This is a genomic window from Pseudomonas sp. App30 (genome assembly GCF_047947025.1).
In the GTDB taxonomy this organism is placed as follows: domain Bacteria; phylum Pseudomonadota; class Gammaproteobacteria; order Pseudomonadales; family Pseudomonadaceae; genus Aquipseudomonas.
The window spans coordinates 2375220-2484274 of the sequence record NZ_CP133165.1 but is presented as its reverse complement, the minus strand read 5'-3'; the positions used below and the strand labels follow the sequence as shown (position 1 = coordinate 2484274).

The following is a 109055-nucleotide window of genomic DNA, read 5'->3' as shown; positions in this document are numbered from 1 at the left end:
TCTTCAGCTCGGCAGGTGCCTGGGCGCCGTACTTGTCGTGCAGCTCGCTGATGATCTCCAGGTAGCTGGTGAGCACGCGCATCTTGGCGGTGGAGCCCAGCTCCAGCTTGCTGCCTTCGTTGATGTCGAACGGCTGGTCGGTGTTGTCGGTCTGTACCCGCACGCGCGAGCCGTCCGGGGTGCGCTCCATCAGGGTGAAGCTGTATTTCACCTCGGGGGTGCTGGCGGGGGTCAGCAGGTGCTCGCCAATCAGCCCCAGTTGCTGGGCATAGGCGGGGTCGGCCAGGTGCTTGAGGTAGTCGGTGACCTGCAGCTGCAGGTCATTCTGCAGGGTGCTGGTGGCTGACAGGTCCAGACGGTCAAGGTCGTACAGCGGGCGGTTGAGCAGGGTGGACAGGCGGGTGCGCGCCACGCTGATGCCTTTGTTGGTCTCGATGGGCTGGATGGTCGGTTCCAGCACCCAGTCGCGGTAGCTGACCTTGCTGGCCAGGGCGGCGTCGGCCAGGGGCTGGTCGATGACGTTGTTGGCGGCCAGCAGGCGGATGTGGCTGTCGGTGAGCTGTGCCAGCTCGTCATGGCCCTTGGACAGGAAGTGCGAGGGGCGGCGCTGGGCGATCATCAGCGACAGCACTTCGCGCAGGGCCAGGCCGCGCTCGGCGAGGATTTTCGGGCTGTTGTCGGTGGACGACAGCACCTGATTGACCCGGGCGAAATCGGCGCCGTACCACACCCGCAGGCCCTCGGCCATGCCGTGCACCTCACCGTGGCCGGGCACGGCCGACAGCGGCACGCTGTTGAGGTAGTCGCGCACGATGCGCTGGCGTGCTTCCAGGGTGTCGGGGCCATCCTGGTAGGCGCGCACGCTGGCGGACACCATCTGGCGGATCTTCTCGCCGCCCGACACGGTAAGGCCGTCCGGGGAGTGCCGGTACTTTTCCAGCTGCGTGGCCAGGGTGCTGCCGCCCGCCGACTGGCCGGGCAGGGCGAAGATCTTCGCCACCTGGGTGTAGGCCGCCTTGCCGAAACGCGGCCAGTCCACCGCCGGGTTCAGCAGCGGTTCGCGCGGGTCGAGCAGGCTGCGGTTTTCCACGAACAGCAGGCTGTTGACCACCACCGGCGGAATGTCCTGGAACTGCGCGTACAGCTGCTGCGGGTAGTGGAATTCGTAGAGCACGTCGGCCTTGCAGTCGGTAATGGTCAGGCCGGCCTGGATCTTCTCGGAATAGGGGATGAACAGGCCGCGATCGTAGTAGGCCATCAACGAAGGCGAGAAGCGCGTCTGCGCCTCGATCGCGTAGTCGCGCTTGATCAGCCGGGGCAGGAACTGGCCCAGGTCGCTGTAGCCCAGGCGCTTGTCGAACGGGCCTTCGCCAGGGTAGGCGATGGAGTCGCTGGGGCCGGGAGCCAGGGTGTAGGTCAAATCCTTGGCGTAGCGGCTGAATTCGCGGGCTTGCAGCTTGGAGGTGCGCATCTCGGCGCGCATGGCGAAGGCCAGTGCCACCAGGCCGATCAGCACCAGCAGCCAGAACAGGCGGCGCCACAAATGGCGCTGGCGTGCAGGTTTCGGGGTCGGTGGTTCAGCCGGACTGTCGGTGGGTACCGCAGTCTTGGTGGGTTCTGTCTGCCACAAAGCGCCCATAGTCGTCAGCCCAATCAGGTAATTTCATCGTACCTGCCTGAAGCTTAGACGCTGGCCGTCAATGGTGAAAAATTTGTCGAATGGGCCGCGAAAAAAACCGTTGGCGCGGCTAACTCCTTCCGTGGCGGGGAAAAAGTATAGCTGATGGTGGGGGACGCGGCCTGGCGGCCGCTGCTACAGGAAACCCGCTGTAGCAGCGGCCGCAGGCCGCGTCCGGGTACATCACCCGCGCATCATTTCCTTGACCATGCGCTCCTGCTCGGCCAGGTCCTTCTGGCGCGCGTCGATGCGCGAGGCCAGCTGGAAGTTGTTGGCCGCCCGGCGCTTGGCGAAGTCCAGCTGCTGCTGGGCCTGGCGGAAGTCGCCTTCCAGGGCGAAGTATTCGGCGCGGGCCTGGTGCAGCCCGATGATGTTGCCGTTGGCGCCGCGGGTGTCGGCCACCTGGTTCCACACGTCCGGGTCGTTGGGGCGCGAGCGCAGCAGGTCTTCCAGGGCCTTCTCGGCATCGGCGGTGCGGCTCTGCTTGATCAGCAGGTCGACCCGCACCTGGTTGAGCGGGAAGTTGCCGGGGTACAGGCCCAGCAGGCGGTCGACCCGTGCCTGGGCGTCGCTTAGCTTGTTGGCGGCCACGTCCAGGTCCACCGCCGCCAGGTTGTAGGTGATGTCATTGGGCGCCTTGGCCAGCAGCGGCTTGAGGTTCTCGCGCGCGTCGTTCAACTGGCTGCTCTTGATCTGGGCGATGGCCAGGCCGTAGCGGGCCGGGTCGGACTTGGGGTTCTCGTCCAGCAGGGCGCGGAAGCGCTTGGCGGCCATGCCGGGGGTGTCCTCGTAGATCAGCTCCACGCGTTTCTTGATCAGCTGGAAGCGCAGGCTGTCCTCGATGCCGCCCTTGGGGAACTGCTCGGCGCGGTTGCGGGTGTCGGCGATCCGCGCTTCGGTGACCGGGTGGGTGAGCAGGAATTCCGGCGGCTTGGCGTCGAAGCGGTACTGGCGCGCCAGCTTCTCGAACATGTCGGGCATGCTGCGCGGGTCGTAGCCGGCCTTCTGCAGGGTGACCAGGCCGACGCGGTCCGCCTCGCTCTCGTTTTCACGCGAGAACGCCCGTTGCGACTGGATCGCCGCCGCCTGGCTGCCCATGATGGTGGCGATGCCGGCGTCACCGGCACCGGTGGCTGCCAGCACGATGCCCGTCAGCAAGGCGGCCATTACCGGCATCTGCATGCGCTTCTGTTCTTCCACGCCGCGGGCGAAGTGCCGTTGCGCCAAGTGGGAGAGTTCGTGGGCCATCACGCCGGCGTACTGGCCTTCGGTGTCGGCGTTGAGGAACAGCCCGCCGTTCACCCCGACAATGCCGCCGGGGGCAGCGAAGGCGTTGAGCTCCTTGCTGTCGATGAGGATGAATTCCAGGCGGTGGTCGTCCAGCTGGCTGCTTTCGGCCAGGCGGTACACGGTGGTTTCGACGTAATCCTTGAGCTGGGGGTCGGACAGCTGGCCGACCTGGCTGCGTAGCAGCCCGAGCCAGGCACGGCCCAGGTCATGCTCCTGCTGCGGGGAGACAATGGCCGAACTGGCATCGCCAAGTGACGGCAAGTCGTCGGCATGGCCCGGCAGGGCCAGCAGGCAGGCCAGCGTCAGCAGGGTGGGGCGCAATAAAGACATGCACGGGGCTCTGAGTCGAGAAAGACCTTACTGTAGCCGGGTCATCCTTCCACGACCAGAGGGGGCCGCGCATGAGGTATTCTAGGCGGCCAACCCCGCCAGCTTGCCGTGCCCCGGAGAAAAAAAGGCCATGACCGACGCAGTACAGTGTGACGCCGAGCTCGACGCCAGCGGTCTCAATTGCCCGTTGCCATTGCTCAAGGCGAAGATGGAACTCAACCGGCTGCAGGCCGGGGCGGTGCTGAAAGTCATCGCCACCGACGCTGGTTCCCAGCGCGATTTTCACAGCTTTGCCCGGTTGGCAGGTCATGCCCTGTTACACGAAACTGTTCGGGACGGGGTTTATACCTATTGGCTGAAGAAAGCCTGAGCGTGCGTGCCCGCTTCTCATAACAAGGAAAACTGATGTTCAAAGTGCTTCGCGACTGGATACAGCGTTACTTCTCGGATGAAGAAGCGGTGGTGCTCACGGTGCTGCTGGTGCTGGCGTTCACGGCCGTGCTGACCCTGGGCGGCATGCTGGCGCCGGTGCTGGCGGGCATGGTCCTGGCGTTCCTGATGCAGGGGCTGGTCACCGGCCTTGAGCGCCTGCGCGTGCCCTCGGGGGTGGCGGTGGCCCTGGTGTTTGCGCTGTTCATGAGCGCTCTGGCGGTGTTCATGCTGGTGCTGGTGCCGCTGCTGTGGCACCAGTTGATCACCCTGTTCAACGAGCTGCCGGGCATGCTTGGCAAGTGGCAGTCGCTGTTGCTGCTGCTGCCCGAGCGCTACCCGCACCTGGTGTCGGACGAGCAGGTGCTGCAGGCCATCGAGGCGGCGCGCGGCGAGATCGGCAAGTTCGGCCAGTGGGCGCTGACGTTCTCGCTGTCGAGCCTGCCGTTGCTGGTGAACATCATGATCTACTTCGTGCTGGTGCCGATCCTGGTGTTCTTCTTCCTCAAGGACCGGGTCATGATCGCCCGCTGGGTGAAGGGCTACCTGCCGCGCGAGCGGGCGCTGATCACCCGCGTGGGCCAGGAAATGAACCGGCAGATCGCCAACTACATCCGTGGCAAGGTGATCGAGATCATCATCTGCGGCGTCGCCACATATATAGCCTTCGTCGCCCTGGGCCTGAACTACGCGGCCCTGCTGGCGCTGCTGGTCGGGCTGTCGGTGGTGGTGCCCTACGTGGGCGCGGTGGTGGTGACCGTGCCGGTGACCCTGATCGCGCTGTTCCAGTGGGGCTGGGGTGACCAGTTCATTTACCTGATGGCGGTGTACGGCATCATCCAGACCCTGGATGGCAACGTGCTGGTGCCGCTGCTGTTCGCCGGTGCGGTGAACCTGCACCCGGTGGCGATCATCTGCGCGGTGCTGCTGTTTGGCGGGCTGTGGGGCTTCTGGGGGATCTTCTTCGCCATCCCGCTGGCCACCTTGTTCAAGGCAGTGCTGGACGCGTGGCCGCGCAACGAGCCGCAGGTGTCGCCGATTCTGTAACGAACGGCGGTGTTGTGGGAGCTGGCTTGCCAGCGAGCTTTTCGGGCCCCAACAGCTCGCTGGCAAGCCAGCTCCCACAGGTCAGGCGCTGTGCAGGGCCTGGGCGGCAGCCAGCACCGCGTCGACGTGGCCGGGTACCTTCACGCCGCGCCATTCCTGGCGCAGCACGCCATTCTGGTCGATCAGGAAGGTGCTGCGGTCCACGCCCAGGTATTCCTTGCCGTACAGCTTCTTCAGCTTGATCACGTCGAACAGCTGGCACAGGGCCTCGTCCTTGTCGCTGATCAGCTCGAAGGTGAACGCCTGCTTGGCCTTGAAGTTCTCATGGCTCTTGATGCCGTCGCGGGACACGCCGAACACCACGGTGTTGGCCGCCGCGAAGGCTTCGTGCTGGTCACGGAAACCCTGGCCCTCGGTGGTGCAGCCCGGGGTGCTGTCCTTGGGGTAGAAGTAGATCACCACCTGGCGACCCTTCAGGGCGCTCAGGCTGACCGACTGGCCGCCAGTGGCCGGGGCTTCGAAGTCCGCGACCGGCTGGCCGATTTCAACTGCCATGGGCAAGTCCTTGTCAGATGGGGTTGGTGGGGCGCCAGGGCTCGATCAGCGCGTCCAGGTTCAGGGCGTCGGCGAAGTCCAGGAACTGGTCGCGCAGCCAGCTGATCTGCACGCCAGGCGGCAGGGTCACGGTGAAGGTGGCGTTGAGCATGGTGCCGCCGGTCTGCGGTGCCTGGTAGGTGTCGCAGGTCAGGTTCTCCAGTTCCACGTGGTGGTCGATGAAGAACTGGCACAGCTCGTTGATGATGTCCGAGCGGTACACCGAGCTGACGTAGGCCACGTAGGGCAGCGACAGCGGGCGGGTTTCCAGGGTGGCGCTGCGCACCAGGTTGACGGTGAAGCCGTGCTTCTTGGCCAGCGAGCCGAGGCTGGTTTCCAGGCGCGCCAGGGCGTCCCAGTTGCCCGACACCTGCAGTACCAGGGCACTGCACTCGCCGTGGCGGGTCAGGCGCGAGGTCACCACCGAGCAGCGACTGTCGTGGCTGGCCCGGCACAGGACGTTGGTCAGCTCCATGGGGTTAGGGCCAAGGGCACTGATGACAAGGAATTGTTCGCGAACTGTGGGGGTGGACATGCAGCATTCCTAAAGCGATGAGCGGTCAGTACACAAATGGACATGAAGGCTGGCCCGCGTGACCCCATGGTAGCCGGGCACGATGCCGGCAACGGCGCGCAAAACGCCCGTTGGCAGGGGATCGGCGGCTCAGGATCAGGGGTTTGCAGTGCTTGGAACGCGTTGCAAACCGGACAAACACGCCCACCGGTACCGATCAAAGTCTGAAGGGTAGCGAAAAGCGGCGCCAAGGGGAATGCTCGCGAGGTGGTACTTCGCTTGTGCAAGGCACATGGCCCCAGTACCATTACCGCTCTCTTTTTCCGGCAGGAGCGGTTGCATGATTGCGGGCAGTATGGTGGCACTGGTCACACCCATGGACGCAGAAGGTCGTCTCGACTGGGACAGCCTCAGCAAACTCGTGGACTTCCATCTCAAGGAAGGCACTGATGCCATCGTCGCCGTGGGCACCACCGGCGAGTCCGCGACCCTGGACTACAAGGAACACATCGATGTGATCCACCGCGTGGTCGAGCAGGTGGCCGGTCGTATCCCGGTCATCGCCGGCACCGGTGCCAATTCCACCCGCGAGGCGGTGGAACTGACCCGCAACGCCAAGGAAGCCGGCGCCGACGCCTGCCTGCTGGTGACCCCGTACTACAACAAGCCGACCCAGGAAGGCCTGTACCAGCACTTCAAGCACGTCGCCGAGGCCGTGGACATCCCGCAGATCCTCTACAACGTGCCAGGCCGCACCGCCTGCGACATGAAGGCCGAGACCGTGATCCGCCTGTCCACCGTGAAGAACATCATCGGTATCAAGGAAGCCACCGGCGACCTGCAGCGCGCCAAGGACATCCTGGCCGGCGTCTCCAGCGACTTCCTGCTGCTGTCCGGCGATGATCCGACCGCAGTCGAGCTGATCCTGCTGGGTGGCAAGGGCAACATCTCGGTCACCGCCAACGTTGCGCCGCGCGCCATGCACGAAATGTGCGCCGCTGCCCTGCGTGGCGAGGCCGAGCAGGCCCGCGCCATCAACGAGCAACTGATGCCGCTGCACAAGAACCTGTTCCTGGAAGCCAACCCGATTCCCGTGAAATGGGCACTGCACGAAATGGGCCTGATGCCTGAAGGCATTCGCCTGCCGCTCACCTGGTTGAGCGCCCCTTATCACGAAACGCTGCGTCAGGCCCTGCGCCAGACCGGCGTCCTGGTCTAATTGAGGAAGTACAACGCATGAAGCGATTGGCCGGTCTTTCCGCCCTTGCCCTGGTGATTTCGAGCACCAGCGGCTGCAGTTGGCTGTGGGGCGAGAATGGTTACTTCCGTGACCGTGGCAGCGATTACCTGGAGGCCCGTCAGACGGCGCCCATGCAGACCCCTGAAGGCCTGGCGCTGGACAAGCGCCTGGACCCACTGCTGCCGATCCCGCGCAACGTCGCCGATGAGGCCCAGCGCACCGGCGAGTACCAGGTGCCGCGCCCGCTGCCGCTGCAAGCGTCCCAGGAAGCTACCGACTACACCTTGCAGAAGAACGGCGACGCCCACTGGATCCTGTCCGAGCACCCGCCGGCTGAAACCTGGCCGGTGGCCCACCAGTTCTTCGAGGACAACGGCTTCCGCATCGCCGACGAGCGCCCGCAGACCGGTGAGTTCACCACCGCCTGGCAGCGTTATGACGAGCTGTCGGCGTCCATGGCCAAGCGCCTGCAAGCCTCTGCCGCCAGCGGCGACGGCGAGACCCGCGTGCGCGTGCGCATCGAGCCGGGCGTGCAGCGCAACACCAGTGAAGTCTACGTGACCACCGTCAGCCGCCCTTCGGGCAGCAGCCAGTCGGTCGACTTCCCGAAAATGCCGACCAACGCCGGTGCCGACGTGGCCCTGGTGGACGAAATGCTTGCCAGCATGACCCGCAGCGCCCAGAAGGGCGGCTCGGTGTCGCTGCTGGCTGCGCGTGACTTTGACGCCCCGAGCCGCGTGGCCCTGAGCGAAGACGGCAGCGGCAACCCGGTGCTGAACGTGGGCACGGACCTGGACCGCGCCTGGTCCAGCGTTGGCCGCGCCCTGGACCACGGCCAGTGGAAGGTGGAAGACATCAACCGCAGCCTGGGCCTGTACTACATCAACCTGGCGGAAAAACCCGTCAAGAAGGATGACAAGCCAGGCTTCTTCAGCCGCCTGTTCGGCAGCGAGCCGAGCAAGGAAGAGATCGAGGCACGCGCCGAGCGCTACCAGGTTCGCCTGAGCAAGGTGGGTGACAACATCCAGGTTACCGTCGAGAAGAACATCAATACCGTGGCACCGGCCGATGTGGCCCGTCGCGTGTTGAGCGTGATCCAGGACAACCTGGGTTAAGTGCGCTTCGCCATTCTCGGTAGCGGCAGCCAAGGGAATGGCACGCTGGTGGTTCACCAAGGCACCTACGTGCTGGTCGACTGCGGTTTCTCCCTGCGTGAAACCGAACGTCGGCTGGCCCGCCTGGGCGTCAGCCCCGAACAATTGAGCGCCATCCTGGTCACCCACGAACATGCCGACCACGTGCATGGCGTGGGTTTGCTGTCGCGGCGCTACAATATTCCGGTGTACCTGAGCCGCGGCACCCACCGCGCCCTGCGCAAACCCGTGGAACCCACCGGTTTCGTGGCGTGTGGCGACGTGCTGGAAGTCGACGCACTGAAGATCAACGTGGTGGGCGTGGCGCACGATGCGCTGGAGCCCACCCAGTACGTGTTCAGCGATGGCCAGCGGCGCCTCGGCGTGCTGACCGACCTGGGCTCGTACTGCGGGCGTGTCATGGACAGTTACCAGGGCCTCGATGCGCTGGTGATCGAGTCCAACCATTGCCGCGACCTGCTTGCCCGGGGCCACTACCCGATGTTTCTGAAACAGCGGGTGGGCGGCTCCCTGGGACATTTGAACAACCACCAGGCCGCGAACCTGGTGTCGGAGCTGGGCTGGCAAAACCTGCAACACCTGGTGCTGGCCCACCTCAGCAGCAAGAACAACCTGCCGCAGCTGGCCCGGCAATGTTTTGTCGACACCCTGGGGTGCGACCCGGACTGGCTGCAACTGGCCGATCAAGATGCAGGGCTCGACTGGCGTGAAATCGCCTAGCCCATCTACTTAGCAAGCGGAGCCCATCATGGAAAAACGTGAAGAACTCTACCGTGGCAAAGCCAAATCGGTTTACAAGACCGACGACGCCGACCGCCTGATCCTGCTGTTTCGCAACGACACCTCGGCGTTCGACGGCAAGCGCATCGAACAGCTGGACCGCAAGGGCATGGTGAACAACAAGTTCAACGCCTTCATCATGCAGAAGCTGGAAGAAGCGGGTATCCCTACCCAGTTCGACAAGCTGCTGGGCGACAACGAGTGCCTGGTGAAGAAGCTGGACATGATTCCGGTCGAGTGCGTGGTGCGCAACTACGCTGCCGGCAGCCTGGTGAAGCGCCTGGGCGTGGAAGAAGGCCTGAAGCTGAACCCGTACACCTTCGAGCTGTTCCTGAAGGACGACGCCAAGGGCGACCCGTTCATCAACGAGTCCCACGTGGTTGCGTTCGGCTGGGGCACCGCCGAGCAACTGGCGAAGATGAAAGAGCTGTCGCTGAAGGTCAACGAAGTGCTGAACAAGCTCTTCGACGACGCCGGCCTGCTGCTGGTGGACTTCAAGCTGGAATTCGGCCTGTTCCACGGCCAGATCGTCCTGGGCGACGAGTTCAGCCCTGACGGCTGCCGCCTGTGGGACAAGGACACCAAGAAAAAAATGGACAAGGACCGCTTCCGCCAGGGTCTGGGCGACGTGATCGAAGCCTACGAAGAAGTCGCCAAACGCCTGGGCGTGCCGCTGTAATTCGGCAAGCTCACGCAAGCGTTTGATACCACGCAAATTTTTTTCAAAAAAGGTTTCGCCTTTTCAGAAAACGCTGGTATCATGCGCGCCACTGGAGAGATGCCGGAGTGGCCGAACGGGACGGATTCGAAATCCGTTGTACTGGCGACAGTACCTAGGGTTCAAATCCCTATCTCTCCGCCATATATCGAAGAGCCCCGCAGCTGAGAAGCTGCGGGGTTTTTTGTTTGTGCGCATTTTTTGCAACGACAGTCTTTGTGGGAGCGGGTTCTACCCGCGAAAAGGGCACTGCGCATTCGCAGATACTCCGCGCTGCGGCCGGACACGGCCTGGCGGCCGCTGCTACGGGCAAATTATCCTGAGATGGGATAATGATTGGCCTCGATCCCCAAGCTGGTGAGCTGCATGACGAAGAGGCCCTGACCTATCTGGCGTACATCTTCATCGATTGTGCCAACCTGACCCTGGACAGGGCCGTGGCGGCAAAGCGCGCACGGGCGGCCCAACACCCGTAGCAGCTGCCGCAGGCGGCGCCAATGACGCGGCCTGCGGCCGCTGCTAAAGGGGGGGGTGTTGTAGCCGCTGCCGCCAGGCTGCGCTGGCCCGCGAGTACGCTGAGGATTTTCAGCGTGGACAAAGGCCAGCGCAGTCTACGGATGACCTCAAGGCGAACGCCGCTGGTGCTACGGTCTTTGGGGGGGATGAAAGAAGGTGGTCGCTGTGCCGGAAGTGCTTGGCTGTGCCGTCAATTGCAAGCCCAGCGCACCGATAACCTTCAACACGGTGTCGTATCGAGGTTTTGCGCCTTCCTGCAGCGCTTTATACAGGCTTTCCCGGCTCAATCCGGTCTCCTTCGCCAACTGCGTCATCCCTCTTGCCTTGGCGACTTGCGACAAGGCTTTCAAAAACGCGTTTGGGTCAGCCTCTTGCAGGCTGGCGGAGAGGTAGGCGCTGATGGTTTCGTCGTTATCCAGGTAGCGTGACGCTTCGAACGGGATTGTGCTGGATTCGGCGATGGAGATGATTGGCATATCTTCCGGATCAAAAGGCTTGGATTTAGCCATGTGGCTGCTCCTGGAGTTCGGCCAAGATAAGTTTGGCTGCTTTTATGGCGCGGTGTTGATCGGCCTTGTCGCTGCCATTGAGCAGCATGTAAAGGATTGTGCCGAAGCGGGCAAAATAGATCCTGTAGCCCGGCCCCACAAATACGCGCATTTCGCTGATTCCTGCGCCGACAGATGCGCAGTCGCCCCAATTGCCGTTTTCTGCCTGCTCTATGCGTCTGATTATGACACCTCTGGCATTACGGTCCTTCAGGTTGGAAAGCCAGGAATCGAACTGTATTGTCGTCCTTATCGTGTATTGACTCATCAGCTTTTACTGTATCCGAACGGCTACGCCTTTGTCGATCGTTTGAGCGCATGGGAGGCGAGCGGGGCGAGGGTGGTTGAAGCAGGGGACTTTATGAGCAGGCGTGAGGGGATGTCGTTAGGACAGTGGCTATTTTGGGGTGGGACCTTTCTGAGTCGGCGCTGCGCAATCTAAGTGCCTCTGAAAAAATTGGGGTGAGCCTGGCTCACCCCATAGGTTGAGTCACGCTTTGGGCTCCCATCTATTAGCCCGCCCAAACGTCCCGAAATCATTAAACCGCACCCCGTTCTCCCGCATCGCCCGGTACGCCGCCGACACGCTCAACTGGCGGATGTAAAACGGCTCCATCACCACGAAATGGTGAATCACGTGGGTGCCGCCGAAGTTGCAGCAGAACGCCTGCAGCGGCCACAGCCACCAGGGGTTGAGCACCTGCACTTGCTGGGTAAGGTCCTTGGGGTTTATATCGCCATAGTAATGAATGTTCGAGGTGATGAAGTTCAGGCAGAAGTTGCGCAGGATATTGGGGGCGATAATGATTACTACCACAGCATCGAGCCATTGCATGGCATTCAGCAATGAGGTGGAGAAGTGGAACGGTAGTGCAGATAAATCACCGATGCCCTGAAGAAGGTGAAAACCGAGGAATACATACCAGGCTGCCCACGTCAGTGCGGTGAGCGGTAAATAGGCTTTCAAGCCAGTATCGAGCAGCTGTTTGCGTTCACGCCATGTCTTGGCACGCGTAACCATCACCGCCGCGCCAATCATCAGGTCGCTGACCATTAGCCCTCGCAGTATTCCCCAGGGTGTGCCATTGGACAGGGTCAGCTCTTCAAGGTCGGTATCGGTGCCCGAAGCCTTGTGGTGGTTGATGTGCAGCTCCCGCCGCACCCAGGGGTTGATGGCCGTGGGGCGGGTTAGCCAGGACAGCGCCATCATCAGGTTTTGCGCCACGGGGCGGCTGCGGAAATAGAGACGGTGGAGCAGGTCATGCTCCAGTTCGTGGGGGAACGAGGTGAAAAAGGCGTTTGCGAGCACGCAGGCCCACCAGGGTATCTGCCCGCCCAGGTAAAGCGCCGAAGTGCTGATCATGGCGCTCATGGCGATAAGCAGAATACTGGCCCCCAAGGCGTCCTGATGATTCAACAGCGGATGGCGGCGGCGTAGTTCCGCACACTGCGCCATGATGCGTTGGCGGATATCAAAGATCCGCAAGTTGATATCAGTGGTGCGTTCTATTGTTGCGTGCATGATGCATTACCTCATCGTGCAGGAGGGGCGGATAAAATTTAATTGTCAGAAAATGAGTAATGGCGCACATTATTTTCAATGCGCTATTACTGTTATTTAGCGGCAGGTTAAAGTGTTGCGGTGGGTTTCGTATATGTTTATTTTGGAATGATTAAACTAACCATTGAGTCTGTTCGGGTTATTTCAAATAGGGGTGTCTTGAGGCAAAAGTTGCACGAGGCCGGCAAGACGCCCCGGCAATCCTGGCCTACCTTTTTACCCGTGTGGCAATCGGCCGCGGCCAGCATTACTGGTGGCTGTATGGTGGCAATATGGTGTGACCCCGCAGGCGTTCCAGCGGTCCCACACCCGGGCCAACGCGCGGTTTTCATGGGGTGCACACCCTCTAGAAAATTCCGTCCATGCCGATAGCCCACGTATTGGATAGCCCCAACGGGCTCATATTCACTCCCCTGACGGGATCGCGAATGCTGGCGTACAACCAAAAATCGTTTCTTATCGTCGATGACTTCTCCGACTTCCGCAGCTCGGTGCGTTCCATGCTGCGCGAGCTGGGCGTGAAGGACGTGGACACGGCGGACACCGGCGAACAGGCGCTGAAGGCGTGCGCGCAGAAGCGCTACGACTTCGTGCTGCACGATTTCAACCTGGGCGACGGCAAGAAGAACGGCCAGCAGGTGCTCGAAGACCTGATGCTGGACAAGCTGCTCAGCCATGAGAGCGTGTTCATCATGGTGACCGCCGAGAACAGCCAGGCCATGGTGATGAGTGCCCTGGAATGGGAGCCCGACGCCTACCTGACCAAGCCGTTCAACCGCGCCGGCCTGGCCCAGCGCCTGGAGAAGCTGGTGCAGCGCAAGACGCTGCTCAAGCCGATCCTGCAGGCGCTGGACAAGAAGCTGCCGATGGAGGTGTTGGCCGCCTGCACGCGTCTCACTCAGGAAGACGCCCGCTACGCGCCGCTGTGCCACCGCTACAAGGCCGAGGCGTTGCGTGACCTGAACCAGCATGAGCCGCTGGAGGCCTTCCTCAAGACCATCCTGGCCGACCGCCCGACGCCGTGGGCATTCGGGTTGCTGGGCAGCCAACTGTTCAAGCGCAAGAAGCTGGCCGAAGCCCAGGACGTGTACGAGCGCGCGCTGAAGACCTTCCCCATGCTGCCGGCGCTGTACGACGGCCTGGCCGAGGTGCTGGTGGCACGCAACGACGGCAAGCGTGCGCAGCAGGTGCTGGAAGACGCGGTGAAACTGTCGCCGCTGGCCGTGCGCCGGCAGAGCCTGCTGGGCAAGCTGGCCATGGAGAACCAGGATTTCGACACCTCGTCCCGTGCCTACCGCCAGGCGGTCAACCAGGGCCAGTATTCGCGCTTCAAGAACCCGGAAACCAACCTCGGCTTCGCCCAGGCGCTGATCAACAAGGGCGGCGATGCCGGCCTCGACGCACGCAGCCGCGTGGAGCTGAACCAGACCCTGATGGACGTGGCCAAGGACAACGGCGACGACCAGGGCATCCAGGTGCGCACCCGCCTGATCAAGGCCACCAGCCTGCAGCGTTCAGACCCGGAGGCCGCGGCCAAGCTGGCCGAGGAGGCCGTGGGCCGCCTGCAGGACATGGACCAGTTCCTCAGCGCCGAGGCCGCCCTGTCGGTGGCCGCGCAGCTGCAGAACCTGGGGCAGGCCGACGCCGGCGTGGGCGTGCTCAAGAGCTGCGCGGAAATTTACGGCGACGACCCGGCGGTGATGCAGAACATCGCCAAGCAGACCGATGACCCCGCGATCCTGGGGGCCAACAAGGTGGCCATCGACGTCAACCAGGAGGGCGTGCGCGCCTACCGCGAAGGCCGTTTTGCCGAGGCCCAGGCGCTGTTCCGCAAGGCCATGGCCCTGCAGCCGAAGAACATCAGTATCGCCCTGAACCTGGCCCAGGGCCTGCTGCACGCCAAGGGCGTGCCGATTACCGCGGCGGGGTTGGCCGAGTGCCGCGAGGCGCTGCGGATGGTGGGCCACATGCCCGAGAGCGACGCGCGCTTCGAGCGCTACCAGAAACTGCGTAACAGGGCGTTTGGCGCATGAGTGACGACAAGGCAAGTCTGGATTTCTCCATGGTCATCGCCTCCATTGTGCATGACATGAAAAACTCCCTGGCTTCGGTGATGACCGCCCATGGCAAATGGTCGCAAAGCCTGCCGCCGGCCCAGCGCGAAAACGCCGAGCGCGGGGTGATCGACTACGAGTTCGCCAACCTCAATGGCATGATGGTGCAGCTGCTGGGCCTGTACAAACTGGGCGTCAACCAGCTGCCCCTGCGCCCCGAATACCACGAGATGGACGATTTCATCGAGTCGCAGCTGGCCTGGCACCAGGAAGTGCTGGCCAGCCGCGGTATCAGTGCCAGCTATGACGTGGACGTGCTGTGCCCGCTGGGTTTCTTCGACCGCGAGCTGGTGGGCTCGGTGGTGGCCAACGTCATCATCAACGGCATCCGCTTCGCCCGCGAGGCCATCCATATCACCGCGGCCGAGGAAGACGGCCAGCTGGTGATCAGCGTCAACGACGACGGCCCCGGCTACCCGCCGGCCCTGATCGAGTCGCAGTCGGCCTACGTGCAGGGCATCAACCCGGTCAGCGGTAGCACTGGCCTGGGCCTGTACTTCGCCGCGCGCATCGCCGAGCGCCATGAGCGCAACGGCGTGCTGGGCCACGTGCAGCTGAGCAACGGCGGCAGCCTGGGCGGCGGCAACTTCAAGCTCTACCTGCCCTGATCAGGGGCGCTCGTACAGCCGCGCCTCGGTGTCGCCCACCACCTTCTGGTCGACCTTGCGCCATTGGGCGGGTATCGAGGCGAAGTCGTCGACGTCGCCAGTGCCGCTGATCAGCCATACCCGCTGGTGGTCGGCGGGCAGCTGCTGCAGGGCGTCGACGTAGATGTGGTCGGCGCGTTCGTCCACCAGGTTGCCGAAGCCGTAGTCGGTGGGGCGGCCCGAACTGCCGTCGGGCTTGGCCGGGGTGTACAGCAGCGGCTCGGTGTCGGTGGTGTTGTAGTACAGGTAGCCGAAATACCAGAACAGGTCGCTGACCACGATGCGGTCGCCGGGCTGGAAGCGTTGGTTGACGAAGTCCACCATCTTGTCGAACTGATCATCGTCCACGTCATAGTTGCGCTGCAGGCCTACGCCCTGCAGGGCTACGTAGGCCAGCACCGCGACCATCGCCAGGGGCCGCGAATGGCGCGCCAGGCGGTCGGCCGCCACGCCCAGCACCAGCGGCAGGGCCAGCGCCGAGAACATCATGTAGCGGTCCACCAGCAGCGGCGTCTTGAACGAGATGAGGAAGATCAGCAGCAGCGGCAGCACGCAGTAGATCACCAGCATCGACGGCAGGCGCAGGGCGTGGCGGTCGGTGCACAGCACCCAGAACACAATGGCCGCCAGCAGCACCGGCACGCTGATGAACAGCGCCAACGGCAGGTCGAAGCCGTCGCTGAGGATCAGGTACTGCCACACCATCGACGGCAGCGAGCCCAGGGTCACCGCGCCGATCCAGCCGACATCGTTGCCCGCTTCCAGCTCGGGCAGGTGCTGCACCAGGCCGACCAGGCTGGGAATCCACGGGGCGTACAGGGCGACGATGGCGACGTTGGCCAGCCACCACGCCGGGCGCTGCACCAAGCGGTTGCCATGGCCGCGCAGCAGCGCCAGCCACGCCCAGTGGGCCAGCACGCACAGGCTGGTGAAGTAATGGGTATAGAAACTGGCGGCCATCAGCAGCGCGTAGATCACCAGGTAGCGATGCCGGTGCGGCTGCCTGGCCCAATGCACCAGCGCCAGGGTGGCGCCCAGCAGCCACATGCCCATCAGCGGGTACATGCGGATTTCCTGGCTGTAGTGCACGGCAATCGGCAGCAGCGCCAGCATCACTCCGCCCAGCAGCGCCGCTCGCCGGCCAGCCGTCAACTGCAGCAGCCATACGCCTAGGCCCACACTGGCGATGCCGGGCAGGGCGCTGATGACGCGAATCGAGAACATGCCGTTGCCAAACAGCGACATCCAGCCATGCAACACCAGGTAATAGAGCGGCGGGTGCACGTCGTGGGCGGCGTGCAGCCAGATCTGCGCGGGGTCGTACTGGCTGATCACCAGGCTCGAGCCCTCGTCGCACCAGATCGCCGAGGCGGTCAGCTGGTACAGCCGCGCCACCGTGGCCAGCAGCATGATCGGCCAGAACCACAGCCCGGCGGGGGCGTTGGCCAGCTTCTGCAGCCAGGGATTGCGGGGCAGGCGGTGCAGCTCGGTCAGCGGATGGTCATTCTGGGCGGTCATCTTTCCTCCATCCGGGAGACTACAAAGATCGCGCCGGTTTGTTCTTTTGGTGAGGGGTATCGTAGCAGCCGGCACGCGTCGTGTAAGTGCCTGGCGTGCCAGGAAAGCGCTGTCTTTGGGGTTGGGCGTGCCTTATCGGACAAAACGTGGTTGGATAGACCGCATGAACATGGAAAAGATTATCGAACTGCTTCAACAGCGTCTGCCAACGTTGCAGGCGGTCTACTGTTTTGGCAGTTACGCCACCGGTCATGCTGGGCCGCAAAGTGATCTTGACCTTGCCGTGCTGATGCCGAAGGCGGTTGATCCTGTGCAGCTGTGGGCGTTGGCCGGGGACGTTGCCGATTTGGCCGGCGTTCCGGTTGACTTGGTCGATTTGCGTCCGGCAAGCACAGTCATGCAGTTTCAGGTCATCACCCACGGCCAACGCTTATGGGACCAGGGTTTGGCCGCCGGGTTGTTCGAATGCCTGGTGGTCAGCGAGAAATGGGCGCTTGATGCTGCGCGGGACGGGGTGCTCTCGGACATCTTGAAGGACGGAAGGGTGTATGGTCGATGATGTAATCCTGAACAAAGTCGCGACTATTCAGCGTTGCGTAGCCAGAGTGCGGGAGGAGTATGACAAAGGGGCGGAGACATTCACCCTGGATTACACGCGCCAGGATGCCGCGATTTTGAACATCCAACGTGCCTGTGAAGCCTCACTTGATATTGCCCAGCACATCGTCCGTCGCGAAAGACTTGGCGTTCCGCAAAGTGCCCGCAGTGCGCTGGAGTTGCTGGCGAAGGCGGGATGGTTGGACGAGCCGCTGTTAAGTAGTCTCAAGAACATGGTTGGTTTTCGCAACATAGCCGTGCACGAATACCAGACGCTGCAACTGCCGATTCTCGTGTCGATCATCACCAAGCACCTGGATGACTTTCTAACCTTCAGTCGCTCCATATTGCGGCAGGATGTATCCGGCGATACACCCGCGTAGCAGCGGCCGAAGGCCGCGTCATTACCCTATTCCCAGCGTTGCCTGTGACGCGGCCTTCGACCGCTGCTACAGGCAGCCTGTCTACTACCAAAGCACCCCCTCCATCCCCCCCAAAGCACCATTCTTCCCCCGCCGCCCCGCGCCTAGCATTGACCTCGCACACAGCTCGCCTGATGAACCGCAACCTCGGCCCGGCCCTGGGCCAACCACAATAAAAGAGGATCAATCATGAGCAGCACCTTCTTCATTCCCTCCGTGAACATGATGGGTATCGGCAGCCTCGACGAGGCGGTGGTGGCCATTCGCAAGTATGGTTTCCGCAATGCCCTGATCGTCACCGACGCTGGCCTGGCCAAGGCCGGGGTGGCTGCAAAAGTGGCCGCATTGCTGGCCGAGCAGGACATCAATGCCACCGTCTTCGACGGCGCGCAGCCCAACCCTACCGTGGGCAATGTCGAGAAAGGCCTGGCCGCGCTGAAGCAGTCGCGCAGCGATTTCATCATTTCCCTGGGCGGTGGCTCGCCTCACGACTGCGCCAAGGGCATTGCCCTGTGCGCCACCAACGGCGGCCACATCAGCGAATACGAAGGCGTGGACCAGTCGGCCAAGCCGCAGTTGCCGCTGATCGCCATCAATACCACGGCCGGCACCGCCAGCGAGATGACCCGGTTCTGCATCATCACCGACGAAGCACGCCACGTGAAAATGGCCATCGTCGACCGCAACGTTACGCCGCTGCTGTCGGTGAACGACCCGGCGCTGATGGCCAAGATGCCCAAGGGCCTGACCGCTGCCACCGGCATGGACGCGCTGACTCATGCCGTGGAAGCCTACGTGTCCACCGCCGCCACGCCGATCACCGACGCCTGCGCCCTGAAGGCGGTGGAGCTGATTTCCGCCAACCTGCGCACCGCCGTGGCCCAGGGCGAGGACATGACCGCGCGGGAGAACATGGCCTACGCCCAGTTCCTGGCCGGCATGGCGTTCAACAATGCCTCCCTGGGCTACGTGCACGCCATGGCCCACCAGCTGGGCGGCTTCTACGACCTGCCTCACGGCGTCTGCAACGCAGTGCTGCTGCCCCACGTGGAAAGCTTCAACGCCAGCGTGTGCCCCGGCCGCCTGAAAGACGTGGCCACCGCCATGGGCGTCGACACCCAGCGGCTGGACAACGAAAAGGGTGCGGCCGCCGCCATCGCCGCCATTCGCCAGCTGTCGGCCGACATCGGCATCCCCCGTGGCCTGGCCGAGCTTGGTGCCAAGGCCGACGACATCCCCACCCTGGCGGCCAACGCCATGAAAGACGCGTGCGGCTTCACCAACCCGCGCACGGCGAGCCAAGGCGAGATCGAGGAGATTTTCCGCACGGCGATGTAAGAGGAAGGCACCGTTCTACGTAGCAGCGGCCCCAGGCCGCGTCCCGGGCACCGCGGTGGCTCGGACGCGGCCTGGGGCCGCTGCTACGGGGGAGGGGAAGTCAGGCTTTGTCGAAGCCGTTGCCGGCGCCTTGGGTGCCGGGGTACTCCAGCTGCTGGACGATGCGGTCCTTGGCCAGCAGGCGTTTTTCCTTGAGTTTCTTAACGTCGTCGTCCGGCGCGGCGGCGGATTCGGCCTTCAGCACGTCTGCATCGATGGCGTGGTAGTCGTCCAGCAGCTTGCTGAGCCTGTCATCGCCTTTCCTGCGGGTTTCGACCTCTTCGCGTGTAAGTTTCAAGTCCTCGAACAGATTGTGTTTGACCGGCATGTTCGTCATCTCCGCAGGGGTAGTGGGCCTAGGTTGAGACTTCTAGAGAATAGCCTCGATTCACAGGTACGACCCCGGCAGGGGGCCAGGTGTTTCAAAAACACTACAACGACGCAGGCAGTCGCGAAGCACTGAAGCAATCGACAGACCTTCATTTCGTGACATTTTTTTCACAATGGGTTGACTGGACTTTAACTGGTCCACCCTTAACGTACAGGCCTACCTTATCCCTTCGGGAAGTTGCGCTTCATGCCTTTGCCACCCTCGACCCCTGCTGAGCGCGACCTCTCCCTGGCCCTGGGCCGCCCCGCGCCTGCCAGCCTGGGCGCGCGCCTGGCGTACTGGCGCGAGGCGCAGCTGGTGCGCCATTCGCTGCATTCGGCGGGCGAACCGGGGCTGGTGCTGGACCTGCCGTGCGGCGGTGGGCGGTTCTGGCCGGTGCTGACCGAGCACGCCAACCGCGTCATCCTGGCGGGCGGGCACAATGCCGAAGGCCTGGGGCGCGCCATGGGCGCTTTCGACCCGGCGCTGGCAGCGCGCATCACGCCGCTGGAGGCGTCGGTGGACGCCATCACCCTGGGCAGCAACGCCGTCGATTGCATCTTCTGCATGGGCCTGTTCCACCGCGTGTCGGACAACGAGCAGCGCCTGGGCATCCTGCGCGAGTTCCACCGGGTCAGCCGCGACACGGTGATCATTTCCCTGTGGGTGGACGGCAACTACCGTGCCTGGCGGCGCCGGCGCATGGAGCAGCGGCGTGCGGGGCCGGCGCGCCAGCACCGCTTCGTGGTGGCGCGGGCACAGATCGAGCACGAGTTTCGCCAGGCAGGTTTCGAGATAGTGGCCCATCATGACCTGATCCCCGGCATCGCCATGTGGCGCACCTACGTGCTGCGCAAGGGTTGAAAGGTCGCTTCCTGCATCGATGGAATGCCCAGTAAACGTCGGGGTCGATATATACTGCGCGCCATTCTTCAGGGGAGAGCCTTGTGGCCATCGATATTCACTGGATTCGCGACGACGACAGCCTGGCCCGGCAATGTGCCGAGTGGCAGCGTCTGCCGTACGTTGCACTCGACACCGAGTTCATGCGGGTCGACACCTTTTACCCGATAGCCGGCTTGATCCAGATCGGCGATGGCGCGTGCGCGTGGCTGATCGACCCATTGACCATCACCCAGTGGCAGCCCCTGGCCCAGCTGCTGGAGAACCCCGACGTGATCAAGGTGGTGCACGCCTGCAGTGAAGACCTGGAGGTGCTGCTACGCCTGACCGGCAGCCTGCCCGCGCCCCTGTTCGACACGCAACTGGCCGCCGCCTACCTGAACCTGGGCTTCTCCATGGGCTACTCGCGCCTGGTGCAGGCGGTGCTCGACATCGAGCTGCCCAAGGGCGAGACCCGCTCCGACTGGCTGCAGCGCCCGCTGTCCGAGACCCAGGTGAGCTATGCCGCCGAAGACGCCGTGCACCTGGCCGAGGTCTACGAAAAGCTGCGCCCGCAGCTGTCCGACGACAAGTACGCCTGGGTGCTGGAAGACGGCGGCGAGCTGGTCGCCCAGCTGCGCCGCGAAGTGGACCCCTACGAGGTCTACCGCGAGGCCAAGCTGGCCTGGAAGCTGTCGCGCCAGCAGCTGGCCGTGCTGCGCGAGCTGTGCGCCTGGCGCGAGCGCGAGGCCCGTGCCCGCGACCTGCCGCGCAACCGCATCGTGCGCGAGCATTCCCTATGGCCCCTGGCCCGCACCCAGCCGGATAACCTGGCAGCCCTGGCCAAGATCGAGGACATGCACCCGCGCACCGTGCGCCAGGACGGCGAGTTCCTGCTCAAGCTGATCAAGGACGCCGGCAGCGTGCCGGTCGAGCAGTGGCCGCCGGCCCTGCCCGAGCCGCTGCCGCTGGAAGCCGCCGGCATCCTCAAGCAGCTGCGCGCCATCGGCCAGGCCGAAGGCGAGCGCCTGGGCATTGCCCCCGAGGTAATGCTGCGCAAGAAGACCCTGGAAGCGCTGCTCAAGAGCGGCTACCCCAACGGTCCCTATCAATTGCCCGACACACTGCGTGGCTGGCGCCGCGAGCTCATGGGCCCGGCCCTGCTCCAGGCCCTGGCCAGCGCAGGAGAGACACCATGAAACGCATTTGCTCCATCTACAAAAGCCCGCGCAAGAACGAGATGTACCTCTACGTGCTCAAGAGCGACGCCCTGGCCCGCGTGCCCGAGGGCCTGCTGACCGTGTTCGGCAAGCCCGTGCACGCCTTCGACCTGGTGCTGAGCCCCGAGCGCGCCCTGGCCCGCGAGGACATCACCCAGGTGCTGGCCAACCTCGACAGCCAGGGTTACCACCTGCAGATGCCGCCGCCCGAAGAGGAATACATCGAGCACCTGCCCGAAGAGCTGTTGCGTCGCAACGATCCGGTCTGACCGCTACACCCCGCAGTCGCGCCTGGCGCAGGTGGGGTTTTCAAGGGTTTTACTAGCATGCGTGTTCTGATTGCCGAACAGGATCATGCCCTTTACGCACGGTTGTTGCGTGAAGCGGCGCCCGAGCTGGACGTGCTGACCAGCGGCGACTCCGCCGAACTGTCGAAGCTGGCTGCCGATTGCCCGGTGTGGCTGGGCCAGCCCGACCTGCTGGCCACGCTGTTGCGCCAGGGGCACAAGCCCCAGTGGCTGCAATCGACCTGGGCCGGCATTACGCCGCTGCTGATGCACGGGCTGCCACGCCATTACCGCCTGACCCGCGCGGTGGGCATCTTTGGCCAGGTGATGGCCGAGTACATGCTGACCTACATGCTGGGCCACGAGCGCGAGGTCATGGCGCGTCTGGTCAGCCAGGTCGAGCGCAAGTGGGACCCACGCCCTGGCCACAGCCTGGAAGGCCGGCGGGTGCTGATCGTTGGCGCCGGTGACATCGGCCAGCGCGTGGCCGAGTTCCTGCGGCCGTTTGGCGTGACCCTGTATGGCATCGCCAGCAGCCCGCGGCAGCAGGCACCGTTCGTCGAAGTGCTGGGCATGGAGGCGCTGGGCGAGAAGGTGGGGCAGGTGGACTACGTGCTCAACCTGCTGCCCGACACCCCGGCGACCCAGGATATCTATGACGCGGCGCTGTTCGCACGCTTCAACCCCGAGGCGTTGTTCATCAACGCCGGGCGCGGCGTGGCGGTGGTCGATGCCGACCTGGTGGAGGCGTTGAAACAGGGGCACCTGGCCGGTGCAGTGATCGATGTGTGCCGGCAGGAGCCGCTGCCGCAGCGTCATCCGTTCTGGACGGCCTGGGGCCTGTTGCTGACCGGGCACAGCTCGGCGCCCACTTCGCCGCAGGCGATGGTGCGGTTGTTTGTCGAGAACCTGGCGGCGTACAACGGCAAGCAGCCGTTGCGTGGTGAGGTGGATTTCACCCGCGGGTATTGAGTAGCCTCGGGCGCGCGCCTTAGCCTTGTAGCCGCTGCCGCCAGGCTGCGCTGGCCATGTGCCTCGCTGGATATCTCCAGTGCTCACGCGGGCCAGCGCAGCCTTCGGCAGCGGCTACAGGGTGGGGTGGCAGCGTTACAGGGTGAAGTCACCTTCAGCGGCCAGCTCGCTCAGCGGGCGGCGCGGGCTTGGGGTTTCACGGGCTTGCAGGTGCTCGGCCAGGCTGGCCTTGTCGCCCAGCTTGCCGATGGCAATGGCCGCGTGCAGCTCGTAGCCTTCCGGTACTTTCAGTTCCTTGCGGGTCAGTTCCTTATCGAAACCGGCCATGCCGTGGGTGTGCCAGCCGCTCAGGCTGGCCTGCAGCGCCAGGTGGCCCCAGGCCGAACCGGTGTCGAAGGTGTGCCACAGCGCCGGGGTTTCCTCGCTGGCGCCCGGGGCGGTGAAGGTGGTCTTCGAGATGATGATCACCAGCGCCGAGGCGTGCTGCGCCCAGCTGCGGTTGAACTCGTTCAGCAGGCCCAGGTAGCGTTCCCAGTTCGGCGTGCCGCGGCGCGCGTACAGGAAGCGCCAAGGCTGCGAGTTGTAGGCCGACGGCGCCCAGCGCGCAGCTTCGAGGAAGCTGAGCAGGGTTTCCTCCGAGATGGTCTCGTCGCTGAAGGCGCGCGGTGACCAGCGGTTGATGAACTGCTCGTTGATGCCGAGCTCGGCGATACGGGGGTTGGCACTCATGGACGCTTCCTGTGAAGTGTGCGGAAAACAGCGAAACTACTGCGCCACGGCCCCGGCTGACAAGTGAAGTGTTGACCGGATGTCGTCCGCGCTTGGCCTGGGGCTCGCCCGGCACTAGACTGGCGGCGTTTTCCACCGGCTGCCGGTGGAAATGAATTCAAAGACAGGAAAACCGCTCCATGCCCGCAAACGTCGATCGCTTCTGGCTGACCAAGACCCTCGACCAGCTCAACCCGGTTGAATGGGAGTCGCTGTGCGACGGCTGTGGCCTGTGCTGCCTGCAGAAGCTCGAGGACGAGGAAGACAACAGCGTCTACTACACGCGCATCGCCTGCCAGCTGCTGGACCTCAAGACCTGCCAGTGCACCGACTACCCCAACCGCAAGGCCAAGGTGCCGGACTGCATCCAGCTGACGCCGGGGCAGGCGGACGAATTCAAATGGCTGCCGCCGACCTGCGGCTACCGCCTGGTCAGCGAGGGCAAGGACCTGCCCAACTGGCACCATCTGGTCAGCGGCGACCGCAAGAAGGTGCACAAGAAGCATATCTCGCAGTCCGGCCGGATGATCAGCGAGAAGGACGTGGACGAGGATGACTGGGAAGACTACCTGATCTTCCGCGCCGGCTGACGTGTACGCTGGGCATTCGTGGTGTTCATGACGGCCAGCGCAGCCTGCGGCAGCGGCTACACCACCCGTAGCCGCTGCCGAAGGCTGCGCTGGCCATCACCTGCACGGAAAATTCCCAGCGAGGTGGGTGTCAGGCCTTCGGAGACTTGAGTTCGGTGTCGCCGGTGATGGTCGCGGTCTTGGTGGCCTTCACCGCGTTTTCCTGCAGCTTGCTCAACTCTTCCCCGGCCCGTTCGATCTTCGCGCGCACGCCATCGAACTCCTGGCGGCTGTGCTCGATCAGCGCCTTGGTGGCGCTGTGGCCGGTGAGGCCGCGGGCCAGGGCCACGCCGCCGATGGCCACCTGGATCAGGCCGAACAGCCCGCCGCGGCGCAGCCCCTTGCCCACCATGACGATGCCGGTAGCCACCGACCCTGCACGTTCCCAGCCATGCACGTTGTGCTCGGCGGACGGGGTAGGGCGGGCGATGGTGTCGAAGACTTCCAGGTGCTGGTTGTCGCTCATGATGCTTCTCCTGATGGGCGCTGTTCAGTAGCAGACCGGCACGGCCCGCCGCTGTTCCCTCGGCTTACTTGAATTTTGGCCCCGAGCGGGTGTTCAGGCCCTTGGCCATGCGGTCGTAAAGCACCACGTTGACCGTCGCCGCCAGGTTCATGCAGCCTTCGGTGGGAATGTAGATGGTGTCCTCGCACCAGTCGCGCACGCTCTGGTCCAGGGAGCCGTCTTCAGGGCCGAAGATGTAGATGGCGCGGTCCGGGTGGGTGTACTCGGGCAACGGCCGCGCGCCTTCCACCAGTTCCACCGCCACCGGCGTGCAGCCCAGGGGGATGATCTTCTGCAGGTCGTCGATGCCGATCAGCGGAATGTCGTAGTGGATGCGCTTGGTGTCGGTGACGAAATCCCGTGCGCGCTCATAGCGCTTGCCGGTGTAGAACACCGAATTGACGCCATAGCAGCCGGCGGCTCGCATCACCGAGCCGACGTTTTCAGGGGATTTGGGGTTGAACAGACCGATGCAGCTGTAACGCTTGTTGGCCACGCCGGGTCAATCCTTCTTCAGCATCCCGGCCAGGGCCGCGAAGGGGTTGTGGGTGGCCTTGGCAATGGTCGGGGTGCTCAGGGAGCCTTCGCCGAAGTACTGCTGGTCGGTGTAGCGGGCGTGTTCGTTGTCGTGGCAGTACAGGCACAGCAGTTCCCAGTTGGAACCGTCCTGGGGGTTGTTGTCGTGGTTGTGGTCACGGTGGTGCACGGTCAGTTCGCTCAGGCGCTTGCCGGCAAACTCGCGGGCGCAACGGCCGCACACGTGCGGGTACATCTTCAGGGCCTTGTCGCGGTAGCCGCTTTCGCGCTCGCGCTGGGCGTCGGCCAGGATGCGGTCGAGCTTGGCGGTATGGGGCGTGGACGAACTCATGGGTTCACCTCAGGAAATAATGACGGTCAGCCCGCATTCTACCGCGAAAACCAGTCCCGCGTAGCCGCTGCCGTAGGCTGCGCTGGCCGGTGTGAGCCCTGAAGATCTTCAGTGAACCACCGGGTCAGCGCAGCCTGGCGGCAGCGGCTACGGCGCTTCAGCCCTTCAGCTTTTCGCAGATCCAGATGGTGTGGCGGGTGCCCTTGTTGCCGTGGGCGAACACCTGCACCTCTTCGGCCTTGAAGCCGGCCTTGCGCAGGCGCTCGCTGAACTGGCGGTCGGCGCTGGCCGACCACACCGCCAGGATGCCCTTGGGCCGCAGCGCCCTGGCGCAGGCGGCCAGGCCGCCAATGGAGTAGAGCCAGGAATTGGCCTTCTGGGTCAGGCCCTCGGGGCCGTTGTCGACGTCGAGCATGATCGCGTCGAAGCCCTGGGGCTCGGCCTGCAGCACCTTGGCCACGTCTTCCTGGACAATAGTGGTGCGTGGGTCCAGCACCGGCATGCCGGCCTTTTCGCCCAGCGGGCCATGGTTCCACTCCACCACGCCGGGCACCAGCTCGGCCACCACCACCTCGGCAGTCTTGCCCAGGTGCTTGAGCGCCGAGGCCAGGGTGAAGCCCATGCCCAGGCCGCCGATCAGCACCCGCGAGTTCGGCCGCCCGGCCACCTTGCGGCAGGGGATCTCGGCCAGGGCGTCTTCGGAACCGTGCATGCGTGTGTTCATCAATTGGCCGCCGTCGCCGCCCTGGATCTTGATGACGAAATCCTCGCCGTACTCGAACAGGCACAGGGCGCCGCCGTTGTCAGGAATCGGCGTGGTGTCCAGCAGTACAAAACGTTTCATGGGGATCTCGCAGGGGGAGGGGACAGCGGGCGCGCCAGGGAGTAGCCTTGGCGGCATGACAAGCCACAGGCAGGGCGCCATCGATGAAGTCGCTTATTGTATCGGGCATTGCCGCCCTTGCGCTGGGAATTGGCAGCGCCCAGGCGTTGGAAGACGTGCAAAGCAACGTGCTCACCCCCAGCAGCGGTGCCCCGGGCACGCCCACGCCCACGCCTTACCCGCAGGTCAGCACGCCGATCACGCCCAAGGCCGGTGGCGGCAACGGCACCGCGCCGTTGCTGCCGCCGATCGAGCTGCCGGGCCCGCCCAAGGACGCGCCGTTGCCGACGATGGAATCGCCGAACAAACCGCCGTCGCCATAACTCCGGGCCCATCACCTGCGTAGCCGCTGCCGCCAGGCTGCGCTGGCCCTGTGCCTCGCTGGAGATTCCCAGGGTTCACACCGGCCAGCGCAGCCTGCGGCAGCGGCTACGTAGCCAAGCGTGTCAAGGGTTCTGCGACAGCAACTGCCCATCCGCCATGCGCAAGCGCTTGGACATCGCCACTGCCAGGGCCCGAATGATCTTGGCGGCGACTTTCGGCGAGTCGTTGAGCATCTTCTCCAGCGAGTCCTTGCCCAGGTTCAGCAGCACGCAGTCGCTGGCCGCCACGCAGGTGGCCGAGCGGCGCTCGCCGTCGAGCACCGCCATCTCGCCGAAGGCGCCCTTGCGCAAGGTGGCCACGGGCACCGGCCGGTCGCCGTTGCCGGTCTTCTGCACCGTCACCAGGCCGCGGTGAATGATGCACATGAAGGTGCCGGCGTCGCCCTCGTGGAAAATCTCCTCGCCCTGCTGGATGCTGGTGATGATGAAATAGCCTGCCGCGGCGGCACAGTCGGCCGGCAGCAGGGTATTGAACAGCCCGCAGTCCATCAGCATGTCGCGGATTTCGTTATTCAGGTAGGTCGGATCTGGCATGGCATCACGGTCTTGTTATACGCACGGTTCCTGCCTCCCAGTGTAGGCGGCAGGAACCGGCTGGCATGTGAAAGATGTCACTCAGACATCAGGGCAAGGCAAAGTTCCCGTTCAGGCCAGGCCCAGCACCTTGAACACGAACCCGTACTCCAGCGCCACGTCACGCAGGCCCTGGTAGCGGCCGCTCATGCCGCCGTGGCCGGCGCCCAGCTCGGTCTTGAGCAGCAGCAGGTTGTCGTCGGTGCGGGTAGCCCGCAGGCGTGCCACCCACTTGGCCGCTTCCCAGTACTGCACGCGGCTGTCGTTGTAGCCGGCCACCACCAGGGTGGCGGGGTAGGCCTGGGCGCTGACGTTCTCGTAGGGCGCGTAGCCCTTGATGCGCGCGTACACCTCGGGTTCCTCCGGGTTGCCCCATTCGTCGTACTCGGTGACGGTCAGCGGCAGGTCGGGGTCGAGCATGGTGTTCAGCACGTCGACGAACGGCACCTCGGCAATAGCCGCCTTGAACAGCTCCGGGCGCTGGTTCAGCACCGCGCCAATCAACAGGCCGCCGGCGCTGCCGCCGCTGATGGCCAGCTGGTTGCTGCTGGTCAGGCCCTGGGCGATCAGGTGCTCGGCGCAGGCGATGAAGTCGCTGAAGGTGTTGCCCTTGTGTTCCTGTTTGCCGGCGCGGTACCAGGCCTCGCCCAACTCGCCGCCGCCGCGCACGTGGGCGATGGCGAAGGCCACGCCACGGTCCAGCAGGCTCAGGCGCGCGTGGGAGAACCACGGGTCGAGGCTTTCGCCGTAGGCGCCGTAGCCGTACAGGTACAACGGCGTGGGCTGGCCCAGGGTGTCACGGCGGGCCACCAGGCTGATGGGAATGCGCGTGCCGTCGCTGGCGGTGGCCCACAGGCGCTGGCTCACGTAGGCATCGGCGTCGAACGGGCCCAGCACCGGGGTCTCCTTCAGCACTTGCTGCTCACCCGTGGCCAGGATCAACTGGCGCACCTGGGCCGGGCGGTTCAGCGCCTCGTAGCGCAGGCGGATGCGCGCGCTGACGAACTCCAGGCTGTCGGACACGTGCAGGCTGTAGGCCGCGTCCGGCAACTGCACGCGATAGCTCGCCAAGCCCTGTGGGTGCACCTCGATGATCGGCAGGCCGCCCTCGCGCAGGCTCAGGGTGAAAGCGTGGGCGTTGAGGGTCACGCCCTCGAGCATCACGTCGTCGCGGTGGCCGATCAGCGGCTGCCAGCGCTCGCGGGTCGGCACCTGGCCGTCGTCCGGGGCCTGCAGCAGGGCGAAGTTGATGCCGTCCTGGTTGCTGCGGATGAACCAGGTCCACTGGCCGTCGAGCTGGCCGTGGTCGGGGTAGTACTCGTGGTCTTCCACCCGTGGCGCCAGGCACTGGAAGGCCTGCTCGGGGTGGTTGGCGTCCAGCACCCAGGCTTCGCTGGTGGTCTTGCTGTTCAGCAGCAGGATCAGCTGGCGCTCGGAGCTGGCGCGGTAGCAGTGCAGGAAGAACCGGCCGTCGGTTTCCTCGAACACCAGCTCGCAGGCGTCGCTGCCCAGGCGGTGCCGGTACAGCTTGTGCGGGCGATGGGTGTCGTCCAGCTCGCCGAAGAACAGGGTCTGGCTGTCATTGGCCCAGGTCATGCTGCCGTCGCAGTCGTCGAAGGGCAGTTCGCTGACGCTACCGTTGGTCAGGTCCTTCACGTACAGGCGGTAGATCTCGTCGCCGCTGGTATCCAGGCTGTAGGCCAGCAGGCGGTGGTCAGGGCTGACGCTGAACGCGCCCAGGGACAGGAAGCCGCCGGCCGCCAGGGCGTTGGGGTCCAGCAGCAGTTCTTCGCGGCTTTCATCCACGGTGGGGCTGTCGTCGGCCGTGCGCGGGCAGCGGTAATGCCGGGCGTATTCGTCGCCGGCGGTGGTGCGGGTGTAGTACAGGTAAGGGCCCCAGGGCGAGGCCAGGGACAGGTCGGTCTCGCGGATGCGGCCCTTTATTTCCTCGAACAGCTGTTCGCGCAGCTCGGCCTGGTCGGCCAGTTGTGCTTCCTGGTAGGCGTTTTCGGCCTTCAGGTAATCCAGTACCTCGTCGCTGTCGCGTTCCTGCAGCCAGGCGTACGGGTCGGCGCCGTCGGCCTTGCGGGCGATCGGGGCGCGTGGGGCGGTGGCTGATGGGGGCATGGGCGGCTCACTTTGCAGTAGGTTTTGGCGGCGCCCGGCGGGCCTTTTGGCATGGGGGGCGCCTGCACGGCGAAAAGTCGTTATCATAAGCGCCTATTTGCCTGCCTTGCCACGGACACCATGACCGAGAACGACTATTTCCTCGCCTGGGGTATCTACGCCTTCGCCGCCTTCGGTTGCCTGATGGTATGGCTGCGCCTGACCACCTGGATCTGGCGCTGGCTGCGCCAGCCACTGCGCATCGTGATGGCAGTGCTGCTGTTCACCCCCACCATCGTCGACCCCGGCAAGGGCATGTTCGCCCCGGCCGTGGCCATGACGGCCCTGGACATCCTGTTCAAGGACGCCGGGCACGCGCTGCCGGCCATGTCCGACCTGGCCATGTACAGCCTGATCGCCCTGGTGCTGTACGTGATCTACGCCCTGATCCGCTGGCCCATCGAGCGCAGCAGCCGCGCGCGCCGCGCTGAACAGGCGGCCCGCGACGAAGCGCTGGCCAAGGCCGACGCCCAGCGCCGCGACGAGCCGGACGAGCCCTTCGCTGCCGGCGACCGCTATGGCCGCACGCCGCCAACCCCGACGCCACCCAGCCCGGCCGGGCGCATGCGGGTCGAGCCGCGCCTGTAAGCCATCAAGAGAGCCGCCATGTGTGAATTGCTGGGCATGAGTGCCAACGTGCCGACCGATATTGTCTTCAGCTTCACCGGGCTGATGCAGCGCGGCGGCCGCACCGGCCCGCACCGCGACGGCTGGGGCATTGCCTTCTACGAGGGCCGTGGCCTGCGGCTGTTCCAGGACCCGGCCGCCAGCAGCGAATCGCAGGTGGCCGAACTGGTGCAGCGCTACCCGATCAAGAGCGAGGTGGTGATCGGCCACATTCGCCAGGCCAACGTCGGCAAGGTCTGCCTGTCCAACACCCACCCGTTCGTGCGCGAGCTGTGGGGGCGCAACTGGTGCTTCGCCCACAACGGCCAGCTGGCCGATTTCAACCCGGCGGCCACCTTCTACCGGCCGGTGGGCGACACCGACAGCGAAGCGGCCTTCTGCGACCTGCTGAACCGCGTGCGCGAAGCCTTCCCGGAGCCGGTAGAGGTCGAGCAGTTGCTGCCCACCCTGGTCGAGGCCTGCGCCCACTACCGCTCCAAGGGCGTGTTCAACGGCCTGCTCAGCGACGGCGACTGGCTGTTCTGCTTCTGTTCGACGAAACTTGCCCATATTACCCGGCGCGCGCCGTTCGGCCCGGCCCGGCTCAAGGACGTGGACGTGACCGTCGACTTCCAGGCCGAGACCACCCCCAACGACGTGGTGTCGGTGATTACCACCGAACCGTTGACCGATAACGAAACCTGGAACCGCTACGAGCCTGGCCAATGGGCGCTTTGGCGCCGCGGCGAGTGCGTGCTCCAGGGCACCACCGACTAGGAAGCCACACATGCTGCGAAGTTACCTGCGACTGGTGCTGTTCGCCGTCGGATTGCTGCTGGGCGTGCAAGTGCCCGGGTTGATCAACGATTACGCCCACCGCGTGGAAGCCCACCTGATGGAGGCGCAGCAGAGCCTGCGCGGCTTCCAGGACACTGCCGACAAGTTCTTCAACGGTGACCTGCAGGCGCTGATCGCCCACTACCGCGAAAGCACCGACCCGGTGTTCCAGAGCGACAGCCAGAGCCTGGGCACGCTGATCAACCGCCACCAGGCGCTGGACAGCGAATGGATGGCCCTGCAGGGCCCCTGGTGGACCCGCGACTGGCACGTGCTGACCGCCGCCGACCCGCAGATCAGCCAGGAAACCCTCAACGGCTACACCTACCAGGTGCTGCTGGTGCCTGAAGCCATCGGCTGGGGCGTGGGCGTGGCCTTCGTGCTGGCGCTGGTGCTGGAATGCCTGATCATGCTGCCGGCCTGGACCCTGTACGGCGTGCGCAAGTACAAGGGCGAAGTGCCCGAGCACTGGCGCTAGCCGCTGTGGGAGCTGGCTTGCCAGCGAGCTTTTGGGCCTCAACAGCTCGCTGGCAAGCCAGCTCCCACACTATTTGGACAGGAAACGCATTCCTTCTTCCAACCCGCGCAGCGTCAGCGGGTACATCTGGTCCTCGATCAACTCGCGCACGATGTTGGTCGACGCCGTATAACCCCAGGTGTCCTTCGGATACGGGTTGATCCAGATCAGCTTCTTGTACTTCTCCATGAAGCGCTGCATCCACACATACCCGGCTTCCTCGTTCCAGTGCTCGACGCTGCCACCCGGCTGGGTGATTTCGTAGGGCGCCATGGCCGCGTCGCCGACGAAGATCACCTTCCAGTCCGGCCCGTACTTGTGCAGCAGGTCCTGGGTGGCGGTACGTTCCGAGGTGCGGCGCATGTTGTTCTTCCACACCGACTCGTACACGAAGTTGTGGAAGTAGAAGTACTCCAGGTGCTTGAACTCGGTCTTGCAGGCCGAGAACAGCTCCTCGCAGATCTTCACGTGGGCGTCCATGGAGCCGCCGATGTCGAACAGCAACAGCAGCTTCACGGTGTTGCGCCGCTCGGGGCGCATCTGGATGTTCAACAGGCCGGCGTCGCGGGCGGTGTGGTCGATGGTGCCGTCGATGTCCAGTTCCTCGGCGGCGCCCTGGCGGGCGAACTTGCGCAGGCGGCGCAGGGCCACCTTGATGTTGCGCGTGCCCAGCTCCACCTGGTCGTCGAGGTTCTTGTACTCGCGCTGGTCCCACACCTTCACGGCCTTGCCCTGGCGCTTGCCGGCGTCGCCGACGCGGATGCCCTCGGGGTTGAAACCGCCGGAGCCGAACGGGCTGGTGCCACCGGTGCCGATCCACTTGTTGCCGCCGGCATGGCGTTCCTTCTGTTCTTCCAGGCGCTTCTTGAACTCTTCGATCAGCTTGTCGAGGCCGCCCAGGGACTGGATCTGCGCGCGCTCCTCGTCGGTAAGGCTGCGTTCGAATTCCTTGCGCAGCCATTCCTCGGGAATCAGCGCCTGCAGGTGGTCGTCGAGCTTTTCCAGGCCGTTGAAGTAGGCGGCGAAGGCGCGGTCGAACTTGTCGAAATGGCGCTCGTCCTTCACCAGGATGGCCCGCGACAGGTAATAGAACTCGTCCATGTCGGCGAAGGTCACCCGCGCCTGCAAGGCATTGATCAGGTCCAGCAGTTCACGCACCGAGACCGGCACCTTGGCGGCGCGCATCTCGTTGAACAGGTTGAGCAGCATGGCAGGCCCCTCAGCGGTTGCCGCGTCGGCTCATGAACGCCAGGCGCTCGAGCAGTTGCACGTCCTGCTCGTTCTTCACCAGGGCGCCGGCCAGCGGCGGGATGGCCTTGGTGGGGTCGCGCTCGCGCAGCACCGCTTCGCCGATGTTGTCGGCCATCAGCAGCTTCAGCCAATCCACCAGCTCGGAAGTGGAGGGCTTCTTCTTCAGGCCTGGCACCTTGCGCACGTCGAAGAACACGTCCAGGGCTTCGCTCACCAGCTCTTTCTTGATGTCGGGGTAGTGCACGTCGACGATCTTCTGCAGGGTGGTGCGGTCGGGGAAGGCGATGTAATGGAAGAAACAGCGGCGCAGGAAGGCGTCCGGCAGCTCTTTCTCGTTGTTGGAGGTAATGATGATGATCGGGCGCTGCTTGGCCTTGATGGTCTCGTCGATTTCGTAGACGTAGAACTCCATCTTGTCGAGTTCTTGCAACAGGTCGTTGGGGAACTCGATGTCGGCCTTGTCGATCTCGTCGATCAGCAGGATCACCCGCTCCTCGGACTCGAAGGCCTCCCACAGCTTGCCTTTCTTCAGGTAATTGCGCACGTCGTGCACCTTGTCCACGCCCAGCTGCGAGTCGCGCAGGCGGCTCACCGCATCGTACTCGTACAAGCCCTGGTGGGCCTTGGTGGTGGACTTGATGTGCCAGGTGATCAGGCGCGCACCGAAGGATTCGGCCAGTTGCTCGGCGAGCATGGTCTTGCCGGTGCCCGGCTCACCCTTCACCAGCAGCGGGCGCTGCAGGGTGATGGCCGCGTTCACCGCCAGTTTCAGGTCGTCTGTGGCGACGTATGCCGCGGTGCCTTCGAACTTCATGTGTGCCTGTCCTCTATGCCGAGAGTTTGTTATGGCAGCGACTATAACGCGCGGCCCGGTCGAATGTGAACGCAGCACCACTATTCAGTCGCTGAATGAACACGACAGGGGCAATCAGCCGCCTTCTTTCGGCGGCGCCTGCTCGTACCTGGCGTTGAACGCCTGGACGAAGCCGTTGCGCAAAATCTCCCAGAAGGCTTCCAGGGCGCTGATGTCCTGGCGGTGCACGCTGCCGCTGAGGTCGACGCGGGTGGCGAACTGGTTTTTCTGCTGGTTCTTGAGCAGGGTCTGGGTGCCGCCGACGATGGCTTCCCACACCGAGCGGAAGAAACTCTTGTTCTTGTTTTCCACGTCCTGCTGCCAGTTGAACACTTCGACGTTGTGCAGCAGGGGCTTGATGTAGCCGGTCAGCTGGCCTTTCTTCGCCGTGGCTTCGATGACCACGTCGCCGGTGCCGGCGTTGAAGTCGAACTTGCCGTAGGCGCTGCTGAAGTCGTTGACCTTGCGCAACTCAATGCCGGTGGTGCGCAGGCGGAACTGGAAGTCCTCGAAATTGCTGAAGGGGTCGAAGGTGGCGGTGGTTTCCAGCGGTGCCTGGCCGAACAGCTGGGCGTGGCCTTCGAAGCGGGCGTTGCGCTTGCCCTGTTTATCGGCGACGTTGGTGAGGTTGAAGATGCTGGCGTTGACCTGGTCGGCGGACAGTTTTACCGGCGGCTTGGAGCTGAAGTTGCGGAAGGTGATGGTGCCGTTGTCGATGCGCACTTCGTCGAGGGTGATGGGCAGCAGCTTGTTCATCTGCGCGCGCCAGTCGGTGCCGGCACCGGTCTGCGAGGCCTGCTTGTTGGCGCCGCCGTCGACGAAGTTGAGCTCGGGGTCGACGAACTCCGCCTTGGCCACCACGGCGTGGTCGTACCACAGCGACGACCAGCTCACCGACAGGTCGATAAGCGGCGCAGTCAGCAGCGGCACCGGCACCTTGCCGTCGACCTTGACGATCTCCAGGCCATTGATCTTGTAGGCGCCGCGCCACAGTGCCAGGTCGACGTCGGCCACGTGGCCGCGGTAGGCGCCCATGTCGGCCAGCTTGTCATTGAGGTAATTGCGCACCACGTAGGGCAGGGCGACGTGTACCACGATCAGCAACAGCACAATGACTGCCACCGTCCACAAGGGCCAGCTGTAGCGACGTTTCATGATGCGCATGTCCGGGACCGTATACAGGCATTGACCTGCGGCCACCGCATCCGTTCGCACTGGACTCGCCAGGCCCCCGGGCTTAACCTTGAATTTTTACGCTGGTGCATAAGGACCTCCTGCCATGAGCCGCATTTTCGCTGACAACGCGCATTCCATCGGCAACACGCCGCTGGTGCAGATCAACCGCATCGCCCCGCGCGGCGTGACCGTGCTGGCCAAGATCGAAGGCCGCAACCCGGGGTATTCGGTCAAGTGCCGCATCGGTGCCAACATGATCTGGGACGCCGAAAGCAGCGGCAAGCTCAAGCCGGGCATGACCATCATCGAGCCCACCTCGGGCAACACCGGCATCGGCCTGGCGTTCGTCGCCGCCGCCCGCGGCTACAAGCTGGTGCTGACCATGCCGGCGTCCATGAGCATCGAGCGCCGCAAGGTGCTCAAGGCCCTGGGTGCCGAGCTGCTGCTGACCGAGCCGGCCAAGGGCATGAAGGGCGCCATCGAGAAGGCCGAGGAGCTGGCCAAGGCCAACCCCGACACCTATTTCATGCCGCAGCAGTTCAGCAACCCGGCCAACCCGGCCATTCACGAGAAGACCACCGGCCCGGAGATCTGGAACGACACCGACGGCGCCGTGGACGTGCTGGTGGCGGGCGTGGGCACCGGCGGCACCATCACCGGTATTTCGCGCTACATCAAGCACACCCAGGGCAAGTCGATTCTTTCAGTGGCGGTGGAGCCCATCGGCTCGCCGGTGATCACCCAGGCCATCGCCGGTGAAGAGATCAAGCCCAGCCCGCACAAGATCCAGGGCATCGGCGCCGGTTTCGTGCCGAAGAACCTCGACCTGTCGCTGGTGGACCGCGTGGAGCTGGTCAGCGACGACGAGGCCAAGGCCATGGCCCTGCGCCTGATGCAGGAAGAAGGCATTCTGTGCGGCATTTCCTGTGGCGCCGCCATGGCCGCTGCCGTGCGCCTGGCCGAGAAGCCGGAAATGCAGGGCAAGACCATCGTCGTGATCCTGCCGGACTCGGGCGAGCGCTACCTGTCGAGCATGCTGTTCGCCGACCTGTTCACCGAGGCCGAGAACCAGCAGTAAGCTGAAAATTGTGGGAGCTGGCTTGCCAGCGAGCTTTTGAAAGCCCCAAAAGCTCGCTGGCAAGCCAGCTCCCACAAGGATAATCGCGCTCGTTGATCTGCCTCAACGTCCGTCCTTGCGCGCCACGCAATAATGAATCTCGTCCGGAGCGGCTGTTTAGCTGGCCTCCCAGGGTTTATCATGGCGGACTGCCCATTCAAGGAGTTGTTGCATGACCCTTTCACTCACCGTCAAGCTTGCGGTGCTGATGCTGTTCGTCTGCAGCATCCTTTACGTGCACTTGCGCGGCAAGGCGCGCCTGCCGGTGTTGCGCCAGTTCGTCAACCACTCCGCCTTCTTCGCGCCGTACAACGCGCTGATGTACCTGTTCTCTGCCGTGCCGTCCAAGCCCTACCTGGACCGCAGCAAGTTCCCCGAGCTGGACCTGCTGAAGGACAACTGGGAAACCATCCGCGAAGAAGCCATGCACCTGTTCGACGAGGGCTACATTCGCGCCGCCGAGAAGAACAACGACGCCGGCTTCGGTTCGTTCTTCAAGAAGGGCTGGAAGCGTTTCTACCTGAAGTGGTACGACCAGCCGCTGCCATCGGCCGTGGCCCTGTGCCCCAAGACCGTGGAGCTGGTCAGCCGCATTCCCAACGTCAAGGGCGCCATGTTCGCGCTGCTGCCCGGCGGCAGCCACCTGAACCCGCACCGCGACCCGTTCGCCGGCTCCCTGCGCTACCACCTGGGCCTGTCGACGCCGAATTCCGACGCCTGCCGCATCTTCGTCGATGGCCAGGAATACGCCTGGCGCGACGGCGAGGACGTGATGTTCGACGAGACCTACGTGCACTGGGTCAAGAACGAGACCGACTTCACCCGCGTGATTCTGTTCTGCGACATCGAGCGCCCGCTCAGCAGCCGCCTGATGGGCCGCATCAACCGCAGCGTCAGCGCCTTCCTGGGCCGCGCCACGGCACCGCAGAACGTCGATGAAGAGCGCGTGGGCGGCATCAACCAGGCCTACGCCTGGAGCAAGCGCTTCAGCGACGGCATCGCCGGCAAGGTGAAGAAGTTCAAGCGCGCCAACCCCAAGGCCTACCGCGTCATGCGCCCGGTGCTGGCGGTGGTGGTGCTGACTGCCCTGGGCTACTGGCTGTTCGGCTAAGCCCCGTGCCCCGGCCGCTCGGCCGGGGCCCTGCTGCCTTATTGACCCAGCACGGCGGCGCCGGCGCGGGCAATTTGCGCGTCAAACTCCGACTTCACCCCTGACACGCCAATGGCGCCAATCACCTGGCCGTCGTGGACGATCGGCACCGCGCCTTCCAGGCAGGTCATGATGTCCACCGACAGGAACGAGTTGCGGCCATTGTTCACCAGCTCTTCGTAATACTTCGACTCGCGGCCGCTGATGGCCGAGGTGCGGGCCTTCTCGGGGGCCAGGTAGGCGGTGCTGGAGGCGGCGCCGTCCAGGCGTTCCAGGGCCAGCAGGTGGCCGCCGTCATCGACGATGGCGATGGTCACGGCCCAGTGGTTCTGCAGCGCTTCGGCGCGGGCGGCGGCCATGATTCGGGTGGTTTCGGTGTGGCCCAGTACGGCTTTGGTGCGCATCGATCAGTCCTTTTATTGGGTGGGGCAACTGCCGTTATCTTCACACGCGGCGGGATGCTTTGTCCCATCAATGGCGACTTATCACAACGGCGCCGATGGCCTAGGCTAGAGCCATTGCCTTCAAGGACCACGTTGATGACCACTCGCACCTTCGGTGACCTGCAACACGACCCGGTTTCGCACCTCCACTACCGTCTCAGCCCGGCCAGCGGCCCGGTGCGCGGGCGCCTGTTGCTGCTGCACGGGGTGGGCAGCAACGAGCGCGGCATGGTGGCGCTGGGCGAGCACATGCCCGGCGACTTTGAAGTGCTGGCGGTGCAGGGGCCGCTGGCCATCGGCCCGCAGCAGTTTGCCTGGTTCAACGTGCAGTTCGGCGAGCAGGGCCCGGTGATCAACGCCGAGCAGGCCGAAGCCAGCCGCCGCCAGCTGCTGGCCCTGGCGCAGGCGCTGGCGCCGCTGCCCACGGTGATCGCCGGTTTCAGCCAGGGCGGCATCATGAGCGCCAGCAGCGGCCTCACCGCGCCAGCGCTGTTCAAGGGCTTCGGCCTGCTCAGCGGCCGCATCCTCCCGGAGATTGCCGTGCGGTTGGCGGGGCCGCTGGAGCTGTCGGCGCTGAAGGCCTTCGTCGCCCACGGCATTCACGACAACAAGCTGCCGGTCAGCTGGGCCGAGCGCGCCGACCAGTTCCTCAACGAATTGGGGGTGCGCCACGAGCTCAAGCTGTACCCCATCGGCCATGAACTGAGCGGCGCAGTGGTGGCGGATTTCGTCGAGTGGTTGAACGCACTGATTCCGGCGTAAGCCGGAAGGGTGCCCGTAGCAGCTGCCGAAGGCTGCGTCCACTGGCAACGCGATCCAACCCTTGCTATAGTCGGCCTTCACTTGCAAAAGAGCACCCCATGGCCACCTCCTGCTTCCCCACCGGCAAACCTCGCACAGCTCACGCTGTCGGCGTGCCGCGCGTGGACCAGCAACCGGCCATGCTCGGTCAATATCCCCCTCCTGTCGTTCAGACGCCCGTGTGTGCAGTCGTTGCACCCCCTCCAGGCGTTGTTCCTGCGGTCTGACCCGCACACCAAAACACTGAACCCGGCTGTTTAGCCGTGCTGGCCTTGATTGGCCCGAATGACAGGTGCATACATGTTTGTCTTTTCGAAAGACTCCGTGGCCTCGGCGGCCTCGACCATCCTGTTCGTCCTGCTGTGGAGCAGTGGCGCCATTTTCTCCAAATGGGGCCTGGCCCACGCCTCGGCGTTCGCCTTCCTGCTGTGCCGTTTCGCCATCGCCCTGGTGGCGCTGGTACTGCTGATACCGGTGCTCAAGCTGCGCCTGCCCGGCACTCGGCAAGGCGTGCTGTACGCCATTGCCACCGGCCTGGTGCTGTTGGGCGCCTACCAGATCTTCTACATCCTGGCCTTGAGCCTGAAGGTCACCCCCGGGGTGATGGCCACGGTGATGGGTGTGCAGCCGATCCTCACCGCCGTGCTGGTGGAGCGTCGCCATTCCTTCACCCGGCTGTTCGGCCTGTGCCTGGGGCTGGCAGGGCTGGTGCTGGTGGTGTTCCAGAGCATCGGCATCGCCGGCATGTCCATGGCCGGCATGGCCTTCGCGCTGCTGGCCATGCTCAGCATGACCCTGGGCTCGATCATGCAGAAGCGCATCAGCACCGACCCGCTGGGCACGCTGCCGGTGCAGTACGCGGCGGGCATGTTGCTGTGTGCGTTGTTCGTGCCCAGCCAGCCGTTCCACATCGAGCACAGCCTGTCGTTCTACGTGCCGGTGCTGTACATGGGGCTGGTGGTGTCGGTGCTGGCGACCTTGCTGCTGTACCGTTTGATTGCCCGCGGCAACCTGGTGAACGTCACCAGCCTGTTCTACCTGGTGCCGGCGGTGACGGCGGTGATGGACTGGCTGATCTTCGGCAACCGCCTGGCGCTGCTGAGCGTGGCGGGCATGGGCCTGATCGTGCTGGGGCTGGTGTTTGTGTTCCGCAAGGCCTAGGGCCTCAGCGCTTGCGCTTGAGGGTCTCGCTGGGCAGTTCGTCGAACAGCGCCCGGTAGCTGCTGGAGAAGCGCCCCAGGTGCCAGAATGACCAGTGCATCGCCACCTCGGCCACCGTGGTGGCGCTGCCCTGGGCCTTCAGCAGTTCGCGGTGCGCGTTGTTCAGCCGCTTCAAGCGCAGCCACTGCGCCGGCGCCATGCCGGTGTAGGCCTTGAACGCCTGCTGCAGCTGGCGCAGCGACACTTCGGCGACGCTGGCCAGCTCCACCAGGTTCAGGGTCTCGTCCGGCACATCGGCTGCCCATTCGAACACCCGTTTCATGATCCGCCGTTCCGCAGCGCGGCGTTGCAGCGCGCTGCCGTCCAGGCCCACCGAGGCGTGGTCGAGGATGAACAGGCAGTCGTCCAGCAGCTGCGCGGTCAGCGCCTCGCGGTCGGGGGCGTGCTCGGCCTGGGCCAGGCGGGTGAGGGTGCTGCTCAGCCAGCGGGTGAACAGCGCGTTCTGGCCGCAGCTCAGCGGCGCCATGAACAGCCCGGCCAGGCGCGCGCTGTCCAGGCCGTGCTCGCGGACGAACTGCGGGCCGAACACCACGGCCACCTCGCGGTAGTTCTCCGGGGTGATCCAGATGTTGCGGCTCTCGCCGTTGAGCAAATACAGCGACTGCTCGCTCAGGTCGAAGCAGAACGCCAGCGAGCCCTTGGGCGCACTGAAATGCTGCTCCACGCGGGTGTTCATGCCTTCTTCGTAAATTTCCACGCCCTGCAGGTCGAGGTAGCGGATGCGGCCGCGGAAATGCCCGGGCGACATCTGCTGGTAATCCTGCACCCAGCCGGGGGTGACCTGGATCTGCTCGGCAAAGCTGCCGGTGTCGAAGGCCTGGACGTTAAGCGAAAAAGGCTCTTTCATGCGATGACCTTGGCGCACCATAATGGTGCATTTCGGCGTGCGTAAAATGGATAGATGGTTATAAGCCGCTTGCGCAAGATATAAGGGAACGCGCCCAAGGGGAAGAGACACCCCAAGCCTCATTCCGGTGAGGGAAAAAACATACAATACCGGCGCTCACATCATCCACGACGAGGTCTTTATGAATGCCCCCTTCGACCAACTGTCCAGTTGGCTGAAAGATCACAAGATTACCGAGGTTGAATGTGTGGTCAGCGACCTGACCGGCATCGCCCGCGGCAAGATAGCACCCACCAACAAATTCCTGCACGAGCGCGGCATGCGCCTGCCGGAAAGCGTGCTGTTGCAAACGGTAACCGGGGATTTTGTCGACGACGACATCTACTACGACCTGCTGGACCCGGCGGACATCGACATGATTTGCCGCCCGGACCCTTCGTCGATCTACGTGATCCCGTGGGCCATCGAGCCTACGGCCATCGTCATCCACGACACCTTCGACAAGCAGGGCAACCCGGTCGAGCTGTCGCCGCGCAACGTCTTGAAGAAAGTCCTCAAGCTGTACGCCGACAAGGGCTGGCAGCCTATCGTGGCGCCCGAGATGGAGTTCTACCTGACCCAGCGCTGCGAAGACCCGGACCTGCCCCTGCGCGCGCCGCTGGGCCGCTCGGGCCGCGCCGAAAGCGGCCGGCAGTCGTTCTCCATCGACGCCGCCAACGAATTCGACCCGCTGTTCGAAGACGTCTACGACTGGTGTGAAGCCCAGGGCCTGGACCTGGACACGCTGATCCACGAAGACGGCCCGGCGCAGATGGAAATCAACTTCCGCCACGGCGACGCCCTGGACCTGGCCGACCAGATCACCATCTTCAAGCGTACCATGCGCGAGGCGGCGCTCAAGCACAACGTCACCGCCACCTTCATGGCCAAGCCGGTGGGTGACGAGCCGGGCAGCGCCATGCACCTGCACCAGAGCGTGGTCGACATCGCCACCGGCAAGCCGATCTTCGTCAACGAAGACGGCAGCAAGAGCCAGCTGTTCCTCCACCACATCGGCGGCCTGCAGAAGTACATTCCCAAGCTGCTGCCGATGTTCGCGCCCAACGTCAACTCGTTCCGCCGCTTCCTGCCGGACACCTCGGCACCGGTGAACGTGGAGTGGGGCGAAGAGAACCGCACTGTGGGCCTGCGCGTGCCGGACGCCAGCCCCGAAGCCATGCGCGTGGAAAACCGCCTGCCGGGCGCCGATGCCAACCCTTACCTGGCCATCGCCGCCAGCCTGCTGTGCGGCTACCTGGGCATGGTCGAGCACATCGAGCCGAGCGCGCCGGTGGAAGGCCGCGCCTACGAGCGCCGCAACCTGCGCCTGCCGATCACCATCGAGGACGCCTTGGCGCATATGGAAGAGTGCGACACCGTGATCAAGTACCTGGGCGAGAAGTTCGTCCGCGGCTACGTGGCGGTGAAACGTGCCGAGCATGAAAACTTCAAGCGGGTCATCAGCTCCTGGGAGCGTGAATTCCTGCTGCTGAGCGTGTAAGCAAAAAAACCATTAGAAAAGTACCAACGGAGTGAGTCGAATGCGTTTACTGAAATCCATGTTACCCGCGGCGCTGGCGCTGCTGTGCGCCACCGGCGCCCATGCCGAAGGCTCTGTCAGCGTCTACAACTGGACCGACTACATTGGTGAAACGACGCTGGCGGACTTCACCGCCAAGACCGGCATCAAGGTGGTGTACGACGTATTCGACTCCAACGAGACCCTGGAGGGCAAGTTGCTGGCCGGCCACACCGGCTACGACGTGGTGGTGCCCTCCAACCATTTCCTGGGGCGCCAGGTAAAGGCCGGGGCGTTCCTGAAACTGGACCGCTCGCAGCTGCCGAACTGGAAAAACCTGGACCCCAAACTGATGGCCCTGCTGGAGAAGAATGACCCGGGCAACGAGCACTCGGTGCCGTACCTGTGGGGCACCAACGGCATTGGCTACAACGTGGACAAGGTGAAGCAGGTGCTGGGCGTCGACCACATCGACTCCTGGGCCGTGCTGTTCGAGCCCGAGAACATGAAGAAGCTCGCCAAGTGCGGCGTGTCGATGATGGACTCGGCCGACGAAGTGATGCCCGCCGTGCTCAACTACATGGGCATGGACCCGCGCAGCAACAAGCCGGAGGACTACGCCAAGGTCAAGGCCAAGCTCAAGACCGTGCGCCCGTACGTGACCTACTTCCACTCGTCCAAGTACGTGTCGGACCTGGCCAACGGCAACATCTGCGTGGCCTTCGGCTACTCGGGTGACGTGTTCCAGGCCGCCAACCGCGCCAAGGAAGCCAAGAACGGCATCCATATCGCCTACTCGATTCCCAAGGAAGGCGCCAACCTGTGGTTCGACCTGCTGGCCATTCCCGCCGACGCCGCCGACGTGAAAGAGGCTCATGCCTTCATCAACAACCTGCTCGACCCGCAGGTGATCGCCAAGGTCAGCGCCACCGTGGGCTACGCCAACCCCAACGTCGAGGCCAAGCAGTACATGGACCCCGAGCTGCTGAGCAATCCTGAGGTCTACCCGCCCCAGGAAGTGTTGGACAAGCTGTACATTTCCACCGCCCCGACGCCGGCCATCATGCGCTTGATGACCCGCGACTGGACCGACATCAAGTCAAACCGCTGACAGCGAGAAGTGTGATGGTGATGCATTCAGAACATGCCCGTTCCTACTACGCGGCAACCGCCGGCCAGATGCCTGACTACCCCTGCCTGGGGGAGGACCTGGTCGCCGATGTGTGCGTGATAGGCGGTGGCTTCACCGGCGTCAACACGGCCCTTGAATTGGCCGCGCGTGGCTTGTCGGTGGTGCTGCTGGAAGGGCGGCGAATCGGCTGGGGCGCCAGTGGCCGCAACGGCGGGCAACTGATCCGTGGCATCGGCCACGCGGTGGACGGTTTCGCCCGCTACGTGGGCAACGACGGCGTGCGCTACCTGGAGCAGGCCGGCATCGAGTCGGTGGCGGTGGTGCGCGAGCGCATCGAGGCCAACAACATCGACTGCGACCTGCGCTGGGGCTTCTGCGAACTGGCGAACACCCCGGCGCAGTTCGCCGCGTTCGCCGAGGAACAGCGCTGGCTGGGGGACATCGGCTACAGCCATGCAACCCGCATCGTCGGCCCGGGGCAGATGAGCGAAGTGGTGGCCAGCGACCAGTACGCCGGCGGCTTCATCGACATGGGCTCGGGGCACCTGCACCCGCTGCGCCTGGTGCTGGCCGAGGCGCGGCTGGCCCAGGCCCAGGGCGTGCGCATCTTCGAGCACAGCCCGGCGCTGGAGATCATCCACGGCAGCACCGTGCAGGTGCGCTGCGCCGGCGGCACGGTACGCGCCGGCCACCTGGTGCTGGGTTGCAACGCCCACCTGGATGACCTGGAGCCACGCCTGAGCGGCAAGGTGCTGCCCGCCGGCAGCTACATCATCACCACCGAACCGTTGAGCCGCGAGGTGGCGCAGAGCCTGATCCCGCTGGACCTGGCGCTGTGCGACCAGAAAGTTGGCCTGGACTACTACCGCCTCACGGCCGACCGCCGCCTGCTGTTCGGCGGCGCCTGTCACTATTCGGGCAAGGACCCGGCGGACATCGGTGCCTACATGCGGCCGAAGATGCTCAAGGTGTTCCCGCAATTGGCCAACGTGAAACTGGACTACCAGTGGGGCGGCATGATCGGCATCACCGCCAACCGCTTCCCCCAGGTAGGCCGGCTCAGCCAGCACCCCAACGTGTACTACGCCCAGGGCTACAGCGGGCATGGGGTGAACGTCACCCACTGGACGGCGAAACTGCTGGCCGAGGCCATTCATGCCGGCCACAGCCACGGCTTCGACGTGTTCAGCAAGGTGCCGCACATGACCTTCCCGGGCGGCAAGGCCCTGCGCTCGCCGCTGCTGGCGCTGGGCATGGCGTGGTACCGCCTCAAGGAAATGCTGGGCTGACACCCATCCCCGTAGCAGCGGCCGCAGGCCGCGTCCGGAAGCACCGCGTAATCCCTTATGGGAGCGGTGTTGCGGGACGCGGCCTGTGGCCGCTGCTACAGGGGTTTTGTGCGTCAGGCCCCACGCGTATTCAGGCGGGTTTTGTGGGTTTCAGGACGAAATACAACGCCAAGCCAATCAACACCCCGCCATACAGGTGCGCCCACGACAGCGGCTCGCCCAGCAGCAACGCCCCCCACAACACGCCGAACGCCGGGATCATGAAGGTCACGGTGCTGGACTTCACCGGGCCGATGTCGGTCAGCAGGCGGAAGTACAGGATGTAGGCGAACGCCGTGCACACCAGGCCCAACCCCAGCAGCGACCCCCATACCTCCCAGCCGCCCCAGCTGGCCGGCGGGGCGATGGCCACGCTGGCGGCGCACAGCGGCGTCAGCAGCAGGGTAGCGCCGAGCATGCTGCCCAGGGCCGACAGGCGCGGGTCCAGGCCGCCTTGCTGGTCCAGCCAGCGCCGGGCCAGGAAGCCGGCGAAGCCGTAGCAGGTGGTGGCCAGCAGGCAGGCCACGGCGCCCAGGGCCAGTTGCAGGTCGAAGGCCACGGGGCCGGCGCGGGTGAGGATGCCGACGCCAAACAGCCCGGCGAACACCCCCAGCAGCTTGAGCGGGGTCAGCCGCTCATGGAAGAACAGGCCGCCAATCAACACGCCCATCAGCGGCGTGGTGGCGTTGAAAATCGCCGAATAGCCGGCCGGCAGCACCTGGGCAGCCACCGAGTACAGGGTGGCAGGCATGCCGGAGTTGATCATGCCCAGCAGCAGGCAGGTCTTGAGCTTGCCCTGGAAATCCCATTTCACCCGCATCAGGCCCAGAATCACCAGCAGGCCGGTGGCGGCGATGGCGACGCGGAAGAAGGCGGTGGGGAACGCGCCCAGCACCGGGGCGATGACGCGCATGAACAGGAAGCTGGCACCCCAGACGGCGGCAAGCAGCAACATGTTCATGAGGGAGGCAGGTTTCAAGGGGATCTCCAGATCCGGTGGGCAGGGCGGCAAGTCTCCTAGAGCACGCCTGCGTTGGCAACCACCCTCGTAGCCGCTGCCGAAGGCTGCGCTGGCCCTGTGCCCCGCTGCAGATCGCCAGTGTACACACCGGCCAGCGCAGCCTTCGGCAGCGGCTACAAACAATGGTTGCTACGCTTGGGGTTCGCCCCCTTCGCAGAGGCTTCACCCATGGCGCAACAATGGCCGGCCGCCGAGATCGCCCGCACCATCCTCGACGGCTTCGACGACTACCGCGAACACTTCCGGCTGATCACCGACGGCGCCCGCGCGCGGTTCGAGCAGGCCCATTGGCAGGACATCCAGCAGGCGTCGGCGGCGCGCATCAACCTGTATGAAGAGAAGGTGGCGCAGACCGTGGGCGCCCTGCGCGAGGGCTTCGAACACCCGGTGCTGATGGACGTCAGCCTGTGGCCCTTGGTGAAAAGCGCCTATATCCGCCTGATTGACCTGCGTTTCGACGATGAACTGGCCGAGACCTGGTACAACTCGATCTTCTGCGGCCTGTTCAGCCATGACCTGATCACCGACGGCTGCATGTTCATCCACACCACGCGCCCCAGCCTGCGCGGCGAGCGCGCGCCGCAGACGCGCACCTGCAAGCCCTGCGGCCAGCTGGGCAGCATGCTGGCGCAAGTGTTCCGCGACTACCGCTTCGGGGTGCCGTATGCCGACCTTGAAGGCGATATGCGCCGGCTGGAAGGCCATTTGCGCGAGCACCTGCCCGATTGGGTGTGCAAGGACAACGAGCTGTGCCTGGAGCTTTTCTCCTCGGTGCTGTACCGCAACAAGGGCGCCTACCTGGTGGGCCGGCTGTATACCCGCGATGAGCAATGGCCGGTGGCGATTCCTTTCCTGCACCGCGAAGGGCAGGGCGTGCGCGTGGACGCGCTGATCACCGACGAGGCCGAGGTGTCGATCATCTTCTCCTTCACCCGCTCGTACTTCATGGTGGACGTGCCGGTGCCGGCCGAGTTCGTCGGCTTCCTCAAGCGCATCCTGCCGGGCAAGCACATCGCCGAGCTGTACACCTCCATCGGCTTCTACAAACACGGCAAGTCGGAATTCTACCGCGCACTGATCCGTCACCTGGCCAAGACCGACGACCGTTTCATCATGGCCCCCGGCGTGCGCGGCATGGTCATGTCGGTGTTCACCCTGCCGGGCTTCAACACGGTGTTCAAGATCATCAAGGACCGCTTTTCGCCCTCGAAGAACGTCGACCGCAACACGGTTATCGAGAAATACCGCCTGGTGAAAAGCGTCGATCGCGTGGGGCGCATGGCCGACACCCAGGAGTTCGCCGATTTTCGCTTCCCCCAGAGCAAGTTCGACCCCGAATGCCTGGCCGAGCTGCTGGAGGTGGCGCCATCCACCGTGCAGTTGGAGGGCGACACCGTGCTGATCCGCCACTGCTGGACCGAACGGCGCATGACGCCCCTGAACCTGTACCTGGAAAGCGCCAACGAGCCCCAGGTGCGCGAGGCCCTGGAAGACTACGGCCTGGCCATCAAGCAACTGGCAGCGGCGAACATCTTCCCCGGCGATATGCTGCTGAAGAACTTCGGCGTCACCCGTCACGGCCGCGTGGTGTTCTACGACTACGACGAAATCAGCTACCTCACCGAGGTGAACTTCCGCTACATCCCGCCGCCGCGTTTTCCCGAGGACGAGATGTCCTCCGAGCCGTGGTATTCCATCGGCCCTCACGACGTGTTTCCGGAGGAGTTTCCCCCGTTCCTGTTCGCCGATGCGGGCCAGCGCAAGCTGTTCAGCCAGTTGCACGGTGAACTGTACGACGCCGATTACTGGAAAGGCCTGCAGGGCGCGATCATGGACGGCAAGGTGATCGACGTGTTCCCTTACCGCCGCCAGCAGCGTGACAACGAATAAACGTCTTCGGTGTGGGAGCTGGCTTGCCAGCGAGTTTTTTGAGGCGCCAACAGCTCGCTGGCAAGCCAGCTCCCACAAGGTCTAGAACAGCGAGCGCTGGGCCTGCAGCACCAGGGTGCCGTCGCACCAGCTGTTCTGGCCCGAGTAGGCCTCGCAGCTGGCGCCGCCCAGGCTGGAGCCGCTGTAGATGAGGTTCAGGTCCACGCCCATGAACGCCCGCGACAGCTGCACCGACCAGTCGCTGAAGCCGCGCACTTCGCTGCCGTCGCCGATGGTGTAGGGCGTGTCGAGCTGGTGGTCGCCGACCTTCACGCGCACGCCGAAGTCCAGCAGCGGCACGTGGCCGAAGTCGGCGAACAGAGTGCTGTCGTGGCGCCCCGGGTCATCGCTGAAGGCCGCGCCGAAACGGGTGCTGAGCACGGTCAGGCCGGCGTACACCTCGTGGCTGTCGTTGGTGGCAAGGTCGGGGAAGGTGTAGTGAATCACGCCCACCTCGTAGCCCAGGCTTTGGGTGAAGGAGCTCTTGAAGCCGGTGTAGGTGTCGATTTCCATGCTGGTGGACGCGGTCAGGCCCATGCTCGGCGACCACTGGCCGAAATACCAGCCGCTGTCGCTGCTCAGGTCCACGCCGCCGTGCACGGTGTCGGAAGTAGCGGGTTTGACCAGGCCCTGGGCCATGCTGCGCGCCGGGTTGGTGCCGATCTGCAGGCTGTAGTCGCCCAGGTCACGCTGCAACTGCACCGGTTGCGCGCTCGCACATTGGGCCGCCAGCAACGTGGCTGCAAAAAGTAGGCTGGGCTTGAGCATCATGCTCCTCCCGGGCTGGAAGGCTTGATCTAGAGGGGTGAAGCATACCGGGCAACGAAGCTGGTTTGATACCGTTCGTCGGGTTTACCTGCGCCGATGGGCAGAAAGGCTACGCGGGGAGGTGAAGCGGAGGCGGTGGGCCAGGCAGCCCACGAGCCTCAGGGGTATTACTTCTTGCCCAGGCTGATGTGGCGCGACGGCGTGAAAGTCTGGCCGCTGACGCCCTTGGCGATCTGCTGGATTTCACCACCGGACTTGAGGAAGGCGGCGATCTGGTCGTTGATCGATTCGCTGGTTTCCACGGCCGGAGCGGGCTTGGCTTTGCTGTTGGAGGCTTTAACACGCATGGCTGCCATTCACCTGTGCAATTTTCAATACGGCCGGCGATTATACCGCAAGGGGGCTTTAATTGCTGGGCTAATATTGGCTTGGAAATAGCTTAATAGTAATTTGTCAATCGTTCGTTTTATTTTAATTTGTCGGCCCTAAGCGTTTGTTTTAAATGGAAAGTTTGCATTGAAATGGCCGTCGGGCACAGGCCTTGGCCAGGCCAGGCGACCAATGGCCTGACGAACGGGGCGCCAAGCCCTTGAAAATCAAGGCTTGGCGCGCCGGGGCAGCGGCAGCCGGGGATCTGGGGTAGAATGCGCCCACGTAACGAGGGTTTTTTGAAATGGCTTTAGTCGGGCGCTACAACAGTTTGCAAGTGGTTAAACATACGGACTTCGGTTTATATCTGGACGGTGGCGCCGACGGCGAAATACTGCTGCCCAACCGTTATATTCCGAAGGATATTCCCAGTGAAGATGAAGACTGGTTGAATGTGTTCGTGTACCTGGACAGCGAAGACAAGTTGCTGGCCACCACGGAAAAGCCAAAAGTTCAGGTGGGCGAGTTCGCCAGCCTGAAAGTCGTCGAAATCAACAGCATCGGCGTATTCCTGGACTGGGGCCTGCCCAAGGACCTGCTGCTGCCGTATTCGGAAGAGAAGCGCGAGCTCAAGCAAGGTGACTACTGCGTGGTGCATGTCTACCTGGACAAGCGCACCAAGCGCATCACCGCCACCGCGCGCCTGGACCGCTACCTGGACAAGTTGCCCGCCAACTACAGCGTTGGCCAGGAAGTCGACCTGCTGGTGGCCGAGGAAACCGACATGGGTTTCAAGGCCATCATCAACAACAAGCACTGGGGCCTGATCCACAAGAACGAAGTGTTCAAGTTCCTGCGTTCGGGCAAGCAGGAAAAAGGCTTCATCAAGGAACTGCGCAGCGACGGCAAGATTGCCCTCAGCCTGCAGCCGGTGGGTGAGCAACTGACCAGCAGCCTGCACAGCCAGATCCTCGGCAAGTTGCGCGACAACAATGGCGTGCTGCCGGTCAGCGACAAGAGCGACCCGGCCGTGATCAGCGGCCTGTTCGGCGTGAGCAAGGGCAACTTCAAGAAGGCCATCGGTGCCCTCTACAAGGAAGGCAAGCTGGTGATTCATGCTGACCGCATCGAATTGACCTGAAGCCCTTGAGCTAGACACCCGGCGTGAACTTTTCGCGCCGGGCCTGGGCCTACACTGTACGAACCCCTTTCGAGGCAGTGTACCGATGAAAAAAGCCCTGATCGCCTACGTCAGCACCCTTCTGGTCATCCTTGTACTCGACGCCCTGTGGCTGGGCGTGCTCATGAGTCCTACCTACAAACAAATGCTCGGCTCGCTGATGCGCGACAAGCCCTTGCTCGGGCCGGCGGCAGCCTTTTACCTGCTGTATGCGCTGGGCGTGGTGGTGCTGGCGGTGTGGCCGGGGGTAAACGCGGGCAGCGTCTGGCGCGGCCTGGGGGTGGGGGCGATGCTCGGGCTGGTGGCCTACGGCACCTACGACCTGACCAACTGGGCCACGTTGGTGGGCTGGCCGCCGTTGCTGGTGTTCATCGATATCTTCTGGGGCATCGTGGTGTCGGCGCTGGCGGCGGCCGTTGGGGTGTGGGCAACCAGCAAATGGGCGTGAGGCTGGACGCGGCCTGGCGGCCGCTGCTACACGTCCCGTAGCAGCGGCCGCCAGGCCCCGTCAGCGGTTTCAGCCCTGCAGGAACTGCGCGAAGCTCACGCCGGTGCCGGTGGGGCGCACGTCTTTGAGGAACGAATCCTTGTCGGCGCTCAGCTCCAGGCTCACTGTCGACTTGCGCTTGCCGGCGTTACGCACGGTCAGGCCTTCCATGCGCTCGCGGAAGAACGCGGTGGGCACCTTCAGGTGCAGCAGCTGGTCGGTGGCCGGGGTGTGCATGAGCATGTGAATCCACTCATATTGGCCAACCGCCAGCCGACCCACCGGAATGTCGAACCAGAAGATGTTGCGACGGGCGTCGTGCAGGGTGAAGTGGCAGTTGTTGACACCAAGCACCGCGCCGCCGAGTTCTTTGTTGCGGCGCGCGATGGCCAGGGGTTTGTCGAGTTTCATAGAAGTCCTACGCAAATGAAGCGTCAGCGCCGTGGCTGAATACGCGGTGCATTCTCGGGGTAAAACGCGCAAACATAAAGGCAAACCTGACGCCCTGCCGCCAAAAGCGGGCAGGGCGCGGTATTGGCTCAGCGGGGCAGGGCCTTGCTCAGCTCGGAAGTGGCACCGTCCGGGCTAGTGGCGGTGACGGTGAACGAGCGGTTGGGCTCCTTCACGTCCAGCGGGAAGCTGAAGTTGGCCACGCCGCGGCCGTTGGTGGACACATACACCTCGCCGAGGAAGTTGGCAGCCTCGGTTTCAGTCGGCTTGGCGTTGCCGAACACTTCCACGCGGTAGCGGCTGTTGGGCTCGCCGGTGACTTCGCCGTGCAGGCGGCCAGCGGCAATGGCGCGCAGCTTGGGTGCCGGTTGGTTGTGGTTGGGCAACTGCTGGCAGTCCACCACCGGCGCGCCCTTGGCCGCGCAGATCACCGCCTTGCCGGCTTCCACGCCGGCGCCGCGGTTGCCCACGAAGCTGGCGTTGTCCGGGCCCGGCACGCCGAAGACGATGGCACCGGTGCGCTGGGTGGGGATGCACGAGCCGCCGCTCTGGCAACGCTTCACGTCCTGGCTGTTGTCCCAGATGCGGTTGGCGGTCAGGCGGGTGTTGTGGCTCACGGCTTCGGGGCGCAGGGCCACGCCGATACGGTTGCCGTGGATCACGTTGCGGTCCAGCAGGTTGTCGGCGCCGGTGACGCTGATGCCAATGGAGTTGCCGATGAGCACGTTGCCACCCAGGTAGTTGCGGTCGCCGGCGTTGATCTGCACGCCGTCGGAGTAGCCTTCGAAGCGGTTGTGGGTCAGGGTGTTGTCGCTGGCCTGGAAGACTTCCACGCCCTGGGACGCCTCGGGGGTCAGCTTGCTGGCGCGGAACAGGTTGTCGGCCAGCAGGTTGAACGCCGCGCCGCGGCTCAGTTCCAGGCCGTCGCCGTTGTCGATCAGCTGGTTGCGGATGATGCGGTTGTTGATGGTGGTGTTGACCGTGGCGTTGCCCTGGCCGTCGTCGCCGGTCAGCATGATGCCGGCGCCGCCGCGGTTGGCGACGATGCGGTTGTCGTGCACGCTGCTGTTGCCGGCGCGGTTGAGCAGGATGCCGATGCAGAAGTTGCGCACTTCCAGGCCGCTGATGTCCACGCCCTGGGTGTCGCGCACGCTCAGGCCGGGGTTGCTCAAGGTGCGCACGTTGGCGCCCGACTGGCCGGCCACCGCGCCCGGGCAGGCCTTGGCAGTGTCGCCCTGGACGAACGCCGAACCGTCGATGGCGATGAAATCGCCGCTGTGTTTCCACGCCGAACCCTCGATCACCACCGGGCCCTTGATGTCAGGCAGGGCCGAGGTCGGCTTGATCACGAAGGGCGCGCTGCCCACCGCCTGGATCTCGATGCGGTAATGGCCGGGGTTCTGGTTGTTCTGCTCGATGGCCCAGCGCAGGGTGCCATCCTTGCCGTCGTCGGCGTAGCTGTTGACCACCAGGGTCTGCGGCGCATCCGTGGTCGGGGTCGGCTCGTCCGCGTGGGCTGTCACCACGGGCAGGGCCAGCAGCAGGGCTGCCAGTACGGGGGAAACACGCATGAGTATCGATTCCGGGAAAACACTGTTGTTTTTTCACGTTCGCCGGCTCGGTGGCGAAAACGCGGCATGAGTCTAGTAGATGCAGAACGCGATGTGTGGGCGGTGCGGGTGGTTGCGGTCGATATTCGCCCAGTGCAGTTCATCGGGTAAAGATAATTACCGAGAAATTTTTGAAACTCTGGGGCGAAGCGTTCAGTCAACCTTATGTCGACTTTAGACACCTGTACTTTCCTGAAAGGAGAAATACCATGAGTGGCACTAAAGACAAAGTGAAAGGAATGGCTAACGAAGCGAAGGGCAACGTCAAGGAAGGCGCCGGCAAACTGGTGGGCAGCGACAAGCTGCGTGCCGAAGGCGCCGCAGACAAGGCCAAGGGCAAAGTCCAGCAAACCATTGGCGAAGCCAAGGACAAACTGAGCAAGCACTAAACGGTGTTCGCGCGGTCTGAGCCAATACAGCGGTCATCCTCGGATGGCCGCTGTGCTGTCTGGACATTGCCGGTAACCGTTCCAGGTTCGTGTTTCACGCTACATTGAGGTAAAACCTGTGCCCCCGAGTGTGGCCAGGTCCGGCGTTTCACTCGTTGTAACCCTCCCCATGGCGGCGAAAGGAGACGCTAATGATTTTTCCGGAATTGCGTGAACTGAGCCTGCAGACCGTGCTGATGCGCACGGTGAAGGAGTTCATCGATGACGAGATGTCCACCTATGCCTCGGCGCTGGCCTACCAGATGCTGTTCTCGCTGTTTCCCTTCATCCTGTTCCTGATTGCCCTGATCGGCTTCCTGCACCTGCCCGACTTCTTCTCGTGGCTGCGCCTGCAGGCCGAACTGGTGTTGCCGCCCCAGGCCCTGGATTCGGTGAACCCGGTGATCGACCAACTGCAGCAATCCAAGGGCGGGTTGCTGTCGTTCGGTATCGTCATCGCCCTGTGGACTGCCTCGGCCGGCGTGCGGCTGATGATGAGCGCCATGAACGCTGCCTACGACGTGGTCGAGGAGCGCCCGGTATGGAAACGCATCCCGCTGTCGATCTTCTACACCGTGGGCATCGCCGGCATGCTGCTGGCGGCGGCCGCGTTGATGGTGCTGGGCCCGCAGGTCATGGGCTGGCTGGCCGGGCAGATCGGCCTGGAAGATTTCATCGTGACCTTGTGGACCATCGCCCGCTGGCCGGTGATCGTGATCCTGATGATGATCGCCGTGGCGCTGATCTACTACGTGATGCCGGATGTGCGGCAGAAGTTTCGGTTCATCACCCCAGGCTCGGTGCTGGCCGTGGTGGTGTGGATCATCGCCTCGCTGGGCTTTGCCTTCTACGTGAAAACGTTCGCCAACTACAACGCCATGTACGGCAGCATCGGCGCGATCATCGTGCTGCTGCTGTATTTCTACATCTCCTCGGCGGTGCTGTTGCTGGGCGCCGAGATGAATGCAGTGATCGAGCACATGTCGGAAGAGGGCAAGGACCCGGGCCACAAGGAATTTCCCGAAGACGAGGCGCAAGATGATAAAAAGCATGTTTCGGGTCTGGGCCGCGATCACTCGCTGAAACCGGACGCCGAGCAGGCCTGACCGGGAGAAGGACCGCCTCATGATTCACGACATCCTCAAGATGGGCGACGAGCGCCTGCTGCGCGTGGCCCAACCAGTGCCGGCCAACATGTTCGGCAGCGCCGAGCTGACCCAGCTGATCGCCGACATGTTCCAAACCATGGAACACGTCGGCGGCGTGGGCCTGGCCGCGCCACAGATCGGCGTCGACCTGCAGCTGGTAATCTTCGGCTTCGAGCGCAGCGAGCGCTACCCGGACGCCGAAGCGGTGCCGCAGACCATTCTCATCAACCCCTTGATCACGCCGTTGAGCCCGGCCACCGAAGAAGGCTGGGAAGGCTGCCTATCGGTACCGGGCTTGCGTGGGGTGGTGGACCGTTACACGCACATCCGCTACGAGGGCTTCGACCCCCAGGGGCAACCCGTTCAGCGCGTGGCCCAGGGCTTTCATGCGCGGGTGGTGCAGCACGAGTGCGACCACCTGATCGGCCGGCTGTACCCCTCGCGCATCACCGACTTCAGCCGCTTCGGCTTTACCGAGGTGCTGTTCCCGGGGCTGGATCCGGCGTCCGACGATTAACGCATTTTTCGTGTAGCGGCAACTGTCTTTGTGGGAGCTGGCTTGCCAGCGAGCTTTTAGGGCCTCAACAGCTCGCTGGCAAGCCAGCTCCCACAACAACGTCGTAAGCGGCCGCCACTAATCCTTGGCCACCGCCACCGGCTTGATGAACCGTAACGTCATGCGGTCCGACTCACCGATGGCCTGGTATTTCGCCTTGTCCTTGGCACCCAGCTTGTAGGTGGGCGGCAGGGTCCACACGCCTTGCGGGTAGTCCTTGGTGTCCCTGTGGTTGGCGTTGATTTCGCTCTGGCCCACCAGGGTGAAGCCGGCGTCGGTGGCCAGCTTGATCACGTATTCAGTAGGCAGGTAACCGCTGCTCTTGATCTGCTCCACGGTCTCGCCCGGCTTGCCGCGATGGTCCACCACGCCCAGGGTGCCGCCCGGCTTGAGCACCTGGTAGAAGCCCTGGAACATGGCCTTGGCGTTGTCGGCCATGACCCAGTTATGCACGTTGCGGAAGGTCAGCAGGGCGTCGGCCGAGGCGTCCGGGCCGAAGGTGGGCGCCTTGGGATCGAAGGTCACCAGCCTGGCCTTGCCGTAGTGGGCGCTGTCGGCGTCGAACTTGCGCTTGAGGGTGTCGAAGCTGCCGGACGACTGCACGGCGGCGATGTAGCTGCCGTGGTCCTTGAGCAGCGGTGCCAGCACCTCGCTGTACCAACCGGTGCCGGGGGTGATCTCGATCACCGTCTGGTCCTGGCGCAGGCCGAAGAACTGCAGGGTCTGGCGCGGGTGGCGGTAACGGTCGCGGGCGCTGTTGGCCGGGTCGCGCCAGCTGCCCTTGAGCACACTGGCGAAGGTCTTGTCGCTGATGGTGGAGGGCGGGGCCACGGCGGCCAGGGTCAAGGCGAAGGCGGGGGCGGCACACGCCAGGGCAATAGCCGCGAGCAACGAACGTTTCATGACAATCCCTGTAGGCGAAAAGACGATCCCCACAGCGTAGCAGCGGCCGCCAGGCCGCGTCACGGGGCCGGCGTGGTCATCGCGATCAACGCCTTGTTGCGCTGGTAGCGCACCAACCGTTCCGCCAGCACCTGGGGCAGATCGTTCGCCAGCGCAAACCCCAGCCGCTGGTAAAACCCCGCCAGCCCCGGGTCGCAGAACAGCCACACCGGCCCGGCCACGCTGGCCACTGCCTGCGTCACCAGCCGCCGCGCCACGCCCTGGCCGCGGCAGGCGTCGGCCACCAGCAAACCGGTCAGCCAATGGCCGTCGGCCACCGGCGTCAGGTTCAGCGCGGCAATGATCTCGCCGTCGCGCGCCACCCAGGCCTGGGCCGCCTTGTCGCCGCGCATGGGGGAGCGCTGCTCGCGGTAGAACTTGTTCAGCAGCGGCCACAGCGTTGGCGCCAGGGGCGCGTAGTCAATGCTCATGTGGCCGGCCAACCACCGCCCAGGGCGCGGTACAGTTGCACGCGGTCCAGCGCCACCTGGGTGGTGCTGTTCACCAGCTCGCTCTGGTTCTGCAGGCGGATGCGCTGCACGTTGAGCACGTTGATGAAGTCGATGGCGCCCTGGCGGTAGCGTTCCTGGGCCACGTTCAGGGCCATGTCGTTCTGGCGCACGGCTTCGGCCAGGGCCGCGTAGTGCTGCTGTTCGGCGCGGTAGTCGGTGAGGGCGTTGTCCACTTCATGCCAGGCGCCCAGCACGGTTTTCTGGTAGTTGAGCGCCGCTTCCTGCTGCTGGTGCTCGCGCAGTTGCAGGGTGCCGGTCAGGCGCCCGCCCTGGAAGATCGGCAGGTACAGGCTGGGGCCGTAGCTCCACTGGCGCGAGTTCCAGGCGCCGAAGTTGGAGCCGTCCAGGGCCTGGAAGCCGAAGCTGGCGCCCAGGCTGATGCGCGGGTAGAAGTCGGCCTTGGCCACGCCGATGGCGGCGGTGGCGCGGTGCAGCGCGGCTTCGCTGGCCTGGATGTCGGGGCGCCGCTGGGCCAGTTCCGAGGGCAGGCCCAGGGGCACGTCCGGTGCGCTGGCGGGCAGCGGTTTCGGCGCTTGCAGTTCACCTGCCAGGGCACCCGGGGCCTCGCCCAGCAGGTAGCTGAGGGCGTTGATCAGGTGGTCCTGTTGGGCCTGCAGCATGGGCAACAGCGCCTCGATGCTGGCCACCTGGGCCGCGGAGTTGGCGGTGTCCAGGTGGGTGGTCACGCCGTTTTCCAGGCGCGTCTGGGTCAGGTCGCGGCTGCGCTTGGCGATATCGAGGTTCTGCCGGGCCACCTGCAGTTGCGTCTGCACGCCGCGCAGCTTGAGGTAGTCGCTGGCGGTCTCGGCGCTGATGCTCAGCAGCACGCCGTTGCGCTGGGCCTGGCTCAGATCAACCTCGGCATCGGCCGCCTCGACGGCGCGGCGCACATGGCCCCACAGGTCCACCTCCCAGCTGGCGTCGGCGGCACTGTTCCACAGCTCGAACGGCGCCTTGCCGCTCAGGTTGGACGGGTCGAGCAGGCTGACGGCGCTGTTGCGTTCGCGCTGGTAGCTGGCGCCCAGGGCCACGCCGGGCAATTGCGCGGCGCCGCTGACCTGGCGCATGGCACGGCTCTGCTCCAGGCGGTTGCTGGACACGCGCACGTCGAAGTTGGCCTTGGCGGCGCGCTGCACCAGCGAACTCAGCTGCGGGTCACCCAGGGTCTGCCACCACTGGCTGTCGACTGCGGCGGCGGCCTGGGCCTGTTGCTGCCACTGCGCGGGGAGTTGTGGTTGCGGCGCGTGGAAATCGGGGCCGACGCTGCAGGCACCGAGGCTGGCCATGGCCAGCGCAAGCAAGGGGCGTTTCATCTCAATGCTGCTCCTGGGCGGTGTCGATGCTGGCGACCACCGACATGCCGACGCGCAGTTTTTCCAGCCCGGGCTGGCCGGCGTCGAAGACGATTTTCACCGGAATGCGCTGCACCACCTTGGTGAAGTTGCCGGTGGCGTTATCCGGGGCGATGGCCGAGAACGACAGGCCGGTGGCCGGTGCCACGCTGTCGACGTGGCCGGTGAAGGTGCGGTCGGGGAAGCTGTCGACGTGCACGCGCACGGTCTGGTTCAGGTGCATGTGCGCCAGCTGGGTCTCGCGGAAGTTGGCCACCACGTAGGCGTCCTTCAATGGCACCACCGCCAGCAGCGGCTTGCCGGGCGCCACGTAGGCGCCCACGCGCACCGAGCGCTGGCCGACCATGCCGTCCTGGGGCGCGGCGATGCGCGTGTACGACAGGTTGAGGTTGGCCTGTTGCAGCGCCGCCTGGTCCTTGGCCAGCTGTGCATCGGCCACTTCGCGCTGGGCCTTGAGCACTTCGAGGGTTTTCTGCGCAGCCACCTTGGCGGCGTCGTCGCGGTCGCGGGCGGCTTGCCAGCCCTGCAGGTCGGACTCGGCCTTCTGCCGTTCTTCCTGGGTGCCGGCACCGGCGTTGGACAGGTTGCGGTAGCGCTGGGCGTTGGCCTGGGCGAAAGCCAGCGAGGCGGCGGTGGCGCGGATTTTCGCCGTGGCCTGGTCGATCTCGGCGCCCTGGCGCTCAATGCCGGCAGCCAGGTTCTTCAGCTGCGCCTGGGCGGCGTTGACGTTGGCCGTGGCCGCAGCCTGGGCGGCCAGGTAGTCGCGGTCGTCGATCTGCGCCAGCAGCTGCCCGGTGCGCACCGCCTGGTTGTCGGCCACGGCCACCTGGGTGACCTGGCCGGCCACGCGCGGCGCCACCAGCACCGAGTCGGCGTTGATGTAGGCGTCGTCGGTGCTTTCCAGCGAGCCGTGGCTCAGCAACCGGTAGGCCCCGTAAGTGCCGCACAGCAAGATGGCGACGGTGATCAGCGAAATGGCGGTTCTATGCTTCATGGGGATACCGGAGGTTGCGGTGGATAGGCGCGTTTGGGCAGGGTCAGCAAGACAAGCAGCAGCACGGCGATCACTGCGATCAGCGCCAGGAACGCGTCGCTGGCGGTGAGCACCAGGGCTTGGGCGTGCACGCGGTGGGCCAGGCCGGTGGCGTCCAGCAGCGGCTCGAGGCCCTGGCGGACGCTGCCCAGGCGGTCGAGCAGCACGTTGGAGTGCAGGTGCTCGCGGGCGGTGACGAAGTTTTCCAGGGCCACCGCCGCCAGCACCGAGAACAGCGCGCGCAGGGTGTTGACCATGGCCGAGGCGAACGGCCCTTCCATAGGGTGGATAACGCCGGTGGCGAGCATTAGCAGCGGCACCACGATCATCGGCTGGCCAACCGCGTGCAGCGCTTGCAGCCAGTAGAAGTCGTCGCGAATCCAGGCGCCGGTCAGCAGCGCGCCGCCCAGGCAGGCCACGGTCAGGATGGCCAGGCCCGCAGCGATCACGTAGCGGGCGTCCACCCAGTTGCGGTTGATCACCGTGGCCACCAGCGGCGCCAGCAGCAGTTGCGGCAGGGCGATGCTCAGGGCCAGGGGCATGGTCTGCAGCGGCCGGTAGCCGTGCACGCCGGCCAGGTAGGCGGCGGGAATGGCGCTGCCGGCCAGGCTGACGAACATGAACAGGGTGAGGGTGGTGATGCCGAAGGCGAAGTTGCGCCGTTCCAGCAACTGCAGCTTGAACAGCGGCAACGGGTGGAACCATTCGTTGAGCAGGAACAGCGGCAGGCACACCGCGGCGCCCAGCAGCAGCCAGCAGATCAGGCTGGAGTCCAGCCAGTCCAGGCGTTCACCCTGGGTCAGCGCCACCACCAGCATGCTGATGCCGCCGCAGCCCAGCAGGGCGCCGCGCCAGTCGAGCTGCTTGAAGCGCTCCAGGCGCAACGGGTCCTGCGGCAGGCCGAAGGCAATGCAGGCCGAGCCGACCAGGCCGGCGGGGATGATCTGCCAGAACAGCAGGCGCCAGTCGGCGTTTTCGGTCCAGAGCGAGGCCAGGGGCATGGCCACGTTGGGGCCGAAGGTGGCGGTCAGGGCGTAGGCCGACAGCCCGTACAGCTTGATGTGCCACGGCAGGAAGCGCAGCGCCACGGTCATCAGCAGCGGCGGCAGGCAGCCGCCGGCCAGCCCTTGCAGCACCCGCAGGGTGAGCAGGCTTTCCAGGTTCGGCGCCAGCGGGCACAGGGCGCCACACAGGCTGAACAGCAAGGTGACGACGATGGCGAAGCGGCGCAGCGAGAAGGTCACCGCCAGCCACGGCGCAATCAGCATCGCCGAGACTTCGGCGGCGCTGTAGGCCGAGCTGATCCAGGTGCCTTCGTCGTGGCCCAGGCCGAACACGCCCAGCACGTCGGCCAGGGCAATGTCGGTGGCGCGGTCGTTGATGCCCGAGGTCAGGGCGGCGATCAGCACGCCGACCAGGCCGATGGCCAGGCGCCAACCGAACGGCGTGGGGGCGGGTGGAGGAGCAGGTGCGGACACGAAAGATTTCCCGAGACGCGAGCGAGTAAGAGTGCAATAATTGGTACAGTGTACTGATCAGCGATACAAGAGGCAATCCAGTGACCACGACAGACAACGACCGCACCGGCATTCAGGTGATCTCCCGCGCTGCGGCCATCCTGCGCTGCCTGGAGAACGAACCAGCGGGCCTGAGCCTGGGCGCCATCGCCAAGCGCATCGAGCTGCCGCGCTCCACCGTGCAGCGCCTGGTGGACGCCCTGGCGCTGGAGCAGCTGCTGGAAGTGCGCGGCGCCGGCGGCGTGTGCCTGGGCCCGGCGCTGATGCGCCTGGCCACTCACAGCCACGTGGACATTTCGCAGCTGGCGCGGCCGTTCATGGAAGACTTGTCGCGGCTGACCGGCGAGACCGCGGTGCTGCTGCACGCCAGTGGCGCCGACCTGCTGTTGCTGCATTCGGTGGTCTCGGCGAGCGAGCTGCGGGTGTCGCCGGGCACCGGCAACTTCCTGCGCATGCACGCGTCATCCGGCGGCAAGGTGCTGTTGGCACGCAAGAGCGACGAGGCGGTGCGCGAGCTGCTGCAAGGGCAGATGGAGCAGCTGACCCCGGCCACCCTCGACCTTGAGCAACTGCTGGCGCAACTGCCGCAGATTCGCGCCGAGGGCTTCGCCTACGACCGCCAGGAGCATGTGCAGGGCGTGGGCGGCATCGCCACTTTGCTGGACACGCCCCAGGGCAACTACGCCATGACCGTGGTGGGCCCAGCGTGGCGCATCGAGCAGCACCAGGCGCGTATTCGCGAAGCGCTGGGGCGCGTGCGTGACGAACTGAGCAACGCGCTGCACAGCAAGGGCTGAATTATTGCAAGTTCGGCAACAGTGCTTGTCAGCCCTTGAGGTTTATTCCCGCTGGGGAAGTTGTATTCTATATATGTCCCCGCTGAAACATGAAACAGCGGTGACAGGTACTTCGTGTTACGCAATGAGTTCAAAATATTGTGTAACAACTTCTTCCAGCCCCAACCCGGCAAATGAAGTCAATCAGCGTGATTGCTTTAAAGGCCCTTTACCATGAAAACTCTTGTGATTGCCGCACTGGTCGCGTTCTCGACTGTTGCCGGCGCTGCCACTTTGCCTGCTGCCAGCAATAACAGTGTGCAGGAATATACCTACGGTACCCACCTGGATATCGCCAAGGTGGTGAGCATGACTTCGATTCCCGACGTGTGCGAAGTGGTACCGGCGAAGATGACTTACCTGGACCACCAGGGCGAACGCCACACCATCGAATACCGGGTGATGGGCAACGGTTGCGAGAACAACTGATGCCTGGCCTCCGAGCCCTCGCGCAGTGAGCGGGGGCAGCGGGCCGTGACGTGGCCATGCCCAGTGTAGTAAGGTCCACGCCAATTATTGCCCGCGGAGTGTTCGCTTGAAATCCCTTCCCTTGAAACCGCTGTATGTGGCTGGCCTGCTGACGCCTTTCTGGCTGGCAGTTGCCTTGCTGATCCTGGGCAGCCTGTACCCGGACTACAGCCAGTTTGAACAGTCCATGAGTGTATTGGGTGCGGTGGATGCGCCGACACACTTTATTGCGCCGATCATTAATAACTTTCCGCTTGGTTTGTTATTCATTTTGTTTGGGGTTGGTGTTTACAAGACATTTCCACAATCGGCGTGGGGCCGTGTCAGCGGCCTGTTGATTGTGCTGCATGGCCTGGCCAGTTTTGTCACCGGTGACTTTGCCTGTGATGCCGGGTGCAGCCTTGACGATCCGTCGGCCGCCCAGCAGGTTCACCATATTGCCGGCCTGGTCATGGCCTGGAGCCTGATCGCTGCCGGCGCCATCTGGGTGCGCCTGGGCCTGCGCCTGGAAGGCTTCCGTGGCCTGGCGTTCCTTTCCATGGCATTCACCCTGGTGGCACTGGTGACCCTGCCTATGGTGGCCATTTCGGCGAAGAACCTCGTGGGGCACGGCCTGTACGAGCGGGTGAACACCTTCGCCTCGACCATCTGGACCGCCATTTTCGCGGTCGTCCTGCTACGCCGCAAAGCGTAGTCGTAGCAGCAGCCGCAGGCCGCGTCCATGGCACCGCAGTGGTGCGGGACGCGGCCTGCGGCTGCTGCTACAGGGTGTCCAGGGCTTGGGTGATGTCGTGTTCCAGGTCCTCGACGTCTTCGATTCCCACGCTCAAGCGCACCAATCCTTCTGTCACCCCATATTGCCGCCGAATGTCCTCGGCCACCGCGCTGTGGGTGGTGGAGGCGGGGTGGCAGGCCAGCGAGTCGGTGTCGCCCAGCGACACTGCCTGGGTCACCAGGGTCAGGCTGTCGAGGAAGGTGCGCGCGGCGGCCTTGCCGCCCTTCAGCTCGAAGGCCATCAACGCGCCGAAGCGGCTCATCTGCCGCCGGGCCACGGCGTGGCCGGGGTGGCTTTCCAGGCCAGGGTAGAACACCGTGGTCACGGCCGGGTGGGCGTCCAGTAGCCGGGCGATGCGCTCGGCGCTCAGCGAGGCGGCTTCCACCCGCAGCGGCAAGGTCTTCAGGCCGCGGATCAGCAATGACGCCTCGAAGGGGCTCAGGCAACCGCCGAACTGCTTCAGGCCCACGCCGCGAATCTTCTCCACCAGCGCCCGGCTGGCCACCACCACGCCGCCGGTGGCATCGCCATGGCCGCCGATGAACTTGGTTGCGGAATGCACCACCACGTCGATGCCCAGGCTCAGCGGCTGGGTCAGGCAGGGGGTGGCGAAGGTGTTGTCGGCCACCGTGACGATGCCGTGGGCGCGGGCGATGCGTGCGGCCTGCGCCAGGTCGACGATGCCGAGCATGGGGTTGTCCGGGGTTTCGGCGAAGATCAACCGGGTCTTGGGCGTGATCGCCGCTTCCAGCTGGGCCACCGTGGCCACGTGCAGGGAACGCACGCCAAAGCGCGGCAGCAGGTTACGCATCACCCCTTCGGTGCCGCCGTACAGGGTGCCGACGTGGATCAGTTCGTCGCCGCTGGACACCAGGGCCAGCACGCTGGCGCAGATGGCCGCCATGCCGCTGGCGAAGGCCACGGCGCTTTCGCCACCCTCCAGTGCGGCCATCTTGCCCTCCAGTGCGGCCATCTTGCCCTCCAGCGCGGCCACCGTCGGGTTGGCGAAGCGGCTGTAGATGAACCCCGGGCTCTCGCCGCTGAAGCGTTGTTCGCCGGTGTCGAAGTCGCCATAGGAATAGGCCGAGGCGGTGCTGATCGGCGTGGCGACGGCGCCGGTGCTCGGGTCGGGCGTTTGCCCGGCGTGGACGGCGAGGGTGCGGATCCCCAGGGTGCGCGCGGTGTCCTTGGCCATGTCTGGCTCCTTCAAGACGTTGTCCTGTCAGAGAGTAGACCGCGCGGCGTGGTATTCGTCCGTCAGCGCTGCCAGCAGTTCGGCGGCGGGCAGGGCGCGCGCCCTGGCGGCACCGGTGCCGGCCCAGTGCGCAGCGAACTCCGGCGAGCCTGCCTTGGCGGCGGCTTCGATCAGCTTCTTGCCCGCGTTGTAGGCAATGCCGAAGCCGGGCACGGGCGGATGGCCCGGCGCGCCCACCTCGAGCATGAAGCGGTTGACGATGCCCCGTGCCGGCCGCCCGGAAATCACCCGGGTGAACGCCGTGCGCCCGGCCCGGGCGCTGCCGAGCATCTGCCGGTAGGCCGGGTTGGCGGCGGATTCGGGGCACAGCACGAACGCGGTGCCCAGTTGCGCCGCCACCGCGCCCAGGGCCAGCACCTCGGCGATGTCGGCGCCATCCATCAGGCCGCCAGCGGCGATGATCGGGATGTGCAGGTGCTCGCGGAACAGGCGCACCAGGTCACGGGTGCCCAGTTCCTCGTCTGCGCCATGCTCGTCGAAGATGCCGCGATGGCCCCCGGCCTCGGCGCCCTGGGCCACCACCGCGTCGATCCCGGCGGCTTGCACCCGCAACGCTTCTTCCAAGGACGTGGCGCTGGCCAGTAGCACGATGCCGGCCTGCTTCAACGCGTCGATGCGCGCCTGCGGTGGCAGGCCCAGGTGCAGGCTGACGATGGGCGGGCGTTCTTCCAGCAGCACCTGCAATTGCGCTTCGTCGTCGTACAGGCTGCTGTAGATGTCATGCAGCGCTGCAGGTGCCTGGGCGCCGAATTCGGCGAAGAACGGCTGCAGGTGCGCGAGCCAGGCGCCTTCCACTGCGCTGTCGGGCGTCGATGGCCGGTTGCAGAACACGTTGATGTTGAAGGGCTGGTCGGTCAGTGCGCGCAGTTGGCGGATCATTGTGCGGCCTGCCTCGGCATCCACCGCGGCAATGGAAATGGACCCCAGCCCGCCGGCATTGCTGACCTGCGCCGCCAGCTGCGGCGTGGCCGTGCCGGCCATGGGTGCCTGGATGATGGGGGTGCGAATACCCAACAGCGTGCGTGCGTCCGTCATGATGCGGCCCTCCAGTGGTGTGTGCATGCCAGCATCCTAGAAGCCGCGCCGTTATTTATAAACCCGCTCGCGCCACTAACTGACATGAACCCTGGGAATATCACCTGTGGGAGCTGGCTTGCCAGCGAGCTGTTGGGGCCCGAAAAGCTCGCTGGCAAGCCAGCTCCCACAGCGCAATTTTGTCCAATACCGGGGCGCAGGGTTCTGGCTCAATGGCGGCTTCTTTCACCTGCCTTGTGGACACGTTACATGCAGTTCTCCAGCGGTTTCCTGTTAAGCCTTTCCCTGTGCCTGGACATTGGCGTGGCCAATATCGCGATGATCACCCTGGCCATGCAGCGTGGCTACCTGCAAGGCTTCTGGCTGGGCCTGGGCACCTGTTTCGGCGACCTGGCCTACGCGATCCTGGCGCTGGTGGGCATGACCGTGCTGCTGCAGTACAGCTGGGTGCGCTGGGGCTTGTGGGCGGGCGGCTCGCTGCTGCTGGTGTATTTCGCGGTGAAGATGCTGCTCAGCGCGTGGCGACATGACAGCGCTTTGCAGGCCAACGATCTAGCCACCGCCCGCTCGGGGTTTAAGGAGTTTGCCCGGGGCATCTTCCTGGCCATGTCCTCGCCCAGCGCCATCCTCTGGTTCGCGGCGGTAGGCGGCACGCTGATTTCCCGTTCGGGCGGCGGCGGGCTGCTGAGCGCCGGGCAGTTCCTGGCGGGGTTCTTCTGCGCCGGCGTGCTGTGGTGCGTGGCGATCTGCACGGCGGCCAGCCAGGGCGGCAAGCTGCTGGGGGACAAGCTGCTGCGCTATTCCTACCTGGCCTCCGCAGGGATTTTCGCCTGGTTCGCAGCCTATGTGATCGGCTCGGGTTACCAGGAGTTCATCCTTGGCCAGGCGGCGGTTTAAATAGTCCGCACGCCGCTGGCACAGGTGTTATACCTATTAGAACCATCCACCCAACAGGGGAGTGCATAGCATGAAAGGCATGGATTCGAAAAAAGCGGCGAAAAAAAAACCAACCCGTACCGCTGAAGAGAAACGCGCTGAAAAACGCGCGAAGAAGTCGAACATTTTCGGCCACTGATCCCCCTGTAGCCGCTGCCGCCAGGCTGCGCTGGCCCTTTGCCCCGCTGGAGATCTTCGGTGTGGAGACAGGCCAGCGCAGCCTGCGGCAGCGGCTACAGGCGGCTTGTCTTGAAGGCCTGGGCATAGGCCTGCGGCGTCACGCCCATCACCTTGCGAAACGCATTGATGAAGTGGCTCTGATCGTAAAACCCCAACTCACCCACTATCTGCAGTGAATGCTGCTGGCGCCGCAGGCGTTTGCGCGCTTCCAGCAGGCGCAGTTGCATCTGGTACTGCAGGGGCCCCAGCCCGGTCTGTTTCTTGAAGCAGCGCACGAAGTGGTACTTGCTCAGGCCGGCCACGCCGGCCAGCACTTCCAGGTCCACCTTCTCCCCCAGGTTATCCTGCAGGTATTCCAGGCTGCGCAGCACGCTGGCATGCTGTTCGCCGGCCTTGCCGGGGCCTGGCTGCAGCCACTGGCACAGCAGGTGGATGAAGGCTTCTTCCTGCTCGGCACGGTGGGCGCCGGGGGTGCGGGCGAAGTCGAGGATGGCCCGTTGCAGCCCGGCGTGGTGAAACACGCCCTGTTCGAAGCTGCTGCCGGCCAGGTTGTTGTCGCGCACCACCTGTTCCACCGCCTCGGGTGCCAGGTGCAGGCTGATGTATTCCACGCCCTGCGGGCTGAACTGCGAGGCCTGCATGGCCTGCGGGTTGTACAGGGTGATGGCGCCGGCGGGGGCTTCCAGGGCGCGGCCGTCGAGCCAGATGTGCTCGACGCCGGTGAGGTTGGTGCCCAGCACGTATTCGTCGTGGGTGTGGCGGGGGAAGCTGGCGGCCTCGGCGCGAACCCAGCAGGCTTCGACCACGGCGCCGGCGTGCCAGTCTTCGGTGATCAGGTTCATGCCGACTTTTCCGGGGCGCGGGAGGTCTGAACGTTAACGCAAGGGGGAATTGGCCCGCAAGCGGGGGATTCGTGGAGGGCTGTGACGCGGCCTCGCGGCCGCTGCTACAGTGTTTGCACACTCAGGATGCGAGGTATTCATGACAGGCATTGAACCCACCGGTATCGAACCGGTGCGCTACGAGCAGGGCCGGGCGATGATCATCGCCGGCCTGTCCGACCGCTTCACCCAGGACACCACCAGCGGCATCGAGGCGCTGTGGCGCGAGTTCGTGCCGTTCCTGGGCAAGGTGCCCGGCCAGTTGGGCCATGAAAGCTACGGCGTGTGCTGCAACCCCGACGGGTCGGGCGGCTTCGAATACATCGCTGGGGTGGAGGTGGAAACCGAGCGGGAACTGCCGCAGGACTTCCGCTGGATCAAGCTGGCGCCCCAGCGCTACGCGGTGTTCGAGCACCAGGGGCATATATCCGGGCTGGGCCAGACCTTCCAGGCCATCTGGCAGTTGTGGCTGCCCAACTCAGGCCTGGAAGCGGCCGATGCGCCCGAGTTCGAGCGCTACAGCGATGACTACGAGCCGGCCACGGGCAATGGCCGGCTGGAAATCTGGCTGCCGGTCAAGGACTGACCGGCAGTGGCGCTCACTGCCCGGCGGTGAGCGCGCGGCGGCAATCGTGGAACATGTCCAGGCCCGACTGGTACACGCCGGTCTGGATCTGGAACATGCCCAGCACCGAGTGGAAGATGTTGTCGTGGCTCAGGTCGCCCTCGTCCTGCTTGGCTTTCAGGCAGGCGCGGTCGATGCCTTCCTGGGCCAGGGTGTCCTTGCCGAACCACATCACCATGGGCACGTGGATCTGGGTTTCCGGGGCAATGCTGTACGGCGCGGCGTGCAGGTACATGCCGTTCTCGCCCAGCGACTCACCGTGGTCCGACACGTAGATCATCGAGGTGTCGTACTTGTCCTGGTTCTGCTTGAGCAGGTCGATGACCTTGGACAGGAAGAAGTCAGTGTACAGAATGGTGTTGTCGTACACGTTCACCAGCTCATCGTGGGTGCAACTACCCAGCTGGTTGGTGCGGCACACCGGCTGGAACGCTTCCTTGTCCTTCGGGTAGCGGTCGTAGTATTCCGGGCCGTGGCTGCCGTCGGCGTGCAGAACGATGATGGCGTTGTCCTTCAGGCCGTCGATGTAGTCCTGCAGGCCCACCAGCAGCGACTCATCCAGGCAGTTGGTGCCGTCGCAGAACGGGCTCTTCTGGTCCTTGGGAATGTCGTGGTTGGGGATGCGCAGGCAGGTGCCCTTGCAGTCGCTGTTGTTATCCAGCCACACGGTCTGCACGCCGGCACGTTGCAGGATGTCCAGCAGCCCCTCGTAGGTCTTGCCCTTCTTGTCGCTGTAGTCGCTGCGCGGGAACATCGAGAACATGCACGGCACCGACACCGCGGTGGAGGTGCCGCACGAGTGCACGCGGGTGAAGTTGAGGATGTCCTGCTTCTTCAGTTCCGGGTTGGTCTCGCGCTCGTAGCCGTTGAGCGAGAAATGGTCGGCGCGGGCGGTTTCACCGACCACGAAGATCATCAGGTTCTTCTTCGGCTGGGCCTTGGCCGCCGCGCTCATCACCGCATCGGTGCCCACTTGCTGCACCACCACGTTCTCTTTCACCGAGTAGCGCGACTTCGCCAGCTTGGTCACCGCGTAGATGTAGTTGCTGGGGTTGATGAAGTGGGTGAGCTTGTCCGGCTGGCGGAAAATAGGCCCGTAGGTGGAATAGAACGCCCCCACCGACACCGCGACCACCAACAGGCAGGCCACGGCCACCAGCACCTTGTTCAGCAGGCCGGGGAAGAACCGGCGGTATTGCACCGGCAGCCACCACACCAGCACCGAGGGGATGACGCCGAGCACCAGCAGGTAGCCGAACATTTTCGGGCTCAGCAGCGCCTTGGCTTCAGCCGGGTTGGTCTCGATGACGTTCTGGATCATCACCGTGTCGATGGCGATGCCGTAGTCGTTCATGAAGTACGCCGCTGCCGCCGAGGCCAGCGCCACGATGGTGATCACCGGCTTGAGCAGCGGGCGGAACGACACCAGGGTCAGCAGCAGGGTGAAGGTGGCCCACAGGAACAGCCCGAAGGACAGGTAGAAGCCCACGCGCTTGGGGCCTTCCAGGGTAATCAGGTTGGCCAGTGCCTCCCAGGTCGCCAGGTTGTAGAACAGCACCATGGCCAATGAAAACAACAATACCAGCCGTGTTGAACTGATCTGAAACCGTCTGCCCTGACTTGCCACCATCTTCACTGCTCCTCGCCTTTTGCCGTGCTGTTACAAAACGTGTGCCCATGCGGGCGGGAAAATCTAGCCGTCGAACCGTCAAAAAAACGTGAATATGCGTGCTGATTCAGCTGCGGTTCAACGCTGCTCTTGTTTTGGCGATGATCGCACGGGCTTGGGTCTTACTAGCGGGAATATTATTCCTAATTGCGCTTTCGCCCTTTGACGGGTTTGCCGCCATAGTGGCGTTTCCGGGTGTAAACGCCCGCCGACGAAGGAGAATAATAAAATGAGCCTTCACCCTCTGGACACGCCGCCGGCTGAATTCGAACTGTCCATCACCCGCCTGATCAATGCGCCGCCCAGCGTGGTGTTTCGCGCCTGGGTAGAGCCCGACCTGCTGTGCCAATGGTGGGGGCCCCACGGCATGACCACGCCGGTGTGCGAGATGCAGCTGTGGGTGGGCGGACTGTTCCGCACCGTGATGCGCGCCCCGGACGGCACTGAATACCCCAGCGAAGGCGTGTTCCTGGACATCCACGCACCCCACCGCCTGGTGTTCACCGACGCCTTCAAGCCTGGCTGGGTGCCCTCGGCGCGGGCGTTCATGACCGCGGTCATCAGCCTGGAGGACATCGACGGCAAGACCCGCTACACCGCTCGCGCCCTGCACTGGAGCGCGGCCGACCGCGAGGCCCACGAGCAGATGGGCTTTCACGATGGTTGGGGGCAGAGCCTGGACCGCATGGTGGAGGTGGTGTCGCGCCTGGTCTAGACCGGCATGCGGAAGCTGAACAGGGTGCCGGCCGCAGCGCTGGAGTGCACCTGCATCTGGCCACCGTGGGCCAGGGCAATCTGGTTGGCGATGTACAGGCCCAGGCCCAGGCCGCTTTGCGGCGAGCCGCTGGCCCGGCGTGAAAACGGTTGGAACAACTGGGCCATGATGGCCGCGTCGATCGGCGTGCCGTGGTTGTGCACGCTGAGCACGAAGTGCTGCTCGCGCAGCTCGGCGCTGACCGTGACCACGGCGTCTTCGGCGCCGTGGTAGATGGCGTTGGCCACCAGGTTCGACAGCAACTGCGCCACCCGGTCGCGGTCGCAGCGCACGTCCAGGGCCTGCTCGATGCGCAGGTCGATCCGGCGCTGCGGGTGCACCCGCTGCACCTCATTCACCACATGAGCCAAGGCCTGGGCCAGGTCCGGCCGCTGCTCGAGCTTCACGGTGATGCCGTTGCCCAGGCGCCCGCGGGCGAAGTCCAGCACGTCTTCCACCAACTGCGCGGCGCGCTGGCCGGCGGTGAGGATGTGCTGGATGATGCCGCGGCTTTTTTCATCCTGGGTCTTGCGCAACAGCAGCTCGGCACCTGCGCCGATGGCGAACAGCGGGTTGCGCAGGTCGTGGCCGAGCACGGCGATGAACTGGTCGCGAAAATCGCCGATTTCCCGCTCATGAGTCAGCGCCGCCTCGGTCTGCTGGTGGCTGTCATCGTTTTCCATCTGCAACGCCACCACTCGGGCGAAGGACTCCATCATGGCCTGGATGGGGCTTTGCCGCAGGTTGGCCGGGCGCGGGTCGAGGGCGCAAATCGTGCCGAAAAAGCTGCCGTCGGTGCGGAACAGCGGCACCGAGATGTAGCTCTCAAATTGGTACAGGCGCGGAGTGTGGTGGTCACAGTACTGCGGGTCGGCGCTGGCCTGGTCGATGACGATGGCCTGGTGGTTGCTGTGGATCTCGTGGCACAGGGTGGTGGTCAGGTCCAGATCACCGCCCACGCCCAGGCCAAAGCCCAGGTCGTCGCGCACTGCGCACGCGGTCCAGTGGCTGTCGGTAACCCGCGCCACGGCGGCGAAGCGCAGGCCGGTGCTCTCGCAGATCACCTGCAGGATGGCGGGCACGGCCTTGATGCGGCCGATGGTGGCGATGTCGGCAGCAAGAGTATTCGCCATGGCGGTTCCACTGATAGATGAGCAAAAACTCAGGAAGCGCTGAATTTCCCAAAGTCTGGCCGGCAAGTCGAGCGATTTTCACCGTAGCAGCGGCTGCAGGCCGCGTCACAGACGGCGCGGTGTGCCAGGTGTGGCGCCGACGCGGCCTGGCGGCCGCTGCTACGGTCAGGGAAGTTCGGGTACCCGTGGGGTCCTGCTAGGCAGGGCGCCGATGCCCAGCAGCGCCGTTAGCGCCTGCCGGTCGATGGGCCGGCTCATGAAGTAACCCTGCACTTCGTGGCACTGGTCGTTGCACAGCGTCTGCAGCTGCTGCTCGTTTTCCACGCCCTCGGCGGTCACCGTCAGGCCCATGGCCTTGCCCAGGCTGATGATCGCCTGCACCACTGCACGGTCGCTGTCGGTGCTTTCCAGGGCGGCGATGAAGCGCTTGTCGATTTTCAGGCTGTCGAAGGGGTAGGTGCGCAGGTAACCCAGGGAGGAATAGCCGGTGCCGAAGTCGTCCATGTTCAGCTTCACGCCCAGCTCCTTGAGGGCGGTCAGGGTGCCCAGGGCGTTCTCGATGTCGTGCATCATCACGTTTTCGGTCACCTCCAGCTCCAGGCGGTGGGCCGGTAGCTGGGTCTGCACCAGGGCGTCGCGCACCTCGCGCACCACGTCGCTGCGGGCGAACTGCGCCGGCGACAGGTTCACCGACACCATCAGCGGCGCCGGCCAGTGGCGGGCGGCATCGCAGGCTTCGCGCAGCACCCAGCGGCCGATCTGCACGATCAACCCGGTTTCCTCCGCCAGGCCAATAAAGGTGTCGGGGGCCAGCAGGCCGTGCACCGGGTGCTGCCAGCGCACCAGCGCTTCCACCGAGACGATCTCCATGCCGCACAGGCGGTAGCGGGGCTGGTAGTGCAGCACGAACTCCTGGTTTTTCACCGCCAGGCGCAGGTCCTGTTCCAGTTGGCGGCGGTGCTGGATGCGCTCGCGCATGTGCGCGGAGAAATAGCGCCAGGTGTTCTTGCCGTCGGCCTTGGCCTGGTACAGGGCAATGTCGGCGCAGCGGATCAGCTCGTCCGGGTCCAGGCCCTGCTGCGCCGATTGCGCGATGCCCAGGCTGGCGCCCACGTGCAGCGGCTGCTGCTGGTAGTCGATGGGCTGGTGCAGGCTGTCGACCAGGCGGGCGCAGAAACGATCGATTTCCTGGTGCGTGCTCATGCCGTTCAGCACTAGCACGAACTCGTCACCGCCCAGGCGCACCACCAGGTCGCGCTCGCGGGTGCAGTCGCGCAGGCGCGCGGCCACCTCCAGCAGCACGGCGTCCCCGGCCAGGTGGCCAAAGGCGTCGTTGATGGGCTTGAAGCTGTCCAGGTCCAGCACCAGCAGGGTCACTAGCAGCGGGCCGGGCTGGCTGCGCAGCTGGTCGAAGTAGCCTGCCAGCTGGTTGCGGTTGGCCAGGCCCGTGAGCGGGTCGTGCATTGACAGGTGCTGGATCTGCGCGTGGGCCGCTACCTCGTCGGTGATGTCGCTGGCGGTGCCGCGGTAGCCGACAACCTGGTGGTCGCTGATGATGGCGCGGGCGGCCAGCCGGCAATAGCGCAACTGGCCGCCGTGGTCGCGGTAGGCGCAGCGCAGGCTGGTGGCTGCGGGGCTGTCGTCGAGGCTGTGCAACCAGCCTTGCAGGGGCGTGGTCTCGCACTGCAGCAGCTGGTCGACGGCGCGATGCACCCAGTCCTGGCTGGTGTAGCCGGTGACGGCGGCGAAGCGTGCGGACAGATAGTTGATGCGGCAGTGCTGGTCGGTTTCCCAGATCCAGTCCGAGGCGGCTTCGGCCACGGCGCGGAAACGCTCTTCGCTGGCTTCCAGGGCGCGGTTGGTGCGGTGCAGCCGGGTGTAGCCGTCCTCGATCTGGCGGGCGGTGCGCAGGGCGTAGCGGAAGAACCAGGCCATCAGCAGGGCCAGCACCACGAAGGCGGCCACCAGGGTGGGGAGCACCTGCCACAGCAGCTGGTTGCCGGGCCGTGGCGCGGTCCAGGTCAGGTCGTAGCCGGTGTCGCCCAGGGCCAGCCGGGGCTGGTCGAGTGCACCGGTGGCGTGGCTCTGGATCGACAGGCCCTGCAGGCCATAGCTGTCACCCAGGGGACGCAATTTGGCCGGGGTCAGCAGGTCGGCGAACAGCAGCACCGAGGTGTCGGCGGGGGCCGGCTGTGGGCTGTCGTCGTCGGGCAGGATGGGCGAGGCGCTGAGCAGGGCAGGCCAGCCGTTGAACATCACCACGGCGCTGACGGCCGGCGCACCGGGCACGGCGGCCTGGGCCTGTTGAATAAGGTCGTGCAGTGGCGTGGCGATGAAGTCCTTGATGGCCGCGTTGCTCAGCTGGCCCTGGTACAGGGCGTACTTGGTGCCGCGGCTGTCCACCACGAACACGCCGTCGTAGCCATGCTGGCCAAACAGCGCCGGGCCCAGGTTGCGTTCGCCAAACGCCCATTGCCGGTCGACCGGGCCATTGAGGTGCTGGAAGGCGGTGTTCCACACGGCCAGGCTGCTGACCAGGTTGGCCGAGTTGGCCTGGCGGGTGTCCAGGGCCTTTTGTGCGTAGAAGGTCGACTTCTGCTGCTGGTCGGCATTCAAGCCGTTGGCGATTTCAATCAACATGCCCATGGCCGCCAGCAAGGTCAGCGCGAACAGGCACGCCACAATGGCCAGCAGCTTACGGGTAAACACCTGGTGTCGCGGCGCTGCGAGTGTGCTGTCCATGGATCAGGCGCATCCTTGTGGCACATGCCGGGGCGAGGGCGCACAGCATGAAGACGTCCTGATCTATAGAAGCAGCTGGATCCAGATTTGTTCCTGCCGATCGTCCGATTGTCGGGTCAGGTCAGCAATAACAGGTCGGCGGCGCAGATATTCACGCGGTTGCGGCCGGTGTTCTTGGCCAGGTACAGGGCCTTGTCGGCCTCGTCCAGCCAGGCGGCGGCGTCGCCCAGGTCCAGGCGGCAGGCGGCCAGGCCGATGCTCAGGCTGACGCGCAGCGGCTCCAGCTGATGGTGGCGGTAGGCGTGGAACACCAGGCGCAGGCGCTCCATGACTTCGCAGGCCTGGGCAATGGTGACGCCGGGCAGAATCACGCAGAACTCATCGCCGCCGTAGCGGCCGGCCAGGTCGGTGTCGCGCAGGTTGCGTTGCAGTTGCAGGCTCAGGTGGCGCAACACCTCATCGCCGACGATGTGGCCGAAACTGTCGTTGATGTCCTTGAAGTGGTCGATGTCGATCAGCGCCAGCACCGCCGGGGTGTGGTCGCGCTGGCATTTGCGAAACTTGGTGCTGAGCGCATCTTTCCAGGCACCGTGGTTGAGCAGCCCGGTGAGGCTGTCGGTGCGGCTCAGGGCGCTGAGAGTGCGCTTGTGTTCCGACAGCTGGATGGCCAGGCGGTAGCACACCCAGCCCACGGCCAGGGGGTAGAGGGTCAGCATGGGCAGGCAGGCCAGCACCTGGGCCGGGGTTGATTGCGGCGCCCAACCCAGGCCGAACAGCGTCACCGCGGCAAGCATCCCCAGCAGCTGCGCCCCCAGGCCATGCAGGAACAGGCGCAGGCCGCCGCCGGCGACGTTGTTCATGGTGACCATGGACAGCAGGGTAATTGACGGCAGCGGGTTGAAATGCAGCACGGCGACCCAAAATCCACAGAACAGGGCGTCGCACAGCAGGTTGCGCCGCTCGGCCTCGAACGGCGCCTGGGCGTTGCGCGCCAGCTGATAGGCAATGTGCGGCCACACCAGGCCGTTCACGGCCAGCAGGGCCAGTAGCCAGGTGGGCGGTGCCAGCGGGTACACGCCTGCCAGGACGCTGATCAGGCAGAGGGCGGTGCCCAGTACTCGCGGTGCATAAATGCGTTTGGCAAACGACAACCCCTTGCCCGTGCGGTTTTCCATAAGTCGAGTTACCGGGCTGATTGCAGCCGTATTCTTGTACAGGGTGTTGGATTTTGTAGAGTTTGTGCGGTTTATCGCATAAATAATGTGGACATTGGCAGTGGCCTTGCAAGCCATTTCAACGGTTATTCGTTCCGTAGTGGCATTGGGACACGCGTTGTAACACCTAGGGGCTTCCCCGGCCCGGGTGTAGGGGTATTCTCTACAGCCGTGGGGCGCCTGCAACGGACGGCCTGGTGGCCGCCCCGATCCTCGGAGTACTGGTTATCATGAGTCAATCGTCATTGAACGCCGCCGAAGTCGCTGCCACCGGGGAAACTGACGCCTCCCGGCGAGTGGGCGGCCAGTTCCGCAACGCCACGGTGCTGCCCCGTGACGGTTTTCTCAAGAAGCTGCGCATCGGCTTCAAGTACCTGCTGCTGCGCAAGCCGCCGGGCACCCGGCCGCATCAGGAAATACCTGTACACAACTTGGACAAACAGCAGTTGCTTGCATCACCTGATGCCAGCCTGTGGCGTCTGGGCCATTCCACTTTGCTGATGAAGTTGCGCGGGCGCTTCTTCATTACCGACCCGGTCTTCGCCGAGCGCGCCTCGCCGGTGCAATGGGCTGGCCCCAAGCGCTTCCACCAGCCGCCGCTGGGTATCGAGCAACTGCCGCCCATCACCGCGGTCATCCTTTCCCACGACCATTACGACCACCTGGACGAAAGCGCGATTCGCCAGCTGGCCGACAAGACCGAGTGCTTCCTGACCACCCTGGGCGTGGGCGACCGCCTGATCGAATGGGGCATCCCGGCCGCGAAGGTACGCCAGCTGGACTGGTGGCAGGAGACCGAGGTGGCCGGCACGCGCTTCGCCGCCACGCCCACCCAGCACTTCTCCGGGCGTAGCCTGTTCGACAGCAACAGCACCCTGTGGGCGTCGTGGGTGATCATGGAGCCTGACCTGCGGATCTTCTTCAGTGGCGACTCGGGCTATTTCGACGGCTTCAAGCAGATTGGCGAGCGTTACGGGCCGTTCGACCTGACGCTGATGGAAACCGGCGCCTACAACGTCAACTGGCCCAGCGTGCACATGCAACCGGAGGAAAGCCTGCAGGCGCACCTGGACGTGCGCGGGCGTTGCCTGTTGCCCATCCACAACGGCACCTTCGACCTGTCCTCGCACAACTGGGAAGAGCCGTTCCAGCGCATCGTGGCACTGGCCCGGGCACAAGGCGTGCCGGTGAGCACGCCGCAGATGGGTGAGCGGGTGAACCTGCTTGCGCCGCAACAGGGCGCGGCGTGGTGGGAGGGGTTACCAACCGGTGCTGCCGATGTAGCTACCAGCGCTTGATAGTGCTTGTGGGAGCTGGCTTGCCAGCGAGTTTTTTGAAAAGCTCGCTGGCAAGCCAGCTCCCACAGGTTACGTTTCTCCAGGTTTTGCATTCGGTTTGTCCGGCGGCGGCGTGCCGCTGTCGCTGCGGATCTGTGCGTGGCTGATCAGCGCGAAGATGAAGCTGCCGCCAATGATGTTGCCCGCCAGGGTAGGCCCGGCGAACGTCAGCCAGAACTCCTTCCAGCCCAGCTCGCCGGCCCACACCAGGTAGGACACCTCCGCCGAACCGACGACGATGTGGGTGAAGTCCCCTAGCGCCATCAGGTAGGTGATGAGGATGATGATCCACAGCTTCGCGCTTTCCTGGGACGGGATCATCCACACCATGGTGGCGATCATCCAGCCCGAGACAATGCCCTTGGCGAACATCTGCGACACGTCGTTCTCCATCACCTTGCGGCCGATTTCCAGGAAAGCCTTGTCGGTCTGGGTGTCGAAGATCGGCAGGTGCAGCATCACGTAGGACACCAGCAGCACCCCCACCAGGTTGCCCACCAGCACCACCGCCCACAGCCGCAGCAGCTTGCCGGCGTTGGCCAGGGTAGGGTGGCTCATCAGTGGCAGCACCGCCGTCAGGGTGTTCTCGGTGAACAGCTGCTGGCGCGCCAGGATCACCGCCAGGAAGCCGGCCGAATAGCCCAGGCTGGCGATCACCTTGCTGGCTTCCACGTCCGGCAGCCGTGAGTTGAACAGCCCCATGGCCATCAGCGACAGGCCCATGGTGAGCCCGGCGGCGAGCGCCGACCACCACAGCGCCGCGACGCTGCGCGACAGCTCGTGCTCGCCCTGGGTGCGGATGATTTCGTGCAGCACGGCCGCGCGCGGCGGCTGGTTTTCATGGACTTCCTGTTCCTCGTCGGGCGACAGGCCCGGGGTCTTGCCTTGTTGACTGTCCATGGGGCTCCTGACTGCATTCACGGGACCGGCGGATGCCTATGAAGATGACCCCGCGCAGCCCCTGAAAGTTGCGTCAGCCAGCGCCCTGCGTGGCCTTCAGGCCGAACAGCTGGTGCAGCGCACGGGCGTAGTCGGCGCTGCCCAGGGTCATGCTGTTGAGGTGCGTGCCGCCGGGCACCAGCAGCAGCTGCTTGGGCCCGTGGGCGGCGTCGTACAGCGCTTGGCTGAAGCGCGGCGGCACGTAGCGGTCGTCGGTGCCGTGGACGATCAGCACCGGCAGGCCGACGCTGCCGATCTTGTCGATGGAGTCGTACTTCTCCGACATGATCCAGCGCACCGGCAACGAGGTGTGGATCACCGCCGCCGCGGCGTCACCGAGGTCGGTGAAGGTGGACTCGATGATCAGGCCGGCGGCCTGGGGTTCAGGTTGCCGGGTCAGGCGCTGGGCCAGGTCGATGGCAATGGCGCCGCCCAGCGAGTGGCCGTAGATGAAGCGCTTGTCGGCGTCGGGTTGCAGCTGGCTCATGCGCTGCCAGGCCACCTGGGCATCCTCGTACACGCTGGCCTCCGACGGCAGGCCGCCGGGGCTGTCGCCGAAGCCGCGGTAGTCGATGGCCAGCACCGAGAAGCCCAGGTTGCGCAGCTCGGTGATGCGCCGCACCTGGGCGGTGAGGTTCCAGCGCGTGCCGTGCAGGTACAGCACCGTGGGCGCGTGCCGGCCCGGCGCCGGCCACCACCAGGCGTGCAGGTGCTGGGCGTTGTCCAGCGGGATGTTCATCTGCTGCACGCCCGCGGGCACGCCGTTGAACCAGCTGGCGGTGCCCGGTTCGATGCTGTACAGCAATTCGCGCTCCTTGTAGGCCAGGCGCGAGCAGCCGTAGGGCAGCGCCAGCAGTATCAGCACCAGCAGGCTCAGGGCGCGCCAGCGGCGACGGATCAGCGAGGGCATGGCGCCGCTCCTGGGGTTGGAAGGCAAAGGCCACGAGTGTACTCAGCGGCAGCGATTCCCGGTAAGGTCGGTGTATTTCCAGTCATTGCGAGGCTGTCCCCATGTTGTATGACGCACGTGGCAATCGCTACGTAGTGAGCTCCCCCGAACACCTGCGCCGCCTGGGCGTCGACGTGCCGGCCAGCGCTGCCCAGGCCGCCGCCACGCGCGAGCAGTGGACCCAGGCCGCCGTCGCCGCCCTGTGCGACTGGCCCGAAGGCGCGCGCCCGGCTGGCGCCAAGGCCCATCGCAGCGATGGCCTGCTGGTGGGGCCCTTCCAGGCGCAGGCGCCGTTTGACCTGCTGATCGTCAACACCGACGGCAGCCTGGCCGAACGCAGCGGCAACGGCCTGACCATCTTTTCCCAGGCCTTGAGCGACCAGGGCCAGGTCAGCGGCGGGCAGGCCTTCACCCTCAACGTGCACCATGACAAAACCGACGCGCTGTCGCCAGTACCGGTCAGCGTCGAGCCGGCCAGCGTCGAGGGCGTGCCGGGCTTCTGGCTGGACCTGGGGGCGCCGGCGTTCGGGCCCCAGGCCGTGGGCGCCGAGCAGGTACAGGCGGCCACGTTCAACGGCCACGCGGTGGCTGCCGTGGCGAGCCTGGCGGCCATCGACGAGCACTGGCAGCGCAGCGTCTTCGTGCGCATCGGCAACCCCCACTGCGTGACATGGCTCGACAGCGCCGAGGCCCTGCCGAGCATGGCCCAGTTGCGCGCCCCGGCCCTGGACGCGGCGCTGACCGCCATTGCCTATTCGCGCAGCGGTGGCCAGGGCAAGGGCCTGCCGTGCCCGGCCGGCATCAACCTGCAATGGGCCGCCTGGCGTGGCCCGCAGCACCTGGAGGCACGGGTGTTCGAGCGCGGCGAGGACGCCACCGAATCTTCCGGCACCAGCGCCACCGCCGTGGCCTGCGCGGCCTGGCGCGTGGGCCTGGTGCAGGCCGGGCAGGTGCGGGTGCAGATGCCCGGCGGCACCGCGCCCCTGCGGCTGCAGGAGCAGCAGGGCGAACTGGTGGCGGTGCAGCTGTTCGGTACCGCCAGCCTTCAGCCATAATCGGCGTATTGCCCTGTAAGGATTTTCTCCATGACCAATGGATGGCTGCGGCCTTGTGTGTTGTCGCTGAGCCTTGTGGCCGGCGCGGTTCAAGCCCAGGTGTACACCGGCACCCTGGGAGGCATGCCGGTGGTGGTTGACCTCGACATGACCAACCCCGAGCAGGTCAGCGGGCGCTATTTCTACGAGAAATACCACCGCGACCTGGCCCTGTCCGGCACCCTGGCCGACGACCAGCTGACCCTGGACGAAGGCCTCGACGACAACAGCGACACCCCGCGCCCGCGCCTGCAGCTGCAGCACGCCAGTGACGACGGCTGGGAGGGCCAGTGGCAGAAGAGCGGCGGCAAGGCGCTGAAGGTCCAGCTCAAGCCGGCGCAGGTACCCGACACCGCCGCCGGCGCCGACCCGTTCTGGGTGCAGTTGCACGACAACGCGCCTTACGATTACCTGCGCCTGCTGCAACTGCCGCTGGTGAATGGCAAGCGCGACACCTTCATGGGCTACCCGCTGCAGTGGCGCGGCGAGCCCAACTCGAAGATCCAGCTGTTCGAAGTGGCGTCCGGCTACCCCGAGCCGCAACTGACCCGGGTCAACCAGGCGTTGCGGGCGCGGCTGTGGAGCGAGGTGGTCAGCTACCACGAGTGCATGCTGGGCAGCACCCGCTTCGGCGAAGGCGAGTACGACCAGACCGTGACGCCCACCTTCCTGTCGCCCGCGGTGGTCAGCGTCAGCGTCTACACCAGCTACTACTGCGGCGGCGCGCACCCGGACTTCGGCGATGCGCCGATCAACTTCGACGTCAACCACGGCAAGCCGCTGTCGCTGGAAGATGTGCTGTGGGTGGGCGAGGGCCCGGCGTTCCACTACGACGACCGCGAAGGCGCGCAGCAGTCGGAAGAGGCTGACGTGGACTTCGACAAATTCTCCAACTACCGGGAGAAATCCCTGGCGCCGTGGCTGGTGGCACAGTTCAAGCAGCTGTACCCCAACGAGATGAAAAAGCCGGCGGATGAAAACGACTGCGACTACAGCGACCCCCAGGTGTGGAACTTCCCCACCTGGCACTTCACCGACAAAGGCATCGCCTTCGGCCCAAGCTTTGCGCGGGTGGCGCGGATGTGCGAGGGCACGGAGTGGTCGGTGCTGCCTTATGGCGTGATCGCGCAGCACCCGGGTGGGGTGAAGCTGGCGCTGCCGGCGAACTGACACCGGCGGCGGCAGGGTTATAACGAAAACCGCCCCAGCATCCCGTCCAGCTCCACCGCCAGGCGGCCCAGTTCCTGGCTGGCCGTGCTGGTCTGCGCCGCGCCGCTGGCGGTCTGCATCGACAGGTCGCGAATGCGCACCAGGTTGCGGTCGACTTCACGCGCCACCTGCGCCTGCTGTTCGGCCGCGGTGGCAATCACCTGGTTGCGCTCGTCGATACCCGCCACCGACCTGGAAATACTGCCCAGCACGTCCTTGGCCACCTGCGCCCGCTCACGGGTGCGGCCGGCCTGGGCTGCGCTTTCTGCCAGGGCCTGCACCGTCTGGCCGGTGCCGGTGTGAATGCCTGCCATCATCTGCTCGATCTCCCGCGTCGAGGCGCCGGTGCGATGGGCCAGCCCGCGCACCTCATCCGCCACCACGGCAAAGCCACGGCCGGCTTCGCCCGCGCGCGCCGCCTCGATGGCGGCGTTCAGCGCCAGCAGGTTGGTCTGGTCGGCGACGTTGCGGATCACCTCCAGCACCTTGCTGATGCCCAGGGTTTCGGTGGCCAGGGCCTGGGCGCGCAGGCTGGCCTGCTCCACCTGGTCGGCCAGGGCGCCGATGTCGGCCATGGTTTCGTCCAGCTGCTGCTGGCCTTCGCGCACGGCGGTGCTGGAGCTGCGCGACTCGGTGGAGGTCTCCACGGCATTGCCGGCCACTTCCTCCACCGCCTGGCTCATCTGCGTCACGGCGGTGGCGGCCTGCTCGATCTCGCTGTATTGCTGCTGCAGGCCCTGGGCGCTGTCGTGCATGATCGCACCCATCTCCTGGGTGGCCGAGTTGAGCCGGCCCACGGCGCCGCCGATCTGCTGGATCACCCCGTGCAGCTGGTCACGCATGTGCCCCAATGCCTGCAGCAGTTGCGCCACCTCATCCTGGCCGTGGGCGACTACGGGCTGGCTGAGGTCGCCGTTGGCCACGGTGGTGGCCACCTGCAACGCCTGGCGCAGCGGCCGGGTGATGCTCACGCTCAGGCGCCAGGCCTGCAGCAGCATCAACGCCAGCGCCACGGCAATGGCGATGGGCAGCACCAGTTGCACCTTGCCGAAGGTGCTGGCGGTGTTTTCCAGGGCCTGGGCGCTGGTCTGCTTGTTCAGTTCGCGCAGCAACTGCACCTGCATGTCCATCAGCGCGCCCTGGTTGGCCAGGCCGTTGTTGGACAGGTTGGTGGCTTCGCTCAGTTGCTTCTGTTCCACCAGGTCGATGGCCTGCTTGAACAGGCTGACAAACTGCTGGGAAGCGTCCTGCAGCAATTTGATCGAGTCGTGCTCGGTGCCTTCCGGTACCTTGGCCAGGTATTGGGTGAAGCCCTGGTCCACCTCGGTGCTCAGCTGCTGCAGGTTGATCTTGCGGTTCACCAGCTCGGCCGGGTCATTGGCGTACACCAGCAGCAGCGCGGCCTCGGTGCGCATCTTGCCCAGGTCGATGGCGATGGCATCGGCCTGGGCGATGCTCGACAGTGGCCCCTGTTCAATCAGTTCGCCCTGGTGGCGAATGTGCTGCATCGCCGCCAGGCACAGGCCGCCCAGCCCAGCCAGCAGCAGGGCACACAGGCCGAAGCTGGCCAGCAGGCGCTTGCCGATGCTCATGCGGCGCAGCAGGGCAGGGCGGGAGGAAGGCGTGCGGCGCAGGGAAAAACGAAGGTTCACGGCGGCTGACTCATTTGAAAACGACGCCAGCGGTTGTAACAGTTGCGCATGATGGCTTTATGACACTCCATCACTTTTGCGAAATAAATTTGTCATCCAAGCCGTGCTTCCCACGGCAAGCCGTCATAATGCCGCCCAGCTATTGCCCAGCGGACTACGTTGCGCGGTAAATCGACTTACACTGTTATCTATCTCCCCACGGCCCAAACCCATGACCACTCCAAGCGCTGCACCCCTGACCGATGCCCAATGGGACTTCATCGAGTCGATGCTTGAGCAATACAAGAGCGAAACCTCCGTCTGGAACACCTCGGAGCTTGACGGCTACCTGACCGCGCTGGTGTCCGGCCCGGTGGTGATCCCGTTCGAAGAGTGGTTCGAGGCGCTGTGGGGCGGCGTCGAATTCCTACCCAAGTGGGAAAGCGATCAGCAGTGCGAGCGCTTCATCAGCCTGGTCATCCAGCACATGAACGAAATCGCCGGCAAGCTGATCGAAAACGCCGAAGAGTTCTCGCCCATCTTCATGGAAGACGAGCACGAAGACGGCCACTTCACCCTCAGCGTCGAAGACTGGTGCTTTGGCTACGAGCGCGGCGTGGTCATGGGCGACGGCTGGCCGGGCCTGCCGGAAGAGGAACAGGAGCTGCTGGCCGGCATCCTCATCCACACCTACGACGACGAAACCGAAGAGGAAGAAATCGACCCGGAAGAAGCGGCCGACATGGTCTGCATCGGCGCGCTGACCCTGCACGCCTACTGGCTGGCCCAGCGCAAGCCGAGCGAGCCGGTGCGGGCGGGGGAGAAGGTGGGGCGCAATGACCCTTGCCCTTGTGGGAGCGGGAAGAAGTTCAAGCAGTGCTGTTTGCACTAAGGCTGGGTTCCACCGTCCTGTAGCCGCTGCCGAAGGCTGCGCTGGCCCTGAACCTCACCGGATATGTCCAGTGTGATCAGGGCCACGGCAACGCCTACATTAGCGTCACTTCCCCGCCACAATCCTCTTCACCAACGCCTCATGCCCTTTCTGGTCATCCGCCCGCGAGATCACCTGCACGATCGACATGCTGGTGCCTGACCCGGCCAGGAAGGTGCTCGACAGCGTGCGGCCACCACCCTGGGTGGCGGTGCTGTCGATTTCGCGCACGCCCAGGCCCTTGATGGTGAATTCCTTCTCGCCGGTCTTCTTGAAGTCCGGCAGGCCGGCGCTTTGCTGCTTGACGAAGTCCTGTACGGCGGCGTCGAGGAAGGCCGGGTCGTAGTCGCTGACGCTGGCCTGCTGCGGCGTCGGGCCTTCGCTGGCCATCACCACGCGCTTCTCCTTTTCGCTCTGGTAGAGGGTGCCGCTGGCGCCGGTGGTGCCGTCCTTTTCATCACCTGCGTCCATGCTGCTGGCCACGTAGCCGGCCGGCAGGGTGAAGCTGAACTTGCCCTTGAGCGTCGCTACCTTCGGCCCGGTGGGCGCAGGCTTTTTCGCGGGTGCAGCGTGCTTGGCATGGGCGTGGGTCTGGGCCATGGCCGGTGCGGCCAGTGCCAGGGCCGCGGCGATCAGCGCGGCGTGGGAAAGGGTACGAAACATCGGTTGCTCCTGGACAGCCGCGCCACCGGGGGGTGGGGCACGGCGCGGGGAAGCAAGGGTGCTGCAAGCTCATCCTGCGCGCAAGTGCAGCACGTCAGGGGCAGAGCCTTTCCTTGGCGCAATCGGCCGCCTTGCGCACGGCGGCGCACCAGTCGTTGTCGTTCTGTTGGCTGGCGGGCATGGCGGCGCACTTGGCGCGGGCGTCCTGCACCTTGGCCGGGTCCAGTTGCTGGTCGGCGGTGAGCAGGCTGCGGTAGTCCACCTTGGGCGCGTTGGGGTCGGGTGAGCAGGCGCAAAGCGCGAGAAGGGCAGAGCAAAGGGCAAGTGACAGCGTTGTTCTTTTCACGAGACAGCCTCCCTGATTCAACATTCCAGGTAGTCAGTGTAGCCCCCTGCCTGGCGCAGTTGTCACAATTGCGCACGCCTGTGTTGACAGCCCGCGTTAAATCCGTAGAATGCCGCCCCACAGCAGGCACGTAGCTCAGTTGGTTAGAGCACCACCTTGACATGGTGGGGGTCGTTGGTTCGAGTCCAATCGCGCCTACCAAACAAAATCCGCTCTGCTGGGCGGTGAGAAAAGGGCGATCCGAAAGGGTCGCCCTTTTTTGTTGCCTGACGTTTCACCCTGATACCCTTGATTGTGCACCCTTTGCCCTACAGGACACCCGCCATGGCCTACACCATCAGCAACGACCCCCTGACCCCCGAGCAGTTCGACTTCATCCAGGCTCAGCTGGACGCGTTCGCGGTCGAGTCCGGCGTGCGCACGGTGTCGGAAATGGACGGCTACCTGACCGCCGTCATGTCCTACAAGAGCGACATCCCGTTCGACGCCTGGTACCTGTCGTTCTGGGGCGGCGGCGACCTGCCGAAATGGAAGAGCGAGGACACCTACCAGCGCTTCTTCGACGCGTTGATCCAGCACCTGAACCAGATCTCCATGCTGCTGGTCGAGCAGCCGGCCAACTACCACCCCATCTTCAACCAGGCCGAAGATGGCGAAGGCCTGGACGTGCTGGACTGGTGCGTGGGCTACCTGCGCGGCGCCACCACCCTGGTCAGCGGCTGGAGCCAGATGCCCGAAGCGCCCACTGCCGCGCTGAACTTCATCTTCAGCCAGCTGGACGCCGACAATCAGGCCGGCAAACCCGCCGCCGACCTGCCTGACGCCTTGGCCAATGCCGCCCGCGAGCTGCACGCCTACTGGGCCGAGCAGCGCACCGGCGATGAGCCGATCGACCTGCAGACCGTGCGCAACGAAGTGAAAGTGGGCCGCAACGACCCGTGCCCGTGCGGCAGCGGCAAGAAATACAAGCAGTGCTGCGGGCGCTGATCGCGGCGTTTACAGCCGCCATGGCGAAAGGCTTACACGCGCTGCCAGCGATGTCCTCTGTTGCGCCCCCGGTTGGCTGGGTAATCTAGCTACACAGGTGATGCGCAGGACGCGCTCAGTCACGGAAGACAGGCCAGCATGGATGCGCTCCGACAGGATGTTGGAAGGCCACAAAAGAACCCGCTTCGGCGGGTTTTTTATTGGCTTTGAAATGATGGTTGGCGGCTAGGACGCGGCCTTTGGCCGCTGCTACGGAGGCGTGTTTGGTGGTTTTATGGCGAAAGGCTTACACGTTGGCGCAGGGATCTCCTCTTTTGTCGGGGGCGGTGTATCGGTATTCTGGATCCAACAACTGAAGCCAAGGAAGCGCTTCAGCGCCAAGGATGGTTGGCCATTGAAAGGACGCAGCCCGACAGGGAGGTTGGAATGGCCAGGACACTAAACCCGCTTCGGCGGGTTTTTTGTTGCCTGGGGTTCGGCGCAGGGGGCATCCAGGTTAAAGAATTCCTGCAACTTGGCCTGCCACAGGCGCTTGTCTGGCAGCTGCGTCTGATACTCCGCGATCAAAGCCGGCGACAGTGATCGGTTCAAGGCGTACTCCACCACTTCATCATCACTGCTGGCGCACAGCAGCACGCCTATCGCCGGGTTCTCATGGGGCTTGCGCACGTCGCGGTCCAAGGCTTCCAGGTAGAACTCCAGCTTGCCCAGGTATTCCGGTTCAAAGCGGCCGACCTTGAGCTCCAGCGCCACCAGGCAGTTGAGGCCGCGGTGGAAGAACAGCAGGTCCAGGGTGAAATCGCGGTGGCCTACCTGCAACGGGTACTGTGAGCCGACGAAGCAGAAGTCGCGGCCCAGTTCAGCCAGGAAGTCCTTGAGCCTCAGGAGGAGGCCAGCGTGCAGGTCGGCTTCGCCATGCTTGTTGGGCAGGCCGAGAAACTCCACTACATAAGCGTCACGAAACACGTCGAGAGCGGCGGGGTGGGTGGTGGCGATGGAGGGGGTGGATTTGGCGGGCTCCAGGACGGTGCGTTCGAAGAGAGCGGTTTTGAATTGGCGTTCAAGCTCGCGCTTGGACCACTGTTCCCTGATCGCCATCCGCAGGTAAAACTCACGTTCTTCAGGCCGCTTGCTTTGGCCGAGGATAATCAGGTTGTGGGTCCATGGCAGTTGTCGCACCAGTGGTGCGACTAATTCGTCCTGATGGTACGTTTTGTAAAACTGACGCATGCGGAACAAGCTTGCGCGGGTGAACCCGCGGAGGCCTGGCTGATGTTTCGCGAGGTAAGCCGCCAAGTCGGCTACTACACCTTCACCCCACTCGGCGCTTTCCAGCTTCTTGCAGATGTACTGCCCCACCTGCCAATACAGCTCAATCAACTGCGTATTCACCGCCTGTGCCGCCCGTTGCCGTGCCCCTGAAATCAGCAAGGCCACCTCGGTAAAGCTGGTCTGCAAGCCTGGGTCGTTTGAAGTCTTGGTCATGATCAGTCGCTGCTCGATGGTCAGAAAAGACCAACGACAATAGGGGTAGGTGGGCAGTGAGTCGACGCACCGGCCAGTGCCACCACCGCGCTTCGATAACTCAGGTTGGCCAACCCATCGGATAAGACAAACCCTCTAGCCTGGGGCTCTCGCCAGGCCATGCGAAAACTCATTCACATAGGTAGGAAGCGTCCTTCAGCAATACCGGAAATGGAAACCAGCCAACTCGGCCGCGCCCTTCACCAGGCTCAGCGTCGTGTTACACCGCCCATAGCCAAAGGCTTACACGCCGGCACAGCGATCTCCTCTATTGCCCACTCGGATCCAGGCTTAATCTAGCTACACAGGTGATGCGCAGGACGCGCTCAGTCACGGAAGACAGGCCAGCACGGATGCGCTCCGACAGGATGTTGGAAGGCCACGAAAGAACCCGCTTCGGCGGGTTTTTTATTGCCTTTGAAATCATGTTTGGCGGCTGGGACGCGGCCTGCGGCCGCTGCTACGGGGGTGTGTTTGGTGAGCTTATGGCGAAAGGCTTACACGTGGGCGCAGGAATCTCCTCTTTCGTCGGGGGCGGTGTATCGATATTCTGGATCCAACAACTGAAGCCAAGGAAGTGCTTCAGCGCCAAGGATGGTTGGCCATTGAAAGGACGCAGCCCGACAGGGAGGTTGGAATGGCCAGGACACTAAACCCGCTTCGGCGGGTTTTTTGTTGCCGGTGATAAACGGAGGTTACATAGGGCATGGCGAAAGGCTTACACGCGGTGCCAGCGATCTCCTCTATTGCCGACTCGGATCCAGGCTTAATCTAGCTACACAGGTGATGCGCAGGACGCGCTCAGTCACGGAAGACAGGCCAGCACGGAACGCGCTCCGACAGGATGTTGGAAGGCCACAAAGAACCCGCTTCGGCGGGTTTTTTATTGCCCGAAAAACGACTCCCCGTAGCAGCTGCCGCCAGGCTGCGTCAGGCCGCACGCGTTGCATCCGATACTGCGCAGGGGCCCAGACGCGGCCTGGCGGCCGCTGCTACAGGGCTGTCAGCGGATGTTTCCCGGTGGGGTGGCCGGTACCTGCTGCCATGGCACGCTGCACGTGCGCACGTTGGGGTAGTACGCCTGGCTGGACCGGCAGTAATACCAGTCCGAATTCGCCTGGGCGGGTGGTGGCGGTACGGCCGAGGTCTGTACCGGCGCGGCCTGCTGGTAAACTGGCGCTGCCTGGTACACGGGGGCTGCCTGGTACACCGGCGCCGGCGCATAGTAGCCGTACGCTGGATAGTAATAGTTGGTGGCAGGGTAGTAATAGGTCGTGCGTGGGTAGTAGTAGGAATCCGCTACCACCGCTGCGGTATACCCCAGGCCCAAGCCGATACCCAACCCCCACCAGCCGCCACCGCCCCAGCCCCCACCGCGATGCCAGCCGCCACCACCATGCCATCCGCCGCCATGAGGGCCGGCGAACGCCGGGGCCGACAGCCCGGTTGCAGCAGCGAGTACGCCAATAAGCACACTGCGTTTGATCCGATTGATGTTCATGATGCCTGCCAGATGAAAAGTCCTACGGCGGTTTTCGCGTGGGCGGTTGAGTTTCGCTCCCGTGGGGAGTGGACAATCGCGTCCAGGTCATCCGGCCGCCGCGGTGGCCGGAAAACACCCGTGCATCCCACTTGATAATAGCCCAAGTCCGATGCCCAAGCCGGTCAGGCGCCCGGTGGCACACCCGCCCCAGGCACCACAGCCCTGCCACGCCAGCCAGGGCCTACCTAAACAGTAATCCTTTTCACCTGTCCCGAACATGAATGCGTGTACCGCCCGGCATACGCACATGGGCGCGGTTTATGCAGCAAAAGCCGCTATTGGGAAAGGTCCTACGCACTAACCGGAAACGACTGATTTTTTACACCTGAACGATTGGTTTCTGATTGGGAAACCATCCAGGTGAATGAACAGGACCTCCCATGCCCCGCGACACCCTCAGCCCCACCTTGCCCATCCAGGCCCGTCCGGTGCTCTGCCTGCTGCTGGCCGTGGCCGCGCTCAGCTTCATTGCCGGGCTGCTGCTGGCCCATGGCCTGGTGCTGGAGGCCAACTGGCCCACCTACAACGACATCGTCAACAACCTCGACCAGCCCGGCGCCTGGCTGCGCTGGGGGATCGGCGACATCAGCGAGTTCGCCTTCTACAAACACGAGTTCGCCGCCATCGGCCTGCTGGCCGGCGCCGGCCTGGCCTGGTGGGCCAACAGCACCGGCAAGCGCTGGCAGGGCTTCGCCATCGCCTACGGCAGCGGCCTGTGGCCCTGGCTGGTGACCAGTTCGCTGCTGAGCCTGGTGCTGAGCAACCTCTTGTGGGGCTGGACCCTGGACGCCGACACCTGGCAGCCCACTTTCGTCGCCTTCGTCTCCGTACCCGCCGCCCTGGTGCTGATGCATGGCCCCGGCTGGCGCATCACCGTCACCGGTGCAGTGTTCGGCGCGTTGCTGGTCACCCCGGCCAGTCTGGCGCTGGTCAACTACGTCTGCGTGCCGTGGAAAATTCCGGCAGTGGTGGGAGCAGTGTCCGGCATGGCGCTGGCCAGTATCGTCGCGTTCCTGCTGTGCAAATGGTTCCCGGCCCTGGTCAAGCCCGGCAGCGTGGCAGCCGTCACTGTGCCCTCCGCGCCTGCGCAAAAACACGGCTTGGTCTGGGGCCTGCGCCGCGTGCTCGCCGACTTCTCCGAAGCGCCGTTCTTTGGCAACGAACTGGCCAGCCTCGGCCTGCTCGGCGGCGTGCTGCTGGCCTGGTGGCTCAACCCCGCCAGCCCGGTCTACGGCACAGGCCTGCTGCTGCCGATTCTCATCGGCCAGGCGCTGAGCTCGGCCATCGGCATCTACCTGTGGCGCGGGCATTGGATGGCCAAGGGCTGGTACCCCACCTACATCCCCATCGTCTCTGTGGTGCCTGCCGCGGTGCTTACCCACGGCGGCAGCGCGCTGGTGGTGGCGCTGAGCGCCGTGCTCGGTGCCCTGGTGGCAGCGCCGTTGGCGGACGGGCTGGCGCAGAAGTTGCCTCGGTGGGTACATCCCTATGTGGCCAATGTCGTGTCCATGGCCATTAGCACGCTGCTGATCGTGCCGTTTATTGGGTTGCTGATTGTGGCGAGTGCTTGTACGCAGGGGTATTTGTGAAGCCCTTTCAAGCAATGAATAGAGCAACGCTTGACGACATCCTTCGCCGAGTACATGCGCAAACGGGCCTGGCCAGGCGGGCATTCGAAACGCTGAGCCTTGCGACCTCTTTTGCGGCCGACCTGGGCATCGACGGCGACGACGCCAATGAACTGGTACCGATGTTGTTTCATGACTACGGCGTGAACGTGGATGGCTACGACCCTTGTCGATATTTTGCGGGTGAAGGGTTCGATTGGTTTTGGTTCAGCAGGGATAAAAATCGCCGCGGCAACCAGCCGCTGACGATCGGCATGTTGCTGTCCGCGATCGAAAATGGGAAGTGGGATACGGAGTTGCTCGAAGGCCGTGTCTGGAGCGCCGAGCCGCTGTACAGGGTGGGGGACGTGTTACCCGTGGCGGGTTATGCAATTCGTCCGTAGCCGCTGCCGAAGGCTGCGCTGGCCCTTCACTGCGTAGCTTTTTCAAATGGAAAAGATATGGAGCTGCAATCCGAGCAGGTAATCGGAAGGCATAACAGCACCTGCACCCAAGGCTACCTGTAAGCGGCTTTCCCTCTGCCGTGGTGCGGTACCGGCCGCCTAAGGTCCCGATGGCATCGCCATACCGACCACAAGGACCGTCACCATGAGAGAGTACATCGTGCTACGCCGCGAAGCCCCCCAAGGCCGCACCGGCTTCGCCAGCCTGGCCAGCAAGGGCGCCGAACCCGCCGAGCCCAGCCTGTCCCTTGAACGCATACCCGCCCACGCCCTGGCCGAGCTCAACGCCGAGCCCGACGTGGCCCTGGTTGCACCGAAAATGCCGACCCGGCTGATCGCCCCCCAAAACTCCCGGGCCACCCGCCACAAGCCCTGCTGGGGCGCCGAAGCAGTAGGGGCCACCGCCAGCCAGTACACCGGTGCTGGCGTCAGCGTGGCCGTGCTCGACACCGGCATCGACGCCACGCATCCAGCCTTCGCCGGCCTGGAGTTGCTGGAAAAGGACTTCAGCGGCGACGGCAACGGGGACGTCCAAGGGCATGGCACCCATTGCGCCGGCACGATTTTTGGCAGCGGCCTGGGCGAACGCATCGGCGTCGCCCCAGGCGTCAGCCGCGCCTTGATCGGCAAAGTGCTCGCCAACGACGGCAGCGGCAGCTCGGAAATGGTCTTCGACGGCTTGCTGTGGGCGCTGGACCAACGCGCCGACATCGTCTCCCTGTCCCTGGGGTTCGACTTCACCGGCATGGTCAAGACCCTGGCGGGCAACGGCTGGCCGGTGCAACTAGCGACCTCCAACGCGCTGGAAACCTACCGCGCCAACCTGCGCATGTTCGACGCCCTCATGGCCATGACCAAGGCCCGCGCCGCCTTCGGCAGCAGCACCCTGGTCATCGCCGCCGCCGGCAATGAAAGCCGCCGCCAAACCGACCCGGAATACCGCATCGCCGCCTCCCTGCCGGCCGCCGCCGACGACGTGCTGTCCGTCGCCGCCATCGGCCGTGACGGCGCGTACTACAGCGTCGCCGACTTCTCCAATTGCTTCGCCACCCTCTGCGCCCCCGGCGTCGACATCACCTCCGCCTGGCCCGGCGGCGGCCTCAAGACCCTGAGCGGCACCAGCATGGCCTGCCCATACGTGGCAGGCGTGGCAGCGCTGTGGTGGGAGGCGATCGCGGCCACGGGGAAGAAGGCCAATGCGCGCAACGTACGTGCCAAGCTGGTGGGGACTGCGCAGGTAAGCCGGTTCGAGAAGCTGGATGAGGTGGATGTGGGGCAGGGGGTAGTGGTGGCGCCTTGAAACGGGCCCGTAGCCGCTGCCGAACTGGCTTTTCGTGTAGAGGCAGAATGTCGGTTTAACTGACCGCAACTTGCGTCGCGACGGGCACAGGAAAAGGTGAATGACTTAGCCTTCAACCATCGCCCGTCTCGAACTTGCTTCGGCTGTGGAATACACAATACCCAAAGATGGCGCTGTAGAACGCAACCGCCTGCACGCTCTCATTCAACCGGTAGGGGTGAGGGATAAACATCAGTCCACACCCTCCCATGCAAGCCAGCAATCCCGTCCACTTCCTGAAGGTGCGACGCCGAACACACTGGTTGACGATGAGGAACGTGCCCAGCGCGATGGTCATCTCCAGCAGAAAACTCACCCGCTTTTTCCTGATGGGATGATGATTGAGCGTTGGCTACGCTGTGGGCCGATTCCACCGCTAACCTCGAGGCTCACAGCCACGATGATATCCCCGGCGTGGTAGGTGGGCAGCTTCGAAAACACGCCATTTCGCGTTGCGGTTCCAGTCATGGCCCCTATAAAAGCGCTCGCAGTGAGCGCGCTCGATAACGCGCCCAACGCTGTGTCGATGCTCAGGGCAACACTGGCACGCTGGCCGTTCAAACGATCACCTTGCTCGCGGGTCAATGGCCGAGAGATGGCGAGCACGATTGTGCAGCTGCGCTGCTTTGCCTGCATGTGGTAGTAGCTGTCAGTAACGAAGCGCACGACCTCCTGGCGCGCGGCTGGCGCCCAGGGTAACCGGATGACGTGCAACTGGCCGCGATTATGCTCAGTCACTACGTAGCGATTCACATCAAACACCATCCCGTGATGGCCCGTATGTTGAAAGCTGGCTTGGGATCGCATGGCTCGTTTCCCGTTGAGGTCGGGCGAGTTTGCGCATCAGGGGGAGGCGCGGCAACTGATGAAGTGTGACTGTGGGTGTCCGGGCGAGGGCAGCTACGCCGAACTCTCGCAAAGTCTGGGAGTGTTTTGTAGAGCGACCACCACCCCATCTGTAGCAGCGGCCGCAAGGCCGCGTCAGGGAGCTCCCCACCTTACTGCCTAACCCCACAAACGATTCCACACAAAGCTGAATCCCATGGGGGCGGGGTTAGTTTGGTCGGGGTCTAGCTTGCGAAGGGCGTGGGATTCCAGGTGCCGGCCGATGAGTCGGCCTAGGTCTCGGGCCGAGAACCAGATTTGCGATTCTAGCCAGAGGACGTGGAGCGGGCGGTTGTGGCGGGTGAAGACGATTGGTGTGTGAGGAGTGTCGCTGGATTGGTGCACTCGTTCGCTGCTGGGCCTTCGATGGCCTCCGGTTTCGTGGGTTGGCATGTCCATTTACCTCTACTTGATAGCTTTCTTAGGGCTAGGTGTCGGGGGTTAAGAAACCTCAAGTAGAAGGCCGGACGTATTCCCCTTGCGGGTCTTGTATTAGTCCACCCCCGACATAGCAGAGCTTTTGAGACGTGCAGCCGGGGGCCGCGGGCACAAAATGCCGCATTTTCGGGAGCGGGTTGGCCGCTACTTGAGGCGTTTCTTAGGCGCGAAACCAGGGTAAATGTTGTATCTGTCGGGCACAATCATACCGGTGTACGAGCTTTCCGAAAGTTGTTGCGGGACGTAACAGTCAGCTGTATTCAGTAGATATCAAGGTTGTCGATTGTCTTGACTGAATTTGAGCTGTGGAAGGGTAATGGTTGTCCGGAGAAGCCCACGTTTGACTATATATCACCATGCGAGCTTAGAGGGGTGATCGTTTCGAGGCCTGATTCTAGTCACTTTTGGTTAAAGCTCAAGAGGCCCGTGCGCTCGTAATGCTGCGTATCAAAAGGGACTGTCAGATATTTTGTGTACGAGCCGGTAACGGCCTGCCGTCAGGCAGGCCGTGCTCTTACCAGGTCGGCCTGATAAACCGATCACCGTACAGAATCGCGAATTGATTCATCGCACTCTTCCAATCCTGAGCCGCATTGCCCCAGTTTGCCGTGATATTTCGCAATCCCAGCCAGATAAGCTTCGTCGCCGCCTCGTCCGTAGGGAAGTGGCTTCGTGTCTTGATAATCTTGCGCAGCTGGGAGTTTATGCTCTCGATGGCGTTGGTGGTGTAGATCACCTTCCGTATGGCTGGTGGGAACACGAAGAACGGGATGACCCGGTCCCACGCCCGCCGCCAGGCTGCAACCACGGTGGGGTGTTGCTTGCCCCAAGGGCCGGCTTCAAAGTCGTTCAGCGCCTGCTCAGCTACCTCGGCGTTCAGCGCCTGGTAGATGGGTTTGAGCGCCTTGGTCAACTCGCGTCGCTTGTCCCAGGCCACGTAATCCAGGCTGTTGCGGATCAAGTGGACGATGCAGGTCTGCAGCGTCGTCTGCGGATAAACCGCCGCCAGCGCTTCTGGCATGCCCTTGAGCCCGTCGGTGACGGCGATCAGCACATCTTCCACGCCCCGCGTCTTGAGGTCGTTGAAGACCTTCATCCAGAACTTGGCGCCCTCGGTCGTCTCGATCCAGATACCCAGGATATCGCGGGTTCCGTCAGGCAAAACACCCAGCGCAAGGTAGACCGCCTTGTTGCGAACCAGTCCTTCTTCGCGGATTTTGACCCGCAGCGCATCGAAGAAAATAACCGGGTACATAGGCTCCAGGGGCCGCTGTTGCCACGCACCGATCTCAGCCATCACCTCGTCGGTTACCGAGCTGATGAAGTCAGGCGAAACGTCCGTGCCGTATTGCTCGGAGAGAAACGCACGGATTTCCCTGACCGTCATGCCACGGGCATACATGGCGATGATCTTGTCGTCGAAACCGGTGTAACGGCGCTCGTGCTTGGGAATCAGAATGGGGGCGAAAGTGCCGTCCCGGTCGCGCGGGATTTCCAGTCGGATGGGCCCATCACCGGTCAAGACCGTCTTGCCGGTTTTGCCGTTACGGTGATTGGTTTCATCCTCTGGGCGCTGCGCGCCCGGCGGATAGCCCAAGTGATGGCCGAGTTCGGCACTCAAAGCTCGTTCAATCAGGGCCTTCTTGAACGCCGCAGAGGCATCCTCGATAGCTTCGGCCGTCATTGGCCCGTCAGCGAACTGCTCCAGCAGCTCTTTCGGGATTTTTGGTAGCTCGCGGAGCGGGGTTTTCTTTTTGGTTGGCATGCATGCACCTCTTACTCATGTTATGCCCGAACACAAAATTTCTGACACTCCCTATCAAAAAGTGTTTGAGATGAGTGCTGTCGTACATGCTGGAAATTAAAAAAGCCCCTTGCAGGGGGCTTTTTTAAGTTGGATTGGGTTGTAAGGTGGAAATCAATCCCAGCTCAACGCCCCACCAGTCTGATACTCAATAACCCGAGTCTCAAAGAAGTTCTTCTCCTTCTTCAAGTCCATGATCTCGCTCATCCAAGGGAACGGGTTAGTAGTCCCTGGGTACTCTTCCTTCAAGCCAATCTGCGACAGGCGACGGTTGGCGATGAACTTCAGGTAGTCTTCCATCATCGCCGCGTTCATGCCCAGCACGCCGCGAGGCATGGTGTCACGCGCGTATTCGATTTCCAGCTGGGTGCCCTGCAGAATCATCTGCGAAGCTTCTTCCTTCAGCTCGGCGTCCCACAGGTGCGGGTTTTCGATCTTGATCTGGTTGATCACGTCGATACCGAAGTTCAGGTGCATCGACTCGTCGCGCAGGATGTACTGGAACTGTTCGGCGACGCCGGTCATCTTGTTGCGGCGGCCCATGGACAGGATCTGGGTGAAGCCGCAGTAGAAGAAGATGCCTTCCAGTACGCAGTAGTAGGCGATCAGGTTGCGCAGCAGTTCCTTGTCGGTCTCTGGGGTGCCGGTGTTGAATTCCGGGTCAGAGATGGCGCGGGTGTACTTCAGGCCCCAGGCTGCCTTTTTGGCGACCGACGGGATCTCGTGGTACATGTTGAAGATTTCGCCTTCGTCCATGCCCAGCGATTCGATGCAGTACTGGTAGGCGTGGGTGTGGATCGCCTCTTCGAAGGCCTGGCGCAGGATGTACTGGCGGCACTCCGGGTTGGTGATCAGGCGGTACACGGCCAGGGCCAGGTTGTTGGCTACCAGGGAGTCGGCGGTGCTGAAGAAGCCCAGGTTGCGCATGACGATGCGGCGCTCGTCGTCGGTCAGGCCTTCCGGGTTACGCCAGGTGGCGATGTCGGCGGTCATGTTGACTTCTTGCGGCATCCAGTGGTTTGCGCAGCCGTCCAGGTACTTCTGCCAGGCCCAGTCGTACTTGAACGGTACGAGTTGGTTGAGGTCGGCGCGGCAGTTGATCATGCGCTTTTCGTCAACGGCGACGCGGGCGGCGGAGCCTTCCAGCTCGGCCAGGCCTTCGGCGACGTCGAGCTTGTCGAGGGCGGCCTTGGCGCGGGCTACGGCGGCGGAGTCGTTGGCGGTGACGGCGCGGGCTTCCTGGGCAGCACCGGCACCGGCGCTGTCGAGTTTGTCCATGGCTGCTTCAGCGGCGTGGCCGGCGTTGGCGCCTTTGGCGGGTTGTTCGCCGTCTTCTTTGTCGAATTCGTCCCAGCTCAGCATGGTGATGAAGGCTCCTGCTTGGGTCTGCCCGCGGGCGACCGGATGGATTTTAAGATGAGGTTGCCATTGGCCGTTTAGCGCACGAAGGCTGGACGGCTGGCATTGCTAAATTGTTCGGATTGCCCGGCCGCTACGTTTCGTGGCGACCGCTGCGCATGATCGGAATCAGCAGTGACGCTTGCGGTGAACGGCGGGGTTGAGGCCGAAGTCAGGTATGCAAGTCGTCATGGTTTTTGCCCTGTGTTGGGGGACGCGATTATACGGAATATTGCAGCGTCCGTGTTCATCGTGGCGCAATCAATTCGCTATTTTGGATAGGGCGTCATGGAGCCCTTTGTTTGCAAACGGGTTTTGCCTGAGTAGGCAAGCGAATCGCGTATGTGGTGTTGCTGTGCGTTTGCAGGCACTAAATATAGTGTTTTGGCGGCGGAATCGCAAGGCGGATTTCGGGGTGTTTCCGGGGTGTGTGGCTGTGTGTCGCGGTTGGGTTTTACGTGGGTATGGGTGGCTTCTTCCCGGGCAGGGCCTGGTCCCACGGGGTTGTTTTTCGTCTGTAGGGGAGATGCGCGTCTGAATGGGCCAGCGCAGCCTGGCGGCAGCGGCTACCGAGCGATCGGTAAACCGATGCATCGAGCAAGGATTTCCCTGAGCAGGGAGTAATCACAGTGGACTGCGGCAATGTTTGCCTGCACCCACTCAGCAGCGTCGACCTCCCACCAGGTGATTTCGTAGCCGGCATTCACGATGATGTGTTCGAAGAGAATTCGCTGCGTTCTTCCGTTGCCTTCACGGAAAGGATGAACCATGTTCAGGTCTCCGAATATCTCGGCGCATGCGCTAATGAATTCGGGCAATGGAAGGCCTTCGTACCACCGGGCTTTGGCAGATTGGGCGAGCAGTTTTTCGCCTTCTGGGACCACTCTGTCGGCTCTGCAAAATCGAGTAGTGTCCTTTGATATGTCTACATTCCGAATTTCACCTGCCCAATCGTAAAGGTCGCAGAAAAGCCGACGATGGATTTGTCTTAGGTAGGTGAGGTCGTAAGGAGGGAGGCAGAATTCGATTTGGCTGGCCGCGATATCGGAAAGCTCGCGCTCCGCCTGGTCCAGTTCAGCCTCGCATCGAATATTCAGCTTGTTGCGCAGGATGTGAGTGCCTGGGTAGCAGTACGGGTCTTGCCCTACACCGTACTTGTCGACCATCAGTCAGCTTTCTTGCGATAGCGGTTGATGACGGATTCGCGGGTGGGAAGGGGGCGCTCGGCATCCTCCCGCGTAACGTCAAAACCTTCCAGGCGAAGGCTGGCCGTGTAGTTGGAGCGACGAACTTTGGCGTAATAGGCTTTCTTGGCTTGAAAAGACAGGGTTTCCATAACGCCTCCTGGAACTGTAGATGTGGGTATTGTAGCGGAAACGGCCGTACGAGATGTTACGCAGAGCGCGATGCTGGCTGCAGGCAGGCACAAAAAAGCCAACCCGAAGGTTGGCCTTTTCGTGCTGCTAGCTAAGCCTTATTGGCAAGCTTCGCAATCCGGCTCGTCAATCGCGCAAGCCTTAGGCACTGGCGCTGGACCCGCTGCCTGTACAGGCGCGCTGTCACCACCGCTCGACACGGCGTTCAGCTTGCCGGTGTTGATGGTCGACTTCTCGGTGCTGGTCGCGGCCAGGGCACGGAGGTAGTAGGTGGTTTTCAGGCCACGGTACCAGGCCATGCGGTAGGTCACGTCCAGTTTCTTGCCCGAGGCGCCGGCGATGTACAGGTTCAGCGACTGAGCCTGGTCGATCCACTTCTGGCGACGGCTGGCGGCGTCGACGATCCACTTGGTTTCCACTTCGAAGGCGGTCGCGTAGAGGTCTTTGAGCTCTTGCGGGATGCGCTCGATCTGCTGCACGGAACCGTCGTAGTACTTCAGGTCGTTGATCATGACCGCGTCCCACAGGCCGCGGGCCTTCAGGTCGCGTACCAGGTACGGGTTGATCACGGTGAATTCGCCCGACAGGTTCGATTTCACGTACAGGTTCTGGTAGGTCGGTTCGATCGACTGCGACACGCCAGTGATGTTGGCGATGGTGGCGGTCGGTGCGATGGCCATGATGTTCGAGTTACGAATGCCTTTCTGCACGCGGGCACGGACCGGGGCCCAGTCCAGCGATTCGTTCAGGTCGACGTCGATGTACTTCTGGCCACGCGCTTCGATCAGGATCTGTTGCGAGTCCAGTGGCAGGATGCCCTTGGACCACAGCGAACCCTGGAAGGTCTCGTAGGCGCCGCGCTCGTCGGCCAGGTCGCAGGAAGCCTGGATGGCGAAGTAGCTCACCGCTTCCATGGACTTGTCGGCGAACTCGACGGCAGCGTCGGAACCGTACGGGATGTGCTGCAGGTACAGCGCGTCCTGGAAGCCCATGATGCCCAGGCCGACTGGACGGTGCTTGAAGTTCGAGTTCTTGGCCTGTGGCACCGAGTAGTAGTTGATGTCGATAACGTTATCGAGCATGCGGACTGCGGTGTTCACGGTGCGCTGCAGCTTGGCGGTGTCCAGCTTGCCGTCGACGATGTGGTTCGGCAGGTTGATGGAGCCCAGGTTGCAGACGGCGATCTCGTCCTTGTTGGTGTTCAGGGTGATCTCGGTGCACAGGTTCGAGCTGTGGACCACGCCCACGTGCTGCTGCGGCGAACGCAGGTTGCATGGGTCCTTGAAGGTCAACCATGGGTGGCCGGTCTCGAACAGCATCGACAGCATCTTGCGCCACAGGTCTTTGGCCTGGATGGTCTTGAACACCTTGATCTTGTTGTACTCGGTCAGGGCTTCGTAGTACTCGTAGCGCTCTTCGAAGGCCTTGCCGGTCAGGTCGTGCAGGTCTGGCACTTCGTTCGGCGAGAACAGGGTCCACTTGCCGTCATCGAAGACGCGCTTCATGAACAGGTCAGGGATCCAGTTGGCGGTGTTCATGTCGTGGGTACGACGACGGTCATCACCGGTGTTCTTGCGCAGTTCGATGAACTCTTCGATGTCCAGGTGCCAGGTTTCCAGGTAGGCACAGACAGCGCCCTTGCGCTTGCCACCCTGGTTCACGGCCACGGCGGTGTCGTTCACCACTTTCAGGAACGGCACCACGCCCTGGGACTTGCCGTTGGTGCCCTTGATGTACGAACCCAGCGCACGGACCGGAGTCCAGTCGTTGCCCAGGCCGCCCGCGAATTTGGACAGCATGGCGTTGTCGTGGATGGCGTGGTAGATGCCCGACAGGTCATCCGGCACGGTGGTCAGGTAGCAGCTGGACAGCTGTGGACGCAGGGTACCGGCGTTGAACAGGGTCGGGGTCGAGGCCATGTAGTCGAAGGACGACAGCAGGTTGTAGAACTCGATCGCGCGGTCTTCGCGTTGCTTCTCTTCGATCGCCAGGCCCATGGCCACGCGCATGAAGAAGATCTGCGGCAGTTCGAAACGCACGCCATCCTTGTGGATGAAGTAACGGTCGTACAGGGTTTGCAGGCCCAGGTAGGTGAACTGCTGGTCGCGCTCGTGGTTGATGGCGTTGCCCAGTTTCACCAGGTCGAACTCGGCCAGTACCGGGTTCAGCAGTTCGAACTCGATGCCTTTTGCCACGTAGGCAGGCAGCGCCTTGGCGTACAGGTCGACCATCTCGTGGTGGGTGGCGCTGTCGGCCACTTCCAGGAAGCCCAGGCCTTCGGCGCGCAGGGTGTCCATCAGCAGGCGGGCGGTCACGAACGAATAGTTCGGCTCGCGCTCTACCAGGGTACGGGCGGTCATCACCAGGGCGGTGTTGACGTCCTTCAGGGCCACGCCGTCGTACAGGTTCTTCAGTGTTTCGCGCTGGATCAGGTCGCCGTCGACTTCGGCCAGGCCTTCGCACGCTTCGGTGATGATGGTGTTCAGGCGGCCCATGTCCAGCGGCGCCAGGGAGCCGTCGGCCAGGGTGATGCGGATGCTTGGGTGGGCATCGACCGGGGCTTCGGCGGTGGTGCGCACGGCGCGTTCTTTCGAGCGGGCGTCACGGTAGATGACGTAGTCGCGGGCCACTTTCTGCTCGCCGGCACGCATCAGGGCCAGTTCGACCTGGTCCTGGATTTCCTCGATGTGGATGGTGCCGCCCGAAGGCATGCGACGCTTGAAGGTAGCGGTGACTTGTTCGGTCAGGCGCGCCACGGTGTCGTGGATGCGCGACGAGGCAGCAGCGGTGCCGCCTTCAACTGCGAGGAATGCCTTGGTGATGGCGACGGTGATCTTGTCGTCGGTGTAGGCGACGACGGTGCCGTTGCGCTTGATCACGCGCAGTTGGCCCGGCGCGGTGGCGTTCAGGTCCAGGTTGGACTCTGTAGCCTGGGGCGCCTTGCCCGCTGGGTTCTCGCGAGTTGTGTCGGTCTGCATCGGTTTCTCCATGAGGAAAAGTCTTGACTCGCAAACGGAAAAATCCAGCAATCGACCCTGGGTCGTGCTGGATCCGTTCGGGAGTGTTAAAGAGCAAAAATGTACGGTTTCAAGAAAAAAAAATTGGTAGAACGGGCTTGAGATTAGCGTAAAAAATGTGGTTGGCAATGCGCCAAAAACCCAACATGTAGTGGTTCGGCGAGCAATCGATACAAGATAAGGCCCCTCCGGCAACTTTGCAACACGCTAGGGTTGTGGATAACTTGTGAGTAATTTGTGGGAGAACCTGCGTAGCCCATGTAGGCCGCGTCCCACACCCTTGGGACCATTTGTCCGGCTTTTTTTAGCCCCGAAAATGGCGCCCGGTTTTTTGCGGGCGCGCACCCTAACACAAAAAAACACAGCCACCGACACGTTTTTGGCATGCTGTTGTTTCAAGCGCTCGACGGCTCCCCGCAGCGCCCTTTGGAGTCCCGATGAACCACGACTGGACCACTGGTCCCTACGCCGCTTTCCTACAGGGCCTGTTGCCCATGGACGACCCACGGCCGGCGCAGCCCCTGCACCAGGCCCTGCAGGCGGCCGAGCTGGATGCGGCACTTTTACGCATCTATGGGCAGCCGCTGTTCGATGAGCAGAAGCCGGTGTTGGTTTCCCAATGGTCGAAGTATTTTTTCATGCATTGGTGGCCGGCCATCCTGGTGACGCAGCTGGTGCATGGCTGGTACCTGCCGCTGCAACTGGACCAGCTGGGGCTGGTGCTCAACGAGCGTGGCTTGCCGCTGGCAGTGAAGCTGCTGGAAGAGGGCGAGCCGGGCGAGGCCGATGAGTCGCTGGAGCCGGTGGTGCAGGCCAGCCTGCGGCCGTTCATCGAGCGCCTGAGTGCCTATGGCGAGGTGCCGACCGCGGTGCTGTGGGGCAACGCCGGCGATTACCTGGAGCAGGCCACGGTGCGCCTGCAGGCGCTGGGCGTGGCGGTGGGGCCGGCGCTGGCGCTGCTGCATTCGCGCAAGGCGGCGGATGGCCGTGGCAACCCTTTATATGAGCCGGTGCGCTACCTGCCCGATGGCAAGCGCCAGCGGCGCAGTTGCTGCCTGGCGTACAAGGTTGGTTGGGTGGGGCATTGCGAGCATTGCCCGTTGGTTGGCCCGTAGCCGCTGCCGAAGGCTGCGCTGGCCCTGCGCCTCGCTGAAGATCTCCAGGGTTCACACGGCCCGGCGCAGCCTGGCGGCAGCAGCTACGGGATCGGTGTCAGGCTTGTATCGCCACCAGGCTCAGCAGGTGATCGTTCTCCAGCCCGAACTGCCCTTCGATCTCGCGTCCATGGCACCACTGCGCTGACAGGTCCGTCAGCAGGCGCATGCGCACCCTGCCGGCGGCGTCCCACCCCAGCACCTCGGCATGCTCGAAATAGAAGCGCTGGCCGACGATGGGGTAGAGCGCCTTGAACAGGCTTTCCTTGATGGAAAACGTCAGGGTCACGGTCAGTGACAGCTGGGCCGGGTCCATGCGCGCCAGCTCGCCTGGGGTGAGGATTTCCCCCGCCAGGCGCGCGGCGCGGTCGTCGCCCAGCAGGGTTTCCATGTCCAGGCCCAGGCCTTGCCAAACGCCGCTGCGGGCGACGACGGCGCCGGCCCAGCCGGTGCCGTGGGTGATGGAGCCGCTGATGCCGGCTGGCCAGATGGGCGCGCGGTCCTCGCCGATGGCGGGCACGTGATCGATGTCGGCCAACTGCTGCAGGGCGCTGCGGGCGCACAGGCGGCCGGCGAGGAATTCGGCCTGGCGCTTGGCGACCGAGCGCTGGATGTTGGCGGGCGGCTGGATGCCGGCGCGGACGAAATCGTCGGCGGCCAGGGCCTTGGGATCGAAGCGGTTGCTGGCCAACACCACGCCGGGGAGGGCAAAGGGCAGGGGCCAGTGGGCGTGGGGGGCGGTGCAGCAGGCGATGGGCGCGTTCATGGCGGTAGTTTGCCATAAATGTTTACCGCGCAGGTTCGGCGGGACGCGGCCTGCGGCCGCTGCTACAGGCCGCGTCCGGGTCAGCCGAATACCTTTTTCAGGAACGCCTGCATGTCCGCCCAGGATTTCTCGTCGGCAGCCTTGTTGTAGCCAATGTCCGGGCCGCCATGGTCGCCATGGGCCAGGCGGTCGGCGTCGGGGTTGGTGAAGCCATGCTTGGCGCCGGGCTGCACCACGAATTGGTAGTTGACCCCGGCGGTGGACATCTCGGTCTTGAAGTCGGCCACGTCCTTGGGCGTGCTCATGCTGTCCAACTCGCCGTGCTCGACCAGGATCGGGGTTTTCACGCTGCCCTTGGTGGCCCGGGTCTTGGCCGCCAGGCCGCCGTGGAAGCTCACCACACCGGCCAGGCTTTCGCCATGGCGCGCGGCGTTGAGCACCACGGTGCCGCCGAAGCAGTAGCCGATGGCGGCGATTTTCGCCGGGTTGGTCTGCGGCTGCTTTTTAAGCAGTTGCACGCCGGCGTCGAAACGGGCGCTGGAGACCTGGGCGTTGGCCGAGGCTTCCTGCATGAAGGCCATGGCATCTTTCGGGTGCTCGGTGTTCTTGCCATCGCCGTACATGTCGATGGCCAGGGCGCTGTAGCCCAGGGCGGCGAGGGCGCGGGCGCGGCCCTTGGCGTAGTCGTTCAGGCCCCACCATTCGTGCACCACCACCACGCCGGGGCGTGGGCCCTGGATGGCATCGTCGTAGGCAAAGTAGCCCACCAGCGGTGTGCCGTTGAGATCCTTGTAGTGCAGTTCCTGGGTCTTGATTTCGGCCTGGGCCAGGGTGCTGGCCGCCAGCAGCAGGCACATCAACAGTACACGCATGTTCGTGGCTCCTCGTATAAGCAGTCAGCTCAGCCTAGACCATGGCTGGTTCAGTAAGGGTTCAGCGCTGCCTGACTAAGCTTGTTACAGGTACACTCTTGGCGCCGGGGCTTGTTCGTGCAAGCGCCCGGTGCCGTCATACGGACGAGGTAACACGGCGGCCCGCAAAGCAGGGCACCAACCGGGGAGCACTATGAAACTGCTGGTGGTAGAAGATGAGGCGCTGTTGCGGCACCACTTGTATACCCGCCTGACCGAGAGCGGTCATGTGGTGGAGGCCGTGGCCAATGCAGAGGAAGCCTTGTACCAGGCCTCGCAGTACAATCATGACCTGGCCGTGGTCGACCTGGGCCTGCCCGGCATGGGTGGCCTGGAGCTGATTCGGCGCCTGCGCGCCGACGGCAAGGCCTTCCCGGTGCTGATCCTCACCGCCCGCGGCAACTGGCAGGACAAGGTCGAAGGCCTGGCTACCGGCGCCGATGACTACGTGGTAAAACCCTTCCAGTTCGAAGAGCTGGAAGCGCGCCTCAACGCCCTGCTGCGCCGCTCCAGCGGTTTCATCCAGTCGACCATCGTCGCCGGCCCCCTGCTGCTGGACCTCAACCGCAAGCAGGCGAGCCTGGACGAGCAGCCCCTGGCCTTGACCGCCTACGAATACCGCATTCTCGAATACCTCATGCGTCATCACCAGCAGGTGGTGGCCAAGGACCGCCTGATGGAACAGCTGTACCCGGACGACGACGAGCGCGACCCGAACGTGATCGAAGTGCTGGTGGGCCGCCTGCGCCGCAAGCTGGAAGGCACCAACGGCTTCAAGCCCATCGAGACCGTGCGCGGCCTGGGCTACCTGTTCACCGAGCGGTGTAAATGATTCGATCGCTGCGCGTACGGTTGATGCTGGCGGCCTTCCTGCTGTCGGTGCTGTTCATGATCGGCCTGCTGCCAGCGTTGCAAAGCACCTTCAGCCTGGCGCTGCGCGAGTCCATCGAGCAGCGCCTGGCGTCGGACGTGACCACCCTGATCTCTGCCGCCCGGGTCGAGAACGGCAAGCTGCAGATGCCCGACCTGCTGCCCGACGAGCGCTACAACCTGCCCGACAGCCGCCTGCTGGGCTACATCTACAACCGCGAGGGCGAGCTGGTATGGCGCTCGCGGGCCACCACCGAACAGAGTATCAACTACAAGCCGCGCTATGACGGCATGGGTGCGCAGTTCGCGCACATCCACGAGCCCAATGGCGAGGAGTACTTCGTCTACGACGTGGAGGTGAAGCTGCTGGGCGGCAAGAGCGCGGCCTACAGCATCGTCGCCCTGCAATCGGTGAAGGGCTACAAGATGATTCTCTCGGGCCTGCGCGAGAAGCTCTCGCTGGGCTTCGGCGCCGCCTTGCTGGCCCTGCTGGTGCTGCTGTGGGCCGGCCTGACCTGGGGCCTGCGCGCCCTGCGCCAGCTGAGCCTGGAGCTGGACCAGATCGAATCCGGCCAGCGTGACAGCCTCAGCGAGACCCACCCGCGCGAACTGCTGCGCCTGACCGGCTCGCTGAACCGCCTGCTCAGCAGCGAGCGCGAGCAGCGCGGCCGCTACCGTGATTCCCTGGGCGACCTGGCCCACAGCCTGAAGACGCCCCTGGCGGTGCTGCAGGGCGTGAGCGAGACCATCGCCCAGCGCCCGGAGAACATCGAGCAGGCGCGCATCCTGCAAAGCCAGATCGAGCGCATGAGCCAGCAGATCGGCTACCAGCTGCAGCGCGCCAGCCTGCGCAAGAGTGGCCTGGTGCGCCACCAGGTGCTGCTGATGCCGCTGCTGGACAGCCTCTGCAGCACCCTGGCCAAGGTGTACCGCGACAAGCGCGTGCACGTCAGTTTCCATGTGGCTGACTCGGCCCAGGTGCCGATGGAGGAGGGCGCGCTGCTGGAAATGCTCGGCAACCTGCTGGAGAACGCCTACCGCCTGTGCCTGGGCGAGGTGCGGGTGAGCCTGGCCTCTGGCGAGTTCGGCACCCAGCTGAGCATCGAGGACGACGGCCCGGGCGTGCCCGAGAGCCAGCGCGCGCGCATCCTGCAACGGGGTGAGCGGCTGGACCGGCAGAACCCGGGGCAGGGTATTGGCCTGGCGGTGGTCAAGGACATCATCGAAAGCTATGACGCGCAGCTGATCCTGGATGATTCGCCCTTGGGTGGGGCGGCGTTCCGGGTGCGCTTTAAACCGCTCTGAAGTGGGCTATACCTTTAGGTAGGTGGTAGCCGGTGACGCGGCCTTCGGCCGCTGCTACAGGAAATGTGTAGCAGCTGCCGCCAGGCTGCGTCCAGCCGTTACCCGACTTTGCGGCGGAAATCCGCCATGTGGCGGAAGTTGTTCCAGGGAAATGGCGGATTTCCGCCAGGCAAGTTCCCCAATAGTGGCTAACATGATGGCACCCAACCCCCACAATCATTGACCGTTCGCCTTGGCGCGCGACCTGGCACGGCCCTTGCGATACAAGTCGCAAGGTCTGCCGCGCGCAGCTCGACAATAAATCCCTCCAGTACAGGAGGGTTCGTGCTTTAGGTGTCGTGTGCATCACAGGAATGGATGCCAGGCGATGCACTTGAGGAACTTGCAATGACGACTCGTCAGCCACTGTACAAATCGCTGTATTTCCAGGTGATCATCGCGATCATCATCGGTATCGCGTTGGGGCACTTCTACCCTGACACCGCGGTAACCCTGAAGCCACTGGGCGACGGGTTCATCAAACTGATCAAAATGGTCATCGCTCCCATCATCTTCTGCACCGTGGTCAGCGGCATCGCCGGCATGGAAAGCATGAAGGCCGTGGGCAAGACCGGTGGCTACGCGCTGCTGTACTTCGAGATCGTCTCCACCATCGCCCTGCTGATCGGCCTGGTCGTGGTCAACGTGGTTGGCCCGGGCAACGGCATGCACATCGACCCCGCCACCCTGGACGCCTCCAAGGTCGCCACCTACGTGGCCGCCGGTAAAGACCAGAGCGTGATCGCGTTCTTCCTGAACATCATCCCCAACACCATCGTCGGCGCCTTCGCCACCGGTGACATCCTGCAAGTGCTGATGTTCGCCGTGCTGTTCGGCTTCGCCCTGCACCGCCTGGGCGCCTATGGCAAGCCGCTGCTGGACCTGATCGACCGGTTCGCCCACGTGATGTTCAACATCATCAGCATGATCATGAAGCTGGCCCCCCTGGGTGCGCTGGGTGCCATGGCCTTCACCATCGGCGCCTACGGCGTGAGCTCGCTGGTGCAGCTGGGCCAGCTGATGATCTGCTTCTACATCACCTGCATCCTGTTCGTGCTGCTGGTGCTGGGCTCGATCGCGCGCTTCCACGGTTTCAGCATCATCAAGCTGGTGCGCTACATCCGTGAAGAGCTGCTGATCGTGCTGGGTACCTCCTCGTCGGAATCGGCCCTGCCGCGCATGCTGGTGAAGCTGGAGCGCCTGGGCGCGCAGAAGTCGGTGGTTGGCCTGGTGATTCCTACCGGCTACTCGTTCAACCTGGACGGCACCGCCATCTACCTGACCATGGCCGCGGTGTTCATCGCCCAGGCCACCGATACGCACATGGACCTGTTCCACCAGCTGACCCTGCTGGCCGTGCTGCTGATCTCCTCCAAGGGCGCCGCCGGCGTTACCGGTAGCGGCTTCATCGTGCTGGCCGCCACCCTGTCGGCCGTTGGCCACCTGCCGGTGGCTGGCCTGGCGCTGATCCTGGGCATCGACCGCTTCATGTCCGAAGCCCGCGCCCTCACCAACCTGGTCGGCAACGCCGTGGCCACCCTGGTGGTTGCCAAGTGGGTCGGCGAGCTGGACGAAGACACCATGAAGGCGCAACTGGCCGCAGGCCCTACCGCCATCGAAGTGGCTGAAGCCCACGAAGCCGTGGCAGTCGACGCCCCGCGCTAAGCGCTGGCGCAAAAGAAAAAACCCATCTTCGGATGGGTTTTTTTATGCCTGCGGGTTATTCGACGCGGGTCTCGCCGGTGAACACCAGCGTGTGCCGGCAACGCCTGCACAGGTACCGCCGGCCCTGGCGCACCAGGCTGTGGCGCTGGGCGCTGAACGGGAAGTCGCTGTCGGCGCAGGGGCAGCGGTAGATATAGCGCGTCACCCGCCGGCGCTTGACCTCGTAGGTGTGGCAGCGGTTGGGCGGCAGCTCGTACACGCCACGCATGATCAGCTGCCACTCCTCGCCATGGGGCGCGATGCGGTCGCCGAACAGCTGGTGCGCCACCAGGTGGGCCACCTCATGGGGCACGGTCTGGCGCAGGAAGTCTTCGCTGTTCTCGCGGTACAGTTGCGGGTTGAAGCGCAGCAGGTTCTCGTGCAGGTGGGCAACGCCGGCTTTCTGCCCGCGCAGCTTGAAGCTCACCTGGGGGCGGGCGAAGGAGCGTTTGAAGAAGGCTTCGGCTTGCTGGAAACAGGATTCGACGCGGGAATTGAGTACTTCGGGCATGCTAGACGACACTCCATATGTGCCGATTATGCCGCAACCACAGGGGCATGCCGAGCCGCCCGTCGCCGGGCGGCCAGCGCTGTTCAGTTGGTGTAGACCGGGCCTACGCCCAGCCCCCAGATGATCACCGTGAACGCCATGATCGCCACCAGCACCACCAGGCCCACCGCCAGCACCGAGCTTGAGAACAGGAAGCCCTCGTCGGCGTGGATGTTCATGAAGGTGGGCAGGCCCACGTACAGCAGGTACACGGTGTAGCAGATGGCGGCGGTGCCTACCATCATGCCCAGCCACAGGTGCGGGTACAGCGCCGCCAGGCCGCCAATGAACAGCGGCGTGGCGGTGTAGGTGGCAAAGGCAATGCAGCGCGCCAGGCTGGGGCTGGCGTCGTAGGTGCGGGCCATCCAGTGAATGAACGCGCCCATCACCGCCACGCCGGCCAGCATGGCGATGTACGACATGATGGTCATCCAGATGGCGCTGTCGAGGGTCAGCATCACCGGCGCCCGGTTGCCGATCACCCAACCCACCTTGGTGGTGCCGATGAACGCCGATATGGGCGGTATCGCCGCCAATATCAGGGTGTGGGTGAGGTACATGTGGCCGATGGATTCTTCTTCGCCACGGATCTGGTGCCATTCTTGATCGGGATGGGTGAACAACCCCACGACGTGATGGATCATGCCAGTCACTCCTACGGTAGTTACAGCCTCACACGGGAGTATAGGGCGCAGATGTCGGCAGTTTTAGAGCAAATCGCGCTGTAGGGGCGAGCTGTAATGACTTTGCAGTATTTGCCTGGGCGGGCGGGTGAGTTGACCAGATACCGTACCCCCGCGCCGTCTTTACAGGTAAAATGCCCGGCTTTTCGTCTCACCACGCGGATTTCAAGCGCCATGGGCACCCTTTCGGTCAACCAGAACAAACTGCAGAAACGCCTTCGCCGGCTGGCGGGCGAAGCCGTCGCCGACTACAACATGATCGAGGACGGTGACAAGGTCATGGTCTGCCTGTCGGGCGGCAAGGACAGCTACACCATGCTCGACGTGCTGCTGCACCTGCAGAAGGTTGCGCCGATCAAATTCGACATCGTCGCCGTGAACATGGACCAGAAGCAGCCTGGCTTCCCCGAGCACGTGCTGCCGGCCTACCTCAAGGAGCTGGGCGTGGAATACCACATCGTCGAGAAAGACACCTACTCGGTGGTGAAGGAACTGATTCCGGAAGGCAAGACCACCTGCTCGCTGTGCTCGCGCCTGCGCCGTGGCACGCTGTACACCTTCGCCGACGAGATCGGTGCCACCAAGATGGCCCTGGGGCACCACCGCGACGACATCGTCGAGACCTTCTTCCTGAACATGTTCTTCAACGGCAGCATGAAGGCCATGCCACCCAAGCTGCGCGCCGACGACGGCCGCAACGTGGTGATCCGCCCGCTGGCGTACTGCAACGAGAAGGACATCCAGGCGTATTCGGACCTGAAGCAGTTCCCGATCATCCCGTGCAACCTGTGCGGCTCCCAGGAGAACCTGCAGCGCCAGGTGGTCAAGGACATGCTGGTGGAGTGGGAACGCAAGCACCCGGGGCGTACCGAGAGCATCTTCCGCGGCCTGCAGAACGTGGTGCCGTCGCAGCTGGCGGACCGCAACCTGTTCGACTTCGTCAACCTGGCGATCGACGAAAGCGCGCCTTCGCGCGTGTTGAACGTGTTGAATATCTGATCGTTTCAGTGGGAGCTGGCTTGCCAGCGAGCTTTTCGGGCGCCCCCCAAAACTCGCTGGCAAGCCAGCTCCCACAGATCAATCCGCCTTAAGCTCGATCACCCGATTACGCCCACCCTCGGCCAGCAGATACGTGTTGTCGCCCGTAGGCAGCAACTCCTGCGGCGCCCGCAGGTGCGACAGGATCACCTGCAGCTTGCCATCCGGCGTGCGCAGCCACAGCCGCGCCAGGTGCGTCTGGTCTTCCACTATCCATAGCCCGCGCTTGTCGCACAGGATGAACGTGGGGTTGGTGATGCCGTCCACGTAAACCGGGTCCTTGCCCGATTCTTCGAACTGGCGGATCACGCCTTCCTTTTTCACCGTGTACA

At 64.1% G+C, this 109055-nt stretch carries 110 protein-coding genes, 2 tRNA genes and 1 pseudogene (2 of these 113 cut by a window edge); 55 read left to right on the top strand and 58 right to left on the bottom strand.

What is annotated here, in order from left to right:
- Both RAM80_RS11480 and RAM80_RS11475 read right to left on the bottom strand, forming a co-directional pair.
- A protein-coding gene (locus RAM80_RS11480; RefSeq protein ID WP_416426565.1) for a transglycosylase domain-containing protein crosses the window boundary here: on the bottom strand, positions 1-1639 show its 5' portion. It extends 1469 nt beyond the left edge of the window; 1639 of the gene's 3108 nt are visible here — the first part of the coding sequence; it begins with the start codon at positions 1637-1639; the stop codon falls past the left edge of the window.
- 222 nt (positions 1640-1861) lie between these two features.
- Complete coding sequence (locus RAM80_RS11475) at positions 1862-3298, bottom strand: M48 family metalloprotease (RefSeq protein WP_416426563.1); 1437 nt, start codon at positions 3296-3298, stop codon at positions 1862-1864.
- 130 nt (positions 3299-3428) lie between these two features.
- Between RAM80_RS11475 and RAM80_RS11470 the strand changes: the two genes are divergently transcribed.
- Both RAM80_RS11470 and RAM80_RS11465 read left to right on the top strand, forming a co-directional pair.
- Positions 3429-3668 carry a sulfurtransferase TusA family protein gene (locus tag RAM80_RS11470; protein WP_416426562.1) on the top strand — a complete coding sequence of 80 codons (240 nt, stop codon included), beginning with the start codon at positions 3429-3431 and terminating at the stop codon, positions 3666-3668.
- Between the two features lie 35 nt (positions 3669-3703).
- Positions 3704-4774, top strand: a complete 1071-nt coding sequence (locus RAM80_RS11465; RefSeq protein ID WP_416426560.1) for an AI-2E family transporter — start codon at positions 3704-3706, stop codon at positions 4772-4774.
- A gap of 81 nt (positions 4775-4855) precedes the next feature.
- Here the strand turns inward: RAM80_RS11465 and RAM80_RS11460 are convergent, their stop codons facing one another.
- Positions 4856-5329: a peroxiredoxin gene (locus RAM80_RS11460; RefSeq protein ID WP_416426558.1), complete on the bottom strand. Its 474-nt coding sequence runs from the start codon at positions 5327-5329 to the stop codon at positions 4856-4858.
- A gap of 13 nt (positions 5330-5342) precedes the next feature.
- On the bottom strand, positions 5343-5903 hold the full coding sequence (locus RAM80_RS11455) for a glycine cleavage system protein R (protein ID WP_416426556.1): 561 nt from the start codon (positions 5901-5903) through the stop codon (positions 5343-5345).
- Positions 5904-6222: 319 nt separating this feature from the next.
- On the opposite strand from RAM80_RS11455, the gene dapA reads away from it, so the two are divergent.
- The 6 genes from dapA (at position 6223) to RAM80_RS11425 (ending at position 10250) form a co-directional block, all read left to right on the top strand.
- The gene (dapA, locus tag RAM80_RS11450; protein ID WP_416426555.1) at positions 6223-7101 is read left to right on the top strand and encodes a 4-hydroxy-tetrahydrodipicolinate synthase; all 879 of its coding nucleotides are present in this window, start codon (positions 6223-6225) and stop codon (positions 7099-7101) included.
- 17 nt (positions 7102-7118) lie between these two features.
- The gene (bamC, locus tag RAM80_RS11445; RefSeq protein ID WP_416426554.1) at positions 7119-8237 is read left to right on the top strand and encodes an outer membrane protein assembly factor BamC; all 1119 of its coding nucleotides are present in this window, start codon (positions 7119-7121) and stop codon (positions 8235-8237) included.
- Complete coding sequence (locus RAM80_RS11440) at positions 8238-8996, top strand: MBL fold metallo-hydrolase (RefSeq protein ID WP_416426553.1); 759 nt, start codon at positions 8238-8240, stop codon at positions 8994-8996.
- Positions 8997-9024: 28 nt separating this feature from the next.
- Positions 9025-9735, top strand: a complete 711-nt coding sequence (gene purC / locus RAM80_RS11435) for a phosphoribosylaminoimidazolesuccinocarboxamide synthase (protein WP_416426552.1) — start codon at positions 9025-9027, stop codon at positions 9733-9735.
- A 93-nt stretch (positions 9736-9828) separates the two neighbouring features.
- Positions 9829-9918 (top strand) — tRNA-Ser (locus RAM80_RS11430).
- A gap of 188 nt (positions 9919-10106) precedes the next feature.
- Positions 10107-10250, top strand: coding sequence for a hypothetical protein (locus RAM80_RS11425; protein WP_416426550.1), 144 nt, complete (start codon positions 10107-10109; stop codon positions 10248-10250).
- Between the two features lie 168 nt (positions 10251-10418).
- On the opposite strand, the gene RAM80_RS11420 is transcribed toward RAM80_RS11425, so the two are convergent.
- The 3 genes from RAM80_RS11420 to RAM80_RS11410 form a co-directional block, all read right to left on the bottom strand.
- Positions 10419-10799, bottom strand: coding sequence for an addiction module antidote protein (locus RAM80_RS11420; RefSeq protein ID WP_416426549.1), 381 nt, complete (start codon positions 10797-10799; stop codon positions 10419-10421).
- The gene (locus tag RAM80_RS11415; RefSeq protein WP_416426548.1) at positions 10792-11106 is read right to left on the bottom strand and encodes a type II toxin-antitoxin system RelE/ParE family toxin; all 315 of its coding nucleotides are present in this window, start codon (positions 11104-11106) and stop codon (positions 10792-10794) included. Before RAM80_RS11415 ends, RAM80_RS11420 begins: the two co-directional genes overlap by 8 nt.
- 222 nt (positions 11107-11328) lie before the next feature.
- Entirely contained in the window at positions 11329-12360 is a 1032-nt protein-coding gene (locus RAM80_RS11410; protein WP_416426547.1) for a fatty acid desaturase, read from the bottom strand.
- A 467-nt stretch (positions 12361-12827) separates the two neighbouring features.
- On the opposite strand from RAM80_RS11410, the gene RAM80_RS11405 reads away from it, so the two are divergent.
- The gene (locus tag RAM80_RS11405) at positions 12828-14432 is read left to right on the top strand and encodes a response regulator (protein ID WP_416426546.1); all 1605 of its coding nucleotides are present in this window, start codon (positions 12828-12830) and stop codon (positions 14430-14432) included.
- A complete protein-coding gene (locus RAM80_RS11400) occupies positions 14429-15121 on the top strand; it encodes a sensor histidine kinase (RefSeq protein ID WP_416426545.1) in 693 nt (230 codons plus the stop codon). Before RAM80_RS11405 ends, RAM80_RS11400 begins: the two co-directional genes overlap by 4 nt.
- Here RAM80_RS11400 and RAM80_RS11395 read toward each other — a convergent pair whose 3' ends face one another.
- The gene (locus RAM80_RS11395) at positions 15122-16678 is read right to left on the bottom strand and encodes a glycosyltransferase family 39 protein (RefSeq protein WP_416426543.1); all 1557 of its coding nucleotides are present in this window, start codon (positions 16676-16678) and stop codon (positions 15122-15124) included.
- Positions 16679-16841: 163 nt separating this feature from the next.
- Between RAM80_RS11395 and mntA the strand changes: the two genes are divergently transcribed.
- The 3 genes from mntA to yiaY all read left to right on the top strand — a co-directional run bounded on the left by mntA (position 16842) and on the right by yiaY (position 19035).
- Positions 16842-17237 (top strand): type VII toxin-antitoxin system MntA family adenylyltransferase antitoxin, encoded by a 396-nt coding sequence (mntA, locus tag RAM80_RS11390; protein ID WP_416426541.1) that lies wholly within the window; start codon positions 16842-16844, stop codon positions 17235-17237.
- Entirely contained in the window at positions 17227-17658 is a 432-nt protein-coding gene (hepT, locus tag RAM80_RS11385; RefSeq protein ID WP_416426539.1) for a type VII toxin-antitoxin system HepT family RNase toxin, read from the top strand. Before mntA ends, hepT begins: the two co-directional genes overlap by 11 nt.
- Positions 17659-17886: 228 nt before the next feature.
- A complete protein-coding gene (gene yiaY / locus RAM80_RS11380) occupies positions 17887-19035 on the top strand; it encodes an L-threonine dehydrogenase (protein ID WP_416426537.1) in 1149 nt (382 codons plus the stop codon).
- 100 nt (positions 19036-19135) lie between these two features.
- Here yiaY and RAM80_RS11375 read toward each other — a convergent pair whose 3' ends face one another.
- Positions 19136-19402: a hypothetical protein gene (locus RAM80_RS11375; RefSeq protein WP_416426536.1), complete on the bottom strand. Its 267-nt coding sequence runs from the start codon at positions 19400-19402 to the stop codon at positions 19136-19138.
- Positions 19403-19657: 255 nt separating this feature from the next.
- Here RAM80_RS11375 and RAM80_RS11370 point away from each other — a divergent pair, with 255 nt between their 5' ends.
- From RAM80_RS11370 to RAM80_RS11355, 4 genes are all read left to right on the top strand, one after another.
- Complete coding sequence (locus tag RAM80_RS11370; protein ID WP_416427460.1) at positions 19658-20308, top strand: class I SAM-dependent methyltransferase; 651 nt, start codon at positions 19658-19660, stop codon at positions 20306-20308.
- 83 nt (positions 20309-20391) lie between these two features.
- Positions 20392-21525 carry a ribonuclease D gene (rnd, locus tag RAM80_RS11365; RefSeq protein WP_416426534.1) on the top strand — a complete coding sequence of 378 codons (1134 nt, stop codon included), beginning with the start codon at positions 20392-20394 and terminating at the stop codon, positions 21523-21525.
- The gene (locus tag RAM80_RS11360; protein ID WP_416426533.1) at positions 21522-21815 is read left to right on the top strand and encodes a YcgL domain-containing protein; all 294 of its coding nucleotides are present in this window, start codon (positions 21522-21524) and stop codon (positions 21813-21815) included. The genes rnd and RAM80_RS11360 overlap by 4 nt, the downstream gene beginning before the upstream one ends.
- Before the next feature lie 57 nt (positions 21816-21872).
- Positions 21873-22805, top strand: coding sequence for a D-2-hydroxyacid dehydrogenase (locus RAM80_RS11355; protein ID WP_416426532.1), 933 nt, complete (start codon positions 21873-21875; stop codon positions 22803-22805).
- Between the two features lie 135 nt (positions 22806-22940).
- On the opposite strand, the gene RAM80_RS11350 is transcribed toward RAM80_RS11355, so the two are convergent.
- A complete protein-coding gene (locus tag RAM80_RS11350; protein ID WP_416426531.1) occupies positions 22941-23534 on the bottom strand; it encodes a nitroreductase family protein in 594 nt (197 codons plus the stop codon).
- A gap of 179 nt (positions 23535-23713) precedes the next feature.
- Here RAM80_RS11350 and RAM80_RS11345 point away from each other — a divergent pair, with 179 nt between their 5' ends.
- Positions 23714-24163 (top strand): YcgN family cysteine cluster protein, encoded by a 450-nt coding sequence (locus RAM80_RS11345; RefSeq protein ID WP_416426530.1) that lies wholly within the window; start codon positions 23714-23716, stop codon positions 24161-24163.
- Positions 24164-24293: 130 nt separating this feature from the next.
- On the opposite strand, the gene RAM80_RS11340 is transcribed toward RAM80_RS11345, so the two are convergent.
- The 4 genes from RAM80_RS11340 to RAM80_RS11325 all read right to left on the bottom strand — a co-directional run bounded on the left by RAM80_RS11340 (position 24294) and on the right by RAM80_RS11325 (position 26419).
- Positions 24294-24668 (bottom strand): DUF2892 domain-containing protein, encoded by a 375-nt coding sequence (locus RAM80_RS11340; RefSeq protein WP_416426528.1) that lies wholly within the window; start codon positions 24666-24668, stop codon positions 24294-24296.
- Between the two features lie 64 nt (positions 24669-24732).
- Entirely contained in the window at positions 24733-25203 is a 471-nt protein-coding gene (locus tag RAM80_RS11335) for an RNA methyltransferase (RefSeq protein ID WP_027977079.1), read from the bottom strand.
- Positions 25204-25209: 6 nt separating this feature from the next.
- Positions 25210-25575: a YajD family HNH nuclease gene (locus RAM80_RS11330; RefSeq protein ID WP_416426526.1), complete on the bottom strand. Its 366-nt coding sequence runs from the start codon at positions 25573-25575 to the stop codon at positions 25210-25212.
- 157 nt (positions 25576-25732) lie between these two features.
- Positions 25733-26419: a spermidine synthase gene (locus RAM80_RS11325; protein ID WP_416426524.1), complete on the bottom strand. Its 687-nt coding sequence runs from the start codon at positions 26417-26419 to the stop codon at positions 25733-25735.
- Between the two features lie 83 nt (positions 26420-26502).
- Between RAM80_RS11325 and RAM80_RS11320 the strand changes: the two genes are divergently transcribed.
- Entirely contained in the window at positions 26503-26781 is a 279-nt protein-coding gene (locus tag RAM80_RS11320; protein ID WP_416426523.1) for a hypothetical protein, read from the top strand.
- Between the two features lie 123 nt (positions 26782-26904).
- Here RAM80_RS11320 and RAM80_RS11315 read toward each other — a convergent pair whose 3' ends face one another.
- Together RAM80_RS11315 and RAM80_RS11310 are read right to left on the bottom strand one after the other, a co-directional pair.
- Positions 26905-27375, bottom strand: a complete 471-nt coding sequence (locus RAM80_RS11315; RefSeq protein WP_416426521.1) for a cyclic nucleotide-binding domain-containing protein — start codon at positions 27373-27375, stop codon at positions 26905-26907.
- 111 nt (positions 27376-27486) lie between these two features.
- Complete coding sequence (locus RAM80_RS11310) at positions 27487-29541, bottom strand: S9 family peptidase (RefSeq protein ID WP_416426519.1); 2055 nt, start codon at positions 29539-29541, stop codon at positions 27487-27489.
- Positions 29542-29661: 120 nt separating this feature from the next.
- Between RAM80_RS11310 and RAM80_RS11305 the strand changes: the two genes are divergently transcribed.
- Genes RAM80_RS11305 through RAM80_RS11295 form a run of 3 tightly spaced genes read left to right on the top strand, consistent with a single transcriptional unit; the run spans position 29662 to position 31501 of the window.
- Positions 29662-30168 (top strand): MFS transporter, encoded by a 507-nt coding sequence (locus RAM80_RS11305; RefSeq protein ID WP_416426518.1) that lies wholly within the window; start codon positions 29662-29664, stop codon positions 30166-30168.
- Positions 30169-30186: 18 nt separating this feature from the next.
- Positions 30187-30963 carry a class II glutamine amidotransferase gene (locus tag RAM80_RS11300; protein WP_416426516.1) on the top strand — a complete coding sequence of 259 codons (777 nt, stop codon included), beginning with the start codon at positions 30187-30189 and terminating at the stop codon, positions 30961-30963.
- 10 nt (positions 30964-30973) lie between these two features.
- Positions 30974-31501 carry a DUF2937 family protein gene (locus tag RAM80_RS11295; RefSeq protein WP_416426515.1) on the top strand — a complete coding sequence of 176 codons (528 nt, stop codon included), beginning with the start codon at positions 30974-30976 and terminating at the stop codon, positions 31499-31501.
- 69 nt (positions 31502-31570) lie between these two features.
- Here RAM80_RS11295 and RAM80_RS11290 read toward each other — a convergent pair whose 3' ends face one another.
- From RAM80_RS11290 to RAM80_RS11280, 3 genes are all read right to left on the bottom strand, one after another.
- The gene (locus RAM80_RS11290) at positions 31571-32749 is read right to left on the bottom strand and encodes a vWA domain-containing protein (protein WP_416426514.1); all 1179 of its coding nucleotides are present in this window, start codon (positions 32747-32749) and stop codon (positions 31571-31573) included.
- 10 nt (positions 32750-32759) lie between these two features.
- Positions 32760-33605, bottom strand: a complete 846-nt coding sequence (locus RAM80_RS11285) for an AAA family ATPase (protein ID WP_027977089.1) — start codon at positions 33603-33605, stop codon at positions 32760-32762.
- Between the two features lie 114 nt (positions 33606-33719).
- Entirely contained in the window at positions 33720-34799 is a 1080-nt protein-coding gene (locus tag RAM80_RS11280; RefSeq protein WP_416426512.1) for a DUF748 domain-containing protein, read from the bottom strand.
- A 124-nt stretch (positions 34800-34923) separates the two neighbouring features.
- On the opposite strand from RAM80_RS11280, the gene cysK reads away from it, so the two are divergent.
- Both cysK and RAM80_RS11270 read left to right on the top strand, forming a co-directional pair.
- The gene (gene cysK, locus RAM80_RS11275) at positions 34924-35898 is read left to right on the top strand and encodes a cysteine synthase A (RefSeq protein WP_416426510.1); all 975 of its coding nucleotides are present in this window, start codon (positions 34924-34926) and stop codon (positions 35896-35898) included.
- 211 nt (positions 35899-36109) lie between these two features.
- Complete coding sequence (locus RAM80_RS11270; RefSeq protein ID WP_416426508.1) at positions 36110-37048, top strand: aspartyl/asparaginyl beta-hydroxylase domain-containing protein; 939 nt, start codon at positions 36110-36112, stop codon at positions 37046-37048.
- A 38-nt stretch (positions 37049-37086) separates the two neighbouring features.
- Here RAM80_RS11270 and RAM80_RS11265 read toward each other — a convergent pair whose 3' ends face one another.
- Entirely contained in the window at positions 37087-37491 is a 405-nt protein-coding gene (locus RAM80_RS11265; RefSeq protein WP_416426506.1) for a heme-binding protein, read from the bottom strand.
- Positions 37492-37626: 135 nt separating this feature from the next.
- Between RAM80_RS11265 and RAM80_RS11260 the strand changes: the two genes are divergently transcribed.
- Positions 37627-38292, top strand: a complete 666-nt coding sequence (locus tag RAM80_RS11260; RefSeq protein ID WP_416426504.1) for an alpha/beta hydrolase — start codon at positions 37627-37629, stop codon at positions 38290-38292.
- A gap of 339 nt (positions 38293-38631) precedes the next feature.
- Positions 38632-39492: a DMT family transporter gene (locus RAM80_RS11255; protein WP_416426503.1), complete on the top strand. Its 861-nt coding sequence runs from the start codon at positions 38632-38634 to the stop codon at positions 39490-39492.
- Positions 39493-39496: 4 nt separating this feature from the next.
- Here RAM80_RS11255 and RAM80_RS11250 read toward each other — a convergent pair whose 3' ends face one another.
- The gene (locus RAM80_RS11250; protein WP_416426502.1) at positions 39497-40399 is read right to left on the bottom strand and encodes a helix-turn-helix domain-containing protein; all 903 of its coding nucleotides are present in this window, start codon (positions 40397-40399) and stop codon (positions 39497-39499) included.
- 181 nt (positions 40400-40580) lie between these two features.
- On the opposite strand from RAM80_RS11250, the gene RAM80_RS11245 reads away from it, so the two are divergent.
- The 3 genes from RAM80_RS11245 to RAM80_RS11235 are packed head-to-tail and all read left to right on the top strand — an operon-like array spanning position 40581 to position 44378.
- Entirely contained in the window at positions 40581-41939 is a 1359-nt protein-coding gene (locus RAM80_RS11245) for a glutamine synthetase family protein (protein ID WP_416426500.1), read from the top strand.
- A 40-nt stretch (positions 41940-41979) separates the two neighbouring features.
- Positions 41980-43068 carry a polyamine ABC transporter substrate-binding protein gene (locus RAM80_RS11240; protein WP_416426499.1) on the top strand — a complete coding sequence of 363 codons (1089 nt, stop codon included), beginning with the start codon at positions 41980-41982 and terminating at the stop codon, positions 43066-43068.
- Positions 43069-43088: 20 nt separating this feature from the next.
- Entirely contained in the window at positions 43089-44378 is a 1290-nt protein-coding gene (locus RAM80_RS11235; RefSeq protein ID WP_416426498.1) for an NAD(P)/FAD-dependent oxidoreductase, read from the top strand.
- A gap of 130 nt (positions 44379-44508) precedes the next feature.
- Here RAM80_RS11235 and RAM80_RS11230 read toward each other — a convergent pair whose 3' ends face one another.
- The gene (locus RAM80_RS11230) at positions 44509-45378 is read right to left on the bottom strand and encodes a DMT family transporter (protein ID WP_416427459.1); all 870 of its coding nucleotides are present in this window, start codon (positions 45376-45378) and stop codon (positions 44509-44511) included.
- A gap of 228 nt (positions 45379-45606) precedes the next feature.
- Between RAM80_RS11230 and aceK the strand changes: the two genes are divergently transcribed.
- Complete coding sequence (aceK, locus tag RAM80_RS11225; protein ID WP_416426497.1) at positions 45607-47328, top strand: bifunctional isocitrate dehydrogenase kinase/phosphatase; 1722 nt, start codon at positions 45607-45609, stop codon at positions 47326-47328.
- A gap of 81 nt (positions 47329-47409) precedes the next feature.
- Here the strand turns inward: aceK and RAM80_RS11220 are convergent, their stop codons facing one another.
- A complete protein-coding gene (locus RAM80_RS11220) occupies positions 47410-48135 on the bottom strand; it encodes a TorF family putative porin (RefSeq protein ID WP_416427458.1) in 726 nt (241 codons plus the stop codon).
- 167 nt (positions 48136-48302) lie between these two features.
- Positions 48303-48491: a hypothetical protein gene (locus RAM80_RS11215; protein ID WP_027977102.1), complete on the bottom strand. Its 189-nt coding sequence runs from the start codon at positions 48489-48491 to the stop codon at positions 48303-48305.
- Positions 48492-48808: 317 nt separating this feature from the next.
- Here RAM80_RS11215 and RAM80_RS11210 point away from each other — a divergent pair, with 317 nt between their 5' ends.
- Positions 48809-49645, top strand: a complete 837-nt coding sequence (locus RAM80_RS11210; protein WP_416426495.1) for a S1 RNA-binding domain-containing protein — start codon at positions 48809-48811, stop codon at positions 49643-49645.
- A gap of 85 nt (positions 49646-49730) precedes the next feature.
- The gene (locus tag RAM80_RS11205) at positions 49731-50132 is read left to right on the top strand and encodes a DUF2177 family protein (protein ID WP_416426494.1); all 402 of its coding nucleotides are present in this window, start codon (positions 49731-49733) and stop codon (positions 50130-50132) included.
- Positions 50133-50201: 69 nt separating this feature from the next.
- On the opposite strand, the gene RAM80_RS11200 is transcribed toward RAM80_RS11205, so the two are convergent.
- Together RAM80_RS11200 and RAM80_RS11195 are read right to left on the bottom strand one after the other, a co-directional pair.
- The gene (locus RAM80_RS11200; RefSeq protein WP_416426493.1) at positions 50202-50582 is read right to left on the bottom strand and encodes a hypothetical protein; all 381 of its coding nucleotides are present in this window, start codon (positions 50580-50582) and stop codon (positions 50202-50204) included.
- A 128-nt stretch (positions 50583-50710) separates the two neighbouring features.
- Positions 50711-52192, bottom strand: coding sequence for a right-handed parallel beta-helix repeat-containing protein (locus RAM80_RS11195; RefSeq protein WP_416426491.1), 1482 nt, complete (start codon positions 52190-52192; stop codon positions 50711-50713).
- A gap of 248 nt (positions 52193-52440) precedes the next feature.
- Here RAM80_RS11195 and RAM80_RS11190 point away from each other — a divergent pair, with 248 nt between their 5' ends.
- From RAM80_RS11190 to def, 3 genes are all read left to right on the top strand, one after another.
- A complete protein-coding gene (locus RAM80_RS11190) occupies positions 52441-52620 on the top strand; it encodes a CsbD family protein (protein ID WP_416426490.1) in 180 nt (59 codons plus the stop codon).
- Positions 52621-52811: 191 nt separating this feature from the next.
- Positions 52812-53765: a YihY/virulence factor BrkB family protein gene (locus RAM80_RS11185; RefSeq protein ID WP_416426489.1), complete on the top strand. Its 954-nt coding sequence runs from the start codon at positions 52812-52814 to the stop codon at positions 53763-53765.
- Positions 53766-53784: 19 nt separating this feature from the next.
- Positions 53785-54324: a peptide deformylase gene (gene def, locus RAM80_RS11180; RefSeq protein ID WP_416426487.1), complete on the top strand. Its 540-nt coding sequence runs from the start codon at positions 53785-53787 to the stop codon at positions 54322-54324.
- Positions 54325-54441: 117 nt separating this feature from the next.
- Here the strand turns inward: def and RAM80_RS11175 are convergent, their stop codons facing one another.
- From RAM80_RS11175 to RAM80_RS11155, 5 genes are read right to left on the bottom strand one after another with little or no spacing between them, the layout of a single operon-like run.
- Positions 54442-55266, bottom strand: coding sequence for a class I SAM-dependent methyltransferase (locus RAM80_RS11175; protein ID WP_416426485.1), 825 nt, complete (start codon positions 55264-55266; stop codon positions 54442-54444).
- Between the two features lie 59 nt (positions 55267-55325).
- Entirely contained in the window at positions 55326-55736 is a 411-nt protein-coding gene (locus tag RAM80_RS11170; RefSeq protein WP_416426483.1) for a GNAT family N-acetyltransferase, read from the bottom strand.
- The gene (locus tag RAM80_RS11165) at positions 55733-57130 is read right to left on the bottom strand and encodes an efflux transporter outer membrane subunit (protein ID WP_416426482.1); all 1398 of its coding nucleotides are present in this window, start codon (positions 57128-57130) and stop codon (positions 55733-55735) included. The genes RAM80_RS11170 and RAM80_RS11165 overlap by 4 nt, the downstream gene beginning before the upstream one ends.
- A 1-nt stretch (position 57131) precedes the next feature.
- Positions 57132-58169 carry an HlyD family secretion protein gene (locus RAM80_RS11160; RefSeq protein ID WP_416427457.1) on the bottom strand — a complete coding sequence of 346 codons (1038 nt, stop codon included), beginning with the start codon at positions 58167-58169 and terminating at the stop codon, positions 57132-57134.
- The gene (locus RAM80_RS11155; RefSeq protein ID WP_416426481.1) at positions 58160-59680 is read right to left on the bottom strand and encodes an MFS transporter; all 1521 of its coding nucleotides are present in this window, start codon (positions 59678-59680) and stop codon (positions 58160-58162) included. Before RAM80_RS11155 ends, RAM80_RS11160 begins: the two co-directional genes overlap by 10 nt.
- 80 nt (positions 59681-59760) lie before the next feature.
- On the opposite strand from RAM80_RS11155, the gene RAM80_RS11150 reads away from it, so the two are divergent.
- The 3 genes from RAM80_RS11150 (at position 59761) to RAM80_RS11140 (ending at position 61717) form a co-directional block, all read left to right on the top strand.
- Positions 59761-60516 carry an IclR family transcriptional regulator gene (locus tag RAM80_RS11150; RefSeq protein WP_416426479.1) on the top strand — a complete coding sequence of 252 codons (756 nt, stop codon included), beginning with the start codon at positions 59761-59763 and terminating at the stop codon, positions 60514-60516.
- A gap of 213 nt (positions 60517-60729) precedes the next feature.
- Positions 60730-60984 carry a DUF2790 domain-containing protein gene (locus RAM80_RS11145; RefSeq protein WP_416426477.1) on the top strand — a complete coding sequence of 85 codons (255 nt, stop codon included), beginning with the start codon at positions 60730-60732 and terminating at the stop codon, positions 60982-60984.
- A gap of 106 nt (positions 60985-61090) precedes the next feature.
- Positions 61091-61717, top strand: a complete 627-nt coding sequence (locus RAM80_RS11140) for a DUF998 domain-containing protein (RefSeq protein ID WP_416426475.1) — start codon at positions 61091-61093, stop codon at positions 61715-61717.
- A 67-nt stretch (positions 61718-61784) separates the two neighbouring features.
- Here RAM80_RS11140 and RAM80_RS11135 read toward each other — a convergent pair whose 3' ends face one another.
- Together RAM80_RS11135 and RAM80_RS11130 are read right to left on the bottom strand one after the other, a co-directional pair.
- The gene (locus RAM80_RS11135) at positions 61785-62993 is read right to left on the bottom strand and encodes a trans-sulfuration enzyme family protein (protein WP_416426473.1); all 1209 of its coding nucleotides are present in this window, start codon (positions 62991-62993) and stop codon (positions 61785-61787) included.
- A gap of 27 nt (positions 62994-63020) precedes the next feature.
- A complete protein-coding gene (locus RAM80_RS11130; RefSeq protein ID WP_416427456.1) occupies positions 63021-64088 on the bottom strand; it encodes an NAD(P)H-dependent flavin oxidoreductase in 1068 nt (355 codons plus the stop codon).
- Between the two features lie 249 nt (positions 64089-64337).
- Between RAM80_RS11130 and RAM80_RS11125 the strand changes: the two genes are divergently transcribed.
- Entirely contained in the window at positions 64338-64985 is a 648-nt protein-coding gene (locus RAM80_RS11125; RefSeq protein ID WP_416426472.1) for a LysE family translocator, read from the top strand.
- A gap of 272 nt (positions 64986-65257) precedes the next feature.
- Here the strand turns inward: RAM80_RS11125 and RAM80_RS11120 are convergent, their stop codons facing one another.
- Complete coding sequence (locus RAM80_RS11120; RefSeq protein WP_416426471.1) at positions 65258-66046, bottom strand: helix-turn-helix domain-containing protein; 789 nt, start codon at positions 66044-66046, stop codon at positions 65258-65260.
- 139 nt (positions 66047-66185) lie between these two features.
- Here RAM80_RS11120 and RAM80_RS11115 point away from each other — a divergent pair, with 139 nt between their 5' ends.
- Positions 66186-66671: a GyrI-like domain-containing protein gene (locus RAM80_RS11115; RefSeq protein WP_416426470.1), complete on the top strand. Its 486-nt coding sequence runs from the start codon at positions 66186-66188 to the stop codon at positions 66669-66671.
- Between the two features lie 13 nt (positions 66672-66684).
- Here RAM80_RS11115 and RAM80_RS11110 read toward each other — a convergent pair whose 3' ends face one another.
- Complete coding sequence (locus tag RAM80_RS11110) at positions 66685-68340, bottom strand: phosphoethanolamine transferase (RefSeq protein WP_416426469.1); 1656 nt, start codon at positions 68338-68340, stop codon at positions 66685-66687.
- A gap of 268 nt (positions 68341-68608) precedes the next feature.
- Between RAM80_RS11110 and RAM80_RS11105 the strand changes: the two genes are divergently transcribed.
- On the top strand, positions 68609-69094 hold the full coding sequence (locus tag RAM80_RS11105) for an SRPBCC family protein (RefSeq protein ID WP_416426467.1): 486 nt from the start codon (positions 68609-68611) through the stop codon (positions 69092-69094).
- Here RAM80_RS11105 and RAM80_RS11100 read toward each other — a convergent pair.
- The 3 genes from RAM80_RS11100 to RAM80_RS11090 form a co-directional block, all read right to left on the bottom strand.
- Positions 69091-70266: an ATP-binding protein gene (locus tag RAM80_RS11100; RefSeq protein WP_416426466.1), complete on the bottom strand. Its 1176-nt coding sequence runs from the start codon at positions 70264-70266 to the stop codon at positions 69091-69093. The two genes, RAM80_RS11105 and RAM80_RS11100, sit on opposite strands and share 4 nt — an antisense overlap.
- Before the next feature lie 165 nt (positions 70267-70431).
- Positions 70432-73008: an EAL domain-containing protein gene (locus RAM80_RS11095; RefSeq protein ID WP_416426465.1), complete on the bottom strand. Its 2577-nt coding sequence runs from the start codon at positions 73006-73008 to the stop codon at positions 70432-70434.
- 116 nt (positions 73009-73124) lie between these two features.
- Entirely contained in the window at positions 73125-74183 is a 1059-nt protein-coding gene (locus tag RAM80_RS11090) for a diguanylate cyclase (protein ID WP_416426463.1), read from the bottom strand.
- Positions 74184-74452: 269 nt separating this feature from the next.
- On the opposite strand from RAM80_RS11090, the gene RAM80_RS11085 reads away from it, so the two are divergent.
- The gene (locus tag RAM80_RS11085) at positions 74453-75520 is read left to right on the top strand and encodes an MBL fold metallo-hydrolase (RefSeq protein ID WP_416426462.1); all 1068 of its coding nucleotides are present in this window, start codon (positions 74453-74455) and stop codon (positions 75518-75520) included.
- Positions 75521-75589: 69 nt separating this feature from the next.
- Here the strand turns inward: RAM80_RS11085 and RAM80_RS11080 are convergent, their stop codons facing one another.
- Together RAM80_RS11080 and RAM80_RS11075 are read right to left on the bottom strand one after the other, a co-directional pair.
- Positions 75590-76459, bottom strand: a complete 870-nt coding sequence (locus RAM80_RS11080; protein WP_416426461.1) for a formate/nitrite transporter family protein — start codon at positions 76457-76459, stop codon at positions 75590-75592.
- A 73-nt stretch (positions 76460-76532) separates the two neighbouring features.
- Positions 76533-77408 carry an alpha/beta hydrolase gene (locus tag RAM80_RS11075; protein WP_416426460.1) on the bottom strand — a complete coding sequence of 292 codons (876 nt, stop codon included), beginning with the start codon at positions 77406-77408 and terminating at the stop codon, positions 76533-76535.
- A gap of 101 nt (positions 77409-77509) precedes the next feature.
- Between RAM80_RS11075 and RAM80_RS11070 the strand changes: the two genes are divergently transcribed.
- Together RAM80_RS11070 and RAM80_RS11065 are read left to right on the top strand one after the other, a co-directional pair.
- Positions 77510-78502 carry a diaminopimelate epimerase gene (locus RAM80_RS11070; RefSeq protein WP_416426459.1) on the top strand — a complete coding sequence of 331 codons (993 nt, stop codon included), beginning with the start codon at positions 77510-77512 and terminating at the stop codon, positions 78500-78502.
- A 30-nt stretch (positions 78503-78532) separates the two neighbouring features.
- A complete protein-coding gene (locus RAM80_RS11065) occupies positions 78533-79711 on the top strand; it encodes a hypothetical protein (RefSeq protein WP_416426457.1) in 1179 nt (392 codons plus the stop codon).
- Between the two features lie 17 nt (positions 79712-79728).
- On the opposite strand, the gene RAM80_RS11060 is transcribed toward RAM80_RS11065, so the two are convergent.
- On the bottom strand, positions 79729-81342 hold the full coding sequence (locus tag RAM80_RS11060; protein WP_416427455.1) for a methyl-accepting chemotaxis protein: 1614 nt from the start codon (positions 81340-81342) through the stop codon (positions 79729-79731).
- A gap of 271 nt (positions 81343-81613) precedes the next feature.
- Between RAM80_RS11060 and RAM80_RS11055 the strand changes: the two genes are divergently transcribed.
- Positions 81614-82273 carry a UPF0149 family protein gene (locus RAM80_RS11055; RefSeq protein ID WP_416426456.1) on the top strand — a complete coding sequence of 220 codons (660 nt, stop codon included), beginning with the start codon at positions 81614-81616 and terminating at the stop codon, positions 82271-82273.
- Positions 82274-82378: 105 nt separating this feature from the next.
- On the opposite strand, the gene RAM80_RS11050 is transcribed toward RAM80_RS11055, so the two are convergent.
- Together RAM80_RS11050 and RAM80_RS11045 are read right to left on the bottom strand one after the other, a co-directional pair.
- Complete coding sequence (locus RAM80_RS11050; RefSeq protein ID WP_416426454.1) at positions 82379-82975, bottom strand: hypothetical protein; 597 nt, start codon at positions 82973-82975, stop codon at positions 82379-82381.
- A 94-nt stretch (positions 82976-83069) separates the two neighbouring features.
- The gene (locus RAM80_RS11045) at positions 83070-83237 is read right to left on the bottom strand and encodes a hypothetical protein (protein WP_416426453.1); all 168 of its coding nucleotides are present in this window, start codon (positions 83235-83237) and stop codon (positions 83070-83072) included.
- Between the two features lie 208 nt (positions 83238-83445).
- On the opposite strand from RAM80_RS11045, the gene RAM80_RS11040 reads away from it, so the two are divergent.
- Positions 83446-83522, top strand: a tRNA-Val gene (locus tag RAM80_RS11040).
- Positions 83523-83645: 123 nt separating this feature from the next.
- Positions 83646-84308 carry a UPF0149 family protein gene (locus RAM80_RS11035; RefSeq protein WP_416426452.1) on the top strand — a complete coding sequence of 221 codons (663 nt, stop codon included), beginning with the start codon at positions 83646-83648 and terminating at the stop codon, positions 84306-84308.
- 438 nt (positions 84309-84746) lie between these two features.
- On the opposite strand, the gene RAM80_RS11030 is transcribed toward RAM80_RS11035, so the two are convergent.
- Together RAM80_RS11030 and RAM80_RS11025 are read right to left on the bottom strand one after the other, a co-directional pair.
- A complete protein-coding gene (locus RAM80_RS11030) occupies positions 84747-85793 on the bottom strand; it encodes a PDDEXK nuclease domain-containing protein (protein ID WP_416426451.1) in 1047 nt (348 codons plus the stop codon).
- 1042 nt (positions 85794-86835) lie between these two features.
- Positions 86836-87333: a hypothetical protein gene (locus tag RAM80_RS11025; protein WP_416426450.1), complete on the bottom strand. Its 498-nt coding sequence runs from the start codon at positions 87331-87333 to the stop codon at positions 86836-86838.
- 422 nt (positions 87334-87755) lie between these two features.
- On the opposite strand from RAM80_RS11025, the gene RAM80_RS11020 reads away from it, so the two are divergent.
- The 3 genes from RAM80_RS11020 to RAM80_RS11010 all read left to right on the top strand — a co-directional run bounded on the left by RAM80_RS11020 (position 87756) and on the right by RAM80_RS11010 (position 90746).
- Positions 87756-88964: a hypothetical protein gene (locus tag RAM80_RS11020; protein ID WP_416426449.1), complete on the top strand. Its 1209-nt coding sequence runs from the start codon at positions 87756-87758 to the stop codon at positions 88962-88964.
- A complete protein-coding gene (locus tag RAM80_RS11015) occupies positions 88961-89386 on the top strand; it encodes a DUF1493 family protein (RefSeq protein ID WP_416426447.1) in 426 nt (141 codons plus the stop codon). Before RAM80_RS11020 ends, RAM80_RS11015 begins: the two co-directional genes overlap by 4 nt.
- Before the next feature lie 205 nt (positions 89387-89591).
- On the top strand, positions 89592-90746 hold the full coding sequence (locus RAM80_RS11010; RefSeq protein WP_416426446.1) for a S8 family peptidase: 1155 nt from the start codon (positions 89592-89594) through the stop codon (positions 90744-90746).
- Between the two features lie 112 nt (positions 90747-90858).
- On the opposite strand, the gene RAM80_RS11005 is transcribed toward RAM80_RS11010, so the two are convergent.
- The 8 genes and pseudogenes from RAM80_RS11005 to RAM80_RS10970 form a co-directional block, all read right to left on the bottom strand.
- On the bottom strand, positions 90859-91101 hold the full coding sequence (locus RAM80_RS11005) for a hypothetical protein (protein WP_416426445.1): 243 nt from the start codon (positions 91099-91101) through the stop codon (positions 90859-90861).
- Complete coding sequence (locus RAM80_RS11000) at positions 91098-91592, bottom strand: hypothetical protein (protein ID WP_416426444.1); 495 nt, start codon at positions 91590-91592, stop codon at positions 91098-91100. The genes RAM80_RS11005 and RAM80_RS11000 overlap by 4 nt, the downstream gene beginning before the upstream one ends.
- A gap of 252 nt (positions 91593-91844) precedes the next feature.
- Positions 91845-92069, bottom strand: a pseudogene (locus RAM80_RS10995) (phage antirepressor protein); the annotation flags it as partial.
- A 553-nt stretch (positions 92070-92622) separates the two neighbouring features.
- On the bottom strand, positions 92623-93873 hold the full coding sequence (locus RAM80_RS10990; protein WP_416421961.1) for an IS256 family transposase: 1251 nt from the start codon (positions 93871-93873) through the stop codon (positions 92623-92625).
- Positions 93874-94026: 153 nt separating this feature from the next.
- The gene (locus tag RAM80_RS10985; protein ID WP_416426443.1) at positions 94027-95274 is read right to left on the bottom strand and encodes a ribonucleotide-diphosphate reductase subunit beta; all 1248 of its coding nucleotides are present in this window, start codon (positions 95272-95274) and stop codon (positions 94027-94029) included.
- A gap of 602 nt (positions 95275-95876) precedes the next feature.
- Positions 95877-96476, bottom strand: coding sequence for a putative adenosine monophosphate-protein transferase Fic (locus RAM80_RS10980; protein ID WP_416426441.1), 600 nt, complete (start codon positions 96474-96476; stop codon positions 95877-95879).
- Entirely contained in the window at positions 96476-96646 is a 171-nt protein-coding gene (locus tag RAM80_RS10975) for a YhfG family protein (RefSeq protein WP_416426439.1), read from the bottom strand. The genes RAM80_RS10980 and RAM80_RS10975 overlap by 1 nt, the downstream gene beginning before the upstream one ends.
- Before the next feature lie 138 nt (positions 96647-96784).
- Entirely contained in the window at positions 96785-99664 is a 2880-nt protein-coding gene (locus RAM80_RS10970; protein ID WP_416426438.1) for a ribonucleoside-diphosphate reductase subunit alpha, read from the bottom strand.
- Positions 99665-100140: 476 nt separating this feature from the next.
- Between RAM80_RS10970 and fhuF the strand changes: the two genes are divergently transcribed.
- Positions 100141-100818, top strand: a complete 678-nt coding sequence (fhuF, locus tag RAM80_RS10965) for a siderophore-iron reductase FhuF (RefSeq protein ID WP_416426436.1) — start codon at positions 100141-100143, stop codon at positions 100816-100818.
- A 97-nt stretch (positions 100819-100915) separates the two neighbouring features.
- On the opposite strand, the gene RAM80_RS10960 is transcribed toward fhuF, so the two are convergent.
- On the bottom strand, positions 100916-101623 hold the full coding sequence (locus RAM80_RS10960) for a 4'-phosphopantetheinyl transferase family protein (RefSeq protein WP_416426435.1): 708 nt from the start codon (positions 101621-101623) through the stop codon (positions 100916-100918).
- Positions 101624-101703: 80 nt separating this feature from the next.
- Entirely contained in the window at positions 101704-102495 is a 792-nt protein-coding gene (locus RAM80_RS10955; RefSeq protein ID WP_416426433.1) for a dienelactone hydrolase family protein, read from the bottom strand.
- A gap of 193 nt (positions 102496-102688) precedes the next feature.
- Between RAM80_RS10955 and RAM80_RS10950 the strand changes: the two genes are divergently transcribed.
- The 3 genes from RAM80_RS10950 (at position 102689) to RAM80_RS10940 (ending at position 106413) form a co-directional block, all read left to right on the top strand.
- The gene (locus RAM80_RS10950) at positions 102689-103366 is read left to right on the top strand and encodes a response regulator (RefSeq protein WP_268149043.1); all 678 of its coding nucleotides are present in this window, start codon (positions 102689-102691) and stop codon (positions 103364-103366) included.
- Positions 103363-104709 (top strand): ATP-binding protein, encoded by a 1347-nt coding sequence (locus tag RAM80_RS10945; protein ID WP_416426432.1) that lies wholly within the window; start codon positions 103363-103365, stop codon positions 104707-104709. The genes RAM80_RS10950 and RAM80_RS10945 overlap by 4 nt, the downstream gene beginning before the upstream one ends.
- A 387-nt stretch (positions 104710-105096) precedes the next feature.
- A complete protein-coding gene (locus tag RAM80_RS10940) occupies positions 105097-106413 on the top strand; it encodes a dicarboxylate/amino acid:cation symporter (RefSeq protein ID WP_416426430.1) in 1317 nt (438 codons plus the stop codon).
- Positions 106414-106468: 55 nt separating this feature from the next.
- Here the strand turns inward: RAM80_RS10940 and RAM80_RS10935 are convergent, their stop codons facing one another.
- Together RAM80_RS10935 and RAM80_RS10930 are read right to left on the bottom strand one after the other, a co-directional pair.
- Positions 106469-106963, bottom strand: a complete 495-nt coding sequence (locus tag RAM80_RS10935) for a SprT family zinc-dependent metalloprotease (protein ID WP_416426429.1) — start codon at positions 106961-106963, stop codon at positions 106469-106471.
- Positions 106964-107046: 83 nt separating this feature from the next.
- A complete protein-coding gene (locus RAM80_RS10930) occupies positions 107047-107646 on the bottom strand; it encodes a Yip1 family protein (RefSeq protein WP_416426428.1) in 600 nt (199 codons plus the stop codon).
- A gap of 213 nt (positions 107647-107859) precedes the next feature.
- On the opposite strand from RAM80_RS10930, the gene ttcA reads away from it, so the two are divergent.
- A complete protein-coding gene (ttcA, locus tag RAM80_RS10925; protein ID WP_027977162.1) occupies positions 107860-108684 on the top strand; it encodes a tRNA 2-thiocytidine(32) synthetase TtcA in 825 nt (274 codons plus the stop codon).
- A gap of 78 nt (positions 108685-108762) precedes the next feature.
- Here the strand turns inward: ttcA and RAM80_RS10920 are convergent, their stop codons facing one another.
- Positions 108763-109055 carry the end of a hypothetical protein gene (locus RAM80_RS10920; RefSeq protein ID WP_416426425.1) on the bottom strand. It continues 541 nt past the right edge of the window, so only the last 293 of its 834 coding nucleotides appear in the window; the start codon falls outside the window, past its right edge; it ends in the stop codon at positions 108763-108765.

Excerpts from the sequence above, each read along its gene's own strand:
- RAM80_RS11475 (WP_416426563.1), bottom strand. The coding sequence starts at position 3,298 with ATGTCTTTATTGCGCCCCACCCTGCTGACGCTGGCCTGCCTGCTGGCC.
- RAM80_RS11470 (WP_416426562.1), top strand. The coding sequence starts at position 3,429 with ATGACCGACGCAGTACAGTGTGACGCCGAGCTCGACGCCAGCGGTCTC.
- RAM80_RS11465 (WP_416426560.1), top strand. The coding sequence starts at position 3,704 with ATGTTCAAAGTGCTTCGCGACTGGATACAGCGTTACTTCTCGGATGAA.
- RAM80_RS11460 (WP_416426558.1), bottom strand. The coding sequence starts at position 5,329 with ATGGCAGTTGAAATCGGCCAGCCGGTCGCGGACTTCGAAGCCCCGGCC.
- RAM80_RS11455 (WP_416426556.1), bottom strand. The coding sequence starts at position 5,903 with ATGTCCACCCCCACAGTTCGCGAACAATTCCTTGTCATCAGTGCCCTT.
- dapA (WP_416426555.1), top strand. The coding sequence starts at position 6,223 with ATGATTGCGGGCAGTATGGTGGCACTGGTCACACCCATGGACGCAGAA.
- bamC (WP_416426554.1), top strand. The coding sequence starts at position 7,119 with ATGAAGCGATTGGCCGGTCTTTCCGCCCTTGCCCTGGTGATTTCGAGC.
- purC (WP_416426552.1), top strand. The coding sequence starts at position 9,025 with ATGGAAAAACGTGAAGAACTCTACCGTGGCAAAGCCAAATCGGTTTAC.
- RAM80_RS11425 (WP_416426550.1), top strand. The coding sequence starts at position 10,107 with ATGATTGGCCTCGATCCCCAAGCTGGTGAGCTGCATGACGAAGAGGCC.
- RAM80_RS11420 (WP_416426549.1), bottom strand. The coding sequence starts at position 10,799 with ATGGCTAAATCCAAGCCTTTTGATCCGGAAGATATGCCAATCATCTCC.
- RAM80_RS11415 (WP_416426548.1), bottom strand. The coding sequence starts at position 11,106 with ATGAGTCAATACACGATAAGGACGACAATACAGTTCGATTCCTGGCTT.
- RAM80_RS11410 (WP_416426547.1), bottom strand. The coding sequence starts at position 12,360 with ATGCACGCAACAATAGAACGCACCACTGATATCAACTTGCGGATCTTT.
- RAM80_RS11405 (WP_416426546.1), top strand. The coding sequence starts at position 12,828 with ATGCTGGCGTACAACCAAAAATCGTTTCTTATCGTCGATGACTTCTCC.
- RAM80_RS11400 (WP_416426545.1), top strand. The coding sequence starts at position 14,429 with ATGAGTGACGACAAGGCAAGTCTGGATTTCTCCATGGTCATCGCCTCC.
- RAM80_RS11395 (WP_416426543.1), bottom strand. The coding sequence starts at position 16,678 with ATGACCGCCCAGAATGACCATCCGCTGACCGAGCTGCACCGCCTGCCC.
- mntA (WP_416426541.1), top strand. The coding sequence starts at position 16,842 with ATGAACATGGAAAAGATTATCGAACTGCTTCAACAGCGTCTGCCAACG.
- hepT (WP_416426539.1), top strand. The coding sequence starts at position 17,227 with ATGGTCGATGATGTAATCCTGAACAAAGTCGCGACTATTCAGCGTTGC.
- yiaY (WP_416426537.1), top strand. The coding sequence starts at position 17,887 with ATGAGCAGCACCTTCTTCATTCCCTCCGTGAACATGATGGGTATCGGC.
- RAM80_RS11375 (WP_416426536.1), bottom strand. The coding sequence starts at position 19,402 with ATGCCGGTCAAACACAATCTGTTCGAGGACTTGAAACTTACACGCGAA.
- RAM80_RS11360 (WP_416426533.1), top strand. The coding sequence starts at position 21,522 with ATGAAACGCATTTGCTCCATCTACAAAAGCCCGCGCAAGAACGAGATG.
- RAM80_RS11355 (WP_416426532.1), top strand. The coding sequence starts at position 21,873 with ATGCGTGTTCTGATTGCCGAACAGGATCATGCCCTTTACGCACGGTTG.
- RAM80_RS11350 (WP_416426531.1), bottom strand. The coding sequence starts at position 23,534 with ATGAGTGCCAACCCCCGTATCGCCGAGCTCGGCATCAACGAGCAGTTC.
- RAM80_RS11345 (WP_416426530.1), top strand. The coding sequence starts at position 23,714 with ATGCCCGCAAACGTCGATCGCTTCTGGCTGACCAAGACCCTCGACCAG.
- RAM80_RS11340 (WP_416426528.1), bottom strand. The coding sequence starts at position 24,668 with ATGAGCGACAACCAGCACCTGGAAGTCTTCGACACCATCGCCCGCCCT.
- RAM80_RS11330 (WP_416426526.1), bottom strand. The coding sequence starts at position 25,575 with ATGAGTTCGTCCACGCCCCATACCGCCAAGCTCGACCGCATCCTGGCC.
- RAM80_RS11325 (WP_416426524.1), bottom strand. The coding sequence starts at position 26,419 with ATGAAACGTTTTGTACTGCTGGACACCACGCCGATTCCTGACAACGGC.
- RAM80_RS11320 (WP_416426523.1), top strand. The coding sequence starts at position 26,503 with ATGAAGTCGCTTATTGTATCGGGCATTGCCGCCCTTGCGCTGGGAATT.
- RAM80_RS11315 (WP_416426521.1), bottom strand. The coding sequence starts at position 27,375 with ATGCCAGATCCGACCTACCTGAATAACGAAATCCGCGACATGCTGATG.
- RAM80_RS11310 (WP_416426519.1), bottom strand. The coding sequence starts at position 29,541 with ATGCCCCCATCAGCCACCGCCCCACGCGCCCCGATCGCCCGCAAGGCC.
- RAM80_RS11305 (WP_416426518.1), top strand. The coding sequence starts at position 29,662 with ATGACCGAGAACGACTATTTCCTCGCCTGGGGTATCTACGCCTTCGCC.
- RAM80_RS11300 (WP_416426516.1), top strand. The coding sequence starts at position 30,187 with ATGTGTGAATTGCTGGGCATGAGTGCCAACGTGCCGACCGATATTGTC.
- RAM80_RS11295 (WP_416426515.1), top strand. The coding sequence starts at position 30,974 with ATGCTGCGAAGTTACCTGCGACTGGTGCTGTTCGCCGTCGGATTGCTG.
- RAM80_RS11290 (WP_416426514.1), bottom strand. The coding sequence starts at position 32,749 with ATGCTGCTCAACCTGTTCAACGAGATGCGCGCCGCCAAGGTGCCGGTC.
- RAM80_RS11285 (WP_027977089.1), bottom strand. The coding sequence starts at position 33,605 with ATGAAGTTCGAAGGCACCGCGGCATACGTCGCCACAGACGACCTGAAA.
- RAM80_RS11280 (WP_416426512.1), bottom strand. The coding sequence starts at position 34,799 with ATGAAACGTCGCTACAGCTGGCCCTTGTGGACGGTGGCAGTCATTGTG.
- cysK (WP_416426510.1), top strand. The coding sequence starts at position 34,924 with ATGAGCCGCATTTTCGCTGACAACGCGCATTCCATCGGCAACACGCCG.
- RAM80_RS11270 (WP_416426508.1), top strand. The coding sequence starts at position 36,110 with ATGACCCTTTCACTCACCGTCAAGCTTGCGGTGCTGATGCTGTTCGTC.
- RAM80_RS11265 (WP_416426506.1), bottom strand. The coding sequence starts at position 37,491 with ATGCGCACCAAAGCCGTACTGGGCCACACCGAAACCACCCGAATCATG.
- RAM80_RS11260 (WP_416426504.1), top strand. The coding sequence starts at position 37,627 with ATGACCACTCGCACCTTCGGTGACCTGCAACACGACCCGGTTTCGCAC.
- RAM80_RS11255 (WP_416426503.1), top strand. The coding sequence starts at position 38,632 with ATGTTTGTCTTTTCGAAAGACTCCGTGGCCTCGGCGGCCTCGACCATC.
- RAM80_RS11250 (WP_416426502.1), bottom strand. The coding sequence starts at position 40,399 with ATGAAAGAGCCTTTTTCGCTTAACGTCCAGGCCTTCGACACCGGCAGC.
- RAM80_RS11245 (WP_416426500.1), top strand. The coding sequence starts at position 40,581 with ATGAATGCCCCCTTCGACCAACTGTCCAGTTGGCTGAAAGATCACAAG.
- RAM80_RS11240 (WP_416426499.1), top strand. The coding sequence starts at position 41,980 with ATGCGTTTACTGAAATCCATGTTACCCGCGGCGCTGGCGCTGCTGTGC.
- RAM80_RS11235 (WP_416426498.1), top strand. The coding sequence starts at position 43,089 with ATGCATTCAGAACATGCCCGTTCCTACTACGCGGCAACCGCCGGCCAG.
- RAM80_RS11230 (WP_416427459.1), bottom strand. The coding sequence starts at position 45,378 with ATGAACATGTTGCTGCTTGCCGCCGTCTGGGGTGCCAGCTTCCTGTTC.
- aceK (WP_416426497.1), top strand. The coding sequence starts at position 45,607 with ATGGCGCAACAATGGCCGGCCGCCGAGATCGCCCGCACCATCCTCGAC.
- RAM80_RS11220 (WP_416427458.1), bottom strand. The coding sequence starts at position 48,135 with ATGCTCAAGCCCAGCCTACTTTTTGCAGCCACGTTGCTGGCGGCCCAA.
- RAM80_RS11215 (WP_027977102.1), bottom strand. The coding sequence starts at position 48,491 with ATGGCAGCCATGCGTGTTAAAGCCTCCAACAGCAAAGCCAAGCCCGCT.
- RAM80_RS11210 (WP_416426495.1), top strand. The coding sequence starts at position 48,809 with ATGGCTTTAGTCGGGCGCTACAACAGTTTGCAAGTGGTTAAACATACG.
- RAM80_RS11205 (WP_416426494.1), top strand. The coding sequence starts at position 49,731 with ATGAAAAAAGCCCTGATCGCCTACGTCAGCACCCTTCTGGTCATCCTT.
- RAM80_RS11200 (WP_416426493.1), bottom strand. The coding sequence starts at position 50,582 with ATGAAACTCGACAAACCCCTGGCCATCGCGCGCCGCAACAAAGAACTC.
- RAM80_RS11195 (WP_416426491.1), bottom strand. The coding sequence starts at position 52,192 with ATGCGTGTTTCCCCCGTACTGGCAGCCCTGCTGCTGGCCCTGCCCGTG.
- RAM80_RS11190 (WP_416426490.1), top strand. The coding sequence starts at position 52,441 with ATGAGTGGCACTAAAGACAAAGTGAAAGGAATGGCTAACGAAGCGAAG.
- RAM80_RS11185 (WP_416426489.1), top strand. The coding sequence starts at position 52,812 with ATGATTTTTCCGGAATTGCGTGAACTGAGCCTGCAGACCGTGCTGATG.
- def (WP_416426487.1), top strand. The coding sequence starts at position 53,785 with ATGATTCACGACATCCTCAAGATGGGCGACGAGCGCCTGCTGCGCGTG.
- RAM80_RS11175 (WP_416426485.1), bottom strand. The coding sequence starts at position 55,266 with ATGAAACGTTCGTTGCTCGCGGCTATTGCCCTGGCGTGTGCCGCCCCC.
- RAM80_RS11170 (WP_416426483.1), bottom strand. The coding sequence starts at position 55,736 with ATGAGCATTGACTACGCGCCCCTGGCGCCAACGCTGTGGCCGCTGCTG.
- RAM80_RS11165 (WP_416426482.1), bottom strand. The coding sequence starts at position 57,130 with ATGAAACGCCCCTTGCTTGCGCTGGCCATGGCCAGCCTCGGTGCCTGC.
- RAM80_RS11145 (WP_416426477.1), top strand. The coding sequence starts at position 60,730 with ATGAAAACTCTTGTGATTGCCGCACTGGTCGCGTTCTCGACTGTTGCC.
- RAM80_RS11135 (WP_416426473.1), bottom strand. The coding sequence starts at position 62,993 with ATGGCCAAGGACACCGCGCGCACCCTGGGGATCCGCACCCTCGCCGTC.
- RAM80_RS11130 (WP_416427456.1), bottom strand. The coding sequence starts at position 64,088 with ATGACGGACGCACGCACGCTGTTGGGTATTCGCACCCCCATCATCCAG.
- RAM80_RS11125 (WP_416426472.1), top strand. The coding sequence starts at position 64,338 with ATGCAGTTCTCCAGCGGTTTCCTGTTAAGCCTTTCCCTGTGCCTGGAC.
- RAM80_RS11120 (WP_416426471.1), bottom strand. The coding sequence starts at position 66,046 with ATGAACCTGATCACCGAAGACTGGCACGCCGGCGCCGTGGTCGAAGCC.
- RAM80_RS11115 (WP_416426470.1), top strand. The coding sequence starts at position 66,186 with ATGACAGGCATTGAACCCACCGGTATCGAACCGGTGCGCTACGAGCAG.
- RAM80_RS11110 (WP_416426469.1), bottom strand. The coding sequence starts at position 68,340 with ATGGTGGCAAGTCAGGGCAGACGGTTTCAGATCAGTTCAACACGGCTG.
- RAM80_RS11105 (WP_416426467.1), top strand. The coding sequence starts at position 68,609 with ATGAGCCTTCACCCTCTGGACACGCCGCCGGCTGAATTCGAACTGTCC.
- RAM80_RS11100 (WP_416426466.1), bottom strand. The coding sequence starts at position 70,266 with ATGGCGAATACTCTTGCTGCCGACATCGCCACCATCGGCCGCATCAAG.
- RAM80_RS11095 (WP_416426465.1), bottom strand. The coding sequence starts at position 73,008 with ATGGACAGCACACTCGCAGCGCCGCGACACCAGGTGTTTACCCGTAAG.
- RAM80_RS11090 (WP_416426463.1), bottom strand. The coding sequence starts at position 74,183 with ATGGAAAACCGCACGGGCAAGGGGTTGTCGTTTGCCAAACGCATTTAT.
- RAM80_RS11085 (WP_416426462.1), top strand. The coding sequence starts at position 74,453 with ATGAGTCAATCGTCATTGAACGCCGCCGAAGTCGCTGCCACCGGGGAA.
- RAM80_RS11080 (WP_416426461.1), bottom strand. The coding sequence starts at position 76,459 with ATGGACAGTCAACAAGGCAAGACCCCGGGCCTGTCGCCCGACGAGGAA.
- RAM80_RS11075 (WP_416426460.1), bottom strand. The coding sequence starts at position 77,408 with ATGCCCTCGCTGATCCGTCGCCGCTGGCGCGCCCTGAGCCTGCTGGTG.
- RAM80_RS11070 (WP_416426459.1), top strand. The coding sequence starts at position 77,510 with ATGTTGTATGACGCACGTGGCAATCGCTACGTAGTGAGCTCCCCCGAA.
- RAM80_RS11065 (WP_416426457.1), top strand. The coding sequence starts at position 78,533 with ATGACCAATGGATGGCTGCGGCCTTGTGTGTTGTCGCTGAGCCTTGTG.
- RAM80_RS11060 (WP_416427455.1), bottom strand. The coding sequence starts at position 81,342 with ATGAGCATCGGCAAGCGCCTGCTGGCCAGCTTCGGCCTGTGTGCCCTG.
- RAM80_RS11055 (WP_416426456.1), top strand. The coding sequence starts at position 81,614 with ATGACCACTCCAAGCGCTGCACCCCTGACCGATGCCCAATGGGACTTC.
- RAM80_RS11050 (WP_416426454.1), bottom strand. The coding sequence starts at position 82,975 with ATGTTTCGTACCCTTTCCCACGCCGCGCTGATCGCCGCGGCCCTGGCA.
- RAM80_RS11035 (WP_416426452.1), top strand. The coding sequence starts at position 83,646 with ATGGCCTACACCATCAGCAACGACCCCCTGACCCCCGAGCAGTTCGAC.
- RAM80_RS11030 (WP_416426451.1), bottom strand. The coding sequence starts at position 85,793 with ATGACCAAGACTTCAAACGACCCAGGCTTGCAGACCAGCTTTACCGAG.
- RAM80_RS11025 (WP_416426450.1), bottom strand. The coding sequence starts at position 87,333 with ATGAACATCAATCGGATCAAACGCAGTGTGCTTATTGGCGTACTCGCT.
- RAM80_RS11020 (WP_416426449.1), top strand. The coding sequence starts at position 87,756 with ATGCCCCGCGACACCCTCAGCCCCACCTTGCCCATCCAGGCCCGTCCG.
- RAM80_RS11010 (WP_416426446.1), top strand. The coding sequence starts at position 89,592 with ATGAGAGAGTACATCGTGCTACGCCGCGAAGCCCCCCAAGGCCGCACC.
- RAM80_RS11000 (WP_416426444.1), bottom strand. The coding sequence starts at position 91,592 with ATGCGATCCCAAGCCAGCTTTCAACATACGGGCCATCACGGGATGGTG.
- RAM80_RS10990 (WP_416421961.1), bottom strand. The coding sequence starts at position 93,873 with ATGCCAACCAAAAAGAAAACCCCGCTCCGCGAGCTACCAAAAATCCCG.
- RAM80_RS10985 (WP_416426443.1), bottom strand. The coding sequence starts at position 95,274 with ATGCTGAGCTGGGACGAATTCGACAAAGAAGACGGCGAACAACCCGCC.
- RAM80_RS10980 (WP_416426441.1), bottom strand. The coding sequence starts at position 96,476 with ATGGTCGACAAGTACGGTGTAGGGCAAGACCCGTACTGCTACCCAGGC.
- RAM80_RS10975 (WP_416426439.1), bottom strand. The coding sequence starts at position 96,646 with ATGGAAACCCTGTCTTTTCAAGCCAAGAAAGCCTATTACGCCAAAGTT.
- RAM80_RS10970 (WP_416426438.1), bottom strand. The coding sequence starts at position 99,664 with ATGCAGACCGACACAACTCGCGAGAACCCAGCGGGCAAGGCGCCCCAG.
- fhuF (WP_416426436.1), top strand. The coding sequence starts at position 100,141 with ATGAACCACGACTGGACCACTGGTCCCTACGCCGCTTTCCTACAGGGC.
- RAM80_RS10960 (WP_416426435.1), bottom strand. The coding sequence starts at position 101,623 with ATGAACGCGCCCATCGCCTGCTGCACCGCCCCCCACGCCCACTGGCCC.
- RAM80_RS10955 (WP_416426433.1), bottom strand. The coding sequence starts at position 102,495 with ATGCGTGTACTGTTGATGTGCCTGCTGCTGGCGGCCAGCACCCTGGCC.
- RAM80_RS10950 (WP_268149043.1), top strand. The coding sequence starts at position 102,689 with ATGAAACTGCTGGTGGTAGAAGATGAGGCGCTGTTGCGGCACCACTTG.
- RAM80_RS10945 (WP_416426432.1), top strand. The coding sequence starts at position 103,363 with ATGATTCGATCGCTGCGCGTACGGTTGATGCTGGCGGCCTTCCTGCTG.
- RAM80_RS10940 (WP_416426430.1), top strand. The coding sequence starts at position 105,097 with ATGACGACTCGTCAGCCACTGTACAAATCGCTGTATTTCCAGGTGATC.
- RAM80_RS10935 (WP_416426429.1), bottom strand. The coding sequence starts at position 106,963 with ATGCCCGAAGTACTCAATTCCCGCGTCGAATCCTGTTTCCAGCAAGCC.
- RAM80_RS10930 (WP_416426428.1), bottom strand. The coding sequence starts at position 107,646 with ATGATCCATCACGTCGTGGGGTTGTTCACCCATCCCGATCAAGAATGG.
- ttcA (WP_027977162.1), top strand. The coding sequence starts at position 107,860 with ATGGGCACCCTTTCGGTCAACCAGAACAAACTGCAGAAACGCCTTCGC.